Source organism: Palleronia sediminis (assembly GCF_004358695.1).
Classification (GTDB): Bacteria; Pseudomonadota; Alphaproteobacteria; order Rhodobacterales; family Rhodobacteraceae; genus Palleronia; species Palleronia sediminis.
The window spans coordinates 56,086-147,731 of sequence record NZ_SNAA01000007.1; the positions used below are offsets into that span (position 1 = coordinate 56,086).

Annotated in this window: 88 protein-coding genes, 1 tRNA gene, 1 pseudogene and 1 riboswitch (1 of these 91 running past the window's edge); of the genes and pseudogenes, 34 read left to right on the forward strand and 56 right to left on the reverse strand. The window is 69.6% G+C overall.

Features of this window, described 5'->3' with window-relative positions:
* A protein-coding gene (locus E2L08_RS07890; RefSeq protein ID WP_133396526.1) for a glycine--tRNA ligase subunit alpha crosses the window boundary here: on the reverse strand, nt 1-19 show its 5' end (the start). Its footprint begins 920 nt before the window's first position; only the first 19 of its 939 coding nucleotides appear in the window; it begins with the start codon at nt 17-19; its stop codon lies beyond the left edge, outside the window.
* Between the two features lie 174 nt (nt 20-193).
* Between E2L08_RS07890 and E2L08_RS07895 the strand changes: the two genes are divergently transcribed.
* Nucleotides 194-2,035 carry a serine protease gene (locus E2L08_RS07895; protein WP_240758164.1) on the forward strand — a complete coding sequence of 614 codons (1,842 nt, stop codon included), beginning with the start codon at nt 194-196 and terminating at the stop codon, nt 2,033-2,035.
* A 13-nt stretch (nt 2,036-2,048) separates the two neighbouring features.
* Here E2L08_RS07895 and E2L08_RS07900 read toward each other — a convergent pair whose 3' ends face one another.
* Nucleotides 2,049-2,867, reverse strand: coding sequence for a hormone-sensitive lipase (locus E2L08_RS07900; RefSeq protein WP_133396527.1), 819 nt, complete (start codon nt 2,865-2,867; stop codon nt 2,049-2,051).
* A 71-nt stretch (nt 2,868-2,938) separates the two neighbouring features.
* Here E2L08_RS07900 and E2L08_RS07905 point away from each other — a divergent pair, with 71 nt between their 5' ends.
* Nucleotides 2,939-4,426 carry an NAD-dependent succinate-semialdehyde dehydrogenase gene (locus E2L08_RS07905; protein ID WP_133396528.1) on the forward strand — a complete coding sequence of 496 codons (1,488 nt, stop codon included), beginning with the start codon at nt 2,939-2,941 and terminating at the stop codon, nt 4,424-4,426.
* Between the two features lie 63 nt (nt 4,427-4,489).
* Here E2L08_RS07905 and E2L08_RS07910 read toward each other — a convergent pair whose 3' ends face one another.
* From E2L08_RS07910 to E2L08_RS07930, 5 genes are all read right to left on the reverse strand, one after another.
* On the reverse strand, nt 4,490-4,954 hold the full coding sequence (locus E2L08_RS07910; RefSeq protein ID WP_133396529.1) for an Hsp20 family protein: 465 nt from the start codon (nt 4,952-4,954) through the stop codon (nt 4,490-4,492).
* Nucleotides 4,955-5,096: 142 nt separating this feature from the next.
* Entirely contained in the window at nt 5,097-5,918 is an 822-nt protein-coding gene (locus E2L08_RS07915) for a trypsin-like serine peptidase (protein WP_168771085.1), read from the reverse strand.
* Nucleotides 5,919-5,987: 69 nt separating this feature from the next.
* On the reverse strand, nt 5,988-7,376 hold the full coding sequence (gene glcF, locus E2L08_RS07920) for a glycolate oxidase subunit GlcF (protein ID WP_133396531.1): 1,389 nt from the start codon (nt 7,374-7,376) through the stop codon (nt 5,988-5,990).
* Nucleotides 7,377-7,397: 21 nt separating this feature from the next.
* Nucleotides 7,398-8,486 carry an FAD-binding protein gene (locus tag E2L08_RS07925; RefSeq protein WP_206076991.1) on the reverse strand — a complete coding sequence of 363 codons (1,089 nt, stop codon included), beginning with the start codon at nt 8,484-8,486 and terminating at the stop codon, nt 7,398-7,400.
* Nucleotides 8,487-8,531: 45 nt separating this feature from the next.
* Nucleotides 8,532-9,974 (reverse strand): FAD-linked oxidase C-terminal domain-containing protein, encoded by a 1,443-nt coding sequence (locus tag E2L08_RS07930; protein WP_133396532.1) that lies wholly within the window; start codon nt 9,972-9,974, stop codon nt 8,532-8,534.
* 117 nt (nt 9,975-10,091) lie between these two features.
* Here E2L08_RS07930 and E2L08_RS07935 point away from each other — a divergent pair, with 117 nt between their 5' ends.
* Complete coding sequence (locus E2L08_RS07935) at nt 10,092-10,799, forward strand: DUF599 domain-containing protein (RefSeq protein WP_133396533.1); 708 nt, start codon at nt 10,092-10,094, stop codon at nt 10,797-10,799.
* On the opposite strand, the gene E2L08_RS07940 is transcribed toward E2L08_RS07935, so the two are convergent.
* The 4 genes from E2L08_RS07940 to E2L08_RS07955 form a co-directional block, all read right to left on the reverse strand.
* Nucleotides 10,796-12,859, reverse strand: coding sequence for a hypothetical protein (locus E2L08_RS07940; protein WP_133396534.1), 2,064 nt, complete (start codon nt 12,857-12,859; stop codon nt 10,796-10,798). The genes E2L08_RS07935 and E2L08_RS07940 overlap by 4 nt on opposite strands.
* A gap of 63 nt (nt 12,860-12,922) precedes the next feature.
* Nucleotides 12,923-15,715: a DUF4159 domain-containing protein gene (locus E2L08_RS07945; RefSeq protein WP_133396535.1), complete on the reverse strand. Its 2,793-nt coding sequence runs from the start codon at nt 15,713-15,715 to the stop codon at nt 12,923-12,925.
* Nucleotides 15,715-16,593 (reverse strand): DUF58 domain-containing protein, encoded by an 879-nt coding sequence (locus E2L08_RS07950; protein ID WP_133396536.1) that lies wholly within the window; start codon nt 16,591-16,593, stop codon nt 15,715-15,717. Before E2L08_RS07950 ends, E2L08_RS07945 begins: the two co-directional genes overlap by 1 nt.
* Nucleotides 16,590-17,591: an AAA family ATPase gene (locus E2L08_RS07955; protein ID WP_133396537.1), complete on the reverse strand. Its 1,002-nt coding sequence runs from the start codon at nt 17,589-17,591 to the stop codon at nt 16,590-16,592. Before E2L08_RS07955 ends, E2L08_RS07950 begins: the two co-directional genes overlap by 4 nt.
* A gap of 63 nt (nt 17,592-17,654) precedes the next feature.
* Between E2L08_RS07955 and E2L08_RS07960 the strand changes: the two genes are divergently transcribed.
* Nucleotides 17,655-18,245, forward strand: coding sequence for a DUF1285 domain-containing protein (locus E2L08_RS07960; protein WP_370450674.1), 591 nt, complete (start codon nt 17,655-17,657; stop codon nt 18,243-18,245).
* A 16-nt stretch (nt 18,246-18,261) separates the two neighbouring features.
* Here E2L08_RS07960 and E2L08_RS07965 read toward each other — a convergent pair whose 3' ends face one another.
* The 5 genes from E2L08_RS07965 to E2L08_RS07985 all read right to left on the reverse strand — a co-directional run bounded on the left by E2L08_RS07965 (nt 18,262) and on the right by E2L08_RS07985 (nt 23,763).
* Entirely contained in the window at nt 18,262-19,161 is a 900-nt protein-coding gene (locus E2L08_RS07965; protein ID WP_133396538.1) for a cation diffusion facilitator family transporter, read from the reverse strand.
* A 102-nt stretch (nt 19,162-19,263) separates the two neighbouring features.
* Nucleotides 19,264-19,788, reverse strand: coding sequence for a peroxiredoxin-like family protein (locus E2L08_RS07970; protein ID WP_133396539.1), 525 nt, complete (start codon nt 19,786-19,788; stop codon nt 19,264-19,266).
* 94 nt (nt 19,789-19,882) lie between these two features.
* Nucleotides 19,883-20,512 carry a hypothetical protein gene (locus tag E2L08_RS07975; RefSeq protein ID WP_133396540.1) on the reverse strand — a complete coding sequence of 210 codons (630 nt, stop codon included), beginning with the start codon at nt 20,510-20,512 and terminating at the stop codon, nt 19,883-19,885.
* A 158-nt stretch (nt 20,513-20,670) separates the two neighbouring features.
* Nucleotides 20,671-23,472, reverse strand: coding sequence for a DNA polymerase I (gene polA / locus E2L08_RS07980; RefSeq protein ID WP_133396541.1), 2,802 nt, complete (start codon nt 23,470-23,472; stop codon nt 20,671-20,673).
* Between the two features lie 75 nt (nt 23,473-23,547).
* Nucleotides 23,548-23,763: a zinc-finger domain-containing protein gene (locus E2L08_RS07985; protein ID WP_133396542.1), complete on the reverse strand. Its 216-nt coding sequence runs from the start codon at nt 23,761-23,763 to the stop codon at nt 23,548-23,550.
* A 121-nt stretch (nt 23,764-23,884) separates the two neighbouring features.
* Here E2L08_RS07985 and E2L08_RS07990 point away from each other — a divergent pair, with 121 nt between their 5' ends.
* Together E2L08_RS07990 and E2L08_RS07995 are read left to right on the forward strand one after the other, a co-directional pair.
* Entirely contained in the window at nt 23,885-24,829 is a 945-nt protein-coding gene (locus E2L08_RS07990; protein WP_133396543.1) for an ABC transporter ATP-binding protein, read from the forward strand.
* Nucleotides 24,830-24,892: 63 nt separating this feature from the next.
* A complete protein-coding gene (locus tag E2L08_RS07995; RefSeq protein WP_168771086.1) occupies nt 24,893-25,282 on the forward strand; it encodes a SpoIIAA family protein in 390 nt (129 codons plus the stop codon).
* A 3-nt stretch (nt 25,283-25,285) separates the two neighbouring features.
* Here the strand turns inward: E2L08_RS07995 and E2L08_RS08000 are convergent, their stop codons facing one another.
* Nucleotides 25,286-25,669, reverse strand: coding sequence for an HIT domain-containing protein (locus tag E2L08_RS08000; RefSeq protein ID WP_133396545.1), 384 nt, complete (start codon nt 25,667-25,669; stop codon nt 25,286-25,288).
* Between the two features lie 11 nt (nt 25,670-25,680).
* Nucleotides 25,681-27,258, reverse strand: coding sequence for a DUF5928 domain-containing protein (locus E2L08_RS08005; protein WP_133396546.1), 1,578 nt, complete (start codon nt 27,256-27,258; stop codon nt 25,681-25,683).
* A gap of 112 nt (nt 27,259-27,370) precedes the next feature.
* Here E2L08_RS08005 and E2L08_RS08010 point away from each other — a divergent pair, with 112 nt between their 5' ends.
* A complete protein-coding gene (locus E2L08_RS08010) occupies nt 27,371-28,186 on the forward strand; it encodes a sulfotransferase family protein (RefSeq protein ID WP_133396547.1) in 816 nt (271 codons plus the stop codon).
* A 25-nt stretch (nt 28,187-28,211) separates the two neighbouring features.
* Here the strand turns inward: E2L08_RS08010 and E2L08_RS08015 are convergent, their stop codons facing one another.
* The gene (locus tag E2L08_RS08015; protein ID WP_133396548.1) at nt 28,212-28,778 is read right to left on the reverse strand and encodes a DUF1523 family protein; all 567 of its coding nucleotides are present in this window, start codon (nt 28,776-28,778) and stop codon (nt 28,212-28,214) included.
* 110 nt (nt 28,779-28,888) lie between these two features.
* Between E2L08_RS08015 and E2L08_RS08020 the strand changes: the two genes are divergently transcribed.
* Nucleotides 28,889-29,908, forward strand: coding sequence for a P1 family peptidase (locus E2L08_RS08020; RefSeq protein ID WP_133396549.1), 1,020 nt, complete (start codon nt 28,889-28,891; stop codon nt 29,906-29,908).
* On the opposite strand, the gene E2L08_RS08025 is transcribed toward E2L08_RS08020, so the two are convergent.
* The 6 genes from E2L08_RS08025 to E2L08_RS08050 all read right to left on the reverse strand — a co-directional run bounded on the left by E2L08_RS08025 (nt 29,872) and on the right by E2L08_RS08050 (nt 36,046).
* The gene (locus E2L08_RS08025; RefSeq protein WP_133396550.1) at nt 29,872-31,320 is read right to left on the reverse strand and encodes a TrkH family potassium uptake protein; all 1,449 of its coding nucleotides are present in this window, start codon (nt 31,318-31,320) and stop codon (nt 29,872-29,874) included. The genes E2L08_RS08020 and E2L08_RS08025 overlap by 37 nt on opposite strands.
* Before the next feature lie 31 nt (nt 31,321-31,351).
* Nucleotides 31,352-31,909: a GNAT family N-acetyltransferase gene (locus E2L08_RS08030; protein WP_133396551.1), complete on the reverse strand. Its 558-nt coding sequence runs from the start codon at nt 31,907-31,909 to the stop codon at nt 31,352-31,354.
* 1 nt (nt 31,910) lies between these two features.
* Nucleotides 31,911-32,999: a GTP cyclohydrolase FolE2 gene (gene folE2 / locus E2L08_RS08035; protein WP_133396552.1), complete on the reverse strand. Its 1,089-nt coding sequence runs from the start codon at nt 32,997-32,999 to the stop codon at nt 31,911-31,913.
* 206 nt (nt 33,000-33,205) lie between these two features.
* The gene (gene metZ, locus E2L08_RS08040) at nt 33,206-34,384 is read right to left on the reverse strand and encodes an O-succinylhomoserine sulfhydrylase (protein WP_133396553.1); all 1,179 of its coding nucleotides are present in this window, start codon (nt 34,382-34,384) and stop codon (nt 33,206-33,208) included.
* Nucleotides 34,385-34,431: 47 nt separating this feature from the next.
* Nucleotides 34,432-34,509: riboswitch (SAM riboswitch) on the reverse strand.
* 34 nt (nt 34,510-34,543) lie between these two features.
* The gene (locus E2L08_RS08045) at nt 34,544-35,134 is read right to left on the reverse strand and encodes an inner membrane-spanning protein YciB (protein WP_133396554.1); all 591 of its coding nucleotides are present in this window, start codon (nt 35,132-35,134) and stop codon (nt 34,544-34,546) included.
* 6 nt (nt 35,135-35,140) lie between these two features.
* Entirely contained in the window at nt 35,141-36,046 is a 906-nt protein-coding gene (locus E2L08_RS08050) for an EamA family transporter (protein ID WP_133396555.1), read from the reverse strand.
* 63 nt (nt 36,047-36,109) lie between these two features.
* Between E2L08_RS08050 and E2L08_RS08055 the strand changes: the two genes are divergently transcribed.
* The gene (locus E2L08_RS08055) at nt 36,110-36,607 is read left to right on the forward strand and encodes an MgtC/SapB family protein (RefSeq protein ID WP_133396556.1); all 498 of its coding nucleotides are present in this window, start codon (nt 36,110-36,112) and stop codon (nt 36,605-36,607) included.
* A gap of 3 nt (nt 36,608-36,610) precedes the next feature.
* Here the strand turns inward: E2L08_RS08055 and ftsY are convergent, their stop codons facing one another.
* Nucleotides 36,611-37,762: a signal recognition particle-docking protein FtsY gene (ftsY, locus tag E2L08_RS08060; RefSeq protein ID WP_133396557.1), complete on the reverse strand. Its 1,152-nt coding sequence runs from the start codon at nt 37,760-37,762 to the stop codon at nt 36,611-36,613.
* A gap of 145 nt (nt 37,763-37,907) precedes the next feature.
* On the opposite strand from ftsY, the gene E2L08_RS08065 reads away from it, so the two are divergent.
* Nucleotides 37,908-39,026, forward strand: a complete 1,119-nt coding sequence (locus tag E2L08_RS08065) for an alkane 1-monooxygenase (RefSeq protein ID WP_133396558.1) — start codon at nt 37,908-37,910, stop codon at nt 39,024-39,026.
* A gap of 4 nt (nt 39,027-39,030) precedes the next feature.
* Nucleotides 39,031-39,456: a hypothetical protein gene (locus tag E2L08_RS08070; protein ID WP_133396559.1), complete on the forward strand. Its 426-nt coding sequence runs from the start codon at nt 39,031-39,033 to the stop codon at nt 39,454-39,456.
* 22 nt (nt 39,457-39,478) lie between these two features.
* Here E2L08_RS08070 and xseA read toward each other — a convergent pair whose 3' ends face one another.
* Nucleotides 39,479-41,011, reverse strand: coding sequence for an exodeoxyribonuclease VII large subunit (gene xseA, locus E2L08_RS08075; protein ID WP_133396560.1), 1,533 nt, complete (start codon nt 41,009-41,011; stop codon nt 39,479-39,481).
* A gap of 111 nt (nt 41,012-41,122) precedes the next feature.
* Between xseA and purD the strand changes: the two genes are divergently transcribed.
* A complete protein-coding gene (gene purD / locus E2L08_RS08080) occupies nt 41,123-42,388 on the forward strand; it encodes a phosphoribosylamine--glycine ligase (RefSeq protein WP_133396561.1) in 1,266 nt (421 codons plus the stop codon).
* Nucleotides 42,389-42,476: 88 nt separating this feature from the next.
* On the opposite strand, the gene E2L08_RS08085 is transcribed toward purD, so the two are convergent.
* Nucleotides 42,477-42,800 (reverse strand): 2Fe-2S iron-sulfur cluster-binding protein, encoded by a 324-nt coding sequence (locus tag E2L08_RS08085; protein WP_133396562.1) that lies wholly within the window; start codon nt 42,798-42,800, stop codon nt 42,477-42,479.
* A 105-nt stretch (nt 42,801-42,905) separates the two neighbouring features.
* Between E2L08_RS08085 and E2L08_RS08090 the strand changes: the two genes are divergently transcribed.
* Together E2L08_RS08090 and E2L08_RS08095 are read left to right on the forward strand one after the other, a co-directional pair.
* Entirely contained in the window at nt 42,906-43,295 is a 390-nt protein-coding gene (locus tag E2L08_RS08090) for an OB-fold nucleic acid binding domain-containing protein (RefSeq protein WP_133396563.1), read from the forward strand.
* Between the two features lie 62 nt (nt 43,296-43,357).
* Complete coding sequence (locus E2L08_RS08095) at nt 43,358-43,876, forward strand: peptidoglycan-binding domain-containing protein (RefSeq protein ID WP_240758165.1); 519 nt, start codon at nt 43,358-43,360, stop codon at nt 43,874-43,876.
* A gap of 72 nt (nt 43,877-43,948) precedes the next feature.
* Here the strand turns inward: E2L08_RS08095 and E2L08_RS08100 are convergent, their stop codons facing one another.
* The 8 genes from E2L08_RS08100 to secG all read right to left on the reverse strand — a co-directional run bounded on the left by E2L08_RS08100 (nt 43,949) and on the right by secG (nt 52,227).
* Nucleotides 43,949-45,337: a DegQ family serine endoprotease gene (locus tag E2L08_RS08100; protein ID WP_133396617.1), complete on the reverse strand. Its 1,389-nt coding sequence runs from the start codon at nt 45,335-45,337 to the stop codon at nt 43,949-43,951.
* Nucleotides 45,338-45,572: 235 nt separating this feature from the next.
* Complete coding sequence (locus E2L08_RS08105; RefSeq protein WP_133396564.1) at nt 45,573-45,761, reverse strand: DUF2065 family protein; 189 nt, start codon at nt 45,759-45,761, stop codon at nt 45,573-45,575.
* Nucleotides 45,761-46,816, reverse strand: a complete 1,056-nt coding sequence (gene hflC, locus E2L08_RS08110; protein ID WP_133396565.1) for a protease modulator HflC — start codon at nt 46,814-46,816, stop codon at nt 45,761-45,763. The genes E2L08_RS08105 and hflC overlap by 1 nt, the downstream gene beginning before the upstream one ends.
* Nucleotides 46,816-48,060 carry an FtsH protease activity modulator HflK gene (gene hflK / locus E2L08_RS08115; RefSeq protein WP_133396566.1) on the reverse strand — a complete coding sequence of 415 codons (1,245 nt, stop codon included), beginning with the start codon at nt 48,058-48,060 and terminating at the stop codon, nt 46,816-46,818. Before hflK ends, hflC begins: the two co-directional genes overlap by 1 nt.
* Nucleotides 48,061-48,133: 73 nt before the next feature.
* Nucleotides 48,134-49,618 carry an FAD-dependent oxidoreductase gene (locus E2L08_RS08120; protein ID WP_133396567.1) on the reverse strand — a complete coding sequence of 495 codons (1,485 nt, stop codon included), beginning with the start codon at nt 49,616-49,618 and terminating at the stop codon, nt 48,134-48,136.
* Nucleotides 49,619-49,746: 128 nt separating this feature from the next.
* Nucleotides 49,747-49,962 carry a CsbD family protein gene (locus E2L08_RS08125; RefSeq protein WP_133396568.1) on the reverse strand — a complete coding sequence of 72 codons (216 nt, stop codon included), beginning with the start codon at nt 49,960-49,962 and terminating at the stop codon, nt 49,747-49,749.
* A gap of 96 nt (nt 49,963-50,058) precedes the next feature.
* Complete coding sequence (gene pyrG, locus E2L08_RS08130) at nt 50,059-51,702, reverse strand: CTP synthase (RefSeq protein WP_133396569.1); 1,644 nt, start codon at nt 51,700-51,702, stop codon at nt 50,059-50,061.
* 144 nt (nt 51,703-51,846) lie between these two features.
* Entirely contained in the window at nt 51,847-52,227 is a 381-nt protein-coding gene (gene secG / locus E2L08_RS08135; RefSeq protein ID WP_133396570.1) for a preprotein translocase subunit SecG, read from the reverse strand.
* A gap of 138 nt (nt 52,228-52,365) precedes the next feature.
* Between secG and E2L08_RS08140 the strand changes: the two genes are divergently transcribed.
* Together E2L08_RS08140 and E2L08_RS08145 are read left to right on the forward strand one after the other, a co-directional pair.
* A complete protein-coding gene (locus E2L08_RS08140; protein ID WP_133396571.1) occupies nt 52,366-53,658 on the forward strand; it encodes an adenylosuccinate synthase in 1,293 nt (430 codons plus the stop codon).
* A 9-nt stretch (nt 53,659-53,667) separates the two neighbouring features.
* Nucleotides 53,668-53,877 carry a DUF2842 domain-containing protein gene (locus E2L08_RS08145; protein ID WP_133396572.1) on the forward strand — a complete coding sequence of 70 codons (210 nt, stop codon included), beginning with the start codon at nt 53,668-53,670 and terminating at the stop codon, nt 53,875-53,877.
* 7 nt (nt 53,878-53,884) lie between these two features.
* Here E2L08_RS08145 and E2L08_RS08150 read toward each other — a convergent pair whose 3' ends face one another.
* The 6 genes from E2L08_RS08150 to E2L08_RS08175 form a co-directional block, all read right to left on the reverse strand.
* Nucleotides 53,885-54,715, reverse strand: a complete 831-nt coding sequence (locus tag E2L08_RS08150) for a lysophospholipid acyltransferase family protein (RefSeq protein ID WP_133396618.1) — start codon at nt 54,713-54,715, stop codon at nt 53,885-53,887.
* 93 nt (nt 54,716-54,808) lie between these two features.
* The gene (locus tag E2L08_RS08155) at nt 54,809-55,078 is read right to left on the reverse strand and encodes an HPr family phosphocarrier protein (RefSeq protein ID WP_133396573.1); all 270 of its coding nucleotides are present in this window, start codon (nt 55,076-55,078) and stop codon (nt 54,809-54,811) included.
* A gap of 6 nt (nt 55,079-55,084) precedes the next feature.
* Entirely contained in the window at nt 55,085-55,504 is a 420-nt protein-coding gene (locus tag E2L08_RS08160) for a PTS sugar transporter subunit IIA (protein ID WP_133396574.1), read from the reverse strand.
* A 381-nt stretch (nt 55,505-55,885) separates the two neighbouring features.
* Nucleotides 55,886-56,260 (reverse strand): HPr kinase/phosphorylase, encoded by a 375-nt coding sequence (locus tag E2L08_RS08165; RefSeq protein ID WP_133396575.1) that lies wholly within the window; start codon nt 56,258-56,260, stop codon nt 55,886-55,888.
* A gap of 92 nt (nt 56,261-56,352) precedes the next feature.
* A complete protein-coding gene (locus E2L08_RS08170) occupies nt 56,353-58,068 on the reverse strand; it encodes a sensor histidine kinase (protein ID WP_133396576.1) in 1,716 nt (571 codons plus the stop codon).
* A 12-nt stretch (nt 58,069-58,080) separates the two neighbouring features.
* Nucleotides 58,081-58,782, reverse strand: a complete 702-nt coding sequence (locus E2L08_RS08175; protein ID WP_133396577.1) for a response regulator transcription factor — start codon at nt 58,780-58,782, stop codon at nt 58,081-58,083.
* Nucleotides 58,783-59,088: 306 nt separating this feature from the next.
* On the opposite strand from E2L08_RS08175, the gene E2L08_RS08180 reads away from it, so the two are divergent.
* Nucleotides 59,089-60,687: a phosphoenolpyruvate carboxykinase gene (locus E2L08_RS08180; RefSeq protein WP_133396578.1), complete on the forward strand. Its 1,599-nt coding sequence runs from the start codon at nt 59,089-59,091 to the stop codon at nt 60,685-60,687.
* A gap of 114 nt (nt 60,688-60,801) precedes the next feature.
* A complete protein-coding gene (locus E2L08_RS08185) occupies nt 60,802-62,439 on the forward strand; it encodes a PRC-barrel domain-containing protein (RefSeq protein WP_133396579.1) in 1,638 nt (545 codons plus the stop codon).
* Between the two features lie 50 nt (nt 62,440-62,489).
* Here E2L08_RS08185 and E2L08_RS08190 read toward each other — a convergent pair whose 3' ends face one another.
* The 3 genes from E2L08_RS08190 to def form a co-directional block, all read right to left on the reverse strand.
* Nucleotides 62,490-63,257, reverse strand: coding sequence for a sulfite exporter TauE/SafE family protein (locus E2L08_RS08190; protein ID WP_133396580.1), 768 nt, complete (start codon nt 63,255-63,257; stop codon nt 62,490-62,492).
* A 56-nt stretch (nt 63,258-63,313) separates the two neighbouring features.
* Nucleotides 63,314-64,060: a DNA repair protein RecO gene (gene recO / locus E2L08_RS08195; RefSeq protein ID WP_133396581.1), complete on the reverse strand. Its 747-nt coding sequence runs from the start codon at nt 64,058-64,060 to the stop codon at nt 63,314-63,316.
* Nucleotides 64,061-64,142: 82 nt separating this feature from the next.
* Nucleotides 64,143-64,664, reverse strand: a complete 522-nt coding sequence (def, locus tag E2L08_RS08200; RefSeq protein ID WP_133396582.1) for a peptide deformylase — start codon at nt 64,662-64,664, stop codon at nt 64,143-64,145.
* Nucleotides 64,665-64,770: 106 nt separating this feature from the next.
* Here def and E2L08_RS08205 point away from each other — a divergent pair, with 106 nt between their 5' ends.
* The 3 genes from E2L08_RS08205 (at nt 64,771) to E2L08_RS17250 (ending at nt 67,810) form a co-directional block, all read left to right on the forward strand.
* The gene (locus E2L08_RS08205; protein ID WP_133396583.1) at nt 64,771-65,940 is read left to right on the forward strand and encodes a MalY/PatB family protein; all 1,170 of its coding nucleotides are present in this window, start codon (nt 64,771-64,773) and stop codon (nt 65,938-65,940) included.
* Nucleotides 65,941-66,066: 126 nt separating this feature from the next.
* A complete protein-coding gene (locus tag E2L08_RS08210; RefSeq protein WP_133396584.1) occupies nt 66,067-66,732 on the forward strand; it encodes a sugar transferase in 666 nt (221 codons plus the stop codon).
* The gene (locus tag E2L08_RS17250; RefSeq protein WP_133396585.1) at nt 66,725-67,810 is read left to right on the forward strand and encodes an acyltransferase family protein; all 1,086 of its coding nucleotides are present in this window, start codon (nt 66,725-66,727) and stop codon (nt 67,808-67,810) included. The genes E2L08_RS08210 and E2L08_RS17250 overlap by 8 nt, the downstream gene beginning before the upstream one ends.
* A 43-nt stretch (nt 67,811-67,853) precedes the next feature.
* On the opposite strand, the pseudogene E2L08_RS08220 reads toward E2L08_RS17250, so the two are convergent.
* Both E2L08_RS08220 and E2L08_RS08225 read right to left on the reverse strand, forming a co-directional pair.
* Nucleotides 67,854-68,831 (reverse strand): annotated as a pseudogene (locus tag E2L08_RS08220) (glycosyltransferase family 4 protein); the annotation flags it as partial.
* Nucleotides 68,828-69,976: a glycosyltransferase gene (locus tag E2L08_RS08225; RefSeq protein ID WP_133396587.1), complete on the reverse strand. Its 1,149-nt coding sequence runs from the start codon at nt 69,974-69,976 to the stop codon at nt 68,828-68,830. The pseudogene E2L08_RS08220 and the gene E2L08_RS08225, both read right to left, overlap by 4 nt.
* Nucleotides 69,977-70,063: 87 nt before the next feature.
* Between E2L08_RS08225 and E2L08_RS08230 the strand changes: the two genes are divergently transcribed.
* From E2L08_RS08230 to E2L08_RS17475, 5 genes are read left to right on the forward strand one after another with little or no spacing between them, the layout of a single operon-like run.
* Complete coding sequence (locus E2L08_RS08230; RefSeq protein ID WP_168771087.1) at nt 70,064-70,783, forward strand: sulfotransferase family 2 domain-containing protein; 720 nt, start codon at nt 70,064-70,066, stop codon at nt 70,781-70,783.
* Nucleotides 70,780-72,003 carry an O-antigen polymerase gene (locus E2L08_RS08235; protein WP_133396589.1) on the forward strand — a complete coding sequence of 408 codons (1,224 nt, stop codon included), beginning with the start codon at nt 70,780-70,782 and terminating at the stop codon, nt 72,001-72,003. The genes E2L08_RS08230 and E2L08_RS08235 overlap by 4 nt, the downstream gene beginning before the upstream one ends.
* Nucleotides 71,996-73,033: an acyltransferase family protein gene (locus E2L08_RS08240; RefSeq protein ID WP_133396590.1), complete on the forward strand. Its 1,038-nt coding sequence runs from the start codon at nt 71,996-71,998 to the stop codon at nt 73,031-73,033. The genes E2L08_RS08235 and E2L08_RS08240 overlap by 8 nt, the downstream gene beginning before the upstream one ends.
* Entirely contained in the window at nt 73,030-74,358 is a 1,329-nt protein-coding gene (locus E2L08_RS08245; protein WP_133396591.1) for an oligosaccharide flippase family protein, read from the forward strand. The genes E2L08_RS08240 and E2L08_RS08245 overlap by 4 nt, the downstream gene beginning before the upstream one ends.
* Complete coding sequence (locus E2L08_RS17475) at nt 74,355-75,590, forward strand: GumK N-terminal domain-containing glycosyltransferase (RefSeq protein ID WP_440589846.1); 1,236 nt, start codon at nt 74,355-74,357, stop codon at nt 75,588-75,590. The genes E2L08_RS08245 and E2L08_RS17475 overlap by 4 nt, the downstream gene beginning before the upstream one ends.
* Before the next feature lie 1,168 nt (nt 75,591-76,758).
* On the opposite strand, the gene E2L08_RS08255 is transcribed toward E2L08_RS17475, so the two are convergent.
* The 4 genes from E2L08_RS08255 to mtnK form a co-directional block, all read right to left on the reverse strand.
* Nucleotides 76,759-77,028: a spike base protein, RCAP_Rcc01079 family gene (locus E2L08_RS08255; protein ID WP_133396593.1), complete on the reverse strand. Its 270-nt coding sequence runs from the start codon at nt 77,026-77,028 to the stop codon at nt 76,759-76,761.
* Nucleotides 77,029-77,181: 153 nt separating this feature from the next.
* Nucleotides 77,182-78,171: a sugar-binding transcriptional regulator gene (locus E2L08_RS08260; protein ID WP_133396594.1), complete on the reverse strand. Its 990-nt coding sequence runs from the start codon at nt 78,169-78,171 to the stop codon at nt 77,182-77,184.
* A gap of 4 nt (nt 78,172-78,175) precedes the next feature.
* Nucleotides 78,176-79,279, reverse strand: a complete 1,104-nt coding sequence (mtnA, locus tag E2L08_RS08265) for an S-methyl-5-thioribose-1-phosphate isomerase (RefSeq protein WP_133396595.1) — start codon at nt 79,277-79,279, stop codon at nt 78,176-78,178.
* Nucleotides 79,276-80,535, reverse strand: a complete 1,260-nt coding sequence (gene mtnK / locus E2L08_RS08270) for an S-methyl-5-thioribose kinase (protein WP_133396596.1) — start codon at nt 80,533-80,535, stop codon at nt 79,276-79,278. Before mtnK ends, mtnA begins: the two co-directional genes overlap by 4 nt.
* Nucleotides 80,536-80,669: 134 nt before the next feature.
* Between mtnK and E2L08_RS08275 the strand changes: the two genes are divergently transcribed.
* The 8 genes from E2L08_RS08275 to E2L08_RS08310 all read left to right on the forward strand — a co-directional run bounded on the left by E2L08_RS08275 (nt 80,670) and on the right by E2L08_RS08310 (nt 88,829).
* On the forward strand, nt 80,670-82,199 hold the full coding sequence (locus E2L08_RS08275; protein WP_133396597.1) for a sugar ABC transporter ATP-binding protein: 1,530 nt from the start codon (nt 80,670-80,672) through the stop codon (nt 82,197-82,199).
* Nucleotides 82,189-83,202 carry an ABC transporter permease gene (locus E2L08_RS08280; RefSeq protein WP_133396598.1) on the forward strand — a complete coding sequence of 338 codons (1,014 nt, stop codon included), beginning with the start codon at nt 82,189-82,191 and terminating at the stop codon, nt 83,200-83,202. The genes E2L08_RS08275 and E2L08_RS08280 overlap by 11 nt, the downstream gene beginning before the upstream one ends.
* Nucleotides 83,203-83,232: 30 nt before the next feature.
* Nucleotides 83,233-84,276, forward strand: a complete 1,044-nt coding sequence (locus E2L08_RS08285; RefSeq protein WP_133396599.1) for a substrate-binding domain-containing protein — start codon at nt 83,233-83,235, stop codon at nt 84,274-84,276.
* A gap of 102 nt (nt 84,277-84,378) precedes the next feature.
* On the forward strand, nt 84,379-85,305 hold the full coding sequence (locus tag E2L08_RS08290; RefSeq protein WP_133396600.1) for a transketolase: 927 nt from the start codon (nt 84,379-84,381) through the stop codon (nt 85,303-85,305).
* Nucleotides 85,306-85,314: 9 nt separating this feature from the next.
* Nucleotides 85,315-86,319, forward strand: a complete 1,005-nt coding sequence (locus E2L08_RS08295) for a transketolase family protein (RefSeq protein WP_133396601.1) — start codon at nt 85,315-85,317, stop codon at nt 86,317-86,319.
* Nucleotides 86,316-87,464, forward strand: coding sequence for a RuBisCO large subunit C-terminal-like domain-containing protein (locus E2L08_RS08300; RefSeq protein ID WP_133396602.1), 1,149 nt, complete (start codon nt 86,316-86,318; stop codon nt 87,462-87,464). The genes E2L08_RS08295 and E2L08_RS08300 overlap by 4 nt, the downstream gene beginning before the upstream one ends.
* Nucleotides 87,465-87,518: 54 nt before the next feature.
* A tRNA-Ser gene (locus E2L08_RS08305) sits at nt 87,519-87,608 on the forward strand.
* A gap of 390 nt (nt 87,609-87,998) precedes the next feature.
* Nucleotides 87,999-88,829 (forward strand): protein NO VEIN domain-containing protein, encoded by an 831-nt coding sequence (locus E2L08_RS08310; protein WP_068248896.1) that lies wholly within the window; start codon nt 87,999-88,001, stop codon nt 88,827-88,829.
* A gap of 3 nt (nt 88,830-88,832) precedes the next feature.
* Here the strand turns inward: E2L08_RS08310 and E2L08_RS08315 are convergent, their stop codons facing one another.
* The 5 genes from E2L08_RS08315 to E2L08_RS08335 form a co-directional block, all read right to left on the reverse strand.
* On the reverse strand, nt 88,833-89,213 hold the full coding sequence (locus tag E2L08_RS08315; RefSeq protein ID WP_133396603.1) for a hypothetical protein: 381 nt from the start codon (nt 89,211-89,213) through the stop codon (nt 88,833-88,835).
* Complete coding sequence (locus E2L08_RS08320; RefSeq protein ID WP_133396604.1) at nt 89,213-90,538, reverse strand: recombinase family protein; 1,326 nt, start codon at nt 90,536-90,538, stop codon at nt 89,213-89,215. The genes E2L08_RS08315 and E2L08_RS08320 overlap by 1 nt, the downstream gene beginning before the upstream one ends.
* Nucleotides 90,535-91,035: a DUF2924 domain-containing protein gene (locus tag E2L08_RS08325; RefSeq protein WP_133396605.1), complete on the reverse strand. Its 501-nt coding sequence runs from the start codon at nt 91,033-91,035 to the stop codon at nt 90,535-90,537. The genes E2L08_RS08320 and E2L08_RS08325 overlap by 4 nt, the downstream gene beginning before the upstream one ends.
* The gene (locus E2L08_RS08330; RefSeq protein WP_133396606.1) at nt 91,032-91,253 is read right to left on the reverse strand and encodes a hypothetical protein; all 222 of its coding nucleotides are present in this window, start codon (nt 91,251-91,253) and stop codon (nt 91,032-91,034) included. Before E2L08_RS08330 ends, E2L08_RS08325 begins: the two co-directional genes overlap by 4 nt.
* A gap of 259 nt (nt 91,254-91,512) precedes the next feature.
* Nucleotides 91,513-91,646: transposase (locus E2L08_RS08335; RefSeq protein ID WP_168771088.1), on the reverse strand; the 134-nt coding region annotated here is incomplete at its 5' end.

Below are 91,646 nucleotides of genomic sequence, written 5' to 3' on the forward strand. Positions count from 1 at the left end.
AGCAGGTCGGTCTGGCCATGTCGGGCTCCGGGGTGCAGGAAAGCGGCCTTCTCTTAGGCAGCGGTGCAACAAGCGTCAATCGCACCCCGTGTCACGCCCTGTTTTCTTGACCTGCCGGGAAAATGCGGACCATCTGTCCGCCACCGCCGCACGGGGGCGCGGCTCAGACGAATCGACAGGGACCGACAACCACATGCCGTTCACCACCATGACGCGGGCCGCGGCCGCCGCGCTCTTTGCCGTGACCCTTGTGCCCGGTGCCGGGGGCGCCCGCGCGCAGGAGGCGCCGCGCGTGGCGGCGGCCGCGCCGGGCGAGGTCTGGCTCCAGATCGCCGCCCGGTCGGGGCAGGAGGCGGCGCTCGAGGATGCGGCGGCGTTCGACGAGACGCTCGACGACGTTCAGAGCTTTCGCATCGGATCGACGGATTTCTATGCCATCGTGCTTGGCCCGTTCAGCCCCGATGAGGCGGCCGCGCGGCGTCGCGAATTGCGGGCGCAGGGCGCGATCCCGGCCGACAGCTTTACCAACGAGGGCGATAGCTATAGCGTCGCGATCTACCCGCCCGCCCCGTCCGAGGCGGCCGAGGTCGCCGCCGCGACGATCCCCGCGGCCGAGCCGGAGCCCGTGGTTGAGGCAGAGCCGGAGCCCGCGCCCGTGGCAGAGCCGGAGCCCGAGCCCGAGCCGCTGCCCGAGCCGGAACCGGACGAGACCCCGGCCGAGGCCCGCCAGTCGGAATCCGAGCTGACGCGCGAGGAACGCGATGCGCTCCAGATCGCGCTGCAATGGGCGGGGTTCTACCAGTCGCGCATCGACGGCGCGTTCGGGCGCGGCACCCGTGCCGCGATGCGCGCATGGCAGGACGCCAACGGGTACGAGCCGACCGGCATCCTGACCACCCGCCAGCGCGCGGCGCTCATCGACAGCTACAACGCCGTTCTCGACGGGATCGGGGTCGCGCCGGTGACGGACCGCGCCGCCGGGATCACGGTCGACATGCCGACCGACCTCGTGGCCTTTGCCCGCCACGCCCCGCCCTTTGCCCATTACGACGCCCGCCGCGAGGGCGATCCGTTCCGCGTCCTGCTCATCAGCCAGGCCGGGGGGCGCGAGGATCTCAACGCGCTCTACAACGTCATGCAGACGCTCGAGATCGTCCCCCCCGAGGGCGAGCGCGAGCTGCGCGCCGAGGGATTCACCCTGGTCGGCCGCGACGGGGATATCGTCTCGCACACGCAGGCGCAGCTCAGGAACGGGCATATCAAGGGGTTCACCCTGATCTGGCCCGAGGGCGACGAGGATCGGCGCACCCGCCTGCTCGACCGGATGCGCCAGAGTTTTGCCGTCGATACCGACGAGGTGCTGACCGCCGCCGCCGCCGAGCCGTCCGAAGAGCAAAGCGTCGACCTGCTGGCCGGGCTGCGCATCCGCAGCCCCGAGGTCACGCGCTCGGGGTTCTACGTCACGCGGCGCGGCGATATCGTGACCACGGCCGACGCGGTAGCCGATTGCCGCGAGATCACGCTCGACGATGCGATCGAGGCGACGGTTGCTGCCCGCGACGAGGCGTTGGGCCTCGCGCTCCTGACGCCGGGGCAGGCGCTCGCCCCCCGTGCCCATGCCCGCTTTGCCTTGGCCGCGCCGCTCCTGGGCAGCGAGGCGATCCTCGCCGGGTTCTCCTTTGGCGGAATGCTGGGCGCGCCCTCGCTCACCTATGGCGAGGTGTCGGACATGCGCGGGCTGGACGGCGATGCGCGGCTCGACCGCTATACGCTGGACGCGCAGCCCGGCGATGCGGGCGGGCCGGTGCTCGACCCCGCGGGCAATGTGCTGGGCGCCCTTCTCAGCGATCCGGTCGAGGGCCGCACCCTGCCGCAGGACGTGGCATTCGCCGCGGATGCCGAGGTCGTCGTCGCCTTTCTCGAGGCCAACGGCATCACGGCCGATACCGCGCGGTCGACGGGCGATCCCATCGCGCGCGGCCTGCTCGAAACCCGCGCTACCGACATGACGGTGCTGGTGGGCTGCTGGCGCTAGCGCGCCGCGCGTCTCAGGGACCGAGGGCCGCGCAAAGCGGCGTGTCCGCGTCGCGCAGGGCATCGACGATGTCGAAATGATGCCGCCCCGGCGCGACATGCACCGGCGCGTCCCAGGCATCGCCGAGGATTCGCGCCTGCCACAAGAAGGCCGGCAATTCGTCGCCGCCCACGTGGATCTCGACCGGGGCGGGATGGGCGCGCGTCAGCAGCACGGGGCTTTCGGTCCGCGCCTCGTTGGCGGTCAGGCGCAGATCGTCGTTCATCGCCAGCCCCAGCAGCGGCCGCAGATCGCTGACCGGCGAGATCGGGACGATCCGCGCGATCCGCTCGGAGACATGGCTGGACAGCATCACGTCGGCCGCCGCCTGCCGCGCCACGAGATGCCCGCCCGCCGAATGGCCGGCGAGCACGATGGGCAGGTCCGGCACATGATCGGCCGCCGCCGCGATGGCCAGCCGGATCTGTAGCGTCAGCCGCGAGATCCGCGCCTCGGGGGCGAGCGTGTAGGACGGCATCGCCACGGCCACGCCGCGCGCCAGCGGACCGGCGGCGAGATGCGAGAAATCGCTGCGGTCGCGGCTGCGCCAATAGCCGCCATGCACGAAAACGGCGAGCCCCCTCGGCGGCCCCTCGGGCAGGAACAGGTCGAACCGCTCGCGCTCGGTCGCGCCATAGCGCAGGCCGGTCCGCGCCCGCGCGCCGAGGCTTGTGCGAAACCGCGCGGCCTCCTCGGGCCATGACGCGGCCAGAGCCCCCGAGGACGGGACCGCCCCGCTATTGTCGTAGTCGGCATCCGTTGCCGACTGCTCGGCTGCCGGGGCATCGGTCATTGCACGCACTCCGCTTCTTTGGCCTACAGTGGCGGGCAGAACCGACAAGCGCAAGAAACTGGGGATATTCCATGCTCGACCGAACCGACCTCGCCGCGCTGCTGCGCGATCCCGACCTGCTCACGGGGCGCGCCTATCTCGCCGGAGACTGGGCCGACGCCGCATCGGGCCAAACCTTCGAGGTGCGCAACCCCGCCCGCGGCGATGTGCTGATGCAGGTCGCCGACCTGTCGCGCGCCGAGGTCGCGCGCGCCATCGACGCCGCCCACGATGCGCAAAAGGCCTGGGCGGCGCGCACCGCCAAGGACCGCGCGCAGGTGCTGCGGCGCTGGTTCGAGCTGTTGATGGAGCATCGCGAGGACCTGGGCCGCATCCTGACGGCCGAGCAGGGCAAGCCCCTCGCCGAGGCCGAGGGCGAAGTCGCCTATGGCGCGTCCTTCGTCGAGTGGTTCGCCGAAGAGGCCAAGCGCGTCTATGGCGACACGATCCCCGGCCATGCACCCGACAAGCGCATCCAGGTCATCCGCCAGCCCATCGGGGTCGCGGCGGCCATCACGCCTTGGAACTTTCCCAACGCGATGATCACCCGCAAGGCCGGCCCGGCGCTGGCCGCGGGCTGCGCCTTTGTCGTGCGCCCCGCCTCGCTCACGCCGCTGTCGGCACTGGCGCTGGGGGTGCTGGCCGACCGGGCGGGCATCCCCAAGGGCGTTTTCTCGGTCCTGCCGTCGAGCGACAGTTCGGGGGTCGGGCAGGAGTTCTGCGAGAACCCCAAGGTTGCCAAGATCACCTTTACCGGCTCGACCGAGGTGGGCCGCATCCTGCTGCGCCAGTCGGCCGACCAGATCAAGAAATGCTCGATGGAGCTGGGCGGCAACGCGCCCTTCATCGTGTTCGACGACGCCGATCTCGACGATGCCGTCGAGGGCGCCATCGCCTGCAAGTTCCGCAATGCCGGGCAGACCTGCGTCTGCGCCAATCGGATCTACGTGCAGGCCGGGGTCTATAACGCCTTTGCCGACAAGCTGCAGGCGCGGCTGGCGCGGATGTCGGTGGGCGACGGGCTCGAGGAGGGGACCGATTTCGGGCCGCTCATCGACATGGCCGCGGTCGAAAAGGTCGAGGCCCATATCGCCGACGCCCGCGACAAGGGGGCCGAGGTGGTCATGGGCGGCGCGCGTCACGACAAGGGCGGGTCGTTCTTTCAGCCCACCGTCGTCACCGGCGCGACGCAGGACATGGCCTTTGCGACCGAAGAGACCTTTGGCCCGCTGGCCCCGCTTTTCCGTTTCGACACCGAGGAAGAGGCGATCGCGCTGGCCAATGACACGATCTTTGGCCTCGCCTCGTATTTCTACGCCAACGACCTGAGCCGCGTGACCCGCGTCTCGGAGGCGCTGGAATACGGGATCGTCGGGGTGAATACGGGACTGATCTCGACCGAGGTGGCGCCGTTCGGCGGGGTCAAGCAGTCGGGGCTGGGGCGCGAGGGGTCGCGCTATGGCATCGACGAGTTTCTCGAGATGAAATACGTCTGCCTGTCGGTCAAGCCCGAGGCCTGAGCGGCCGCGCCGACATGAAAAGGCCGCCCCGAAGGGGGCGGCCCCGGCGTCACGGTCGGGTCGTCAGGCGGCCTGGTGCTCGACCGCCTTGGTGTCGGCGGTCGTGCCCGCGATGGCGATGCGGCGCGGTTTCAGCGCCTCGGGCACCTCGCGCACCAGTTCGATCACCAGCATCCCGTTCTCGTGGCGCGCGGCCTCGACGCGGACATGGGCGGCCAGGTGGAACCGCCGCTCGAACGCTCGGGTGGCGATGCCGCGATGCAGGAAGGTACGGTCCGCGGTCTCGTCCTCGGACTTGCGGGCGGTCACGATCAGCGCATTCTCGCGCTGTTCGACCGACAGCTCTTCGGGGGTGAAACCCGCGACCGCGATCTCGATGGCATAGGCATCGTCGCCGGTCTTGGCGATATTATAGGGCGGATAGGTCTGCCCGCCGCCCGGCTCGGACATCACGCGGTCGAGCATGTCGGCCATCTGGTCGAAACCGACGCTGGCACGGTAAAGCGGGGCAAGGTCGAAACGTCTCATGGGGTCATCCTTTTCTAAGCGACAACTATGATGGCCCTCCCGCGAGGGACGGGCCGGTTCCGGGCCCCGAAGGCACCCGGATACCCGCAGAGATGGGAACCCGGACCGGACCCGTCAAGAGGCCCGGGCGCCGGAAATAAAGTCAGGGTTTCAGGAACTTGCCCGGCCCCTCGGCGCGCGCATCGCTCGATGACAGGCGGCGGATGCCCGGAAGCGCGCGGTGGAACACCCCGTCCGAGGCCGCGAAACTGTCGAGCATTTCGGCCACGGGTGCGCGCAGGTCGGTGCCGATCGAGATCCGCTGCCCATCGGCATTGGCCATGGCCGAAACGACCGACACGACGCGCAGCGTCCCGTCGCCGCCCGGTTGCAGCACCGGCGCGCCGGAGGTGCCGAAATCGGCCTCGCACGACATGAGAAGCGCCGTGCCGCGCCGCTCGATGACATGGCAGGTTTCCTGAAGCGAGGGCCGCCCGGCGCGGTCGTGGGCATAGGACACCACGCCCACCTCGGCCCCCGCCCCGATGCCGCCGCCAAGGCCCACGGGCGGGATCAGCGCGGGGTCGACCGGCAGGTCGAGTTCGACCAGCGCCACGTCGCGCGCGAGGATCGACAGCCCCGAATCGCCGTAGGCATAGCCCTCGGCCACGACGATGCGGCGGCCCGTGCGATACGCCTCGGCCCGGCCGTCGCGCCAGCCCGCGCGAAAGACGGCATCCGTCGCGTCATGCAGGGTTCCGTCGCGGCGATGGACGCAATGGGCCGCGGTCAGCACGGCGCGCGGCGCGATCAGCGTCGCGGTGCAGAACTTGCCATCCCCGAAATCGAGCCGCCCGACCGCGCGGAACGGACGGCTGTCATCGCCAGAGACAAGCGCGCGCAGGCCGCTTTCCCCGGCGATGGACTGCCCGGCAAGCAGCCCCATGAACAGTGCAAGGGCCAACAGTTTCGCGATCACGCGCATGGGCGATTCCCCGGATATTCGTCGCGCATCAGCAATGGCCGCCATGCGCGGCAGGAATAGGGCGCGATCCTATCCTTCGCGCGGCATTTCGCCGACCGCCGCGCGGCCGAGCTTGGCCGGGCGCGGCCCGCCCGTCGCCCAATCCAGCAGCTCGACGGTATGCACGACCGGGATGGGGGTGCCGCTCGCGATCTGCATCATGCACCCGATATTGCCGGCGGCGATGATGTCGGGGGTTTTCGCCTCGAGCGTGCGGACCTTGCGCGCCTTGAGCTGCCCCGAGATGACGGGCTGCATCAGGTTGTAGGTGCCCGCCGATCCGCAGCACAGGTGGCTGTCGGCGGGCTCGACCACCTCGAACCCCGCCGCGGCGAGCAGACGCTTGGGTGACGCCTTGACCTTTTGCCCGTGCTGGAGCGAGCAGGCCGCGTGATAGGCGACCCTCAGCCCCGGGGGCCCCGCCGCGCCGGGCACGGGCCGGGCCGCATCGACCCCCGCGATGCCCGCGCGGGCGGGCTGTGGGGCGGGCGCCGGGGCCTCGGGCATCAGCTCGGCCAGCACCTCGGTCACGTCGCGCGCGATCGCGGCCACCCGCGCGGCGTCGCGGGCCAGCGGGGTCGTGCGGAACATATGACCGTAATCCTTGACCGTGGTGCCGCAGCCGCTGGTGTTGATGACGATGGCATCCAGCCCGCCCGCGTCCATCTCGCGCATATAGGCGCGGATGTTGCGCGCGGCGGTGCGATGCGCGTCGGCGGTCTTGCCCATGTGATGGGTCAGCGCGCCGCAGCAGCCCGCGCCCTCGGCGACGACCACCTCGACGCCGAGGCGGCGCAGCAGGCGCAGGGTCGCATCGTTGATATCGGTGTCGAGCGCGCGCTGCGCGCAGCCCGTCATCAGCGCCACGCGCATCCGGCGGGGGCCCTCGGCGGGAAAGACCTGAGGTCGGTCGTTGGGGCTTGCGGCGGGGATGCGGTCGGGCGCCATGTCGAGCATCGCGCGCAACCGCGGGTCGGGCATGAACCGCGCCAGCGAGCGGCCGGCCCGCGCGGCGCGCAGGGCCAGCCGGAACCGCCCCGGATGGGGCAGGATCCGCGCCAGCATCCAGCGCAGCGCCCGGTCGCGCCAGGGCCGTTCGTGATGTTCCTCGATATAGGCGCGCGCGTGGTCGACGAGGTGCATGTAATGCACCCCCGAGGGGCAGGTCGTCATGCAGGCGAGGCAGGACAGGCAGCGGTCGATATGCATGACGGTCGCGGCCTCGGGCACCCGCGCATTCTCGAGCATGTCCTTGATGAGGTAGATCCGCCCGCGCGGGCTGTCCAACTCGTCGCCGAGCACCTGGTAGGTCGGGCAGGTCGCGGTGCAGAACCCGCAATGCACGCAGGCGCGCAGGATCTCGTTGCTTCGCCGCGTATCGGGGTCGGCAAGCTGTTCGGGCGTGAAATCGGTCTGCACGGGGCGGCTCTCCGAAAGGGGTCAGGCGGCGGCGCGGAACAGGCCGCGCGGATCGAACCGGGATTTCAGCCCCGCGGTGAGCGCGCCGACCGGGGCCGGCTCGGGATGCAGCGTGCCGAGGCGGTCATGCGTGGCGGGCGAGGCGCGGACCAGCGTCGCGTGGCCTTCGAGCCCCGGCAGGTCGGCGCGCAGGTCGTGGCCTCGGGGCGTCTCGGCCCAGATCAGCCCGCCGCCCCAATCCATGCGCCACCGCCCCGGCAGGCGCGCAGCGACCCCGGCGGCGCGCGATGGCCGGACCGAGATGCGCCACAGATCGCCCGCGCCGCCCACGAAATCGGCCGCATCCCGCAATCGCGGCCAGAGTTCGGCATCGGCGTCGCGGTCCCACGCGCCCCAGCCCGACAGGGCGGCGGCCAGCCGGTCGGCGCGCGCCGCGACCGACGCCTCGAACCCCTCGAGCCGCAGCCACGTCGCGCCGAGCGCGGGATCGTGGGCCGCGCCCGTCACCTCGAACGGCGTGCCGAGCGCCGCGCTCATCGCGGCGACGGCGCGCTCGGGCGACAGGCCGCTCGCACGCAGGGTGAGCGCGGTCTCGGGGCATGGCAGCGTCTTGAAGCTCACCTCGGTCAGGACGCCCAGCATGCCCCGGCTTCCGGCCATGAGCTTGACGAGATCGTAGCCCGTGACGTTCTTCATCACGCGGCCCCCGTTCGACACGATCATGCCGGTGCCGTCGACCAGCCGCACCCCGATGAGAGAATCGCGGCAGGCTCCCGCCACCATGCGCCGCGGCCCCGAGGCGTTGGTCGCCACCACACCGCCGATGGTCGAGACGCCGTCCCGGCCCAGGACCGCCGCCATCGAGGGCGGCTCGAAGGCGAGGCGCTGCCCCTCGTCCGCGAGGGCGCGGTCGATCTCGGCCATGGGGGTGCCCGCCCGCGCCACCAGCGTCAGCGCGCCGGGCTCGTAGAGCGTGATCCCCGTCAGCCCCGCGGTCGACAGGCGGGCGCGGCCCGCCACGGCGGCGCGCGTGTCCCCGCCCCGCGGCACGAGCGGCCCGTCGCCCGCCCGCAGCATCGCGGCAAGCTCGTCCTCCGAGCGGGGCTCGATCATCTCCATCCCTGTCGTCATCCTTTCGGCCCGCTCGGTCCCGCCCTATTCCGCCGCCAGCGCGCGACGCGAGGCGCTGGCCGCGAGCGGAAAGACCTTGGCGGGGTTCAGCAGCCAATCGGGGTCGAACACGTCCTTGACCCGCATCTGCGCCTCGAGATCGTCGCCGGTGAACTGCGCCGTCATCAGGTCGCGCTTTTCGATGCCGACGCCGTGCTCGCCCGTCAGGCAGCCGCCCGCCTCGACGCAGAGCCGCAGGATATCGGCGCCCAGATCCTCGGCCTTGGCGAGATCGCCGGGGCGGTTGGCGTCATAGAGGATCAGCGGGTGCATGTTGCCGTCGCCCGCATGGAACACGTTGGCGACCTTGAGCCCGTAGCTTTCCGCAAGCTCGGCGGTGCCGCGCAGCACGCGGGGCAGTTCGCTGACCGGGATCGTGCCGTCGAGACAGATGTAATCGGCCATCTGCCCCATCGCGCCAAAGGCCGACTTCCGCCCCAGCCAGATCCGCGCGCTTTCCTCGGGCGACCCGCTCTGGCGCAGCTCGACGGGGTCGTGGCGGCGCGCGATGGCGCAGATCAGTTCGAGCTGTTGGTCGATCTCGGCCTCGGCACCCTCGACCTCGACGATAAGCAGCGCCTCGCAATCGGGGTAGCCCGCGCCCGAAAACGCATCGGTCGCGCGGATGCAGGGGCGGTCCATGAACTCGATCGCCACGGGCAGGACGCCGGCGCGGATGATATCGGCGACGCAGGCGCCCGCCACCTCGAGGCTGTCGAAACCGATCAGCACGGGGCGCGCGCCCTCGGGTTTGGGCAGGATGCGCAGCGTCGCCTCGGTGACGAGCCCGAGCTGCCCTTCGGAGCCGCAGACCAGCCCCAGCAGATCGAGACCGGCGGCATCCATGTGCCCCCCGCCCAGCTCGACCACGGTGCCGTCCATCTGCACCAGCGTCACACCCAGGAGGTTGTTCGTCGTGACCCCGTATTTCAGGCAGTGCGCCCCGCCCGAGTTCATGGCGATATTGCCCGCGATGGCGCAGGCAAGCTGCGACGACGGGTCGGGCGCGTAGAAGAACCCGTCCTCCTCGACCGCGCCCGTCACCGACAGGTTCGTGCGCCCCGTCTGCACCCGGATCAGGCGGTCGTCATGGCTGGTCTCCAGCACCTCGGTCATGCGCGCGACGCCGATCACCACGCTGTCGGCGGTGGGCAGCGATCCGCCCGCCAGAGAGGTGCCCGCCCCGCGCGGCACGACCGGCACGCGGGCGGCGTGGCAGATCGCCATGACGGCGCTCACCTCTTCGGTGGTCGAGGGCAGCACCACGGCAAGCGGCGGACAGCGATAGGCCGTCAGCGCGTCGCATTCATAGGCCCGCAGTTCCTCGGGGGCATGGATCAGCGCGTCCTTGCCCACCACCGCGGACAGGCGGCGCACGATATCGGCCTTGGCCGAGATCACGCGGGCATCGGGGTCGGGCATCTCCATGACGCATCCTCCGTCGGGTGCGCGATGGTGCGCGGGGTGCGGCGGGAAATCAAGCCGCGGCCCCGCGATCCGGCCCCGTCTGGCCGCGCCGGGGCCGCAGCCCTATCATGCGCGGCCATGACCTATACCCACGCCTTCGACGCCTTTGCCGCCGCCGACCTCGCCGCCGTCGCCTTTCTGCTCGTCTCGGTCTGGGGCATCGGCTGGCGGATCGACCGCGAGGGCGCGCGACGCCCCTCGGTCACGGTGCTGATGATGCGCTACAGGCGGGAATGGATGACCGAGATGCTGACCCGCGATCCGAGGGTGTTCGACGCCTCGATCATCGGGATCCTGCGGCAAAGCACGGCCTTCTTCGCCTCGACCAGCGTCATCGCCATCGGCGGCGTGCTGGCGCTGATCGGCAATGCCGAGCGGATCGACATGGTGGCGACCGAGCTGGGCGAGCGCAATTCCGGCACGCTGGTCTGGCAGATCAAGCTCGCCCTCGTCGCGGCGCTGCTGACCAGCGGGTTCCTGCGCTTCGTCTGGTCGAGCCGCCTCTACGGCTATTGCGCCGTGGTCATGGCGGCCGCGCCCAACGATCCCGCCGCGCCCAATGCGCCCATCCGCGCAAGCCAGGCGGCCGAGATCAACATCCGCGCGGCCTCGAACTTCAACCGCGGGCTGCGGTACATGTATTTCGCGCTGGCGGCGCTGGCATGGCTTGTCGGACCCGCGGCGCTGGGGGCGGCCACGGCGGTCACGCTCTGGGTGATCTGGTCGCGCGAATTCGCGTCCAAGCCGCACACGATCCTCGACCTGCCGCCCGACGCCACGCCCTAGCGGCGCCCCTCGCGCAGCCACGCCCCGACCGCCAGCAGCGCCGAGAGCAGCAGGAACACCCAGGCCGGCACCAGCGGATGCGCGGTGATGTCGGCAGTGACGAATGCCTGCCGCGGCGTGATGCCGATCCAGCCGCGCCCGGCGGCGGGGCGCCCCTCGCGCACCGCGCGCAGTTCGGGCAGCCCGTCCTCGATGCGGCGAATGCCGCCCCCGGTGGACTCGATCGCGGGGGCGAGCGTCTCGCCGCTGGCCACCGTGCGCTCGAACTCGCGCGGGGCCGAGGGGCCGAGTGCGATCACCGTCTCCTCATCGCCCTCGGTCAGGCGGTAAAGCCCGATCTCGGGACCCGTCACCGTCGCCTGGAACCGGCCCGGCGACACCTCTTCGAGCGGCACCAGCGACACCGTGCCGTCGGGCGCCTCGAGCGTGACGTCGCCCGCCGCCCCCGAAAGCGTGCGGCGCGTGATCGTCATCTCCTGGCCCTGCGCGGTCGCGGTCAGCGCCTCTTCCTCGAGCTCGGGCTCCTTCATGGTCCAATGCGCGAGACGGCGCAAAAGCTCGAGCTGAGGCCCCCCGCCCTCGAAGCCGCGCGACCAGAGCCAGGCCTGGTCCGACCCCAGAAGCGCGACGCGCCCCTCGCCCACCCGGTCGAGCACCAGAAGCGGCCCGCCCTCGGCGCCGGTCATCGCGACCTGCCCCCCGGTGGCCACCAGCTCGATCTGGCGCAGCCAGCGGCCCCAATCGGCCTCGCCCTCGGCCGGGCCCGCGCCCGACAGCCCCTCGGTGACGGGATGGCGGCGCCCGATCTCGGTCAGTTCGGGGCGGAACGCCTGCTCGATGATGCGCGAGGTCGGCGCGGCGGGCAGGATATCGCCCAAGGGCGAGCGGTAGAGCGACGCGGCCGAGGCGAAATCGGGCCCCGCCGCGATCAGCAGCGCGCCGCCCGCCTCGACATAGTTGCGCACGTTCTCGAGATAGAGCGACGGCAGGATGCCGCGCCGCTGGTAGCGGTCGAAGATGATGAGATCGAACTCGTCGACCTTGTCGAGAAACAGCTCGCGCGTGGGAAAGGCGATCAGCGACAGCTCGGACACCGGAACGCCGTCCTGCTTTTCGGGCGGACGCAGGATGGTGAAATGCACGAGATCGACGCTGGCATCCGATTTCAACAGGTTGCGCCAGGTCCGCTCGCCCGGATGCGGCTCGCCCGAGACGAGCAGCACCCGCAACCGGTCGCGCACGCCGTTGATCGTGACCACGGCGCTGTTGTTGCGGTCGGTCAGCTCGGTCTCGGGGGCGGGGACGTGGAACTGTACCACGTTGCGCCCGCCATGGGGCAGCGTGAGGGGCAGTTCGAGCTCCTCGTTCGCGGGCACGGTAAAGCTGCGCGCGGGGCCGCCATCGACCGAGATCTCGAGCGGCACCTCGCCGCCCTGCCCCTCGGGCACCGCGCCCTGAAGCTCGACCTTGAGCCGGATCTGCGTCTCTTCGCCGAGGATCGCAAAGGCCGGGGCCGAAGTGATCTCGAGCCGGCGGTCCCAATCCTCGGCCTGCCCGGTCAGCAGCAGGTGCAGCGGCGCGGGCAGGTCGGGCGCGCGGTCGATATCGTGCAGCCGCCCGTCCGAGATCAGCACCGCCCCGGCGATCCGGCCCGCGGGCTCTTCGGCCATGGCCTCGGCCAGCGCGGTCATCAGCAGGCTTCCCGCATCCTCGGCCCCGTCGCCCATGCGCACCACGCGCAGCTCGGTATTGCCCAACGCGGCGACCTCGGCCTCGAGCCGGTCGAGCGCCTCGGCCGATTGCTCCGCGCGGCCCGCGATCCGCTGCGAAGCGCTTTCGTCGATCACGGCGATGACGATATCGCTCAGCCCCTCTCGATCCTCGCGCTGCAACGACGGGCCGGACAGCGCCGCGATCAGCGCCACCGCCGCCAGCCCGCGCAGCCACCAGCCCGCGCCACCCCGCCAGGCCGACAACGCGACCACGACCAGCGACAGTGCCGCCAGAACGGCCACGATTGCCCAGGGCACCAGCGGGTCGAAGATCACCGTTTCGGTCACGACTGCCTCATCTTCTCTTTCCCAAATACCCCTGCCCGGCCGGACAGGGGCGCCGCGCGCCGCCTATTGGCCCAGCCGGTCCAGCAGCGCCGGCACATGCACCTGGTCGGATTTGTAGTTGCCGGTCAGCACGTGCATCACGAGGTTGACGCCAAAGCGATAGGCGATCTCGCGCTGGCGCTCGCCGCCGAAACCCCGCCCCACCGGGAACAGCGGGCGGCGGTTCTCGTCCACCGCCCAGGCCGCGGCCCAATCGTTGCCGCCGATGACCACGGGCGTCACGTTGTCGTTGAGATCACGAAAGGGCATCCCCTCAACCGCCTCGGCATCGGGGGGCGCGGCCTCGACCCAGACATCGTTGCCGGCGAAACGGCCGGGGAAATCCTGAAGCAGGTAGAAGGTCCGCGTCAGGACGTGATCCTCGGGCACCGGCTCGAGCGGCGGGATATCCAGCGGCCGGGCCAGCTCCTGCAGCTTGCGTCCCGCGGGAGAACCCTGCCCGAACCGCGCCACATCGGCGTCGCGCGTGTCGAACAGGATCATCCCGCCCGACCGCAGATAGGCGTTGAGCCGCGCATAGGCCGCATCCGAGGGCTGCGCCTGGTCGGGGCTGACGGGCCAGTAGAGGAACGGAAAGAACGCCAGCTCGTCGCGTTCGAGGTCGATGCCCATGGGGTCCGCGGGCTCGACCGCGGTGCGCGCGAAAAGCGCGTCGCCGAGCCCCCTGAGGCCGGCCTCGGCGATGCGGTCGATCTCGGCATTGCCGGTCAGCACATGGGCCAGCACCGTCTCCGAGGTCGCGGCCAGCGCGAATGCCTCGTCGGTCTCTGCCTGCGGATCGCCCTGCTGCGCCCGCGCCGTCCCGCCCGGCAGGGCGAGCGCCAGCCCCAGCGCCATCGCCAGCATCGGAGCGACGCGCATCGCGCCGCCACGCGACAGCCGCCCCCCGATCCAGAGCGAGGCGATCGCGTCCACCGCCAGCAGGGCCGCGGCCAGGGCCAGCAGCCACCCCTTGAGCGGGCGTTCGCGCGTCACCGCCAGCCCCTCGACCGGGACGCCCGCGGGCCAGACGGCGGGGGCCAGCGCGGTGTCGGGGCCGATCACGTTGAGCGCGACGCGGCGATCCTCGCCCGCGTAGAGGCCCGGCGGCGTCGCCGGCGCGGGGGCGGCCGCGGCCAGCGTCTCGCCCGGCACGCCGGGCAGGTTGCCGGCCTCCTCGATCCGTCCGAAGGCCGTCAGCCGGTCCGAGATGCGCCATGTCGTGCCCGCCAGCTCGGCTGCCTCGGGGCGGGCGGCGCGGGTCGAGACGGCCAGCCGTTCGAGCATCTGCACGAACAGCCCCGACAGCGGCAACGATGACCATTCGGCATTGGCGGTGACGTGGAACAGCACCACCTGCCCCTCGCCCAGCGGCTTGCGCGTGACCAGCGGCGTGCCGTCGGTGAGCGAGGCGATGGTGCGCTCGGACAGCTGCGGATCGGGCTGCGCCATGACCTGCGCCGTCACCTGCACGTCGTCGGGCACCTCGAGCCCGGCAAAGGGCGATCCGTCGCGAAAGGCGCGCAGCGCCTTGGGCTCGCCCCAGCTCATCGCGCCGCCGACCGACCGCCCGCCCGCGCGCAGCCGCACCGGCATCAGCGCGTCCTCGGTGTCGCGGCTGACCTCGCTCGCGGCAAGGCGCGGCCCGGCAAAGCGCACCAGCAGACCGCCGCCCGCGACCCACTCCGCCAGCGCGCGGGCCTGCGCATCGGGCAGCGTGGCGACATCGGCCAGGACGATGGCATCGGGATTGGCGAGGATGACCTCGTCGAGATCGCCGTCGAGGATATCGGCCACGGGCGCCAGCGCCTGTTCGAGATAATGGGTCGGGGCCAGCAGCTCGAGCCCCTCGCGGTCGTCGCGCCCCGCGATCAGCGCGACCTCGCGCCGTTTCAGGGTATCGTCGGTCAGGGTGACGGCCCCGGCCGAGCGGACCCCCTCGACCTCGAAACGGGTGACGCGGTTGCGCAGTTCGGGCGGCAGGTCGAGCGTGACCTCGACCTGCCCCGCGCCATCCTCGAACAGCGCGTCGGCATGGGCCAGTTCACGCTCGATCCCGTTGGGGTCCGGCCCGTGGGCGGCGACGACGATGCCGCGCGAGCCGTCGGTGCGGGCGCGCAGGGCGGTCAGCGCGATGGCGCCGTCCTCGAACCGCGCGGGCGCGAGACCCAGCACGTCGCGCGCCGATTCGAAAACGCGCACCTCGCCGCGTGCCTGCAAGGCCGCCAGCACCGGCGCGCGCCAGTCCTGCGCGGTGCCGTCCGACAGCCAGATCGTGTCGAAATCGCCTTCGAGCCCCTGGGCCCAGCCGGGCGCGTCCTGCGGCTGCCATGGCTGCGGCGCGATACCGGGAAGCTGCCCTTCCCAACTGCGCGGAGCGCGGAACGGCAGATCGCCCGCGGGCGGGTCGGTCAGCGCGACCACGGCGGCGGTGCGGCCGTCGCGCTCGGCCTCGGCCAGGGCCTGCGTGGCCCGGTCGAGCCGCGCGGGCCAGTCGCGCGCATCGGCCCATGTGCCGTCCAGCAGCACGAGAAGCGGCCCGCTGCCCGGCTCGCGCGGATCGGGGTTCAGCACCGGCCCGGCAAAGCCCGCGATCAGCGCGGCGACGGCAAGGCAGCGCAGCGCCAGCAGCCACCAGGGCGTGCGGTCGGCCTGCGCCTCGGCGTCGCGCAGCCCCAGCAGCAGCGCGACCCCCGGAAAGCGGCGGCGGATCGGGGCGGGCGGGATCGCGCGCAGGATCAGCCACAGCACCGGCAACGCGGCGAGCCCCAGCAGCAGCCAGGGCGCGGCAAAGCCCAGGGGCCCCAGCACAAGCATCACGCCACCCTTTCGAGCGCGGCATAAAGCCAGAGCAACGCGGGCGCGGCCGGCTGGCCGGTATGGTGCAGGGTATATTGCCAGCCCGCCGCCGCGCAGAGCGCGCGCAGCGCGTCCTTGCGCGCGGCCAGCCGGTCGAGATAGCGATCGCGCAGATCGCCCGCCTTGAGCGTCTCGTGCCGGATCGAGCCGCCCATCGATTCGAAGATCGTGCGCCCGTCGAAGGGGAACGCCTCTTCGGCGGGGTCGAGCACCTGCACCAGCGCCCCGCTGATGCCGCGATCGGCGGCGGCGGTCAGCGCGTCGCGCAGCCCGTCGATATCGCCCAGGAAATCCGACAGGAACAGCGCCCTTGCGCCCGGCGGGATCTCGCGCGCGTTGGGCACGCCGTATTCGGGCGCGCGGGACAGGTCACGCTCCAGCGCCTGCGCCATCCGCATGAGCTGCACCTCGCCGCCGCGCGGCGGCAACCCGTGATCGTTCAGCCCCACCCGTTCGCCGCCATGGATCAGCAGCACCGATGCGGCCAGCGCGATCTCGGCCGCGCGGTCGGCCTTGCGCGGCAGGCTCGCCCGCGAGGCGAACCGCATGGACTGGCCGGGATCGACCCAGACCGACACCGATTGCGCGGCCTGCCATTCCTTTTGCCGCACGAAATGCGTGTCCGACCGGCCCGACCTGCGCCAGTCGACCGCGCGCAGCTCGTCTCCGGGCTGGGCGGCGCGATATTGCCAGAACTCGTCCCCCTGCCCCGGCCGCCGCCGCCCGTGGCTGCCCGCGGCCATCGACGCGGCCAGGTGGCGCGCACCCGCCAGAAGCGCCGGGAACGGCGCGGCCAGCGCCTCGGCGCGGCTGCGAAGGGGGGCGATCGCGCTCACGCGGCGTCTTTCGCACCGGCCATCCCGGCCACGGTGGCGTCGATGACGCGGCCCAGATCCTCGCCGCGGGCGCGCGCGGCAAAGCTCAGCGCCATGCGGTGGACCAGCACCGGGCGCGCCATCTCGGCCACGTCCTCGGCATTGGGCGCGAGCCGCCCGTCGAGCAGCGCGCGGGCGCGCACCGTCAGCATGAGCGCCTGCGCCGCGCGGGGGCCGGGGCCCCAGCCGACCGTCTCGCGGACCTGCGGGGTCGCGCTGGGATCGTCGGGACGGCAGGCGCGCACCAGATCGAGGATCATGTCGACGACCCCATCGCCTACCGGCATCCGTCGCAACAGCGCCTGCGCGGCGATCAGGTCGGCGGCGGTAAAGACCTCGTGGGCCTGCGTTTCCTCGGCGCCGGTGGTGGCCAGCAGGATGTCGCGCTCGGTCTCGCGGTCGGGATAGGGCACGTCGATCTGCACGAGGAACCGGTCGAGCTGCGCCTCGGGCAGCGGATAGGTGCCCTCCTGCTCGATGGGGTTCTGCGTGGCGAGGACATGGAACGGCCGGGCAAGGGCATGGGTGCTACCCGCGACCGTCACCGATTTTTCCTGCATCGCCTGCAACAGCGCGGACTGGGTGCGGGGCGAGGCGCGGTTGATCTCGTCGGCCATGAGAAGCTGGCAGAAGATCGGCCCCTCGATGAACTTGAAGGCCCGGCTGCCATCCGCCCCGGTCTCGAGCACCTCGGAGCCGAGGATATCGGCCGGCATCAGGTCGGGCGTGAACTGAACCCTCTTGCCGTCGAGCCCCATCACCGTGCTCAGCGTCTCGACCAGCCGCGTCTTGCCCAGCCCCGGAAGCCCGATCAAGAGCCCGTGCCCCCCGCAAAGCAGCGTCGAGAGCACGAGATCGACCACCCGCGTCTGCCCGATGAAACGCTGCGTGATGCTGGCGCGCGCCTCGGCCAGCCGGTCCCCCAGCGCGTCGATCTGCTCGAGTATCGGGTCGGACATGACAAAGCCTCCGCGCCATCTATGCTGTGGTCCTCAACAGCAGACCTATCGCGGGCGGATGCAATGACAAAGCGCGACGCGCAACACATGGCCGTGAAACCCGACATGGGCGGGCTGGCCGCAAGCGCGCGGGCGGCGGCGAAACCCGGTGCCATTCCGCCGGTCGAGACATGGGATCCGCCCTTTTGCGGCGATATCGACATGCGGATCGCGCGAGACGGGACATGGTTCTACCAGGGCACGCCCATCGGCCGGGCGCCGCTCGTGCGGCTTTTCTCGACCATCCTGCGCCGCGACGGGGACGCCTATTTCCTTGTCACCCCGGCCGAAAAGGTCGGCATCACGGTCGAGGACGCGCCCTTTGTCGCCGTCGATTTCGATCGCGAGGGCGACGCGCTGGTTTTCGTGACCAATGTGGGCGACCGGGCGGCGGCGGGGCCGGACCATCCGATCCGCGTCACGCGCGACGCCGAGACGGGCGAGCCCGCGCCCTATGTGCTCATTCGCCGCAACCTCGAGGCGCTGATCGACCGCAAGAGCTTTTACCGGCTGATCGACGAGGGCGAGACCCGCGCGCATGACGGCGCGCAATGGTTCGGCGTGGCCTCGGGCGGTGCGTTCTTTCCCATCGCCCCGGCCGACGGGCTGGAGTGACCGGGCCGGACGCGGATCACGCGCAGCCGCTGCCGGGGCGTTCCACCTCGAGCGTCGAATGGGCGATGTCGAACCGCGCGCGCAGCGCCTGCTTGACCGCGGCGACGATCTCGGGGGCGCGGGCGGGGTCGGCCACCAGATGCGCCTCGACCGAGACGCGGGCCTCGTCGATCTGCCAGAGATGGACATGGTGCACGTCCTCGACACCCTCGGTCGCGGCGATGGCGCGGCGGACCTCGTCGGTATCGGGCGATTGCGGCGCGGCCAGCATCAGCAGCCGGATCACCGGCGGCAGTTCGCGCCACGCATGCCACAGGATATAGCCCGCGATACCGATGGTGACGATCGGATCGACCAGCCGCCAGTCGTAGAGCAGGATCAGCGTGCCCGCCACGATCACCGCGACCGAGCCCAGCGCATCGGCGAGGTTGTGCAGATAGGCCGCGCGGATGTTCATGCTGCCCTTGGCCAGCCGGATCGTCAGCAGCACCGTCACGAGATCGACGACCAGCGCGACGCCGGCGAGGATGACGACGATCCAGCCCTCGACCGGCGGCGGATCGAAAAGGCGACCGACCCCTTCCCAGACGAGGACGAGCCCGATCACCACCAGCGTTGTGAGATTGACCAGCGCCGCCACGACCTCGGCCCGGCCATAGCCAAAGGTCATCGTGTCATCCGCGGGCCGGCGCGCGATGCGCCGCGCGGCAAAGGCGATGCCCAGCGACAGCGCGTCCGAAAGGTTGTGAACCGCATCCGCGATCAGCGCGATCGAGCCCGACATGAGCCCGCCCGCCACCTGCGCCACGGTCAGGGCGAGGTTGACGCCGACGGCCGCCGCGACCCGCCGGTCGCCCGCATCGGGGTCGATGCCGTGGTGATGTTGGTGCCCGTGATGCGAATGGTCATGCGGCATGGGGATAGACCTTATCCCTCGGCCCGCCCGTGCCAACCCGGTTTAGGCGGCAATCGGAGGGGACTGAGGCCTCCGATTGCCTTCCGAGAGACGCCTCCGACGTCACGCAGCGAGATCGCCACGGGCCGGATAGTCGTTCTCGGTGACGTAATCGACCGCGTCCAGCAACTGCCCGAGATCGGGCCGCGCGAAAGGCACGTTCGATATGTTCGCGAGGTAGAGCTCGCCCCCGGGCCGGATCCAGAAGACCGCGGGCTCGGCGAAAACCTCGGGCTCGGCGTCGGAAATCCCCGACGACATGTAGAGCCCCCAGTCCTCGGCCTGCGCACGGTCGAGATCGTAACCCATCGGAATGTCGTCGAGGCCCCAGTCGTCATAGGCCTGCTGCACCCTCTCGCGCCCCTCCATCGAGACGCAGATCGTCTCGACGCCCTTGTCGACGAAGGCGCCGTAATGACGTTTGAGCGTCTTGAGATAGGACTGGCAGATCGGGCAGTGCAGGCCGCGATAGACGACGACCTGGGTAAAGCGCTCCGGCGACTGCTCGGACAGCCGCCAGCGGGTGCCGATGATGAGCGGCAGGTCGAGCGCGGGCGCCGGCTGGCGCGGAACGGGTGTCTGGGGCATGGGGCCTCCGGTTTTTCGGTGCTGGGTCCACAGCGCGCGAGGCCGCGCAATGTTCCGCATCGCGCCGGGCCGATCCGCACGGCCCGCCCGGCGGTCAGCCCCGGTGGCGCCGGATGCTTCGGTCGAGTCGCCGCCTGAGCCGGCGGCGCTGGAGCCAGCCGCTGACCTGCTCGGTCGAGAACGCCTCGGGGCGGAACATGGTGTCGTCGCCCGTCCCCTCGACCGTGAACCGGCGCCGACCTGCCGCAATCTTGGCCGCGTGACCGGTCGCGGCGGCGACGGTGACGGTCATGCGGCGGATGTCGCCCGCCTCGACCTTGGGGTCGGAATAGGCGGCGAATTGATCGAGCAACCCCCCGAAACTGCCTGCATCCATGAACTCGCCCGTGGGCAGCGGCCCTTCGGTGGTGGACTCGAGCGGGGACCGGGCGCTGTCGCCCGCGTCGAAATCGGCGCGGTTGACGATGATCGCGACCGACCGGGTGTCGGCGGTCTCGAGATCGGCGATGATCGAGGCGATATAGATCGGCTCCGCCCCCATGTTCGACACGAAAAGCCGCGCCGCCCGGCCGGCCTCGATGCTGCGGCTGATGAGGATCATGGGCCGGCGGTTGCGGCTGACCGACGAATGCAGAAGCTGGAGGTAGGCCAGCCAGACAATGGCCGTCAGCGTTGTCAGCGCGACGTTGAGCGGCCCGGAATTGGCGTCGATCCAGTCCAGCACGTGCCCCGGCCCCTCTTGCGGTTCGCGCGGGTCAACGAGGCAGGGGGGCCGTCGGGTCCGCAAAGGCCCGGCCGAACCGCCCGCCGCCTGCCGGGTATGGGTATTTCAGAAAGAGAAGAGGGAAAGGCGCGCCCGACCGGCAAGGCAGGGCGCGCGGCTCAATGCGCCTCGGCCCAGTTGGCGCCCTGCCCCGCATCGACATCGAGCGGCACCGAAAGCTGCACCGCGGGCAGGGCCGCGCCCTCCATCACCTCGCGGGCGGCGGCGATCAGGGCATCCTCGGCGCCCTCGTCGACCTCGAAGAGCAGTTCGTCATGGACCTGCAACAGCATCCGCGCGGGAAGGTCGCCGATCGCGTCCTCCATGCGGATCATCGCGCGGCGGATCACGTCGGCGGCGGTGCCCTGGATGGGGGCGTTGATGGCCGCGCGTTTCGCGAAACCCGCGCCGGGGCCGCGCGCGTCGATCTCGGGGGTGTGGATGCGGCGGCCGAACAGCGTCTCGACCCGGCCATGCGCCTTGGCGAAGGCGGTGGTCTCGGCCATGTAGTCCTTGATGCCGGGGAAGCGCTCGAAATAGCGGTCGATGAAGCCCTGCGCCTCGTCGCGCGGGATCCGCAGGTTGCGCGCCAGCCCGAAGCCCGAAATCCCGTAGATCACGCCGAAATTGATCGCCTTGGCCTGGCGGCGCACGTCGGACGTCATCTCGTCCAAGGGCACGCCGAACATCTCGGACGCGGTGGCGGCATGGATGTCCTGCCCCTCGCGGAAGGCCTGTTTCAGCGCGTCGATCCCGGCGATATGGGCGAGGATGCGCAGCTCGATCTGGGAATAGTCGAGGCTGACCAGTCGTTTGCCCGGCGGCGCGACGAAGGCCTCGCGGATGCGGCGCCCCTCTTCGGAGCGGACGGGGATGTTCTGGAGGTTGGGATCGGTCGAGGCGAGCCGGCCGGTATTGGCCCCGGCGATGGAATAGGAGGTGTGCACGCGCCCCGTCTCGGGGTCGATGTGATCCTGCAGCGCGTCGGTATAGGTCGATTTCAGCTTGCTGACCTGCCGCCAGTCGAGGATGCGCGCGGGCAGGTCGTGTTCGGTCGCGAGATCCTCGAGCACGTCGGCGGGGGTCGCGTATTTGCCCGCCTTGCCCTTCTTGCCGCCGGGCAGGCCCAGCCGGTCGAACAGGATCTCGCCGACCTGCGCGGGCGAGCCCACGTTGAACTTCTCGCCGGCGAGCTCGTGGATTTCCTCTTCGAGCCCGGCCATCTTCTGCGCGAAGCTGCCCGACATGCGGCTCAGCGTATCGCGGTCGACCTGCACGCCCGCCATCTCCATCCGGGCCAGCACCGGGATCAGCGGGCGTTCGAGCGTCTCGTAGACGGTGGTGACGCGCGACCGGTGAAGCTGCGGGCGGAACCGGTCCCAGAGCCGCAGCGTCACGTCGGCATCCTCGGCGGCATAGGACACGGCGCGGCCGATCTCGACCTTGTCGAAGGTCACCTGCGATTTTCCGGTGCCGATCAGATCCTTGATCGGGGTGCAGATATGGCCGAGATAGCGTTCGGCCAGCGCGTCCATCCCGTGCCCGTGCAGCCCGGCATGCAGCGCGTAGCTCAGCAGCATGGTATCGTCGATGGGCGCCATGGCGATGCCGAGCCGGGCGAGGATCTTGAAGTCGTACTTGACGTTCTGCCCGATCTTGAGGACCGACGCGTCCTCGAGCAGCGGCCTGAGCAGCTCGAGCGCGCGCTCCATCGGGATCTGCCCCTCGGCGAGCGCATCGCTGGCAAAGAGATCGGCCTCGGCGTTCTGCTTGTGGGCAAGCGGGACATAGCAGGCCCGGCCGGGTGCCAGCGCCAGCGACACGCCGACGAGAAGCGCCTGCATCTCGTTCAGCGCGGTGGTCTCGGTGTCGATGGCGACGAAGCCCTGCGCGCGGGCGGCGGCGATCCAGTCCGACAGCGCGGCCTCGTCGCGGACCCATTCGTAGCTTTCGGGGAAAGGCGCCTCGGGCGGGGCGGCATCGGCGTCGTCGGCGGCGGGCGCGGCCGTGGCAGCGGGCACGGCGGGGGTCTCGACGCCCAGCCCTTCGGAGACGCGCTTGAGGACGGTGCGGAACTCCATCTCCTTGAGAAAGCCCAGCAGCGTGTCGGGATCGGGCTCGCGCACGGCGAGGCTGTCGAGATCGTAATCCAGCACCATGTCGCAATCGAGCTGGACCAGCGATTTCGACAGGCGGATCTGGTCGGCGAAGTCGATCAGGGTCTGACGCCGCTTGGGCTGCTTGATCTCGTCCGCGCGCGCCAGCAGATCCTCGAGCGTCCCGAACTCGCCCAATAGCTGGGCGGCGGTCTTGACGCCGATGCCGGGGGCGCCCGGCACGTTGTCGACCGAATCCCCGGCCAGCGCCTGCACGTCGACCATCTGTTCGGGGCGGACGCCGAACCTGGCCTCGACCGCCTCGGCGTCGATCACGGTATTCTTCATCGCGTCGAACATCACGACGCCGCCGCCGATGAGCTGCATCAGGTCCTTGTCCGAGCTGATGATCGTGACCTCGCCGCCGGCCTCGCGGGCGCGGCAGGCCAGCGTGGCGATGATGTCGTCGGCCTCGAACCCCTCCTGCTCGAGACAGGCGAGGTTGAAGGCGCGGGTCGCCTCGCGGGTCAGCGGGATCTGGGGACGCAGATCCTCGGGCATGGCCTCGCGGTTGGCCTTGTACTGGTCGTAGAGATGGTTGCGAAAGGTGATCGAGCCCTTGTCGAACACCACCGCCGCATGGGTGGGCGCATCGGCGCCCTTGTTGTCCTGGATCATCTTCCACAGCATGTTGACGAAGCCCGACACGGCGCCCACCGGCATCCCGTCGGATTTCCGCGTGAGCGGCGGCAGCGCATGGAAGGCGCGGAAGATGAAGGCCGATCCGTCGACCAGATGCAGGCGGTGGCCCTTGCCGAATGTCATGGCGCGATCCTCAGGTTTCTGGCCCCGGCATGTGCCACGTTCCGGGCGGCGGGGCCAGCGGCCCGCCCCGGCGCGCTAATGCCCGTCCGCGCCGTCCTTGAGCACGAAGCGCTTGTCGCAATAGCCGCATTCGACCCAGCCGCGTTCCTCGGGGATCTGGAGCCAGACGCGGGGATGGGTCATGCCGCCGTCGCAACTGACGCGGGAGGTGGTCACTTCCTCGGTTTCGGGCGCGTCGAAGACGCCGGTCGGCGGCAGGTCGCCTTCGAGATCGACTGGTTTCTCGGACATCCGTATCCCCTGGGTGCTGGCCCGCGCGGCGCGGACCCGGTCTTGCCCGCCGATAGCGGCCGGCCTAGGTCGGACGCAATGATAAACACCGCCACGGCGGCGACAAGGGCGGGAACCGGGCATGACCGATGACAACGCGATCGAGATCGAGGGGCTCGCCAAGACCTATGCGGGCCGGGGCCGTGAACCGGACAAGCAGGCGCTGAAGGGCATCGACCTGAACATCCCGCGCGGGTCGATCTTTGGCCTGCTGGGGCCGAACGGGGCGGGGAAATCGACACTCATCAACATTCTCGCCGGGCTCGTCGTCAAGAGCGCGGGCAAGGTCAAGATCTGGGGGTTCGACCAGGACGTGAACCCGCGCCAGAGCCGCGCGGCCATCGGCGTGATGCCGCAAGAACTCAACCTCGACCCGTTCTTCAGCCCGCGCGGATCGCTCGACGTGCAGGCCGGGCTCTACGGCGTGCCGAAATCGGAACGGCGCACAGACGAGATCCTCGAGATGATCGGCCTGTCGGACAAGGCCGATGCCTATGCGCGGTCGCTCTCGGGCGGGATGCGGCGGCGGTTGCTGCTGGGCAAGGCGCTGGTCCACGATCCGCAGATCCTCGTGCTGGACGAGCCCACGGCGGGCGTCGACATCGAACTGCGCCAGATGCTGTGGCGCAACGTGCGCAAGCTGAACGAGGAACAGGGCAAGACGATCATCCTGACGACCCATTACCTAGAGGAAGCCGAGGAGATGTGCGACGAGATCGCCATCATCCACCATGGCGAACTGATCGTGCGCGACACCACGCAGAGCCTGCTCAGCCGGATCGACTTCAAGACGCTGGTGATCGTGCCGATGGCCCCGCCCCCCGCCGATCTCGTCCTGCCCAAGGGCGCGACGCTCGAGCGGCGCGACAGCGGACAGCTTGCCATCAGCTATGCGCGCAGCCGCATCAAACCGGGCGAGATCCTCGCCGCCTTGCGCGAGGCGGGCGTCGAGATTGCCGACGTCTCGATCGAGGAGGCCCATCTCGAGGACGTGTTCCTCGACCTCACCCGCAGCACCGCCGCCTGAGCGTCGGAACCGCGGCGCGGCGCAGGGCATTCCCACGGCATGGACCCGTCGAAAGGATGCCCCATGCTCGTGACCCCCTCGATCCGCGAAACCCCGACCGACCGCGCCGACGTCTATGCCTTTCACATCATGGGCGAGGTGTCCGAAGACGACATGGAGGACATGGCCGAACGCATGAACGACGTGTTCGACCGCCACGACAAGGTGTCGATGCTGCTGATCTTCGACCGCTACGAAGGCGCCGAGACCCAGGCGCATTTCGACTGGGACGTGATAAGGAGTCGGCTGCGTTCGGTCACGAAGGTCGAGAAATACGCCGTCGCCAAGGCCCCCGAACGCGCCGGCAAGCTGGTCGAGCGGTTCGGCAAGCTGCTCCCGCTCGAGGCGCGGGCCTTCGACGATGTCGACGCGGCATGGGTCTTTGTCGGCGCACGCCCCGTCCACACCGCCTGAGCGTTATTGCGGCGCGGCCAGCATCCGGCCCAGCGCCCGCCCGCCGACGACGTGCAGGTGGTAATGCGGCACCTCCTGCGTGCCGTGCGAACCCGCGTTCGAGATCACGCGATAGCCCTGGCCCCCCTCGCCCAGGCCGATCCCGGCCTCGGCGATGACACGGGCCGAGACGCGGGCGAAATCGACGATCTCGGCCTCGGAGGCCTCGGCGGCGAAATGGTCGTAAGAGACGTAGGGCCCCTTGGGAATCACCAGCACATGCACCGGCGCCTGCGGGCCGATATCGCGAAAGGCCAGCGTGTGCTCGGTCTCGATCACCGTGTCGTTGGGGATCTCGCCGCGCAGAATTTTGGCGAAAATGTTCTGGTCGTCATAGGCATGGGGCATCGCGGACTCCGTCAGTCGCTGAAAAGATGGGGGATGCGGGCAAGCCGCTGGGCGGTCTCGAGCGGCACGGGCAGGAACTCGCGCAGGGCCTGCGCCTGTTCGTCGCCGGGCCCGTCCTGCTGCAGGATGGCCAGCCTTCCGCCCGCCACCGCGCGCATGGCGTCGCGCTCGAACGCGATATCGCCGCGCAGCGCCGGCACCAGCGTCTGCAGCACCGACGCCGCGGTGGCGTCGCTGGCCAGCCCGATCCGCTTGGCGTGCCCTTCGAGATAGGCGTCGCTCAGCTCGCAATCGATCTCGAGCACATGCAGCGTCGTGCGGTCCTGCGCGAGATCGCGCAGGATATCGAGATCGGCGGGATCGAGGCAGATCGCCAGCCGGCGCGTTCCGTGATATTCAAAGATCATGCGCAAGAAGGATCGCCTGTGGCGATGGCGTTTCTGCATCGACGCGTCGATCCCGCCCAGATGGGGCAGGTTCGCGTCCATCTCGTCGAAAAGATACCCCACGACCGGCATCTCGAGCTCGGCGCCGATGGCATAGGCAAGCCGCTTGGCGACGTGCCATTTCTTGCAGACGATGGCGAACAGCTCGTGCTCCTGGCCAAGCGTGGCCTCCGTCTCCCAGATGCGGCCGGCAAAGCGGCGCCCGACCCGGCCGCGCCGCGTGAGATAGGTATAGAGCCGCTGCCCTTCGTTCGAGATGCGGAACCGGGCATCGGGGTCGACGTAAAGCTCGCCCAGCCGCGCCTTGAGCTCGGTGGCGCCGGGGCTGATCTTGCGCGCGAATAGGTGGTTCTGGCTCAGCAACAGATCGTAATGATCGTTGTAGAAGGACGCCGGCATCCCGTAATCGGAAAAGATGAGAAAGGTCAGCGTCCGCGACCGGATCTCGGCGCGGGGGATCAGGTGATAGACCAGCGTCTGGAAAAACGTCTCGTCGGGGATCCATGTGGTCGCAAAGAACCGCAGGATGTCGGGACGCGCCGCGCAGAACTCGAGGATCGTCGCGATGCTGGACCGGCGCAGGCACCACCATTGCGACCCGATGCGGATCTGCAGCCCCTTGGGCACGGCACGGGTGATCCCCAGCCGCTTTTGCAGCGCATAGGACGCATAGAACCGCCGTTTCTGGGTGCGTTCGTTGAACCAGTGGCGATAGATCAGCCTTTCGTGCTTGAACCCGGTCTTGATCCAGTCGCTTTCGAAGAAATCGGCGCATTCGCAATAATCGCAATCCTCGGCATCGAGGAAATCATGGGCAAAGCGCGCCGATTTGATGGGCATGCAATCGCCCGAGATCATGTAGAAATGCGTGGCGCGCGGGAACGCCTCGAAGGCCGCGCGCACGGTCAGCAGGGACGCCTCGACCAGGCTCCATTCGCCCCAGCCGCAGCGCAGCCGCCGCGCGGCAAAGGTCACGCGCGGGTTCTCGTCCAGCGCGCGGCGTATGGCGTCGTAATCGGCCTGCGCGGCGCGCCCGTCGAAATGGATGGCCACGAAATCCCCGGCCGCCGCGATCCGCCGCGCCTGGGCCACGATCGCGTCGGGATCCTTGTGACACAACAGGATATACGCGATTCTCGCCACGAAATGGCCTTGCTGCCGGTGTACCGATGACCCCAATACCAAGTCGACCGGGCCCGGTCACGGGGCTTTTGCCCGTGATCCGCCCCGCCCGAGCAGCAAGAGACGCAGAACCATGAACTTCCCCGGAACCTGGATGACGACAAGCGAAAGCGTGGTCTATCGCGTCGTGCCGAAATGCGCCTGCTCGACCATCGGGCAGATCCTCTATTATTCCGACAATGGCGAATTCTTCGACGGCGACATCCACGACGCGACCGAGGGGCTGCACAAATGGGCGCTCGACGACAGCCAGGGGCCGATCTCGCGCGTGGTGCGCAACCACGAGGCCTATGCCTTCACCTGCGTGCGCAACCCCTATACGCGCATCCTGTCGTCGTTCTTCGACAAGATCTGCGGCATCCAGCGCAACGGCAAACGCTATCGCGGCAAGATGGTGCCGATGCTGATGCAGAAATACGGGGTCGAGGTCGGCGGCGACGACGGCCGCGACGCGTTCGACCAGATCGCGAGCTTTCGGCGCTTCCTGCTCTTTGTGCGCGACACGATCCGCTGGCGCAAACCGATGGAGCCGGACATCCACTGGTCCTCGACCTCGGGCCATGTCTCGACCTTCATCGCCAATGGCGGGCGCTACGACCGGATCTTCTGGACCGAGGCGTTCAACGACGGGATGCAGGGCGTGCTCGACAATATCGAGACGAAACATGCGGTCGATCTCGCGCGGATCCCGCGCTTCAACGAATCCGAAGGGCATGGTCCCAAGCGCGCCCACCCGGTCGAGGCCTATTTCGACGATCTCGCGATGCACCTCATGTGGGAGATCTATCACCGCGACTTTCGCCTGTTCCGCTACGATTTCGACAATCCCGCCAACAAGATGCCCACAGGCGAAATCGACCTGGACGAGGTTCACGCCAAGCTGTCGTGACGCCCGGCCGCGCCCCGATGACGGCTCAGCGGCGGAACCGGCCGAAAAACGGCGCGATCCTGTGGCGCCAGAGCCCGCGCGACAGCCGCCAGATCATCGCGATCACGAGGGCAAGGACGATTAGGAACACCGTGTTGCGCCATGGAAAGCCCAACGCGTCGGGCCCGTCGACCCGCTCGACCGCCAGCGCGTTCGGAAATGTCGACAAGAGCCGCGACCGCCAGCCGTAATGGCGCACCGACACCCAGAGCGGCGCGTCGCGGGTCGAGACGTAATCGGCCGCCTGCGCCTGCAGATCGGCGCTATCGAACTTGAAGAAGAACGGCCAGCCCCAGCCGGTATCCTCGTTGCGATAGACCGCCGGATCGCCGTTGGGCCGCACCGCCTCGAGAAAACGGATGTCGCGGTTCGCGGCCGCCACCGTTCCCGAATCGGGCGAGCTCCAGAAAATCGCGCTCGGGCCGCTGATATCCATGCGCCGGATCTCAGTATTGACGATCCGCACCACGTCGCGCTGCGGCAGGGTATAGTGGATCAACGCGCCCACCACGGCCAGGACAAGCGCCAAGAGACCCCATTTCACGCTCCGCATCGGCCCGCCCCCGTCTCTGTTTCGAAAAATACTCAAGTCACGGCATACGCTGCCTGCGCGCCGGGCGCCAATGGGTTGCCGCCGGCGCCGTGTCGCCGCACCCTGTCGTGATGGAGCTTCGTGCAGGACCGGGAAACGGATTGACGGATGTGGCGGGCCTCGCGGTCGGCCATGCGGGATCGGACCGGCTCAGGTCGGGCGTGACCGTCTGCGTGGCCGACCGCCCCGTGACGGCCGGCGTGCATGTGATGGGCGGCGCCCCCGGCACGCGCGAAACCGACCTGCTGCGCCCCGACGCCACGGTGGGCGGGGTCGATGCGCTGGTGCTTTCGGGCGGCTCGGCCTTCGGGCTCGCCGCCGCCGATGGCGTCGCGGCGGGGTTGCGGCGCATGGGGCGGGGCTTTGCCGTGGGCGACATGCGCGTGCCCATCGTGCCGGCCGCGATCCTCTTCGACCTCGGTGCGGGGGGTGATCACGGGTGGGACGTCTCGCCCTATCCCGATCTCGGGGCGGCCGCACTCGCCGCCGCCGGCCCCGATATCGCCCAAGGGTCGGTCGGGGCGGGAACGGGGGCCATCGCGGGCGGGCTCAAAGGCGGGATCGGCACGGCCTCGGCGGTGCTGGACGACGGCACGGTGGTCGCGGCGCTCGTCGCGGCGAACCCCGTGGGCGGCGTCGCCTGCCCCCGCAGCGGCAGGTTCTGGGCCGCCGGGGCCGAGCTCGGGGACGAGTTCGGCGGCCATGGCCCGCCCGACAGGCTGGTGCCCGTGACCAAGCCGATGCGCCCCGGCGGCGCGACCACCATCGCCATCGTGGCGACCGATGCCGACCTGACCAAGGCACAGGCGACCCGCATGGCGACGGCCGCCCATGACGGCATCGCGCGGGCCGTGCTGCCCGCCCATACGCCGTTCGACGGGGATCTCGTCTTTGCCTGCGCGACCGCCCGGCGCCCCGCGCCGGACGCGGTTGGCCTCATGTGGATCGGCCATGCGGCGGCGACCTGTCTGGCGCGGGCCATCGCGCGGGCGGTGTTCCTCGCGCGCGCCGCGCCGGGCGACACGGTGCCGACATGGGCCGACCGCTTCGACGCTCAGTTGCGCCAGAACGCCACGGTAAAGAGGACGTAAACCGCCATCAGCTCGAGCCGGCCGACCAGCATCCCGGCGATGAGCAGCCATTTCGCCCCGTCGTTCAGCGGCCCGAAATAGCCCGCGGGCCCGATCACCGGACCCAGCCCCGGCCCGATATTGCCGATGCTCGTCGCCGCCCCCGAGACGGCGGTGACGAAGTCGAGCCCGGTCAGCCCCAGCCCGACCGACAGCACGCCCAGCGACACGACGAAGAGCACGAAGAAGGCCATGACCGAGCTCAGCACCTCTTGCGAGACCGGCCGCCCCTCGAACCGCGGCACGAAGATGCCGTGCGGCGCGTTGATCCGGCGCACCTGGACCCCGATGGCCGACAGCAGGATCTGGTAGCGGAAGATCTTGACCGAGCAGCAGGTCGAACCCGCGCATCCGCCGATCATCCCCAGGAGAAAAACGACGACCATCGCGAAGCTGCCCCATTCCTGATAATCGACCGAGGCAAAGCCCGTGCCCGAGATGATCGAGGTGACGTTGAACAGCGCCTCGCGAAAGCTCTCTTCGATGCCGCGCCCGTCCACGCCGATCTGGAACGCGGCCAGCATCCCCGCCGCCGTGCCGATGACGACGAGATAGCCGCGCACCTGCGCGTCGCGCAGGATCGGCTGGGCGGTGCCCGCGATCAGCTGGATGTAACGCACGAAAGGCAGGCTCGCGAGGATCATGAAGAGCGAGGCGGCGTATTCCATGCCGCCCTGATAGGCCCCGAACGACCGGTCCGTGGTCGAGAAGCCGCCCGTGGCGATGGTGGTCATGGCATGGTTGATCGCCTCGAAGCTGGTCATGCCCAGCGTCAGGTAGGTCAGAAAACAGCTCAGCGTGAGCACGACATAGATCCAGCTGATCTGGCTCGCGATCTCGGCGGCGCGCGGCAGGATCTTGCCCATGGTGTCGAACGCCTCCGAGCGGAAGATCTGCATCCCCCCGACCCTCAGCTCGGGCAGAAAGACCATCGCCACGACGATGATGCCGATGCCGCCGAACCACTGCATCATCGACCGCCACAGCAAGAGCCCGGCGGGCAGGTCGTCGAGCCCCGTGAACACGGTCGAGCCGGTGGTGGTCATGCCCGACATCGCCTCGAAAAACGCGTCGGTCACGCTCGCCTCGAGCGGGCCGAGGAGAAAGGGCAGCGCGCCGAAGACCGGCAGCATCACCCAGACCAGTGTCGTCACGAGAAAGGTCTGCTGGATCGTCAGGCCGCGCGCGATGCCGCTGGCGCAGCTCAGCGCGATCATCCCGCCCGAAAGCCCGGTCAGGACACCCGATTGCAGAAAGACCGGCCAATGCCCGTTGCCCTGGAACAGGTCCACGAGAAGCGGCACGGCCATCGCCGCCCCGAGACAGGCCACCAGAAGGCCGATGACATAGCCCACCGGGCGGAAATCGATCATGGCGGAGCCATGTGTCCGGGCGGGGATGCTGTCAAGCGGCGCGCTCGCGCACCCCCCCGGCGGCGTTCAGGACGATATCGTAGAGCATCAGACCCTCGTCGCGCCGCGCCACCGCGCCGAAACACCGCAAGAGCCCCGCCATCTGGCGGTTCTCGGGATGGACCAGCGCCTCGATCCGGCGGATGCCGCGTGCCGCCGCGATCTCGAACAGGCGCGCGAGAAGCAGCCGCCCGATGCCCCGCCGCTGCGCGCTGTCCACGATCGTCACGGCCAGCTCGGCGCGGTCGGGCGCGGTGGCATAGCGGAACCAGTGCGCGATGCCGACCGGGCGGGGCGGGGCGCCGGGCGCGTCGGGCAGGATCTCGGCGGCGAGCGCCTCGTGATCGTGATGGTCGGGCGTGACATAGCGGCGCACGTCGTCGTCGGGCAGCCGATCGATGGCGCGCAGGAACCGCATGATGCGCGACTGCGCCGACAGCTCGTCGAACCCCGCGATCAGCTTGGGCGCGTCCTCGGGCACGACCTGACGGATCAAGAGCCGCGCGCCGTCGGGCAGGGTCAGGGTCCGTGGCGGGACCGCATCCTCCATGTCATCCCCCGTGATGCAGACTGGCAAAGAGCCCCGGCTCGAGGCTGGTCTGCGCAAAGGTCTCGCCCTCGGTCAGAAGGCTGACGGCATCGTGGCTGTGCAGGCTTTCCTGATGGCTCGCCAGCACGCGGAAATCGCCGATGGCCGGGTCCGAGGCGAGGGCCTGCGCAAGCAGCCGCACCGCGTCCTCGACAAAGATCGGGTTGGCGGCGTTCAACTCGGCAAAGGCCTGTTCGTCCTCGCGCTTGACCATGACCTGCGTCTCGGTCGGGATAGCCGCGCGGCAATGGTCGATCAGATCCTCGACGAACAGCTCCCCGCCGGTCAGCTCGACCGAGATCCGCGCGACCGAGCGCTGCGAATGCGGCGTGGCCAGTTGCCCGCGGGTCCGGCGCGCATGTTCGGCCAGTTCGAGCGAGCACGGGCAGGTCGAGGAATAGACATAGTCGAGATGCATGATCCGCTTGCGCGTGCCATCGAGGTCGACCACCTCGAAGGCGAGGTCGTAATACTGCCACCCCGACAGGCCCGACCGCAGGCTGTCCACCCTGAGCGGCATCGACAGGCGCATCATGATGCGCGCGTCGAAGCTGCCGAGGTCGGTCTTGTAGGCGTCGAGCGTGCGCTCGATCACGTCGAGGTCAAAGCTGTCCTCGGCATTGCGGTAGAAGGTGCGCATGATGCGGGACATGTTGATGCCCTTCATCTCGGCGGCCAGCGACACCGACCCCGTCACCGACGCCTGAACGCTCGCCTCGCCGCCGTCGCGCAGCGCGACGCGCAGGGGCAGGCGGAAATTCGAGATGCCGACATGCTGGATATGGCGCCGCGCCCCGCGGACGAGCGTGCCATTTTGCAGATCCGGCAGGCCCGCGCGATAGGCGGCATCGACCGTGAACCCCTGCGGATAGGCGGTCGAGAACAGCGGATAGGACGGCACCGGGCCGGGCAGCAGCGCGCGCAGTTGCGGATCGAGCTGGGCCAGATCCTCCTCCGAGGCGCGCGCGGCCCAGCCGCGCAGCCGCTCGAGCATGTCGGCTGCGTCGTCGCGGTTCATTTCAGCAGAGATATCGCGGTCATGCAGATTCATCGGCGTCCCCCCGTTCGGCGCAAGGGCCAGAGATATGATCGACCCCCAGCGGGTTCCAGATTGCAACGTCAAAATACATCCGCCACCGCGTCACCCGCCCGGCGATGCGTGCCGCGTCCCGACCCCGGCGCTGGTCGGAACCGGGGCCGAATGCCTTGTCTGCCGCGCTGCGCGGAGGGCGCCCGGCATCCAGCGCGGGCGCCGGCTCATGCCCGGTCGAGCGCCTGCGACAGATCGTCCAGCAGGTCGTCCGCATCCTCGAGCCCGACCGACAGTCGGACCATGCCCGGTCCGATCCCCAGCGCGGCGCGCGTCTCGGGGGTCAGGCGCTGGTGGGTGGTGGTCGCGGGATGGGTGGCGATGGATTTCGCGTCGCCGAGATTGTTCGAGATCGTCACGATCCCGAGGGCGTCGAGAAACCGGAACGCGGCCTCCTGCCCGCCATGCAGGTCGAGCGCGAGCATCGTGCCCGGCCCCGACATCTGCGCCGCGGCGAGGGTATGCTGCGGGTGATCCTCGAGCCCCGGAAAGATCACCCGCGACAGCCGCGCGTGCCCGCGCAGCGCATGGGCCAGCCGCGCGGCGGTGGCGGACTGCGCCTTTACCCGCAGATCCAGCGTCTCGAGCCCCTTCAGCATGATCCAGGCGGTAAAGGGCGACATCGCCCCGCCGGTATGTTTCATGTAGGGCTCGACGGTCTTGCGAATGAACGCCTCGGAGCCGAGGATCACGCCGCCCAGCGCCCGCCCCTGCCCGTCGATATGCTTGGTGGCCGAATAGATCACCACGTCGGCACCCATCTCGAAGGCGCGCGAAAAGACCGGCGTGGCAAAGACGTTGTCGGCCACCACCAGCGCGCCGACCTCGTGGGCGAGCCCGGCCACGGCGCGCAGGTCGATCACCTCGAGCGTGGGGTTCGACACGGTCTCCATGAACACCGCGCGCGTGTCGGGGCGGATCGCCGCGCGCCACTGGTCCAGATCGGTGCCGTCGACAAAGGTGACCTCGACCCCGAAGCGGGTCAGGATATCCTCGAGAATATAGAGGCACGACCCGAACAGCGCCCGCGCGCTGACGACGTGATCGCCCGCCTTCAGCATCGACATCAGCGCGCCGTTGACCGCCGCCATGCCGCTGGCCGTGGCAAAGGCCGCCTCGGCCCCCTCGAGCGCGGCGATCCGGTCCTGGAACATCGCCACCGTGGGATTGCCGTAGCGGGCATAGATGAACTCGTCGTCGCCGGGCTGCTCGAACCGCTCGCGGGCGGCTTCGGCGGTGTCGTAGACAAAGCCCTGGGTGAGGAATATCGCCTCGCTCACCTCGCCATAGCCCGAACGGCGAATGCCGGAATGGACGGCTTTCGTGCGGGGTTTCCAGTCGGTCATGCAAACTGCCTCGTCGCTTGTGCCGCACCGGTCAGGGGCGCGGGGCACCGAAGCGCGGCCCGACCTCTTTAGCGGTATCTTTAACGTGGCCCGCAATCCGGTAACAAATCGCCACGCCGTCTGGCTAGCGCCGGCATGCGAACCGGTCAAGCCGCGCCGTCAGTCCTGCGAGGGACCGTGTTCGCGAAAGAGCCGCCCCTGAAGCATGAAGAACAGAAAGATCGCGGCGGTCAGTCCGAAGGTCTTGAAGTTGACCCAGGCATCGGTCGACATCGTGCGCCAGACGACCTCGTTCAGGGCGGCGAGGGCAAAGAAGAACAGGCAGAACCGTCGCGTGAGCTTCATCCAGCCTTCCTCGTCGAGGGGCACGACCTCGCCCATGACCATGCGCAGGAAACTGCGCCCGCGCAAAAGGCCGATGCCGAGGATCGCGCCGAAGATGAGGTAGATCAGCGTCGGCTTCATCTTGAAGAACCGCTCGTCGTTGAACCATACGGTCAGCCCGCCGAAGACCACGACCAGAACCAGCGTCACGACCTGCATCCGGCTGAGCGTGCCGGTGATCCGCCACAAAAGCAGCGTGCTGAGCGCCAGCACCGGCACGAAGGCCGCGGTGATGAGGATGAAGCCCGAATACTCGGTGCCGCCAAGGATGAAGCTGCGGTCGCGCAGCAGAAGGTAGCCCACGAAGAACGCGAGGATCGGGCCCAGTTCCAGCGCCGTCTTCCATCCCTTTCCGGTCTCGCTCATGCCGCGTCAGCCTCCGAATTCAACGATGACCGCACCTGATGCGATTGCCGCCATGAGCGCAAGCCTGCGCGGCCCCACCCGCTCGCCCAGCATCACCCAGCCGATCAGCGCCGCAAAGACGGTCGATGTCTCGCGCAGTACCGCCGCCTCGCCCACCTTGTCGAGCCGGGTCGCCAGCATGATCGCCCCGAAGGACGCGATGGCGACCGCGCCGCCCAGCACGCCGCGTGCGGCCAGCGCGCCCTTGCCGGCCATACCGGCGATCTCGGCCCGGCGCACCAGGGCCACGCCGGTCGCAAAGAAAATGCCGTCGAGAAAGAAGAACCACGCGAGAAAGGTGGCCGGATCGGGCGTCGCACGGATGCCGTAAGCGTCGATGGTCGTATAGAGCGCGACGAACAGCCCGGTGATGACGGCGAGAACCAGCGCCAGCGGCAAGGTGTCGCGCGCGGTGGTCAGGAACACGAGATTGTAGAGCGCGAGCCCGAAGATCCCCGCCAGAAGCACCCCGACGCCCAGCCATTGCAGCGCGGTAAAACGTTCGCCGAACAGCACATAGGCCCCGATCACGGTGAAAAGCGGCGCGACGCCGCGCAGCACCGGATAGACGACCGTGAACGCCCCCCGCGAATAGCAGGCAGCCTGCACGAGCTTGTAGCCGATATGCACCACCACCACGACGGCAAAGATCGGCCACATCCCGGCCGCGGGCCATGGCACGACGAAAAGCGCGAAGGGCGCCGCCATGAGCCCATAGCTCCAGTCCATCGCCATGCGGCTGATCCACGGATCGTGCCGCCCCTTTTGCAGCGCGCCGAAAATGGCGTGCAGAAAGGCCGCCGACAGCGCCAGCACCAGCGCGATGTCGTGGCCCCGCGCGGTGCCCTCGACCGCCTCGACCCAGGCCATCATCGCGGCCGGCCCCGGAACGCGGCGTCGCGCGGCACGTTGACGCGCCAAAAGGCCGGACCATCCATGCTCGACGCCCTCGTTCCCGAATTCGTCGCATCGTTCAGCGCGGTGCCCGTCCTCGCCGCGCTGTTGCGGATGACCGCCGCGCTGGTGCTGGGCGGCATCGTCGGCGTCGAGCGCGAGGTCCGCTCGAAGCCCGCCGGGCTCAGGACGCATATGCTGGTCTCGATCGCGGCCTGCCTGTTCACGCTGGTCGGGCTCGAGCTTGCGCAGCTCGATTTCGGGGGCGACGAGGTCAAGCGCGTCGACCCGCTGCGCCTGATCGAGGCAGTGACGGCGGGGGTCGCGTTCCTTGCCGCGGGGCTGATTTTCACCTCGGGGGGCAAGGTGCGCAACATCACCACGGGCGCGTCGCTGTGGATGTCGGGCGCCATCGGCCTGGCCTGCGGCGCCGGGCAGATCGGGCTTGCCGCGCTGGCCACGGTCCTCACGCTGGTCGTCATCGCCCTGTTCGGCCGGATCGAGCGGGCGCTGGCCCGCCGCGACGACAGCCCGCCATAGCGCTCAGCCCTCGAGCCCGGTCAGCGCGGCGGCGAATTCCTCGGGGTCGAACGGCGCGAGATCGTCGATCTGCTCGCCCACACCGATGGCGTGGATCGGCAACCCGAACCGGTCGGCCAGCGCCACCAGAACGCCGCCCCGCGCGGTTCCGTCCAGCTTGGTCATCACCAGCCCCGACACATCCGCGATCTTCTGGAACGTCTCGACCTGGCTCAGCGCGTTCTGGCCCGTGGTCGCGTCGAGCACGAGAACCGTGTTATGGGGCGCCTCGGGGTCGCGCTTGCGGATGACGCGGACGATCTTGGCCAGTTCCTCCATCAGGTCGGCCCGGTTCTGAAGCCGCCCGGCCGTGTCGATCAGCAGCAGATCGGCCCCCTCGGCCTCGGCCCGCCCCATCGCGTCGAAGGCAAGGCTCGCCGGGTCCGAGCCCTGCGGCGCGGTCATCACCGGAACCCCGGCCCGGTCGCCCCAGACCTGCAACTGCTCGACCGCCGCGGCGCGGAACGTGTCGCCGGCCGCAATCACTACCGACTTGCCCGCGGCGCGGAACTGGCTCGCGAGCTTGCCGATGGTCGTCGTCTTGCCCGAACCGTTGACGCCGACGACCAGCACGACCTGCGGTTTTTTCGCATAGATCGGGAGGGGGCGGGCCACGGGGTCGAGGATGCGGGCGATCTCGGCGGCGAGGAGGCGCTTGATCTCGGCGGTCGAGACACGCCGCCCGAACCGGCCCTCGGCCATGTTGGCGGCGACGCGCGCGGCGGTATCGACGCCCATATCGGCCGAAACGAGCAGGTCCTCGAGCTCTTCGAGCATCGCGTCGTCGAGCGGCCGGCGCGCGACCGGTCCCTCGGGTTCGGCCCGGCGCCACAACCGGTTGAGAAGCCCGCCGGGCTGCGGCGGATCGACAGCGGGCGGCGCCTCGGGCACGGGGATGGGCGCGGGGCCCGCGGTGGCCGCGGGCGGTTCGGGCTCGGGCTCGGGCGTGGGTGCCGGCTCGGGTTCGGGGGGTGGCGCGGGCGCAGGTTCGGGCCGTTCGGACGGAGCGTCGGGGGCCGCGACCTCGCCGCCCTCTTCGACCAGCGCGTCGAGCCCCTCGTCGAGGCGCGAACTGCTCTTGAAGAGCTTGGATTTCAGCTTGTTGAAAAACGACATGGCCCACCATCTAGGCCGAAACGCCCGCGGGGGGAAGAAGCGCGCATTGGACAGGTTTCGTGCACGCTTTGGTCACGTTCGGAATGTAGGAGGGAGGAGCGCGCCCGTGCTAGGCTGCACGCGCCCGACACCGAGGATGCCGTTCATGCGCTGGACATTCGCCATCGCCACGCTGTTGCCCGTCCTGCCCATGGCGCTTGGCCTCTGGGGCGGCGGAGCATGGGTGGTCGTGGCCATCCTGTCGATGACGGCCCTGGTGATGGGGCTCGATTCGCTGGTGCGCGTCACCATCCCGCCCGATGCCGACGGGGTTGAGTTTCCGGCCGGCCCGCTCTTGTCGATCGTCATCGGGCTGTCGCAGATCGGGCTGCTGGCCGGGTTCGCGGCCTCGGTCGGCGCGGGGCGGCTGCCCTTGGTCGAATCGCTGGGGCTGCTTTATGCGCTGGGGCTGTGGCTGGGGCAGGTCGGCAATGCCAACGCGCATGAGTTGATCCACCGCCCCGCCCGCGGGCTCAGGCGGTTCGGCGCGCTGCTTTTCACCGCGATCCTCTACGGTCATCACGCCTCGGCCCACCCCCGTGTCCACCATCGCCACGTCGCCACGCCGCGCGACCCCGCCACCGCACGGCTGGGCGAATCGTTCTGGGCCTACGCGCCGCGCTGCTGGATCGACGGGTTCCGCGCCGGTCACGCGGCCGAGGCCGGGCTGCTCCGGTCCCGCTACGGGGCGGGCTGGCGGCGGCACGACCCGTTCATCGCCTATGTCGGCGGGGCGCTCGCGATCCTCGCGGGGCTCGCGGCGCTCGGCGGGCCGTCGATGGCGGCGTGGTACCTGGGACTATGCCTATTCGCGCAGATGCAACTCATGCTGTCGGACTATGTGCAGCATTACGGTCTGACCCGCGCCATTGGTCCCGGCGGCCGCCCGGAACCGGTCGGCCCGCGCCACAGCTGGAACGCCCCGCACTGGTATTCCGGCGCGATGATGCTGAACGCGCCGCGCCATTCCGACCACCACGCGCATCCGGCGCGCCCCTTCAACACGCTCGCCCTGCCCGACCCGGCCGACGCGCCGCGCCTGCCCCGGTCGCTGCCGGTCATGGCGACGCTGGCACTGTTTCCGACGGCGTGGCGCCGCGTGATGGACCGGCGCGCAAGGCGGTGGGCGGCACCGGGCGACGGCACCGCGGCAAAGCGCCCCGCCCCTGCCCCGCGCGATGCGGGGGCGGCGTCTGGCCAGACGGGGGCGGTCGTGGCAGATTGACCCGATGACGCCACGCCCGATCCTCGCCCTCGCCGCCCTCGGCCTGTCGGTGCTCGCCACGCCGTCGGCGACCATGGCCGCGACCCCCATGACCGCGGCCGAGTTCGAGGCCTATGTCACCGGAAAAACGCTTACATTCTCGGTCGGCGGCAGCCCCTACGGTCAGGAGGAATACCGCGACGGCCGCCGGGTGCGATGGTCGTTTCTCGACGGCGACTGCAAGGAGGGCGACTGGTTCCCCCAGGGCGATCACATCTGTTTCGCCTATGACGACGACCCGCCGGGCGCCGCCCCGATCTGCTGGACCTTCTACAGCGGCCCCGCGGGGTTGCGGGCCGAGCTCGCCGACGACCCGGCCGGAAGCGTCTTCTACGAAACCCGCCAAAGCGACGAGCCGCTGGTCTGCCTCGGCCCCGAGGTCGGCGTCTGACGGCGCGCCGTCTGCCCGCCCGTCAAAGCAGCGTGCCCTGTTCGGGCGGCGACTCCTTGCCCCTGGGTTTGCGGGGCCGCGACAGTGCCAGCCGCCCATCCTGGAACTCGATCTCGAGCGCGGCGGCATCGGTGGCGGCCGCGCGCGTCGTCACGACCCTCTCGCCGTCGCGCACCACCGCATAGCCGCGCTTCAACGTCGCGGTATAGCTCAACCCCTCGAGCAAGCGCCCCGCCGCATCGAGCCGGGCCTGCGCCGCCTGCGCCCGCGCGGCCGTCGCGCGACCGAGCCGGTCATCGATGCCCGCAAGCTCGCCCCGCATCGTCTCGAGACGCCTCAGCAGGGGCCGCGGCCGGTGGCGCGCCGCGATATCGGCCAGACGCTCGCCGCGCCGCCCGAGCGCGCGCTGCATGGCCGGTCCCAGCCTTGCGCCACGGCCGTTCGCGGCCTCGCGCGCATCGGACAGGCGCCGCTGCAGGGCGCGCAGGTTCAGCACCGCGCCCACCTCGGCCAGGCGCGACCGCTCGCCGGTGACGCGGGCCTGCAATGCGCGCGGCAGGTCCCGCTCGACCGTGTCGAGCCGCTGCCGCGCCGGGCGGGTCAGCGTCTCGGGGCGGGGCAACGCGCGCGACAGGTCGGCCACGCGCTGGCGCCGACCGGCAATGGCCTGCGCCAGCCCCCGGCTCAGCCGCGCGGCCTGTCCGTCGATCGTCGCGGCCAGCTCGAGCCGCACGGGCACGGCCAGCTCGGCGGCGGCGGTCGGGGTTGGCGCGCGGCGGTCGGCGGCGTGGTCGATCAGCGTCCAGTCGGTCTCGTGCCCGACAGCCGAGATCAGTGGGATCGCACTGGCCGCGGCGGCGCGCACCACGGCCTCGTCGTTGAACCCCCAGAGATCCTCGATCGACCCGCCCCCCCGCGCGACGATCAGCAGGTCGGGGCGCGGCACGGCGCCGCCCGGCTCGAGCGCGTTGAAGCCCGCGATGGCACGCGCCACCTGCGCGGGGCAGTCGCGCCCCTGCACCGCCACGGGCCAGACCAGCACCTTGCGCGGAAAGCGGTCGCGCAGGCGGTGCAGGATATCGCGGATCACCGCCCCCGCGGGCGAGGTCACGACGCCGATCACCTCGGGCAGAAAGGGCAGCGGGCGCTTGCGCGCCTCGGCGAACAGCCCCTCGGCCTCGAGCGCCTTGCGCCGTTTCTCGAGCATGGCCATCAGCGCGCCCATGCCGGCGGGCTGCACCTCCTCGACGGTAAGCTGGTATTTCGACTGGCTGCCAAAGGTGGTCAGCCGCCCCGTCGCGACGATCTCCATCCCCTCTTCGGGCAGGTGCGACAGCGCCCCGATCTGACCCTTCCACGCGACCGATGCCAGGACCGACCGGTCGTCCTTGATGTCGAAATAGAGATGGCCGGACTTGGCGCGGAACACGCGCCCGACCTCGCCCCGCACCCGGATGCGCGAAAACTCGCCCTCGATCACGCGTTTGACCGCCCCCGAAATCTCGGAGACGGAATATTCGTGGGCATTGCTTGGGGATTCGTCGAAAAGCTCCATGCCAGCGAGACTAGCGCCCGACGCCCACGGGCGGAAGGCCGCGCGCGCTTCACACCGCCGGGGTGCGCCGCTATCAGCGGCCCCGAACGGGCGGCGGAACGGAGCGGCGGCATGAACATCCTGATCCTCGGCGGCGGCGGTCGCGAACATGCGCTGGCCTGGGCGGTGCTGCAGAACCCCAAATGCGATCGCCTGATCGTGGCGCCGGGCAATGCCGGGATCGCGGCCATCGCCGAGACGATGCGCGTCGATATCTGCGACGCGCCCGCGGTCGTGCAGGCCGCCGTCGATTGCGCCATCGACCTCGTCCTCATCGGCCCCGAGGCGCCGCTGGCCGCGGGCGTGGCCGATGCGCTGCGCGCGGCCGGGATCGCGGTGTTCGGACCCGACCGCGCGGCGGCGATGGTCGAGACCTCGAAGAGCTTTACCAAGGCGCTGTGCGACGCGGTGGGCGCGCCTACCGCGCGCTATGCGCGGTTCACCGAGGCCGCCCCCGCGCTGGCCCATATCCGCGAACAGGGCGCGCCCGTCGTGGTCAAGGCCGACGGGCTGGCCGCCGGCAAGGGCGTGACCGTCGCCTCGAGCCTGGCCGAGGCCGAGGCGGCGGTCGAGGACATATTCGCCGGCCAGTTCGGCGCCGCCGGCTCGGCCGTCGTGATCGAGGAGATGCTGACCGGCGAAGAGGCGTCGTTCTTCGTGCTGGTGGACGGCATCGACTTGCTGCCCATCGGCACCGCGCAGGACCACAAGCGCGCGGGCGAAGGCGATACCGGTCCCAATACCGGCGGCATGGGCGCCTATTCCCCCGCCCCGGTCATGGATGCCGCGGTCGAGGCCCGCGCGCTGGACGAGATCGTGCGCCCCTGCATGACCGCGCTCGCGCAAGGCGGAACGCCCTATTCGGGCGTGCTCTATGTCGGATTGATGATCGAGGACGGCGCGCCCCGGCTGATCGAATTCAACGCGCGCTTCGGCGACCCGGAAGCGCAGGTGCTGATGATGCGGCTCGGGGCGCAGGCGCTCGACCTGATGCAGGCCTGCGCCGAGGGGCGTCTGAACGAGGCGCGGGTGCATTGGGCCGAGGATCACGCGATGACGGTGGTGATGGCCGCGCCCGGCTATCCCGGCCCCGTCGAGACGGGCCAGCCCATCGGCGGGATCGAGGCCATCACGGGCAGCTCGACGGGCATGGTGTTCCATTCGGGCACGGCGATGCGCGAGGGGCGCGTCGTCTCGGCCGGGGGGCGGGTGCTGTCGGTGACCGCGCGCGGCGAGAGCCTCGGCGAGGCGCGCGACCGGGTCTATGGCATGGTCGACGCGGTCGACTGGCCCGAGGCGCAGTTCCGCCGCGATATCGGGTGGCGCGCCCTGCGCTGACGCGGCGGCGGGCGCGCCCGTCGCGGCCGGGCATGGGTATTTGAAAAGAGAAGAGTCGGCCGGGGGCGGCGCCATGCCCCCGGATGCGTCAGATCTGCTTTTCGGGCATCTGCACCACCAGCCCGTCGAGCGCGTCCGACACCTTGAGCTGACAGGTCAGTCGCGACCGGGCCGGGTCGGGCTCGTAGGCGAAATCGAGCATGTCCTGTTCCATGTCCTCGCGCGGGGGCAGGCGGTCGACCCAGTCCTCGGCGACATAGACGTGACAGGTCGAGCAGGCACAGGCGCCGCCGCAATCGGCCTCGATGCCGGGGATGCCGTTGTCGCGGGCGCCTTCCATGACCGTCAGGCCGTTGGGCACGTCGACGACATGCTCGGTCCCGCCATGCTCGATATAGGTGATCTTCGCCATTTGCGCGGCCTCTTTCGGATGATGTTCGCGGCCCTTGCTAGTCGGCGGCGCGTGCGGATGCCAGCCGGATTGGCGGCGGGGCGCGCATGTTCTATATACGTTCCCATGAGCGATTTCGCCGCCCCACCTCCGCCCTGGCCCCGGCCGCCGGCCTGCCTGCCCCATGGCGCGCTGGACCGGCCGCCCAACGGCGCGCGGGTCGCGGTGGCGGGGCTGGTGCTGCTGCGCCAGCGGCCGGGCACGGCAAAGGGCGTTGTGTTCCTGACGCTCGAGGACGAGACCGGCGTGTGCAACGTCATCGTCTGGCGCAAGCTCTACGAACGGTTCCGCCGCGCGGTGATCGCGGGGCGCTGCCTGCGGGTGACGGGGCGGTTGCAGCGCGAGGCGGGCGTGACCCACGTGATCGCCGAAGAGATCGAGGACATAAGCTGGATGCTGGACGACCTGCTGCGCGTCGAGGCCACAGGTCGGCACGAAAGCGACACGGCGGGCTAGGCCGGGTGCGGCGGGGGCGCTAGCCTCTGCGCCGAAGTCCCGCAGGAGGTCGCCGCAGCCCCATGCCTGTCGTTTTCGCGCGCATGGCCGTGCTCCTTGCCCTGCTCGGCGCCTGCGCGCCGGGCCTCGGGCCGGACGTGGACAGGTTCCGCGAACCCGAGCTGGCCGCCACGCGCAGCCAGCGGGTCGACCTGTCGCGCCCCGATATCTGCCACAGTCGCGACGACACCCCCGCCGTGATCGAGACCGTGACCGAGCAATTCGCCGAGACCGCGCCCGACGGTTCGATCAGCTATCGCACCGAGACCAGCCAGCGCATCGTCGAGAACCGCGAGGAAATCTGGTTCGAGACCCCCTGCCGCGATGTCTGGACCGAAGAGTTCATCGCCGCCGTGCAACGCGCGCTTATCGTGCGCGGCTACATGCCCGGCCCGCCCAGCGGCGAGGTCGACCGGGCGACCCGCAAGGCCATCCGCGCCTTTCAGGCAGGCCAGGGGATCGACAGCGACGTGCTGAGCATCGCGGGCGCCAAGCGGCTGGGGCTGATCGTCTATGACCGCGACGAGGCCCTCGGCCGCTGAGATCCGCATGCGAAAGGGGCCGCCGCGCTGTTGCGCGACGGCCCCCCGGTCAGAGGGCGCGGCGGGCCGCGATCACTCGATGGGCAGCGCGACGAAGCGCGGGTCGCCCTCGCGACGGATCAGCAGCAGCACCGAGCGGCGCCCGGCCTCGCGCGCCTCTTCAATCCGGTCCTCGAGCGCGGCCGACGAGGTCACGCCCTGCTGGCCGGCCTCGGTGATGACATCGCCCGCGCGGATCCCTTTCTCGAAGGCTTCGCTATCCTCGGCCACATCCGTCACGACGAGCCCCTCGGCGCCCTCGCCAAGGCCAAGCTGCTCGCGCATCTCGTCGTCGAGCTCGGTCACGGTGATCCCCAGAAGCTCGGTCTCGTTGCTTTCGGGCACGTCGCGGCTGGCCGTGGCCGGCACCGATTCGGCCTCTTCGCGGCGACCGAGCGTCACGGCGAGTTCCACCCGTTCCCCGTCGCGATAGACGGTCAGCGGCACCTCGGCCCCGACCGCGGCATCGCCCACGCGGCGCACCAGTTCGCGGGTATCGGCAACCTCCTGGTCGTTGAAGGACACGATCACGTCGCCGGCCTGCATCCCGGCCTCTTCGGCGGGGCCTTCGGGGACGTCGGTGACGAGCGCGCCGGTCGCCTCGGCCAGGCCGATGCTTTCGGCGATATCCTCGGTCACGTCCTGGATGCGCACGCCCAGCCAGCCGCGGCGGGTCTCGCCGAACTCCTTGAGCTGGTCGACGACCTTTTCGACCACGTTCGACGACATGGCGAAACCGATCCCGATCGAGCCGCCATTGGGCGACAGGATCGCGGTGTTCACGCCGACGACCTCGCCCTCCATGTTGAAGAGCGGGCCGCCCGAATTGCCGCGGTTGATGGCGGCATCGGTTTGGATGTAGTCGTCATAGGTGCCCGAAAGCGCCCGGTTGCGGGCCGAGACGATCCCGGCCGAGACCGAGAACCCCTGCCCCAGCGGGTTGCCCATCGCCATGACCCAGTCGCCCACCGCGGCATCGTCGCTGTCGCCGAAGGGCACCGGCTTGAGCGGCGCGTCGCTTTCGACCTTGAGCAGCGCGATATCGGTCTTGGGGTCGGTGCCCACGATCTCGGCGGGCAGTTCCTCGCCGTTGAAGAACTCGATCGCGATCTCGTCCGCGCCCTCGATGACGTGGTTGTTCGTCACGATATAGCCGTCATCCGAAATCACGAAGCCCGAACCCAGCGCCTGGCTGCGGCGGGGGCGGCGCTGGTTCTCGCCGCGATCCATGAAGTCGCGAAAGAAATCCTCGAAGGGGCTGCCCTCGGGGATCTGGGGCATCTGCTCGGCGCTGGCGGCGACGGTGGTCGAGGTGGTGATGTTCACGACCGAATCGCTGATCTTCTCGGCCAGCGGCGCGAAGGTTTCGGGCGCGGCATCGGCCTGCATGGCGGGCAGCGCGACGAACGCGGTGCCGAGCATGAGGGCGGTCAGTACACCGCGGGTGCGGCGCCCGAGGTCGAAGGTGGTTTGCACGGTCACGTCGTTCTCCTTGATGGATCATCTTGCGATGGGGTCGGGCCCTCGGGCCCGCGTCTTGGGGTTCGTGCCCCTTGCATTCGTTGCCCCGGCAATATGTGCGATATTTTCGTCCGCTCAACGGGTCCGGGGGTCGCGGGTTCTCAACACGGCGTGAAATTTCGACATGTTTCCGCCGCTAGAGTGCGCGCCCGAGCAGTACCAGCGCAAGCCCCGTGGCCAGCGCCAGAAGCCCGATCAGGCGTCGCGCCTCGACGGGCATCGCGCGCAGGCGATCCAGCACCTCCTCGATACGCGAAGGGGCCAGCGCAAGCGCCAGCCCCTCGATCAGCAGCACGAGGCCGAGGGCGGTCGCCGCCCAGCCCATCAGTTCGTGACGCTTGCCGCGTCGGGCGTGTCGTCGCCCGAACCCGGACGGGTCGTGGTCGCCGCGGCGGCCTCGGCATCGGCGGCCTCCTCGGCATCCCCGGCCCGGCTGGCTGCATCGGCCGCGGCGGCGTCGCGTTCCGCGGTGGCCGTCGCCTCGCGCTCGGCATTGCCGCGCGAGCCGTCCGGCTGGTCCGTCTTGAGGTAGTTGAAGAACGCGTTGTCAGGCGACAGCACGAGCGTGGAGTTCCCCCCCTGCAGCGACCGGTCATAGGCCGCGAGCGAACGGTAGAAGTCGAAGAACTCGGGATCGGCCGAAAACGCCTCGGCATAGATCGCGTTGCGCTCGGCATCGGCCTCGCCTCGGGTGATCTGCGAATCCCGCTCGGCTTCGGAGACGAGTTCCACCCGCGTCCGGTCGGCCTGTGCGCGGACGCGCTGCGCGGCCTCTTCGCCGCGGGCGCGTTCGTCCGTGGCCTCGCGCTCGCGCTCGGCCCGCATCCGGTCGAAGGTCGCGGCGAGGTTCTGGTCGGGCAGCGCGGTCTGCTTGAGCCGCACGTCGATGATGTCGACGCCCAGCGCCAGCGCGCGCGACCGGGCCTGGTCGCGGATCCGCGTCATCAGCACCGAACGGTCCTCGGACAGGATCGTGTTCGAGGTGACGCCGTCCGAACCCAGCACGGCACGGGTCTGCGCCACGAGGATCGCCGAAAGCCGCCCCTCGGCCGAGCGGATGCCGCCCACGCCCACGGCGCGGCGGAACTGCTCGACATCGGCGATGCGGTAACGCGCGAAGGCATCGACGATCAGGCGCCGGTCGTCCGAGGGCGTGACCTCGATAGGGTCGGTGTCGAGCGACAGGATCCGGTCGTCATAGCGCACGACGTCCTGGATGAAGGGAATCTTGAAGGCGAGGCCCGGATCCTCTTTCACCCGCTTGATCTGGCCGAACTGGAGCACGAGCGCACGTTCGCGTTCGTCCACGACAAAGATCGACCCCATCAGGGCGATGATCGCGACCGCGGCGACCGCGATCAGAGCATAGAACTTGGTCATCAGTTGGTTCCCTGGTTCATGGCCGCGCCGCTCGTGACGGTCGTCCCCGCGGCCCGCGTCGGGGTGGCGGCAGAGTTCGTCGCGCCGGGGCCCGAGGTGTTCCGGCGCAGCTCGTTCAGCGGCAGGTAGGGCACGACCCCCTGGCCGCCCGCGCCGCCCTGTTCGTCGAGGATCACCTTGTCGACCCGGCCGAGCACCTCTTCCATGGTTTCGAGATAGAGGCGCTTGCGCGTCACCTCGGGGGCCTTTTCGTATTCGGCAAGGACCGCCGAGAAGCGCGACGCCTCACCCTGCGCCTCGTTCACGGTCTGGGCGCGATAGGCCTCGGCCTCTTCGAGGATCTGCGCGGCCTGACCGCGCGCGCCCGCCAGAACGCGGTTGGCATAGGCATCGGCCTGGCGGACGAGCCGCTCGCGCTCCTGCTCGGCGGCCTGCACGTCACGGAAGGCGTCGATGACCTCGGCGGGCGGGTCGGACTTGTCGAGGTTGAGACGCACGACGTTCACGCCCGAGTTGTAGCTGTCGAGCGTGTCCTGGATGATCTGTTGCGCGGCCAGCGCGATGGCGTCGCGGTCACGGTTCAGGATCGGGGCCAGTTCGGACTGGGCGACGACCTCGCGCATGGCGCTTTCGCTGACGGCGCGGATCGTCTCGACCGGCTCGGCGAGGTTGAACAGGAACTCGGCCGGATCGCTGATGTTCCAGACCAGTTCGAAGTCGATATCGACGATGTTCTCGTCGGTGGTCAGCATCAGCCCGTCGCCGGCATTGGTGCCGCGCCCGACGCCCAGCGTCTCGGTCTGCTCTCGCGTGACCGGCAGCACCTCGTAGGACACGATGGGCCAGGGCGCGAAGTTCAGGCCGGGCTCGCCGGTGGCGTAGTAGTCACCGAGGAACAGCTCGACAGACTGCTCTTCGGGGCGGACGGTGTAGAAGCTGGCAAAAAGCCACAGCGCCAGCACCGCGACGCCGCCGATCACGAAGGTCGAGCGCCCGCCGAGGTTCGGCCCGCCGCCCGATCCGCCGCCCGGCCGATTGCCGCCGCCGCCCATCAGGACGCGCAGGCGTTCCTGGCTTTTCTGCACGATCTTGTCGATATCGGGCACCTGGGTGTCGCCGCCGGTGCCCGCGCCGGGCCGCCGCCGGCCGCCGAAATCGGGGCGGGTGGGGCCATCGTTGCCGCCGCCTGCGCCGTTATTGCCCCCGGAACCCCCGCCCCAGGGTCCGCCATTGTTGCTCGCCATCTTTGGTGAGTCCCCTCGATGCTTTCAATAATCGTGCGTGTTGCGTTCAAAATGTGCGCGCGGGACGCGCAGTTCAACCCGAGCGTGACGGCGCGCTCATCGTCACGAGCTCTTCGGAGCTGGTCGGATGCACGGCGCAGGTCGCGTCGAGCTGTTGTTTCGTGAGCCCTGCCTTGACCGCGATGCCGACGAGCTGGATCATTTCGGCCGCCTCGGGCGCGACGATATGCGCGCCAAGGATGACCTGCGTTTCCTTGTCGACGACGAGCTTCATCAGGGTCCGGCCCGACCGTCCCGCGAAACTCTGCTTCATCGGGCGGAACGAGGTGCAATAGACGTCGATGCCGCCACGTTCCTGCGCCTGCTCCTCGGTCAGGCCGACGGTGCCCAGTTCGGGGCGGGTGAACACCGCCGAGGGGATGGTGTCGTAATCGACCGGAGTCTTTTCGCCCATGAAGACGGTGCGGGTGAACGCCATCGCCTCGCGGATCGCGACGGGGGTCAGCTCGACCCGGCCGGTCACGTCGCCGATGGCATAGACCGAGGGCACGGTGCTCTGGCTGTATTCGTCCACTACGATCTCGCCGCGGCGGCCAAGCTCCACCCCGATCTCCTCGAGCCCCATGTCCTTGGTCGAGGGCGCGCGCCCGGTCGCAAAGAGAACGTGATCGAACGTGTCCTCGCGCCCGTTGGTCGACTTGACCCAGACCGGGCAGCCCGCCTGGCGGGCGGTGTCGCTCTTGGGGTTGCCGCCCAGGTGGTCGTCGGGATGGGGGTTGAACTCGGCCGGCGTGCCCATGGCCGCGTCGGATCCCGCGCCGCGCGGCATGTGATCCTCGGCATCGGCGCGGTCCATCTCGACGATGGTCGTGCCGGTATGGATGTCGATGCCCTGCGCGCGCATCATCTCGGCGACGAGGCCGCGGCATTCCTCGTCGAACCCGTTGAGGATCTGGCCGCCGCGCAGATACATCGTCACGTCGACGCCCATGCCCGCCATCATGCAGGCGAATTCGCAGCCGATATAGCCGCCGCCGACGATCAGCATCCGGCGCGGCAATTCCTCGAGCAGGAACATGTCGTTCGATACGAGCCCGAGCTCGGCATTGGCGAAAGGCGGCCGGACCGGGTGCCCGCCCACCGCGACGAGGATGTGTTTCGCGCTCTTGCGGGTGCCGTCGGCCAGCTCGATCTCGTGCGGGCCGGTCAGCCGGGCGCGCTGGTCGAACCGCTCGACCCCGAACTTGTCGAGCACGCTGCAATAGACCTGCTCCAGTCGGTCGAGCTCGACATGGAGCTGCTTGCGGAAGCTCGGCCAGTCGAAACTGCCGATGCCGGCATCCCAGCCATAGGCGCGGGCATCCTCGATCTGCTCGGGAAAGCCCGAGGCAAAGACCATCAGCTTTTTAGGGACGCAGCCGCGAATGACGCAGGTGCCGCCCATGCGCGACTCTTCGGCGAGTGCGACCCGGGCGCCCGCCTGGGACGCGGTGCGCGCCGCGCGCACCCCGCCCGAGCCGCCGCCGATCACGAACAGGTCATAGTCGAAATCCGTCATGTCACCCCCGTCGAGAACGTCGCGGCCGGTATTCCATAGCCGCCGCAGGTTGGAAAGCGCCGCACCCCTGCCCGCCACGAAAACGGGCGCCGAAGCGCCCGTTCATTGCATCCCGTTGCAGCTTGGGGTCAGCCGCGGTGCTTGTCGTCCGGCGTGACGGCATCGGTGGCGTTGTCGACGGCGTTCTTGGCGTCGCCCTTGGCCTGCTGGCCCTTGCCCTCGACCTGGTCGGCCTTGCCTTCGCGCTTGAGGTCATCGTTGCCGACGGCCTTGCCGGCGGCTTCCTTGACCTTGCCGCCCATTTCCTTGCCCTTGCCCTGCGCCTTGTCGTCGTTCCCGCTCATGATGCGCTCCTTCTTCGTGGTTTCGCCCGTTCAACGCGGGCAACGGGGCCACGTTCCGCCGGCCGCGATCACATTCGCGCGGCCCGCCACGAGGGCTCAGACCAGACGGCTCATCTCCTTGGCGGCGCGGACGAAATCGGCAAAGAGCGGATGGGGGGCGAAGGGTTTGGATTTCAGCTCGGGGTGGAACTGCACGCCGATGAACCAGGGGTGGTCGCGGACCTCGACGATCTCGGGCAGGCGCCCGTCGGGCGACATGCCCGAGAAACACAGCCCGTGCGCCTCGAGCGCCTCGCGATACTTGATGTCCACCTCGTAGCGGTGGCGGTGGCGTTCCTCGATGCGGTGGGTGCCATAGACCTCGGCCACGCGCGATCCTTCGGTCAGCAGCGCGGTATAGGCGCCGAGCCGCATCGTGCCGCCCTTGTCGTCCAGCACGTCGCGCGCGATCTTCTGATTGTCCTTGATCCATTCGCGCAGGTGAAAGATCACCGGCTCGAACCGTTCCTCGCCCGCCTCGTGATCGAACTCCTGGCTGCCGGCGCGGGGCATGCCGGCGAGGTTGCGCGCGGCCTCGATCACGGCCATCTGCATCCCGAGGCAGATCCCAAGATAGGGCACCTTGCGTTCGCGGGCGAACCGCGCGGCGCTGATCTTGCCCTCGGTGCCGCGCTCTCCGAAGCCACCGGGCACGAGGATGGCGTGGAACCCCTCGAGAACGCGCGCCGGATCCTCGGTCTCGAACCGCTCGGCATCGACCCATTCGATGCGCACGCGCACCCGGTTGGCCATGCCGCCATGGGTCAGCGCCTCGGCGATGGATTTATAGGCATCCTCGAGCTGGGTGTACTTGCCGACGATGGCCACCCGCACCTCGCCCTCGGGGTTGAAGATGCGGTCGGCCACGTCCTCCCAACGGGCGAGGTTGGGCTTGGGCGCGGGCGAGATCCCGAAGGCATCGAGAACCGCCTGGTCGAGCCCCTCGCGGTGATAGGCCAGCGGCGCCTCGTAGATCGACTTGAGGTCGTAGGCCGCGATCACGCTGTCGGGGCGCACGTTGCAGAACAGGGCGAGCTTTTCGCGTTCCTTCTCGGGGATCGGACGCTCCGAACGGCAGACCAGCACGTCGGGCGCGATCCCGATCGAGCGCAGCTCCTTGACCGAGTGCTGCGTGGGCTTGGTCTTGAGCTCGCCGCTGGCCGCGATCCAGGGCAAAAGCGTCAGATGCATGAAGATGCACTGCCCGCGCGGCCGTTCCTGCCCGAACTGGCGGATCGCCTCGAAAAACGGCAGCCCCTCGATATCGCCGACGGTGCCGCCGATCTCGCAGAGCATGAAATCGACCTCGTCGGCGCCGATGGTCAGGAAATCCTTGATCTCGTTGGTGACGTGCGGAATCACCTGGATCGTCTTGCCAAGGTAGTCGCCGCGCCGCTCCTTTTCGAGCACGCTGGAATAGATCCGCCCCGAACTGACCGAATCGGTGCTGCGCGCCGCGACCCCGGTGAACCGTTCGTAATGCCCGAGGTCGAGATCGGTCTCGGCCCCGTCATCGGTCACGAAAACCTCGCCATGCTCGAAGGGGCTCATCGTGCCGGGATCGACGTTGAGATAGGGGTCGAGCTTGCGCAGCCGGACCGAAAAGCCCCGCGCCTGCAACAGCGCGCCCAGCGCGGCCGAGGCGAGCCCCTTGCCCAGCGAAGAAACGACGCCACCGGTGATGAAGACATAGCGTGCCATGGCCGGAACAGCCCCCCGTGCATGATATTCGGTTGGAGCCTGGAACCGGCCCGGACGGGCGGCGATGCGCCTGCCCCACGGGACGCCACGGCTAGCCCATAAGCGGACCGCCCGCAACCGCGCGGGCGGCGCCCTGCCCTGTCGTCAGTCCGCCCGCGGCGGCGTCAGCGGCGCATCCGTCGCGGCCGGCGGCAGCAGGTCGCCGCCGAGATCGGGGATGGACGGCGATTGATCGCCTTCGGTTATGGGGGCGCCCTCGAACCCCATCCGGTCAAGAACCGAAGTCCCGGCGCTGTTCTGCGCGGCGATGATTGTCAGCCAGATCGAGGTGCCGATAAAGGCGATGGCCAGGATCCACGTCATCTTGCCCAGCGCGGTCGCGGCGCCGCGCGAGGACATGACACCGCCGCCGCCGCCCCCGCCGCTGCCCATTCCCAGGCCGCCGCCCTCGGACCGCTGGATCAGAACGACGCCGATCAGCGACAGCGCCAGCAGCAGGTGAATGACGAGAACGACGTTTTCCATGAGGGACAGGCCTTGGGTCGACTGCGGACGTTTGCCATGTAAAGACCGCCCGACCGCCCCGCAACCCCGCCCTTTTCCGGTTTCGCCCCGCGCGCCGAGTGGATAGAAGGCCTGTGGATTTTGAAAGGGGGGCCGATCATGGCCAATGTCGCAGTCGTGGGCGCCCAGTGGGGCGACGAGGGCAAGGGCAAGATCGTCGACTGGCTCAGCGAACGGGCCGATGTCATCGTCCGCTTCCAGGGCGGCCACAATGCCGGCCACACGCTCGTCGTCGACGGCGAGGTGTACAAGCTGCACGCCCTGCCCTCGGGCGTGGTGCGTCCGGGTAAGCTGTCGGTGATCGGCAACGGCGTCGTGCTCGACCCCTGGCACCTGCTGCGCGAGATCGAGCAGATCCGCGGCCAGGGCGTCGAGATCACGCCCGACACGCTGATGATCGCCGAGAACACGCCGCTGATCCTGCCCTTTCACGGCGAACTCGACCGCGCCCGCGAGGATCAGGCCACGACCGGCAAGATCGGCACCACCGGGCGCGGGATCGGTCCCGCCTACGAGGACAAGGTCGGCCGCCGCGTCATCCGCGTAGCCGATCTCAGCGACAGCGCGACGCTCGAGACCCGCGTCGACCGGGCGCTGGTGCATCACAACGCGCTGCGCGCGGGGCTGGGGCTCGACCCGATCGACCGCGACGCGCTGCTCTCCGCGCTGAACGAGATCGCGCCGCAGATCCTGCCCTATGCCGCGCCGGTCTGGAAGGTGCTGGCCGACAAGCGCCGCCAGGGCAAACGCATCCTGTTCGAGGGGGCGCAGGGCGCGCTTCTCGATATCGACTTCGGCACCTATCCCTTCGTCACCTCGTCGAACGTGATCGCGGGGCAGGCTGCGACCGGCTCGGGGCTGGGGCCCGATGCCGTCGGTTTCACCCTGGGCATCGTCAAGGCCTACACCACCCGCGTCGGCGAAGGCCCCTTTCCGACCGAGCTGCACGACGCGGACGGCGAACGCCTCGGCACGCGCGGCCACGAGTTCGGCACCACCACGGGACGCAAGCGGCGCTGCGGCTGGTTCGACGCCTGCCTCGTGCGCCAGACCTGCGCCATCTCGGGCATGACCGGCATCGCGCTGACCAAGCTCGACGTGCTCGACGGGTTCGAGACGCTGAAAATCTGCGTGGGCTACGATCTCGACGGCGCGCGGCTGGATCACCTGCCCACGGCCTCGGACCGGCAGGCCCGCTGCACCCCCGTCTACGAAGAGCTGCCCGGTTGGTCCGAATCGACCGAGGGCGCGCGAAGCTGGGCGGATCTGCCGGCGGGGGCGATCAAGTATGTCCGCCGCATCGAAGAGCTGATCGGCTGCCCGGTCGCGCTGCTCTCCACCTCGCCCGAGCGCGACGATACGATCCTCGTCACCGACCCGTTCGCGGATTAGAACGGGTCCATGACCTATCGTTCAAAACGCCGCTGGGCGCTGTTCATCCTGCTGATCGGGCTGCCCGTCTACATCGTCGTCGCCTCGAGCGTCGTGACATGGCTGGGCCGCCCGCCGATCCTGGTCGAGTTCGCGATCTACATGGCGCTCGGCGTGGTCTGGGCGCTGCCCTTCCGCACGATCTTTCGCGGCGTGGGCCAGGGCGACCCCGACGCCTGAGCCCCGCTCAGAGCGCCAGCGTCGTCTCGCGCAGCCAAGCCATGAAGGCGCGCGGGTCGGACTGGCGCGCGGCGATCTCGGCAGGGGCGATGGCGCGGCCGATCCGCGGGGCCTGCGACCGGCCCAATGCGCGCACGACCTCGTGCAACAACAGACCCTGGCGCAGCACCGGCGAGATCCGGTTGGCGATGTGATAGGCGCGCGAGTTCTGGCCCGGAAACAGGATCGGCACCACCGCCGCGCCGGATTGGCGGATCATCTTGGCGGTAAAGGGCGACCACGGCGCCTCGATCACCGGGCCGAACGCGGTTTCCGAGGTCGCGACCTGCCCCGAGGGGAACAGCACCACGCATCCGCCCGCCGCGAGATGGGCCATGGCCCGGCGCCGCATGTCGAGGCTCTTGGCCAGCGCGTCGGCCTCGTGCGGGAACGGCACCGGGATCATGAAACGGTCGATCTCGGCCACGCCGGTCAGCAGCGACCGCGTCAGGATCTTGTAGTCGCCGCGCACCCGGCCCATCAGCTCGCCCAGCACCATTCCGTCGATCAGCCCGTGCGGATGGTTGGCGACGATCACCAGCGGCCCGCGCGCGGGAATGCGCGCCAACATGGCCGGCGGCACGTCGAGCTCGATCCCCATCACCCCGAGCGCCTGCGTCCAGAACCGCTGCCCGTGCGGCACGCCCATCGCCTCGAACCGGCGGATCAGGCGCAACAGCCGCAGCTTGCCGGTGGCGGCCTCGATCGTCTTGATGACGGCGCGGTGCAGCGGATGCTCGAAGGTGTTGGCATAGCTCAGGCGCCGGCGGTCATAGGGCCGTTCGCCCACCGCGGTGATGCCGTCGCCCTGCGCGGCATGGCGGGCATGGCGGCGGACCGGAGAGGCGCGGCGGGGAACGATCGCGGCCGGGGTATCCTTGAGCGCCACGCGCTACATGTCCTCGCCGAAGCGGCTCGCGACGAGGGCCTCGATGGCGGCGGCCAGCGGCTCGGCCTCGGGTCCGGCGGTCTGCACCTCGATCACGGTGCCGAAATGGGCGGCGAGCATCAAAAGCCCCATGATGCTGTCGCCCGACGCACTCATCCCGTCGTGGAACACGTCGGCGGTGGCGTCATGGCTTTCGACCACCTCGACCAGACGGGCCGAGGCGCGGGCATGCAGCCCCTTTTCGTTGACGATCTTGAGGGAGCGGTTTGCCATGCCGCCTTACCCGCGGCCGCCGGCCAGCCTGAGCTCGGGTGCGGGCTTGGTCATGGTGTCGAGATACTTGCGCCCCGCCATCAGCCCCGCATGCACCGCGTCGGCGACGGGCAGGTGCCGCGACTTGGCCAGCTTGATGAGCATGGGCAGGTTCGCGCCATAGACGATGCGGCGGTTGTCGGGATTGCAGGCGCGCAGCGACAGGTTCGAGGGCGATCCGCCGAACATGTCGGTCGCGACGATCACCCCGTCGCCCTCGTCGACCGCATCGGCAGCGGCGCAGATTTCGGCCTGTTTGGCGGGGCGGTTGCATTCGGGTTCGATCGAGACGGCACGAATCCCGGCCTGACGCCCGACGACGTGTTCGACCGCCGCGAGAAATTCGCGGGCCAGCCCCCCGTGGGCGACGATGACGATGCCGATCAAGGCCGTTTCCTTCACTGAGGGCGCCGACCTGCCCCAGGCGCCCGTTATGCTTGTCAAGTTGACACTCGCCCACCCGGTTCCGCAAGCCCCATCACGCCGATTTGCCCGCGTGTGCAAGCAACGCCTCGCCGAAGATGCTGCAAGGCGGCGAACGCGCGGGGCCATGGAAACCGCGTTGGAGCTTGGCCCGGCCGCGATCCGGCCTGCTGCGGCGCGGCATTGTGCATTTCGCGCGCATTTTCGTGCCTCGGGGCGAAACGGGGCCGGGTTGAGGGGTCGCCGCGCCTGCGGCGTCTGGTCGCGGGGGGTGGCGAGACCGGGGTAGAGGGCGGGGGGAACGATCGCGGGGCCGTTCCCGCGATTGTTGCCCGCTTTGGGGCCTCATACGTCGCGCGGCAGGCCCGCCCTCAGGATCTGGACCACCGGCCCGACAAGGGCGCGCCAGTCGCGCCCCGCGATCATGGGCACCGCGCAATTCAGGATCGACCACGTCGCGGGTGGCGGCAGGCGCTCGGGCGCGTCGCGGGACAGGTCGACGGCCAGCAGCACTTCGGCCGATGATGCGGGCTCGGCCCCGAGCAGCCCGATCCCGCGCGCCTCGATCAGCCCAGCGATGGACGGGGGCGCCGTGGCGATCAGCCCGCCCCCCGCGAGGCGCAGGATCGTGCGGTCGTCCGAGACGAGGCGGATGTCGGATGCGACCATCGCCGCGAGCGAGAGGGACGATTTGCCGCAGCCCGACGGCCCCAGGATCACCGCGGCACCGCACGGCCCGGCAATCGTCGTGGCGTGAACGACCGTCTCGCCATATCCCGGCGCGGCGGGCGACGGCTCCGCGCCCTGCCCGCTCAGATCGGGAGTCCGACGACGAAACGCGCGCCCAGCGGATCGGAATCGGGGTCGGCATCGGTGGGCATGATGTTCTCGGCCCAGATGACGCCGCCATGCGCCTCGACGATTTGCTTGGAAATGGCGAGGCCGAGGCCCGAATTGTTCCCGAACTGCCCGTCGGGCCGGTGCGAATAGAACCGGTTGAAGATCTTGGTGATGGCCTGCGGCGGGATGCCGGGGCCGGTATCCTCGACCACGACGAGAACGCGGTTCTCGCGCCGCCGGACCCAGAGCCGGATCGCATCGCCCTCGTTGCAGAACGAGATCGCGTTGGTGATGAGATTGACGAAGACCTGCGCCAGGCGGCTTTCGAGCCCGTCGATCACGATGGGATCGGGCGGCAGGTCCGAGATGAACTCGATCCCCTTGGCCTCGGCGTCGCGGCCGAGATACTCGGCCAGGTTGCCGATCATGGTCAGCAGGTTGAACCGCTCCTCGTCCTCCTTGACGAGTTCGCTGTCCAGTCGCGAGGCGTTCGAGATATCGCTCACCAGCCGGTCGAGCCGCCGCACGTCATGGTCGATCACGTCGAGCAGTTGCGCGCGCTGCTCGTCCTTCTTGACGAAACGCAGGCTGCCCACCGCCGACCTGAGCGAGGCGAGCGGGTTCTTGATCTCGTGCGCGACGTCGGCGGCGAATTGTTCGTTCGCGTCGATCCGGTCGTAAAGCGCGGCGACCATGCCGCGCAGCGCGCTCGACAGGCGCCCGATCTCGTCGGGGCGGGCCGAGAGGTCGGGGATGCGCACGCGGCTCGGCTTGACCGTGCGGGCGTTCCTGTCGCGCCCGATCTCGGCTGCGGCGGCGAGGTCGGACAGCGGGTTGGCGATGGTCGAGGCCAGCACGAGGCTCAGCCCGATCGAGACCACGATGGCGATGACGAACATCTGCAACACCTGTTCGCGCTCGGCCCGCACGAGCTGGTCGATCTCGCCCGCGCCCGAGGTCAGCGCGACTACGCCCATGACCTCGCCATCGACGACGACAGGGGTCGCGACGGCGAAAAGCGTGCTGCCGTCCTTGACGAGGTTCGTCTCGACATGGGTCGCACCGCCGAAGCTGCGCTCGACGAGCTGTTCGGCCAAAAGGTCGTTCTGGCTGCCCGCGCCGTCCTCGGGCGCCTTGGTCAGCATCCCCGCGACGGCCATCCAGGCATTGTCGAGCATGTCCGTGATGACGGTCGAGCGGTCGTCGCGCTCCAGCCCGCCGACAAGCTCGATCTCGGGGCGGGGCATCCCGCGCGACGTGGCCAGAACCTCGCGCCCGAGTCCGAAGACAAAGACCTGGCTTTGCCCCGACAGGTCGAGCCCGGCCACCGTGGCCACCGGATCGACGCCCTGGCCCAGCGCGGCGCCCGGCGTGGCCGAAAGCTGCACCTCGAGCACGTCGGCCACCAGCTCGGCCTCGGCGACCAGCGCCGCCTCGCGCTGGAACACGAGGCTGTCGCGGAACGGGTTGATGAACAGCACGCCCGCGACCAGCAACAGGATGGCCAGCAGGTTGAAGGTGATGATCTTGCGCGCCAGCGGCGAGCGATTGACCGCGATCAGGCCCTTGCCGCGCGACCGCATCCGGGCCTCGCGGTCGGCCGAGGCGTCGGCGCGCACCCAGTCCTCGCCCAGAAGGACGCCGCCGCGCCCGGCGCGTGCCGGCTCCGATCCGCTGTCAGTCGCCATCGCCACGCCCGGTCACTCTTCGTTATAGCGATAGCCGATCCCGTACAGCGTCTCGATGGCCGAGAACTCGGGGTCGACCGTGCGCATCTTCTTGCGCAGCCGCTTGATATGGCTGTCGATGGTGCGGTCGTCGACATAGACCTGGTCGTCATAGGCCACGTCCATCAACTGGTCGCGGCTTTTCACGAAACCGGGCCGTTGCGCCAGCGCCTGCAGCAACAGGAACTCGGTCACGGTCAGCGAGACGTCGTCGCCCTTCCACTTCACGGCGTGGCGGGCCGGGTCCATCGTCAACTGACCCCGCGTGAGCACCTGGCTCTGCTCGGCCGCGGTCGTCTCGCCGCTGGTCAGCACCTCCTGGCGGCGCAGAAGGGCGCGGATCCGCTCAACCAGCAGGCGTTGCGAGAACGGCTTGCGCACGTAATCGTCGGCCCCCATCCTGAGGCCCAGCACCTCGTCGATCTCGTCATCCTTTGAAGTCAGGAAGATCACCGGCATCTGGGTTTTCTGGCGCACGCGCTGCAACAGGTCCATGCCGTCCATGCGGGGCATCTTGATGTCGAACACCGCCATGTCGGGCAGTTTCTTGGCGAATGCGTCCCAGGCCTGCTGGCCGTCGTTATAGGTCTCGACCTCGAAGCCCTCGGCCTCGAGCGTCATTGCAACGGATGTAAGAATATTGCGGTCGTCATCGACCAAAGCGATCTTCGACATGCGGATCGTCCTTTTCCTGCGCGAAATGCTGCCTGAACGTCTTTTCTTTTTTCGGCCATATTCCCGACCGGGCCCCGTCAAGGCAACCGATTTCGCGAATCGCGCCCCGTGCTGCTCTGCATTTAGGGGACAAAACCGTTGATGATGACTTAATTGCCTCACCCGGCCCGCCGCGTGCCCCGGCGGCGGACCGGTGGCGATAACGCCGGAATGGTGGCGTTAAACCGCTCGCGCGGCGGGGGCGGCGTGCTAACACCGACCGGTATGCGGGCCATGACGGGCCGCGGCCAGGGAGGCAGCACAGACATGACCATCGGGCGCGTCAATCCGAACCACACGCTTGAAACCCAGGGGATCGAGGGTCTGGGCCAGGTGCATTACAACCTGACCGAACCCAAGCTGGTCGAGGCCGCCCTGGCCCGCGGCGAGGGTCGGCTTGGCCGCGGCGGCGTGTTTCTCTGCGCCACCGGCAAGCACACCGGCCGGTCGCCCAAGGACAAATTCGTCGTCAAGACCCCCCTGACCGAGCCCGATATCTGGTGGGAGAACAACCCGCCCATGACGCCCGAGGCCTTCGCGACGCTCAAGGCCGACATGCTCGAGCACATGAAGGGGCGCGACTATTTCGTGCAGGATCTCTTTGCCGGGGCCGATCCCGCGCAGCGGCTCGACGTGCGGCTGGTCAACGAACTCGCCTGGCACGCGCTGTTCATCCGCCACATGCTGCGCCGGCCCGAACGCGACCGGCTGGAAAGTTTCGTGCCCGATTTCACGATCATCAACTGCCCCAGCTTCAAGGCCGATCCCAAGCGCCATGGCTGCCGGTCCGAGACCGTGATCGCGCTGAACTTCGACGAAAAGACGATCCTGATCGCCGATACGGAATATGCCGGCGAGAACAAGAAATCGGTGTTCAGCGTGCTGAACTACCTGCTGCCCCCGCGCGGCATCATGCCCATGCACTGCTCGGCCAACCATGCGCCGGGCAACCCGGTCGACACGGCGATCTTTTTCGGGCTGTCGGGCACCGGCAAGACGACGCTCTCGGCCGATCCGTCGAGGGTGCTGCTGGGCGACGACGAACACGGCTGGTCCGACCGCGGCACCTTCAACTTCGAGGGCGGCTGCTATGCCAAGACGATCAACCTGTCGCGCGAGGCCGAGCCCGAGATCTTTGCCACCACCGAGCGGTTCGCGACCGTGATCGAGAACATGGTCTATGACGAGGATACGCTCGAGCTGGATTTCCAGGACGACAGCCTCGCCGCCAACATGCGCTGCGCCTATCCGCTGCACTATATATCGAACGCCTCGACCACCGGGCTCGGCGGGCATCCCAAGAACATCGTGATGCTGACCTGCGATGCCTTCGGCGTGCTGCCCCCGATCGCGCGGCTGACGCCGGCGCAGGCGATGTATCACTTCCTCTCGGGCTTCACCGCCAAGGTGGCGGGCACCGAAAAGGGCGTGACCGAGCCGCAACCGACCTTTTCGACCTGTTTCGGCGCGCCCTTCATGTCGCGCCGCCCCGAGGTCTACGGCGAATTGCTCAAGGCCAAGATCGCCAAGCACGGCTCGACCTGCTGGCTGGTCAATACCGGCTGGACGGGCGGCGCCTTCGGCACGGGCTCTCGCATGCCGATCAAGGCCACGCGCGCCCTTTTGACCGCCGCGCTGAGCGGCAGCCTCGATCGCGCGACGTTCCGAAAGGATCCCAATTTCGGCTTCGAGGTGCCGACCGGCGTCGAGGGCGTGGCCGATCTTCTGCTCAACCCGCGCCGCACCTGGGACGACCCCGAAGCCTATGACCGGCAAGCGAAAAAGCTGGTCGGCATGTTCTCGGAGAACTTCCGCCAATACGAGAGCCATATCGACGACGACGTGCGTGCCGTGGCCCTCGGCTGAGCGGTTGGGAGCGTAAACTTCGCAAGACTGCGACGAATTGTCGGAACCGGCCCGCGGGGCCGGCTCTTTCCCTATCCGCAGGGGCAACCTGCAGTTTGAATTAGGGAGTACGACATGTTCCGACGCACGCATACCCGCGCGCTCCTGCTGTCCACCGCGCTGAGCATTCCGCTGGCCGGAATGGGTCACGCCCAGGACGCGCAGCGCATTCGCATCAACCCCGATCTGCTGACCTCGAAATCCGAGGCCTGCCAGAATCTCGGCCAGACGATCGCCGACATGGACGGCATGGTGACGGGCACCGATCCGCAAGAGATCGTGACCGCGATCAATGCCGACAACAGCGATGCCTGCTTTACCCTGCAGGAAATGCTGGTGAGCGCGGCCGGCGGCGACACGCCCCCCGCCGAAGGCACCGAGACCTCGGACGATCCGCAGAGCCAGATCACCACGCCGGACGACGCCAACGCACCCGAGGACACGCAGGCTCTCGACGAGAACGACACCCCGATCGACGAGGACACCGAGGTGATCGGTGCGGTGGATGACGAACCCGCCCCCGAGACCGACGGCCAGAGCGACATGGAGCCGATCGAGGACGACACCGACACTGCCAGCGACACCGAGACCGACAGCGCCACCGCCGAGGCGGATGTCGAGGCCGAGGCCGAGGCCGCCGTCTCCGAAGAGGCGACCGCCTCCGAGGACATCACGGTTCAGGCCGAGGCCATCGCCACCGTGCCCGCGCCCGATGTCGATGTCGAGGTGCCCGGCCCCAACGTGCGCGTTTCGCCCGCCCAGCCGCAGGTCGACGTGACCACCAAGGCCCCCGAGGTCGAACTCGAGATGGCCAAGCCGCAGATCTCGGTCGAGATCCCCGAGATCGTCGTCCGCGTCGAGATCCCGGCGCCGACCGTCTACATCCTCACCGACGATCCCGACGTCTCGGTAAGCGCGGGCGACCCGCAGGTCGATGTGGAACAGGGCCAGCCCACCGTCACCGTGACGCAGCCCGACCCCAGCGTCGCGCTCGACATCGCCGAGAACCAGAACGCCGATACCGCGTCGGGCGATGCCGCCACGGCCTCGGGTTCGGGTGACGGCTCGGACGGCAGCCAGTCCGTCGACGGCAACACGCAGACCACGATGGGCGAGGCCCGCATCGAGATCGTGCGGAACGAGGGCGATGCGCAGGTGAACATCGAATCGGGCGGCGAGCCGTCGGTTTCGGTCTCGGATGCCGAGCCGCAGGTCCAGGTGTCGATGCCGCAGGAGCCGCGCGTCGAGATCACGCAGTCGGGCGAACCCACCGTCCGTCTCGAATCCAGCGACGAGCGTGACCAGCGCCGTTCGGGCAACGATGCCTCGAACAGCGGCGGCTCCAACAGCGACGCCGCGTCGATGGACGGCCAGCAGACCGATCAGGCCAATGCCACGACCGGCGGCCAGGGATCGCGCGTGCTTGTCGACGACGTGCTGGGCTATGACGTCATCACGGCCAATGGCGACAATCTCGGTGCGCCCGAGGCGGTGATCGACATGAACGGCACGCCCGCGCTCATCGTTTCGAGCGGCGGTTTCCTCGGCATCGGCGATACCGAGGTGCCGGTGGCCCTGTCGGACGTGACCTTCGACGGCGAGCAGATCCGCCTTCGCGAGATGACCGAAGAGGACATCGAGCAGATGCAGGATTTCGACTACGATTCCTCGCAGGCGATGCCCGGTGACGCCGAGGTCATGATCGGCCGCTAAGGCTCTTGCAGACAAGGCCGGGGCGCGCGACCCGTGCGGGGTCGCGCGCCCTACCCCGTCAGGCCGCGGCGGATCAGGTTCAGCCCGGCCAGCACCAGAACGACCAGCGTCATGCGCCGCAGCCGCTCGGGGTTCAGCCGATCCCCCAGCCGCAGGCCCAGCGCGATCCCCAGGCCCGCCGGCAGCACCAGCGCGATCGACAGCGGCAGCGTCTCGCGGTTCAACACCCCCGAGTTCAGGTGCCCCAGCAGCAACAGCACACCGCCCGAGACATAGACCACGCCCTGCACCGCCATGTGCCGCGCGCGCGGCACCTTCAATGCCAGAAGGTACAGCACCAGCGGCGGTCCCCAGACCCCCGAGACCCCGCCGATGGCCCCCGAGATCAGCCCCAGCCCGACATCCCAGACCGCCCGCGGCCCCCGGACGACAAAGGCGACCCCGAATAGCTGGATCGCCGACATCGCAAGCACCGGCACGCCGACGGCCAGAAAGAACACCCGGTCGGGCATCGCGGTGACAAGCTGCGCGGTGACGAAGACCATGACCGCCACCGCCGCGATCAGCCGCCAGAACTCGGCGATGGCGGCCCGCGTCTCGGCCCAGCCGCCGCGCAGCGCCTGCGCGAGGTTGGCCAGCACCGCGGGCAGGATCAGCCCCGCCAGCGCGAGCTTGGGCTCGAGAAAGACGGTCAGCCCCGAGATCATGACCAGCGGCAGGGCAAAGCCCACGGCGCCCTTCACGAACCCGGCCAGCATCGCCACCGCAAAGGCAAAGGGCCACAGCTCGGGCGCGAGGGGCAGGATCGACGCGGTCATGGGCCTGCCCCTACCCCCGCGCGCCCGTCTGGGCGAGGGCGAAACCGCCCCGCCCGCTACCGCCCGCCGCCAGCGCCCTGCCCCCCGCGGGTCAGCCGCGCGACCAGCCGGTCGCGCGCGGCCGGCAGCGGCCGGTCGCCCTGCGCCGCGGCGAGCCGGCGGTCGAGAAAATGCCCGGTCACGCGCAACCCCTGCACGATCTCGTCATGGCCCCGCGGCGGCTGGCCCAGCAGGATCGCGGGCAGCGGCAAGAGCCGGTCGGCCCATGCGCCCGCCGCCCCGCGCGCGACCGCCCGGCCCGTGCGTGGCGAGACGAAAGCCAGATCCTCGCGTGCCCCGCTCACCGCGCAGGCCGACAGGTCGAGGCCAAAGCCCATCCGGTCCAATAACGCCATCTCCCAGCGCAGGTAGCCCGCCGCCCAGCCTGGCCCCTCCTCCATCAGGTCGAGCAGCGCGATGCTCGCCTCGAACAGCCCCGGCTGCGCATCGCGCTCGGGCAGCGCGAATCCCAGCAGGGCGCAGACCGCCGCCATCCCCGCCAGCGCATCGGCGTCCGTCATCAGCGCGGCGCGGCTGCGCAGCGGCTCGACCGTGAAATGCCCAAGGTGATCCTCGAGCCGTGCGCGCCAGGCCAGGTCCAGCTCGGCGCCGGGCTGCAAGAGCGGCGCCATCCGCCGGCCGCCGCCGCCCCGCACGACCCCCGCGTGGCGCCCGTGGTCGCGCGTCAGCGCCTCGAGCACGGCGTCGGATTCGCCCAGCCGCCGGACCGACAGCACCAGCCCGCGCTCGCGCCACTCGATCACCGGCGCGCTCCCGCCGGGCCTTCTCTGTTTCCGGAAATACTCATGGCGCCCGGCCCGGCGTGCGCGGGACGGGCCCGCGGCGTCACGCCCGCGCCTTCTCGCGCTTGAGCTTCTGCATCCGCCGGGTGATCATCTGCCGGCGCAAGGGCTTGAGATAGTCGATAAACAGCTTGCCATCGAGATGGTCGATCTCGTGCTGCACGCAGGTCGCCCAGAGCCCCGAGAACCGCTCGCGCTGCGCGCTGCCGTCCAGCGCGGTCCAGCTCACCTCGACCTCGGCGGGGCGGTCGACATCGGCGAATTGCTCGGGGATCGACAGGCACCCCTCCTCGTAGGTGTTCAGCTCGTCCGAGGCCCATTCGATCGCGGGATTGACCAGAACCATCGGGCGCGGCGCGGCGCCCTCTTCCTTGACGCAATCCATCACCAGCACCCGGCTCAGCACGCCCACCTGCGGCGCGGCGAGCCCGATACCCGGCGCGGCATACATCGTCTCGAGCATGTCCTCGCCCAGGCGCCGCACATCGTCGTCGATGGTCTCGACGAAGGCGGCGCGGGTCTTGAGCCGCGGATCGGGGTGCAGAAGGATCGGTCGCAATGTCATGTTCCGTGATCTAGTCTCGCCGGGCGGGCGGTGCAACGCCGCCGCGCGCACCCTTGCCCCTGCCGCCCGGTATGACAGTCTCCCGCGACACATCACGGAGCCTGGCATGAATTTCGACGAGATCATCGACCGGCGCGGCACGCGCTCGGTGAAATGGGACGCGATGGAGGCCGTCTACGGGGTATCGCCCGAAGATGGCATCCCGATGTGGGTCGCCGACATGGATTTCCGCCCCCCCACCTGCGTGCAACAGGCGCTGGGCGCGATGCTCGATCACGGGATCTACGGATATCGCGGCGACGATGCCGGCTATCGCGCGGCCGTCTGCCGCTGGATGGAGACGCGGCACGGCTGGACGCCCGATCCGGCCCATGTCTTCACGACCCACGGCCTCGTCAACGGCACGGCGCTTTGCGTCGACGCCTTTACCGCACAGGGCGACGCGGTGGCGCTGATGACGCCGGTCTACCACGCCTTCGCGCGGGTCTTGCGCGCCGCGGGCCGCGAGATCACCGAGCTCGAGATGCCGATCGAGAACGGCCGCTACGTCCTCGACATCGACCGGTTCGACGCGGCCATGACCGGGCGCGAACGGATGCTGATCCTGTGCTCGCCGCATAATCCCGGCGGGCGCGTCTGGACCCGCGACGAGCTTGCCGCCATCGCCGCGTTCGCGCGGCGCCACGACCTCGTTCTCGTGTCGGACGAGATCCACCACGACCTCGTCTATCCCGGCCACAGCCATGTGCCGATGGCGCTGATCGACGGGGTCGCCGACCGGCTGGTGACGATGACCGCGGCCTCCAAGACCTTCAACATCGCGGGCGCGCATAGCGGCTGCGTGACCATCGCCGACGACGCGCTGCGGGCGCGGTTCGCCGGCCGCATGGGCGCGCTCGGCATCTCGGCCAACGCCTTCGGCCTGACCATGACCGAGGCCGCCTATTCCCCCGAGGGGGCCGCGTGGGTCGATGCGCTGGTCGAGTATCTCGACGGGAATCGCCGCCTCTTCGACGCGGCGGTGGCCGATATTCCGGGGCTGAGCTCCATGCCGCTCGAGGCCACCTACCTCGCCTGGGTCGATTTCTCGGGCACCGGGATGACCCGGTCCGAGTTCACCGCCCACGTCGAGCGCGACGCCCGCATCGCGGTCAATCACGGCCCGAGTTTCGGCAAGGGCGGCGGGGATTTCCTGCGCTTCAACTTCGCCACGCCGCGGGCCCGCGTGGCCGAGGCCACCGAGCGGCTGAGGGCGGCGTTTTCCGACCTGCAATGATGGCCCGACCCGCGCGGCGAGGGAAATAGCGCGGATTCGCCGGCAATATTTTACCCCGCCTTAAGCAGCGGCGGGTCAGACAGGCAGCACTGAAACGGGGGTGGGATCTCGTTTTGGAGATGCCTTTTGACCGATCACGCCGCCGTCGCCGCCCCGCTCGCCGGGCCGTCCGTTCCGTTCTATGCCCGCGCCGGGAAACGCGGGCTCGATATCGCCCTCGCGCTGCTGCTCGCGCCCCTCGTGGCGCCGCTGGTTGGGTTTTTATGGCTGCTCGTCCGTCTCGACGGGGGGCCGGGCTTTTTCGGCCACGGGCGCGTGGGACAGGACGGCCGCGCCTTTCGCTGCTGGAAACTGCGCTCCATGCGGCCCGATGCGGATGCGGCGCTGGCGCGGCTGCTGCGAACCGACCCGGCCGCACGCGCCGAATGGGCGCGGAGCTATCGCCTGGCCCGCGATCCGCGCGTCACGCCGCTGGGCCGCGTCCTGCGCCGCCTGCATCTCGACGAGCTGCCGCAGCTTTGGTGCGTGCTGCGCGGGGATATGTCCTTTGTCGGCCCCCGCCCCGTCACGAGCGAGGAGCTTGCGCTATATGGCGAGGCGGCGCGCGCCTATCTCGCCTTACGGCCCGGCATCACCGGCCCCTGGCAGTTGCAGGGACGCGACCGGCCGGGATTCGCCCATCGCATCGCCGCCGATCGTGACTATGGCGCGGCGATGGGGCCGCTGGCCGATCTGCGCATGATCGTGGCCACCGGCACGCGGTTGCTGCCCCGGATCCGCCGCGATGCGTGAGATCGGCGGCTGGACCGCGCTGCGCGGGCTGCTGGCGCTGTGGATCGTGCTGCACCATTTCTGGCCGCAGACCTCGGCGCCCGTGCCCGGATGGGTGGCGCGCGGCACGCTGGCGGTCGATCTGTTCTTCGTGCTGTCGGGCGCGGTGATGTGGCACGTCTACGGGCCCGCGCTGGCCGCCGGGCGGTTCTCGGTCCGCGATTTCGCGGCCAAGCGCTTTGCCCGGCTCTATCCGCTGCACGCGGTCACGGCGGTGGCGGCGTTCGCCATGCTGACGCTTGGGCCGTGGCTGGGCATCGCGGGCCGGACGCCCCAGACCGACCCGGCGGCGATGCTGGCGCTGCATCTCGGCCTGCTCCACGCCTGGGGGATCACGCCCACGGGCGGGCTGAACTATCCCTCGTGGTCGGTCGCGGCCGAAGCCTTTGCCTATGCGCTGTTCCCGCTGATCGCGCTGGGCCTGTGCCGCGCGAGCCCGCGCGCGGGGGCCGCGGCCGCGGCGCTTGGGCTGGTGCTGGCCGCGCTGGTCCTGCAGGCGGCCTGGCCCGAGGAATGGCGCCGCGCCGGCGAGCCATGGGTGCTGACCCGGCTGGAGAACGATTTCGGGGCGCTGCGCATCCTGCCGGCCTTCGCCCTTGGGGTAGCCCTGCAACGGCTGACCCTGTCGAGCCTTGCCGCGCACCGGATCCTGCCGCCGGCGCTGGCCGCGATGGCGGTCGCGATGTCCACCGGCCACGACCCGGCTTTCATCCTGGCCGGGGCGGTGGCGATCCGCGCGCTGGCCGCCTGCGCGTGGCGCGTGCCCGCGCCGCTGGGCCGCCTCGGGCGGATCTCTTACGGGCTCTACATGACCCATGCTCTGGTCCAGATCGCGGGGTTCAAGCTGATCGAGCGCATCGGCGGCTATCGCGACGATGCCGTGCCGGTCGCATGGCTGGCCGTCATGCTGCCCCTCGCGATCGCGGTGGGCTGGCTGGCCGAGGCACGGATCGAGACGCCTCTGCGGCGCTGGATCTTGCGTCCGCGACCAGCGGCACCAGCAGCCCGGCCAGATGCGCAGCCGATCGGTCCCAGCTGAACCGCGCGGCGCGTGCCTGGCCCCGCGCCACGACGGCCGCCCGCGCCGGGCCGTCGAGCGTCGCGAGGTCGCGCAGGCCGCGGGCCATGTCGTCCGTATCGCGCGGATCGAACCACAGCGCCGCGTCCCCCAGCACTTCGGGCAGGGCACCGGCGCGCGCCGCCGCGACGGGACAGCCCAGCGCCATCGCCTCGAGCGGGGGGATGCCGAAGCCCTCGTTCAGCGAGGGAAAGACAAGGCCGCGCGCGCCCATGTAAAGCGCGGCAAGCGTTTCGTCGGGCACCCGGCCCAGCATCCGCAGCCCCGCGGCCCCCGCGCGGGCCACGCCCGGCGCCGCCCCGCCGGCGACCACCACCGGGGGCACCGCCGCACCCGCCCGTGCCGCCGCCTGCGCCAGCCGTGCGAGGTTCTTGTTGGGCGAGAGGTTGCCCACCGCCAGCAGGTAACCGCCCGGCGCCAGCCCCAACGCGCCCAGCGCCGCACCCGGATCGGCCGGGGCCGAGAGGTGCCCGGCCGCGTTGGGCACGATCTCGAACCGCGCGGCGGGCATGTCGAGCCGCGGCGACAGCTCGGCGGCTGAATGGCGACTGACCGTCATCGCCAGCGCCGCCCGCCGCGCCAGCCGCGGCCGCAGCAGCGCGTGCCAAGCCCGGTAGCGGCGCGAGAACGCCGCGGGCATCGTCCACAGGTGAGCATCGTGGAACGCGACCGCATGGCGGCGATGCAGCAGCGGCCCGGCATTGCACAGGCTGAGCAGCACGCCCCCGCGGCTCGCCCGGCCGAGCGCGCCCTGTTCCCACAGGTGCCCCCGCCCACCGCGCAACCGGCGCAACGCGATCGCCTGCCAGCCCGGATCGGCGCCGGCGTCATCGGGGGCAAGCGCGATGACCGGGCCCAGCCGTTCGGCCAGCGCCGTGTCGCGCAGCAGCAGCGCGTCCAGCGCCCCGACGATTTCGCGCGCATAGCGTTGCACCCCCGAGACCGGCTGCCCGAGGAACCGCGCGTTGACGAACAGCGTCATGCCGCGCGCCGCAGCGCCGGGGCGAAACGCGCATAGGCCTCGGTCGTGCGGCGGCCCAGCAGGTCGAGCGCCCAGTCCGACACATCCGTCGCCGCGGCCCCCGCGGCGAGACGGCGCCAAAGCGCCCTGTCCCGCGCGATCCGGCCCAGCGCGGTCACGACGCCGTCCATGTCGTCGGGGCCGCACAGCACCCCGTTCCGCCCGTCATGCACCAGTTCGGCCAGCCCCGGCAGGGCGGTCGAGACAACCGGACGCCCCGCGGCCAGCGACTGCACCGCGGCGCGCGGCAACCCCTCGCGCGCCGAGACGAGCACGCTCAGATCGGCAATGGCCAGCAGACGCTCGGGGTCGTCGCGGTGCCCGGCCAGCACGACATGCTCGGCCAACCCGTGGGTCGCGATCAGCCGCGCGACCGCCGCGCGTTCGGGGCCGTCGCCCGCCAGCACCAGCCGCAACCCGCCCAACGCGCCTGCGCCCCGGCGCGCGATGGCCGCGATCAGCGCCGCCTGCCGTTTGCGCGGCTCGAAGGACGCGAGCATCACCGCCAGCGGACGCCGCGCCCCCCCCGGCACGCGGCCCGACAACGCGGCCGCATCCTGGGGCGGGGCGGCCCCCCTGAACCGTGCGAGATCCATCCCCGAGCGGACCACCGCGACTTTTTCGCGAGGCGCGATCCCGGCATCGACATAGGCACAGGCCGCCGCATCGGTCACGGCGATGAAGCCGTGCGTGCGGCGCGCGGCCAGCCGTTCTGCCCCGCGAAACAGCGCCGCCGGCCCGGTGCCGACACTTTCGAAGGGCACGATATGGATGCCGTGGATCACGATCGCGCCCGGCGCCGCATCGGCGGCAAGTCGCCCGAGGATGCCCGCCTTGCTTTGATGGGTGTGGATCACGTCAGGCCCGAGGTCGCGATACAGCCGCCGCAACGCGCGCAACGCGGCGAGGTCGGCGCGCGGCGCGACCGGATGGACCAGTGGCGCGCAGGCGGCGGCGGCCACCCCCCGCGGCACGGGGCATTCGGCCCGTCCGCCATGGATCACGGTCACGCAATGGCCCGCGGCGGCCTGCCATTCGGCGGTGGCGAGGGTGTTTTCCTCGGCCCCTCCGCGGGCGAGGCGGGTGAGGACATGGACGATATGCAAGAGGCGGCTCCCGAAAGCGGCGGCGTTTAAGTGCGCCTTAAGGTTTCGCCCCTAGACCCTAAGGAAATGCTAAGATGCGGGGGCCGAATGACCGGCATTCTCTATATCCACGTCCCGAAATGCGGCGGGTCGAGCTTTGGCGCCGCGCTGCGGCTGGCCCATCCCCTGTCGCAGGCGACGATCGACCTGCGCGCCGCCCGGTCCGAGGCGCTCGGTCGCGACGCGGCGCTGACGGGCCGCGCCCTCATCCGCGCCGATTACGAGGCGCGCGACCGCCAGTTGCACCGACTGCTTAGGGCGGGGCGGCGTTGCATCGCGGGGCATGTGCGGGCCTCGGCGGAACTGCTCGACGGGCCGGCGCGGGGCCATCGCGCCGTGACGCTGCTGCGCGACCCGGTTGCGCGATTCGTCAGCCATTACGCCTATCTCATGCGGCGCCATCCCGACCCCGACCGCCCCGCCACGCTCGAGGCGTTTCTCGAAACCGACGACGCCATGCGGCTGGGCTCGACCTACCTTTTCTATTTCGGCGGGACCTGGCAGGGCGCGGGGCACGATATCGCCCCGGCCATGGCCGCCGCCCGCAAGACGCTTTCGCGATTCGCCCTGATCGGCGACCTGTCGCGGCCCCGCGCTTTTGCCGCCGACCTCCGCCGTCTGTGCCGGCGCCCCGTCCCGATCCTGACCCGCAACGCGGCGCCCCCATCCGCCCCGCCCCCGCCATCCCTGCGCCCCCGGATCGAGGAAATCTGCGCGCCCGACATCGCGCTTTACCGCTACGCGACCGGGCTGGAGCACGCGGCATGAGCGCGGCCCTGTCGCCCCTTGCCCTGCTGGCGATCTGCTGGGGAGCCACCTTTGGCGGAGCCGCGTTGTGGCTGGCCTTTCCCGACCGGTTCGACCTCGTGCCGCTGCTGCTGGAACGGCAGGGCATCGACCCCGACAGCTATGCGGGGTTGGGGCTTTTGTGGCTGGCGGTGGCGGGGCTGGCCTGGATCGCGGGGGATCTGGCGCATCGCGGCTTCGGCCGCGTCCCCGGCCCGCCGACCGCCGCGGCGCCGCCGGGCGATTCGCTGGCGGGGGCGACGCTTTGCGCGGCGATCCTGTGCCTCGCCGTCACGCTGTGCTGGATCGCCACCGCCGCGATGGCCGTCGGTCCGGGACAGTTCGCCCGGCTTGCGCTGGCCGACCCGCTGGCCGCGCGGGCGCATCTGTTGTCGTACAAGCTGTTTCCGGGGATGCGGCTGTTCTATGCGGCGCTGCCCGGTCCCGGCTGCCTTGCCGTCATGCTGCTGGCGCGCGGGGGCCTGTCGCCCCGCGCCCGCACGCGATGCCGGGCGACCGTCGTTCTCGTCACGCTGGCGCTGCTGATCCTGCCCGTGGTGATGAGCCAGCGGTTGCTCTTGCTGCAATTCGTGCTGTCTGCCTGGCTCGCAGCCAGCCTGGTTCGCGGGCGCGTCGTCGGGCGGTCGGGGCTGCTGGCGGGCGCAATGCTGTTTCTCGGCGTCTGGATCGCGCGCGAGGCGATCACCAACCCGTCCTTCGACCGCGGCGCGTTCGATATCGGGATACAAAAGCTCGTCTTCTACTGCGCGAACGACCTTTGGAACGCGCTTGCCCCCCTGGGGCGCGAGGTCGCGCCGACCCTCGGCATGGTCAGCTTTCGCGGGGTCGCGGTCTTTGCCTTTCTCGATGCGCCGCTCGCCGACGTGCTCGGCCCCCGGCTCGACGCTCTCGAGACGATGCGCGGCGGCGGGGATTTCGCCCTGCCCACCGCGGCCTTTCTCGATTTCGGCCTTGCGGGCGGCGCGGCGCTGATCGCGGGTTGGGGCTGGATCTTTCGCGCGGCCTTCGTACGGGCCGGGGACGGGCCGGGCTGGACGGTGCTCTATGCCCAGCTGGGGGCGGCGCTGCTGTTCAGTTCGCACGGGGTCTATGCCACGCATCAGAACCTGATCGCCACGTTGTTGCTGGTGGCGGCCGTGCTGTGGGTGGCGACCCCTCGGGGGCGCGCGGCGTATGTCTGACGTCGCCTGCCACGCGCCCCGTGCCGCGCCGTCCGAACGTCTTGCGGGGCTCCAGACCCTGCGCGCGGTGGCCGCGCTGATGGTGCTTGCGGGGCATACCCTTTCCGAGGTGCAGCACCTCGCCGGTCGCCCCCTGCCCCTCGCCGACCTGCCGTGGAGCCGGGGCGTCGATATCTTTTTCGTCATCTCAGGCTTTGTCGTCGCCCTCTCGGCCGAGCGTTTCCAGGGGCGCCCGCTTGCCTTCCTGCAACGCCGCGCGATCCGCGTCGTGCCGCTATACTGGCTGTTCACCACCTGCATGGTCGCGGTGCTGCTGATCGCGCCATCGGGGACCAAGGACACCACCTTCGACCCTGCCCAGATCGCCGCCTCATACGTCTTTCTCCCGTTCGAGCGTTACGACGGCCGCATCGCCCCGGTCCTGTCGCTGGGCTGGACCCTGAATTACGAGATGGCGTTCTACGTCGCCGCCGCGGCCTGCCTGCCGCTGGCCCGGCCGCTCTACTGGCTGGGGATCGGGTTGCTGGGCGCCGTGGCCTTCGGGGCGGCCTTCGATCCTGCGTCGGCGCCGCTTCTGACATGGACGACGCCGCTCCTGCTCGAGTTCCTGGCGGGGATCGCGCTCGCCCGCATCTGGCGCCGTCGCGGCACGCGTCCCGATCCGGTACTGGCCGCGGGGCTCTGCGTCGCCGCGCTGGGGCTGTTGCTGGCGCTCGACGGGTCCGCCCTGCCCCGCGCGGTTTCCGCCGGGGGGCCGGCCCTGCTGGCCGTCGCCGCGGCCACCCTGTTCTGGCCCGCGGGGGCGAAACCCTTGCAATCGCTCGGCGCGGCAAGCTACGCGCTGTACCTGTCGCACCGCTTTGCCCTGCGCGCCGTCACGCTGGCGCTCGGGTCCTGGGCCGGATCGGCGGCGGGGGCCGCAAGCCTCGTCGCATTGGCGATCGTCGCCGCGCTGGGGCTGGCGCTGCTCGTTCACCGCCATGTCGAAGGCCCGATGTTCGCCGCGCTGAACTACGATGGCCGCCGATGACCCGGCTCGGCTGGTCGCTTTGCCTGCAATGGAGCCGGGTCGGCATGGCCGCGGTGGTCTTTCTCGCCGCGGCCCGCCTGCTGCCGCTGGCCGAGCTCGGCGCCTTTGCCGCGGCCATCGCGGCCCCGCGGTTCCTGCAGAACACCACGCGGGCCGCCCTGTCGGACATGGCCGTCATCCTGCCCGACCGCCCCGGTGTGCGCGGTGCGCTCTGGGTGTTGGCGTTGTCGGGCGGCGCGCTTGGCTCGGGGGGCGCCGCCCTGCTTGCCACGCTTCTGCCCGATCCGTCGGTCGCGCCGGCCCGTGCGCTGGCGATCCTGCCCCTCGTCACGGCAATCGCCGCGATCCCCGAGGGCGCGCTGCGGCGCGACCTGTGCCTGCCCGCCCTCGCCCTGCGCAGCGTCGCGGTGCAGATCGTCGCGGGCGGCATCGCGCTTGCCGCGCTCGGCGCCGGGTGGGGGCAATGGGCGCTGGTGGGCTATGCGCTTGTCGCCGCCATCCTGTCCGCCCTCATCGCGATGCAGCTTGCCCCGCCCCGCGCCCTCGCCCTGCCCGACCGGGGCGATCTGGCTGCCGTCGCGCCCCATCTCGCCCGGCTGACCCTGCGCGAGGCCATGGCAAGCGCGCCCCTGCCGCTGGCGCAACTGGCGGTCGCGGCCGCGCTCGGCCTGCCCGCGGCGGGCGCGTTCCAGGTGGCCACGCGGATCGTCGGACTGGCCGATACGCTGTGCCTCGCGCCGCTGCGCTATGTCGCCCTGCCGCGCCTGCGCGCGGGCGCGCCCGTACCGCCCGAAATCGCGCGGGCCGCGGCCATCGGCCTCTGGTCGAGCTGCGGGATGATTGCCACCGCGCCCGTCATCGCGGCTCTCGTCGTGCCCGAGGCGGCGGATCGCGTGGCCCCGGTTCTGGCGTTGCTCGCCCCCACGCTCGCGGCATCGGCGCTTTCCATGCCGCTGCGCCAGGCGCTCGTCGCGCGGGGGCGCACGGGGGCGGCGCTCTCGCTCGCCGCACTCACCCTGGCGCTGGCAATGCTCACCCTCCTGCCCGCGCTCGCGATCTCGGCCGGCGCGGTCGCGCTGGCCGCGTCGGCGGCCTCGACCGGCGCGCTGGCGCTTTGGGCACCGGCCGCGATGCGCCGCGCGGGGCTGGCGCCCGCCGCGCTCCTCGCGCCGCTCGCGCGCGGCCTGCCCGCCGGGGCGCTGATGATCGGCGCGCTCGCGACGCTTCCCGCGATGCCCGGCCCGGCGCTGACCCTTGTGCTGTCCATCGCCGCGGGAACCGCTCTTTTCGCCGCCATCCACCTCGTCAGCCGGAGCGTCGCATGACCCGCATCGCCATCCTGACCGGGCATCTCGCCCGACAAAGACGCCGCGCCAGTTTAAACTGGGTGGCCGATGCCCTGGCCCGGCAGGGCCACCGCGTCACGCTCGTCACCGTCGGGCATAGCTGGATCTCGTGGCTCAGGCGCGATCCCCGCCTTGCCGGGGCCGACGCGCCGCCCCGCTCGGGGCCCGTCGCGCCCAATTTCGACACCGTCTTCGCCCGGTCTCCGATCCACCCCTTCTCGACCCGCTCCGAGCGTCTCGACGCCCTGCTGCGCCCCGCTCACAGTCTTTTCGCGCGGTTCTGGGCGCCCCGCCTGCGTCATATCCTGGCGCATACCGACCGCGTGATCGTCGAGTCGGGCGCCCCGCTGGTGCTTGTGCCGACGATCCGGCGCGTCGCGCCCCATGCCCACATCACCTATCGCGTCAATGACGACCTGCGATGCCTGCGCGCGCCGGGCTGGCTGGTCCGGGCCGAGCCCGCGCTTGCCGCGATCTGCGACCGCGTCAGCACGGCCAGCCCGCACCTCGCCGCACGCCTGCCCCACCGGGCGGTCACGCTCGACCCGATGGACCGTCCCGATCCGCTGCCCGCGCCCGGCCCCGATCCCTTTGCCCCCCGCGCCCGGATCGAGGCGATATCGGCCGGCACCACCCAGATCGACATGGCCGCACTGGCCGAGCTTGCCACCGACCGCCCCGATTGGCGGCTTCATGTCGTCGGGCGCCTGCGCCATGGGCCCCCATCCCTGCCGCCCAATATCCGCCTGCACGGCGAATGCGGGTTCGACGACACCGTGCGGATGATCGCCCATGCCGATGTCGGGCTGGCCCCCTATCTCGACCGGCCGGGGGTCGCCTACCAGGCCACGAATTCCAATCGCGTGGCGCTCTACCGCCATTTCGGTCTGCCGATCCTGGCGCCCCCCGCGGTCTGCCACCCCGCGATCCCGGCGCTGATGGGCTGGACCGACCGCGCGGCGCGCGACCGCTGCGAAACACGGCCCCGGCGCCCCGAGATCCTGCCGCGTTGGGCCGACCTCGCCGCGCGCCTCGTTCAGAACGGGCCGACCGATCCGCCCGAATATGCCGCGACCCCGCCCGAGATCGCCCTGAACCGGCGCAGCCCCACCGTGCCGCCATTCGCCTCGACCGCCAGCGGTGCGTCACCGCCCGCCGCATCGGCCACCGCATCCTCGAGCCACAGCCGCCCCGCGTTCGAGCATTTATAGGCGACCGAGCTTCCGTCCACGTCGCGCGCCTGCGCACGGGCCCCCGCGATCCAGGTCCGCGTGTCCTGGATGAAATGCATCTCGGTTCCGTTGCGCGACAGCCCGAACCGCCCGCCCGCGATCACGGCGCGCACCCCGTCATGGGTCGTCACCGCGTTGCACGATTGCGCCCCCGGCGCGCCGTTGTCATGCCCCGTGCAGCCCGACAGCAGCACATGCAGCCCCGGCGTCCCGTCCTCGTGGAACGACCAGCCGTCCTTGGCCCCGAACGAGGCATCGCAGCCGAAGAACGCCGCCAGCCCCGCCAACCGGCGCACCCGCACCGCGTCGGCGGGCGCGGCCGGGCTCGACGGCGCGGCATAGCGAAAGCTGCACCCGACCGCGACGAGGTTGCGCGCACCTTCGGCATCGCAATGCAGCGCGCCCGTGATCCCGCCCTCGCAGTGGATATCCTCGAGATAAAGGTCCGCCGCATGGCTCAGAAACCGCGCGCCGTGAAACCCCCGCAAAAGCGCCAGGTCCTCGGGCCCCGGTTGCGCGCCATCGCCCCGATTGACCGCAACGCCGCCGGGGGTTTCGCACCAGCTTTCGGGGGTCGCGCGGCAGGCGGCCTCGTCCACGACGCGGGCCAGCTCGGTGAAATGCCCCCGGTCGGTGCAAAGATCGGTTCGAAAGACCCGCTTGACCCCGGACACCGCCGCATGGGCCAGCCCGCCCGAAAGGGTCCAGTCGACCGCGAACGGCCCGGTGCGGTAGATCACCGGCCCGCCCCAGCCCAGGATCGCCACGGGGAACGCGGGCTCCACCCGGCCGTTGCGCGTGAACGCGCTTTCCGCGAACCGCCCGGCCCGCACGATCACCCGATAAGCGCCGCCCGTCAGGTTGCCCGCCGAGAAGGCCGCATGGATCGTTCGCACCGCATCGCCGAAATCGCCGTCGGCCGCGCCCAGGCCGCTTCGAGAATCGTCGCCCGACACCCCGTCGACATGGATCGCGGGGCCGGTCCAGATCGCCGGATCGACCAGCGATCGCGGGTCGCGGCCTGCCCGGTACGTGGCGCCCACCGCCCGGATCAGCGGATCGGGCGCGGCCCAGCCCATGCCGGCGGGCATGGCGACCGCGCGCTCGGGCGCGGATGGCGCTCCCAGCGTCGCTCCGACCGCGATCATCAGACCAGCCCCACGATGCGGCCGGCGCTGGTGCCCGAGAACTCCACCCGTCGCAGCCGCAAGGGATAGACCACCCCCGCGATCAGTCCGGGCAGGACCGCCCGACTGCCATCCCTGAACGTCACGGCCACGTCGCCGGGATCGCCCACCATGATCGCGCGCGGCACCCTCGACAGGTCCGCGCCGTCATCGGGCACGATGGGAAACCCGCCCGTCAGCGGGGCGGAGAGGGTCTGGGCGTGATCGGCGAAGTCGTCGCGAAGCGTCATGATCGGGGTTCCTGCTGCCAAGGTTCCGCCACTCTGCCGCAAGGCCCTCAATACCGCGCGAACACCCCGTGCGGCGCGTTTACCCCGGCACGGCCTGCACATCGCACCGGCGGTAAACGGCGTCCGACCACGGCGCGCGGCCGAATCGCCCCGTCAGGCGGGGTCGTCGAGCAGCCGTTCCGCGATATCCGAACTGGTGACGACATGGGTGGCAAAGCCCCCGATCAGCGCCGCGCGCGTGGCCTCGGTCCGCGCGGCGCCGGCGGCGACGAGGATGCCCACCGGCTTTGCCGCCATCTGGGCCAGCGTGACCCCGATGATCCGATCCTCGTTTTCCAACGGCATGGGGCGACCCTGCGCGTCGATCAGCCGGCCGCAGATGACCCCCACGGCACCCGCATCGCGCATCCCCGCCAGGGTGTCGGCATCCATCAGTCCGGTATGGGCGATATGGCTGTCATCGCTGCATGTGCCCGCGGCGAACACCACCTTGTTGCACGATTCGACGGCCCTGAGCTGTTCCGCCACCACCGGCTCGGCCTTCAGCCGCGCGCAGAGTTCGCGGTCGCTCAGCAGCAGCGGCACATGCAGGTTGACGCAAAGCGCATCGAACCTGCGCGCGAGGTTGGCCGAACACGCCTCGGCCGCGAAACCCGGCGCCGCGGGCCGCGAGCCCAAAAGCTGCACCACCGTCAAATCGCGGATCGGGACGGGCGGGGCGGCATCGGCCAGCCGATAGATCGTCTCGCCCCAGGCCACGCCCAGCCGGTCGCCGGGCTCGAGCAGTTCGGGCAGCCAGTCGGCCGCGGCGCGGATCACCCGCGCGGCCGCGCGCTCCGGGTCGCCCTGCGGCACGACCAGCGCTTCGCGCAGGTCGTAGGCCGCGCAAAGCCGGCGCGCCAGGGACGACCCGCGAAAGACCTCGGTATCGAGCGAGACGCGCACGTAGTCGCGCCGCCGCGCCTCGGCGAGATAGTTGACCACCGAGGCGCGGCTGACACCCAGCCGCTGCGCGATCTCGTTCTGCGTCAGCCCCTCGTGGTAATAGCACCACGCGGCCTCGACGATGGCCTCGTCCTGCCGCGGGCCGCGCCCCTCGGCATCGGTCGGGCGACCGCCCCGCACGCCACCGGCGGGGCTCATCGCGTCATTCCGCGGCCTGCGCCATGTCGGGGAACAGCGCGGCCATGCCTTCGGGCGTGGCCTTGCAAATCCCGCGCTCGGTGATGAGCCCGGTGACGAGCCGGCTGGGCGTCACGTCGAAGGCCGGGTTGCCCCCGGCCGAGCCCTCGGGCGCCACCCGCACCGTGGCAAAGCCGCCATCCTCGCCGATGCCCTGCACATGCGTCGTCTCGACGGCGGCGCGCTCCTCGATGGGGATCTCGGCCACGCCGTCATCGACGGTCCAGTCGATCGTGGGCGACGGCAGCGCCACGTAGAACGGCACGCCGTTATCCTTGGCCGCCAACGCCTTGAGATAGGTGCCGATCTTGTTGCAGACATCCCCGCGCCGGGTGGTGCGGTCGGTGCCGGTGATGACCAGGTCGACCATCCCGTGCTGCATCAGGTGCCCGCCCGCATTGTCGACGATATAGGTATGCGGGATGCCGTGGCTGCCCAGCTCCCACGCCGTCAGCGCGCCCTGGTTGCGGGGGCGGGTCTCGTCCACCCAGACATGGATCGGGATGCCGGCGTCATGGGCCTGGTACATCGGGCTCGTCGCGGTGCCGAAATCGACGGTCGCCAGCCAACCGGCATTGCAGTGGGTCAGGATGCGCACGGGCTCGCCCTCGGGCTTGCCGGCGGCGATCTCGCGGATCAGCTCCAGCCCGTGGGTTCCGATGGCGCGGTTGATCTCGACATCCTCGTCGGCGATCTCGTGGGCGAGGCGCAGCGCCGCCTCGACACGGTCCCCCTCGGGACGCGATGCCAGCGCGCGGCGGCACCGGTCGAGCGCCCAGCGCAGGTTGATCGCCGTGGGCCTCGTGTCGTGCAGGTAATCCCAGGCCCTTTCGAGGCTGGCATCCGACGGATCGCGCGCCATCGCCAGCGCCATGCCATAGGCCGCCGTCGCCCCGATCAGGGGCGCGCCGCGCACCCGCATCTCGACGATGGCCGCGGCGTAATCCTCGATCGTATCCAGTTGCTGCGTGCGGAAATCATGCGGCAGCCAACGCTGGTCGATGATCTGCAACGCCCCGGCGGACTCGTCCCACCAAAGCGACCTGTAGGGGGTTCCGTTGACCTTCATAGCACATCCCTTTCGTTGAACTCCCGCGCCATCGCGGTCAGCGCGCGGGCGTCGGGGACGGTTTCGGTCCGCAGGATCAGCTCGCGCCCCATCATGAGGTTGCGCGCCTCGAGCCGGGCGCGCAGCGCGGTGTCCTCGATCTCCTGGAAATCGGCGTTATGGGCCAGCGACAGGCAGCGGCGGTGCATCTCGATCCCGCAGATCGCCACCGCGTCCGACCAGATATCGCGCAGCAGGGCCTTCATCGCGGGCTCCGAGGAATGCCCCTGATCCTCGAACAGGCAGGCGGGAAACAGCATTCCCGTCCGCTCGGTCGTCCAGAGCCGCGCGAACTCGGCCTCAAAGCTCGCGACGGTGCCCTCGATCGTCTCGAGGATCCAGCCCTGGTACGCGGCCGGATCGTCGCCGCGATGCGCGGGCTGGCTGAAGAACGCCATGAGATAATTCGCGATCAGCATCCCGATATCAAAGCCCATCGGCCCGTATTGCACGAATTCGGGGTCGATCACGCGGGCCTCGGTCGCGGTGGCCATGATCGACCCGCTGTGCAGATCGCCATGCAGCAGCGTCTCGGTGTTCGAGGCAAAGCTCATCAGCATCCGCTGCACCCGCGCCTTGAGCGCGGCATCCTCCCTCAGCCGGGCGATGACCGGCTCCAGCCCCGGCGTATGGCTGTTCAGCTCGGCGTCGAAATAGGGGTCGGTGAACACGAGGCTCTCGGTGATCGCCGGGATCTCGACATTGCCCGAGAACAGCCCGACATCGGCTTTCTTGGCGCCGCTTTCCATCGACAGCTCGGAGCCGCGGAAAGCGGTGCGCGCGCAGAACGTGCCGATCCGCTCGGCCAGCCCCTCAACGCGCTCTCCGGCGATCATCTTGCGGCGCAGGATGACATGCGGGCTGAGAAACTCCATCACGATGAGCGCCTGCGCCTCGTCGAAATGATAGACCTCGGGCACGCTTCCGGGGTCGCGCGCGGCCTGCCGCGTCAGCGCGTGATACTCGTAGAAGGCGCGGTAAAGCGGCAGCGGCCAGCTATCGCCCACCAGCCGCACATAGGGCAGCGCCTGTTTCACCACCGCCGTGCCAACGGGCCCCTCGACGATGAAGACGAGGTTGAGGTTGCCGTCCCCCACCTCGCGCACCCGCCATGCCGACGCGTCCGGCCCGACCTTGCGCGACAGGATCTCGACGCCCGCCAACCGTGCGCCGAGGCTGTCCACGTCCAGGGGTTCGTATTCCTGCGATGGCGTCATCGGCGCGTCCTCCTCGGCTAATGGTTAGGATTTTTCCACCGGTTTCGTCATTAGTCAACGCAATTGACATTCGTCCAAGCGCGCCGAATAGTGAGATCGGAACGGCCGGCTCGCGGCCGGCCGGCGGAGGGGCGATGACGAAAACGGCGTGCCGTATCAGGGGTTTGGAGAAATCCTTCGGGCCGAACCACGTTCTGCGCGGGATCGACCTGGACCTGCGCGCGGGCGAGGTCACCGTGCTGATGGGCGCCAATGGCGCGGGCAAATCCACGCTGGTCAAGGTGCTCTGCGGCTATCACCGCCGCGACGCGGGCACCATCGAGTTGGGCGGCGCGCCCTTCGATCCCGCAGATGCGGCCGATGCCATCGCGAAAGGCGTCGTGACGGTTCACCAGAACATCGACGACGGCGTCATCCCCGATCTCGACGTCGCCACGAACCTGACGCTCGACCGGCTGACCGAACCGGGCGCCCCGCTTTTCGTGCGTGACAGCAAGCTCCGGGCCGAGGCGCGCCGCGTGGCCGAAGGCATGGGCCTGCGGATGGACGTGCGCAGCCGGGTGGGCGATCTCGACGTGGCCGACCGCCAGATGATCGCCATCGCGCGCGCGATGGCCCGCGCCCCCGAGGTGCTGATCCTCGACGAACCGACCTCGTCGCTTTCCGCGGCCGAGGCCGAGCGGCTTTTCGCGCTGATCGACCGGCTGCGCGCGCAGGGCGTCGCGATTCTTTATATCTCGCACCGCATGTCCGATATCCGCCGCGTCGCCGACCGGATCGTGTGCATGCGCGACGGCGCGATCTCGGGCATCTTCGCCGAGGCGCCGCTCGATTACGAGGGCGCGGTCTCGGCCATGCTGGGCCACCGGATGACCGATGTGGACATAACCCCGCGCAGCGGCGGCGCCCCGGTGGTCGAGCTTGGCGGCCTGCGCCTCTTGCCGTCCAGCGCGCCCATCGACCTCGCCGCCCATGACGGAGAGATCGTGGCCGTCACCGGGCTTCTGGGCAGCGGCAAGACCCGCATGGCCGAGATCCTGTTCGGGCTGGCGCGACCCGCGGCAGGCGAGATCCGGCTCGACGGCCGCCCCTACGCGCCGCGCACCCCGCGCGAGGCCGTGGCGCGCGGCGTCTTCCTGTCGCCCAAGGATCGCGGGTCGAACGCGGTGATCCCCGGATTCGACATCGCCGACAACATGACCCTGCCCTTCCTATCGGCCTTCAGCCGGGCGTCGTTCCTGCGCGCGGGCCAGCAGCGCCGCGCGACGCAGGCGATGATCGAGCGTATCGGCATCGTCTGCCAGGGCGGGGGCGACTCGATCCTGACGCTGTCGGGCGGCAACCAGCAAAAGGTGATGATCGGGCGCTGGCTGATCGAGCCGGCGCGCCTGCTGCTGCTCGACGAGCCGTTCCAGGGCGTCGATATCGGCGCGCGCCGCGATATCGGGCGCCACATCCGCGCGACGGCCGAGGGGCGCGCGACCATCGTTTTCGTGTCCGAGATCGACGAGGCGCTCGAGATCGCGGACCGCATCGTGGTGCTGCATGAGAACGCCGTGGCGGGCGAGCATGTGAACCGGAACATCGACCTCGCCGCGATGGTGTCCCAGGTCTCGGGACCGGCCCGGCCCGCCGCGCAGACAGGAGCACAAGATGGGCAATGACCGCCTGCTGAACTTCGCGATCAAATACGGATTCCTGATCCTGCTTGCGGGCATGGTCGTCTATTTCGGCCTCGCGGCCCCCGGCTTTGCCTCGCCCCGCTCGGCGGTGTTCGTGCTGCAATCGGTGGCGATCACCGGCATCCTCGCGCTGGGCGTGACCTGCACGCTGGTTGTGGGCGGGTTCGACCTGTCCATCGGGGCGGTCGCGACCTCGGCGCTGATGCTGTCGGCCTATGCGATGGTCGTGCTCGAGATGTCGGCGGGGGTCGCCATCGGGCTGTGCCTGCTGATGGGGGCGGCGGTGGGGCTGGTAAACGGGCTGCTCATCGTCAAGTTCCGCGTGCCCGACCTGCTGGCGACACTCGGGATGATGTTCCTGCTGATCGGGCTTCAGCGCATCCCCACGCAGGGCAATTCCATCGCGACCGGCATGGCGCTGCCCGACGGCAGCACCGCCGAGGGCGTGTTTAGCTCCACCTTTCTGTGGCTGGGCCGGCACCGGCTCGATCTCGTGATCGACAACCTGGTGCCCCTGCCGGTGGTCATCTTCCTGCTGATCGCGCTGGGCATCTGGCTGTTTCTCGGCTTCACCCGGCAGGGGCGGCTCATGTATGCCATCGGGTCGAACGAACGGGCCGCCGGGCTCGTCGGCACGCCGGTGAACCGCTACAAGATCGCCGCCTACATGATCTCGGGCGTCATGGCCTCGATCGGGGGGATGCTGCTGGCCGCGCGGCTGGGGCGTGGCGATATCGCGTCGGGCACGAACCTGCTGCTCGACAGCGTCGCCGCGGCGTTGATCGGCTTTGCGGTGCTTGGCGCCGCACGGCCCAACGCCTTTGGCACGGCGACGGGGGCGCTGTTCGTGGGCATCCTGTTGCAGGGTCTCACGATGATGAACGCGCCCTATTACACGCAGGATTTCGTCAAGGGCGTCGTGCTCGTCGCCGCGCTTGTCTTTACCTTCTACCTGTCGTCGCGTCGCGGCACGGGCCGAAGCTGACCCCGTGAAACCCAAAGGGAGGAACCTACCATGCTGAGACGTCATCTACTCAAGGCGACCGCCGCCACGGCGCTCGTCCTTGGCGCGGGGCTGCCCGCGGCGGCGCAGGACATGCCCGCGCCCTTCGACAATCCCGGCGACGTGACCATCGCGCTCGTGCGCTATCTCTCGACCGGCGATTTTTTCCAGTCCTATCTTTCGGGCGTCGAACAGCAGGCAGAGGCGCTGGGCGTCGACCTGCGCGTGCTCGACAGCCGGCAGGACGCGGCGCTCCAGGCCGACATGGTCGACCAGGCCATCGCGCTCGGCGTCGACGGGATCATCATCCAGCACGGCCTGACCGAGTCGATGCAGGCCGCCGCGCAGCGTGCCGTCGATGCCGGCATCAAGGTCGTGGCCTTCGACGTCGATGTCGAGAACGACGCGATCCCGCAGGTCGAGCAGTCGGATTACCTGCTCGCCAAGCTCGCGCTCGACCAGGCCATCGAGGATCACGGGACCGAGTTCACCGCCGGTTACGTCTATGTCCCCGGCATCGCGCCGCTCGACCGCCGCGACGCCGCCTGGCAAGAGGTGAAAGAGGCCAATCCCGGCATCACCGAGGCCGCGCAGTTCGGCACGCTCGACAACCCGATCGCCAACTCGGTCGCCAACCAGGCGCGGTCGGTCCTCCAGGCCAATCCGAACATCACCGTCATGTTCGCCCCCTATGACGAGTTCGCCAAGGGCGTGAAGATCGCCGTGGACGAGGCCGGGCTGAGCCAGGATATCGACATCTATTCCGCCGATGTCTCGACCGCCGATATCGCCGCCATGCGCGAGCCCGACTCGGCATGGGTCGCGACCGTGGCGACCAACCCCTCGGTGGTGGGCGAGGTGTCGGTGCGCACGCTGGCGATGATGCTGGCGGGCGAGGATCCGGGCGACAGCGTGATCGTGCCGCCGACGCTCATCACGCAGGATTTCCTCAACGAGAACGACGTCAGCAACATGGAAGAGCTCGGCGCCAAGATGCCGCAATTCCAGCATGCCGACGTGTCGACCCCCGACTGGATTCCACTGCCCCAGCGGTGACACGAGACCGCCGGTCCGCCCCTGGCGGCGGGCCGGTGCATTGGCCACGGGCCGCGCGGGGCACAGGCGCGCCCACCCGGCAGACAGGAATGGACCGACGCGATGCGCAACGAAAAGACGACCGAAGAGGTCGCACTGGGGATCCGGCGGCGCGTGTTCGAACACGCGATGCGCAACAATGGCGGCTATCTTAGCCAGGCCTGTTCCGCCGCCGAGCAGCTTGCCTGGCTTTACAACGAAGAGCTGCGCCTGGGCGAGCCGACGCTGCCCGCGATCCCCGCGCCCTTTGGCGGCGTGCCCTCTGCGGACAACCCCGACTATCACACTGGCGCGGGCTATAACGGCCCCGCCGCGCCCGAATACGACCGGCTGTTCATCGCGCCCGCGCATTATGCGCTGGTGGCCTACGCCACCCTGATCGAGACGGGGCGCATGGCCCCCGAGGGGCTCGAGATGTTCAACAAGGACGGCTCTTCGGTCGAGATGATCGGCGCCGAGCATTCGCCGGGCATGGAGGTGCATAACGGCACCCTCGGCATCGGGCTGTCGACCGGCGCGGGCCTCGCCTGGGGCCGCAAGCGCCGCGGCGAGCCCGGCCGCACCTGGGTCTTCATGTCCGACGGTGAGGTGCAGGAGGGCCAGACATGGGAGGCCGTGCAGGCCTGCGCCCATCACGGCATCGACAACCTGTTCGCGATCATGGACGTGAACGACCAGCAATGCGACGGCGCCATGTCAAGCGTCATGGACGTGGGCGATATCGCCGCCAAGTTCCGCGTCTTCGGCGCGCATTGCGTCGAGGTGGACGGGCACGACCTGAACGCGATCCGCGAGGCCGCGGCCGAGCCGCACGAGGGCCGACCGCTCATCATTCTCGCGCGCACCTCGCCCTTTCACACCATGTCGATCCTCGAAGAACGCTTTCCCCGCCTGCATTACGTCCGGTTCAAGTCCGAGGACGAACGCGCGCGGTTCAACGTCTCGATCGCGGCCGATCTCGGCGTCGCGCCCGTCGATCTCTCAGAATGAGGCCCCAACATGGTTGAGATGGTATCCCGCCCCTACGCCTCGGCGTTCGAGAAATTCGCCGCCGGCAATCCCGACATCCTGTGCCTGTCGGCCGACCTGACCTCGTCCTGCGAGATCGACGGCTTTCGCGACCGCCACCCCGACCAGTTCGTGTCGATGGGCATGGCCGAGCAGAACATGATGAGCTTTGCCGGCGGGCTGGGGCTGGCCGGGTTCCGGCCCTTTATCCACACTTTCGGCGTCTTCATGTATCGCCGCCCCTATGACCAACTCATGGCCTCGGTCGCCTATCCGCGCCGCAAGGTCCGGCTGATGGGTTTCCTGCCCGGCATCACCACGCCGGGCGGCATGACGCACCAGTCGATCGAGGATATCGCGGTGATGCGCTCGATCCCCAACATGTCGATCCTCGAGACCGGCGACGCGACCGAGGTCGAAAGCATCTGCGAGGCCGCCGACAGCATCGACGGCCCCGTGTGGTGCCGCGTTCTGCGCGGATCGGTGCCGCGGCTGTTCGACACGCCGATCCGCGTGGGCGAGATGCGCGTGCTCTCCGAAGGCAGCGACGTGCTGGTCGTGACAGCCGGCATCACCACCGAAGAGGCGATGCGCGCCCGCTCGGCCCTGTCGCGGGCGGGCCTGTCGATCCGCCACATCCACCTGCACACGATCAAGCCCTTCGACCACGCACAGCTTCTCGACCACATTGGGTCGGTCCGGCACGGGGTCATCACGCTGGAAAACCACGTCACCGAGGGCGGCATCGGGTCGCTCGTGGCCGAGACGATGGCCGATGCGGGCGTGGGCAAGCGCCTGATCCGGCTGGGGCTCAAGGACACCTATGCCCATGGCGGATCGCGTGCCTACCTGATGCGGTATTACGGGCTCGACGCGCTGGCGCTGGTGCGCGGCATCGAGACCCTGACCGGGCAGGAATTCGGCATCACCGAGGACGATCTCGACCATGCCCGCGTCGACGACGTCCACTCCCTCGTCAAGGCCGAAGCGCTGTGAGCGACAGGTTCAGCGTCACCTACCGCATCCGGGCCGAGGATCTCGCCGATGCGGAAAGCCGCGCGGCGGCCATCGCGCTCGAGGATACGGTCGAGATTCCGCGCGACGTCGTGCCAAAAGGGTATGTCGAGGACGTGATCCTCGGCCGGGTCGATGCGGTCCTGCCGCGAGAGGCGGGCGTGTTCGAGGCGCGGGTGAGCTATCACATCGACGCCGTGGGGCGCGAATTGCCGCAGTTTCTCAACGTCATGCTGGGCAATGCCTCGATCCTGCAGGGGGTCAGGGCCATCGGGTTGACGCAGAACGCCGACCTGCGCGACCGCTTTCCCGGCCCGCGTTTCGGCGCCGCGGGGCTGCGACGCCTGACCGGGCGGTCGCAAGGCGGCTTTGTCTGCCCGGTCATCAAGCCGCAGGGCAGTTCGGCCGAGGATCTTGCACGGCTCTGCTATCTCACCGCGCGGGCCGGCGCCGATATCGTGAAAGAGGATCACGGCCTCGCCAACCAGGACGCCGCGCCCTTTCGCGACCGCGTGGCGCTTTGTGCCGGGGCGGTGCGGCGCGCCAATGAGGAACGCGCGGCCGAGGGCGATGCCACCCGCGCGCTCTACTTCGCCAATATCGGCGGGCACGGCGACCAGGTGCGCGACCTGGCGCTTTACGCGCGCGACGCGGGCGCGGCCGGCATCCTGCTGATCCCCGGCCTCTTCGGCTTCGACGCCATGAACCGACTCGCGCAGGAGCCGGGGTTCGACCTGCCGATCATGGCCCATCCCAGCCATCTCGGGCCCTATGTGCTGTCGCCCGATCACGGCTATGCCCATGGGCTGCTGTTCGGCACGCTGATGCGGCTGGCCGGGGCCGATATCTCGGTCTTTCCCAACCATGGCGGCCGGTTCGGGTTCTCGCAGGCGCAATGCGAAGAGATCGTCGCCGCCTGCCGCGCCGAGGACGGCCCCGGCCCCGCCATCCTGCCCAGCCCCGGCGGCGGCATGAGCCTCGACCGCCTGCCCGACATGATGCGCCTCTACGGCGAGGATTGCGTCTACCTGCTCGGCGGAAGCCTCCTGCGCTACGGCGACCGCATCGGCGACGCGATCCGCGACATGCGCAACGCGCTGGACGGCCGGCCGCGGGACGGCGCCTGAGGGGAGCGCTTTTTCAGCTTGTTTCCCGCCCGGCACCTCCCTAAACGGGTCGGCGGAGACGTGGCCGAGTGGTCGAAGGCGCTCCCCTGCTAAGGGAGTAGGCGGGAAACCGTCTCGAGGGTTCGAATCCCTTCGTCTCCGCCATTATCCCCATTGCGAACCAGTGACACCGCCCTGACGGGCACGGATTTTTCCGTGTTATCAAAGGGGTTTGCGGAAACCGACCGAACCTCATAGACGCGCCGCCTAGCCGAAGGTGGGCTCAAAATGACCCTCAGTCTCAGTTTGGGCGAACCTCACCCGTTTCGGTTCGGTCTCGTTTTCTCGTTACCTTTCAATGCACTGCTGCCGAACTCCGCCAAAACCCAAACGTGCGTTCCGAACGACATCGATGGCAACATAGCCAGAACATGCGGTAGGCGCGTTGCTCGGGATGCTAGCGTAAATCGACGGATTTCTTGGGTAGGTTTGCATCCCATTCCCCCAACCGAAACCGTTGATGACAAATGATTTTCCCGCGTCTAGCCTGGCCGCATGTCGAACGGGCCTTGGACAGATGCAGAGAATGACCTGATCGTCGCGGATTACTTCGCGATGCTGGCTGCGGACTTCGCTGGTCAGTCCTATAACAAGGCCGCGCACAATCGCGATCTTCAGGCCCAGATCGACCGCAACCGCAGTTCGATTGAGTTCAAGCACCAGAACATTAGCGCAGTTCTCCGGGCACTCGGAGAGGACTGGATCCCCGGCTACAAGCCCGCGCAAAACTACCAGGGCACACTAGAAGAGGCGGTGGCGCGTTGGCTGGAACTCAACCCCGGCTGGCTGTCCCGCATTCCGGACCGGCCCGCGATGGGCCTCCGCGAGGCGGCTCAACTTTGGATTGGACCGCCCCCGACGCTCAGCAACCAACCGCCTCCGGCTGAACTTGAGCAAACCATCGCCACCGCCCGCAAATTCGATGTGGCGGAGCGTGACGAGCGCAACCGCGCGCTTGGCCGGGCGGGAGAGGAACGCGCGCTGGCGCATGAGAAAGCGGTGCTGGCTGGCTCCGGGCGCTCTGATCTTGCGTCAAAGGTGCGATGGGTCTCGGAGGAGGATGGCGATGGCGCGGGGTATGATATCGCCAGTTATGCGCCGGATGGTCGGCCCCGTCTGATCGAAGTGAAGACGACCAACGGCTGGGAACGCACACCATTCCATATTTCGCGGAACGAGCTGGCTGTTGCCGACGAACGGCGGGCGGACTGGTGCCTCATGCGGCTCTATCACTTTGCACGCGAGCCGAAGGCGTTCGAACTGCGCCCGCCGCTGGACGCCCACGTGTCGCTGACCGCCACGAGCTTTCAGGCCAGCTTTCACTGACCCTCAGTCAAACACGCGCCCCGGCTGCTCGACCCATGGCAGTTCGGCCACGCCGCAGAGGTCGAAGATCGATAGCACCGTGGGCTCGCGCCGCAGGACCAGGCGCTCGAGCACCGATGGCGCGAGCCATGCCAGCCGGATCACGCGGCTGACATAGCGGTCGGAGATACCTTCCTCTCTGGCGAGATCGGCGATGGTGTTGACGTCGCCGCGCTCGAGCCTGCGCCGCCAGTCCCACGCGCGGCCGATGGCGCGCAGCAGGCGGGCATCCTGGCCGCGATCCATGGCGACCTCGATCTCTTTTGGCGGCAGGATGCGGGGGCGGCCGCCTCGATTGCGCAGGGTGAGCGGGATGTGGACGCGGAGGGTTTCTGGCTCTGCCATCACGCCACCTCCGGCTTCGCTGGGGCCATAAGTGCGGCAATCGCGCCCAAGCCCTCATGGCGGAGATCAACCGCCAGCCCGGCCTCGCTGGCCGTGACCCGCGCCACCAGAAGCCTGACGACGCGCGCCTGCTCGGCCGGGATCAGCGCCTTCCACATGTCGTCGAACTGGGTGAGCGAGGCGCTGATGTCCGTCTCACCAAGGTCTGGCCGGTCCTTGCGCAGGGTCCGCGACACCCACGCGGCAACCTCGGGCGTGCGCAGCAGGCGGCGGATTTCGCCGACCACGGCATCCTCGACCATACCACCCGGCAGCCGCTGCGGGCCTCGGATCTCGGCCTTGGGCCGTTTCTTGATCGCGTCCATCGACACATAGTAGCGATAGCGCCGCGTGCCTTTCTTTGTGTGGTGCGGGGTCATCGCGACGCCGGTTTCGGTGAAGATCAGCCCGCGCAGCAGCGCCGGTGAAGGTTCCTTGGCAACGGCAACCCGCTTGACGCGGTTGTTCGCGATCACATCGTGCACCTCGTCCCAAAGTGCGGCGTCGATGATCGCGTCGTGCTCGCCGGGATAGGCCGTGCCTTTGTGGACTGCGAGACCACGATAGACCTTGTTGTGCAGGGTCTTGAGCAGCGAAGTCTTGTCATATGGCCTGCCGGTCTTGGTCAGGATCGCGCGCGCGTCCAATTCGCGGATCACCTCCGCCGTGGAGCTCGACCGGGCGTAGAGCGTGAAGATCGTCCGCACCGTCTCCGCCTCGGCCGGGCCCACGATCAGCTTGCGGTCCTTCACATTGTAGCCGAGCGGCACCGGCCCGCCCATCCAGATGCCTTTCTTGCGCGAAGCAGCGACCTTGTCGCGGATCCGCTCGCCAATGACCTCGCGTTCGAACTGGGCGAAGGACAGCAGGATGTTCAGCGTCAGCCGCCCCATGGACGTCGTGGTGTTGAAGGACTGCGTGACGGACACGAACGTGACGCCGTGCTTGTCGAAGATCTCGACCAGCTTGGAGAAATCCATCAACGCGCGGCTGAGGCGGTCGATCTTGTAGACGACGACGATGTCGATCAGCCCGTCCTCGATGTCGGCGATCAGGTCCTTCAGCGCGGGGCGTTCCAGTGTTCCGCCGGAGAAGCCGCCGTCATCGTATTTGTCGCGCAGGCAGACCCAACCCTCGGCCTTCTGGCTGGCGATGTAGGCCTCGCAGGCCTCCCGCTGCGCGTCGAGACTGTTGAACTCCATGTCGAGCCCTTCCTCGCTCGATTTGCGGGTGTAGATGGCGCAGCGCAGGCGGCGGGGCGGTTGTGGTTGTGTCTGGCGCGTCATTTGCTGATCCTCGGGCGTGGGGTGAAGCCGAAGAACTTCCACCCATTCCAGTTCGCCCCGGTGATGGCCCGCGCTGCGCCGGAGAGTGACTTGTACCGGCGGCCCTGCCACTCGAAGCCCTTCGTCAGCACCGTGACAGTGTGCTCAACGCCATTCCACTCCCGGACCAGCTTGGTGCCCGGCATTGGGCGGCGCGGATCGGACACCATCTGACCGGGTTCGCCGGAAGCCACCTCGGCCGCCAGCGCATCCAGCGTCCGCCGCGTGTCCCGGCCAATGCCACCAAGGGCCAGTTCCTGGATGCGGTACCCTAGTCGCAACTCAAGATTCTGGCGGCTGGTGTTCGGCGCGGGTGCGTCAAAGATCCCCGCCCATTTCTCGCGCAGCTCCGGCACGGTCATGGCCTTCAGCGCGACCAGGTCTGTCAGGACAGCGTGACCCTGCGCAGCGACAAGGCCTGTTCTCTTTCCTACTGATTTCGTTTTGATTTTCGTCATTCGTCCTCTCCAACTCGGGTTCGCAACTGGTGACGACGACGGCGAACAAGGGCGAGGATGTCCAGCGAACTGTCTGCCTCGTTAGCAGAATTCTCCTTTATTCTTGGTGGGTTGGCACGATCCACGGCCGCAGCAAGGATCTCGGCGAGTTCCGCCAGCCGCTCATTGGCGGTCAGCGTGTCGGGCGGAGGGGCGAAATTGACGTCGGTATTGGGCATGGTGGGCGAACCTCAGGAGCTGTTTTGTCCTGTGGTGGCCGCGATGCGGAAGGGGTTTCAAGTTAAAACAATGGGTTGTCGTAGTTCTGCGCAACTGTAGGAACTGGATGGTGCGCGTCACTCTTCAATATCATGTCCCAAGATATAAGGAACTGAACTACCATTGGGTGTGCCACCCGCCATTTCGTAAAGGGGCAGCGAGGACACCTCATCGTTGAAGTTGTGGACATGTCGTGGACTATTTTGCTAGGGTCAGGATTCATAACCAGAATATGACGGTTGCGGCGAGGGCGATGGCGGAGAGGAAGACCTTCGGGCATCTGTCGTAGCGGGTGGCGATGCGACGCCAGTCTTTCAACCTACCGAACATGATCTCGATGCGGTTGCGCCGCT

Coding starts and splice junctions, on each gene's coding strand:
- E2L08_RS07895 (WP_240758164.1), top strand. CDS start 194: ATGCCGTTCACCACCATGACGCGGGCCGCGGCCGCCGCGCTCTTTGCC.
- E2L08_RS07900 (WP_133396527.1), bottom strand. CDS start 2,867: ATGACCGATGCCCCGGCAGCCGAGCAGTCGGCAACGGATGCCGACTAC.
- E2L08_RS07905 (WP_133396528.1), top strand. CDS start 2,939: ATGCTCGACCGAACCGACCTCGCCGCGCTGCTGCGCGATCCCGACCTG.
- E2L08_RS07910 (WP_133396529.1), bottom strand. CDS start 4,954: ATGAGACGTTTCGACCTTGCCCCGCTTTACCGTGCCAGCGTCGGTTTC.
- E2L08_RS07915 (WP_168771085.1), bottom strand. CDS start 5,918: ATGCGCGTGATCGCGAAACTGTTGGCCCTTGCACTGTTCATGGGGCTG.
- E2L08_RS07930 (WP_133396532.1), bottom strand. CDS start 9,974: ATGGAGATGCCCGACCCCGATGCCCGCGTGATCTCGGCCAAGGCCGAT.
- E2L08_RS07935 (WP_133396533.1), top strand. CDS start 10,092: ATGACCTATACCCACGCCTTCGACGCCTTTGCCGCCGCCGACCTCGCC.
- E2L08_RS07945 (WP_133396535.1), bottom strand. CDS start 15,715: ATGCTTGTGCTGGGGCCCCTGGGCTTTGCCGCGCCCTGGCTGCTGCTG.
- E2L08_RS07955 (WP_133396537.1), bottom strand. CDS start 17,591: ATGTCCGACCCGATACTCGAGCAGATCGACGCGCTGGGGGACCGGCTG.
- E2L08_RS07960 (WP_370450674.1), top strand. CDS start 17,655: ATGACAAAGCGCGACGCGCAACACATGGCCGTGAAACCCGACATGGGC.
- E2L08_RS07965 (WP_133396538.1), bottom strand. CDS start 19,161: ATGCCGCATGACCATTCGCATCACGGGCACCAACATCACCACGGCATC.
- E2L08_RS07970 (WP_133396539.1), bottom strand. CDS start 19,788: ATGCCCCAGACACCCGTTCCGCGCCAGCCGGCGCCCGCGCTCGACCTG.
- polA (WP_133396541.1), bottom strand. CDS start 23,472: ATGACATTCGGCAAGGGCCACCGCCTGCATCTGGTCGACGGATCGGCC.
- E2L08_RS07985 (WP_133396542.1), bottom strand. CDS start 23,763: ATGTCCGAGAAACCAGTCGATCTCGAAGGCGACCTGCCGCCGACCGGC.
- E2L08_RS07990 (WP_133396543.1), top strand. CDS start 23,885: ATGACCGATGACAACGCGATCGAGATCGAGGGGCTCGCCAAGACCTAT.
- E2L08_RS07995 (WP_168771086.1), top strand. CDS start 24,893: ATGCTCGTGACCCCCTCGATCCGCGAAACCCCGACCGACCGCGCCGAC.
- E2L08_RS08000 (WP_133396545.1), bottom strand. CDS start 25,669: ATGCCCCATGCCTATGACGACCAGAACATTTTCGCCAAAATTCTGCGC.
- E2L08_RS08010 (WP_133396547.1), top strand. CDS start 27,371: ATGAACTTCCCCGGAACCTGGATGACGACAAGCGAAAGCGTGGTCTAT.
- E2L08_RS08015 (WP_133396548.1), bottom strand. CDS start 28,778: ATGCGGAGCGTGAAATGGGGTCTCTTGGCGCTTGTCCTGGCCGTGGTG.
- E2L08_RS08020 (WP_133396549.1), top strand. CDS start 28,889: ATGGAGCTTCGTGCAGGACCGGGAAACGGATTGACGGATGTGGCGGGC.
- E2L08_RS08025 (WP_133396550.1), bottom strand. CDS start 31,320: ATGATCGATTTCCGCCCGGTGGGCTATGTCATCGGCCTTCTGGTGGCC.
- E2L08_RS08030 (WP_133396551.1), bottom strand. CDS start 31,909: ATGGAGGATGCGGTCCCGCCACGGACCCTGACCCTGCCCGACGGCGCG.
- folE2 (WP_133396552.1), bottom strand. CDS start 32,999: ATGAATCTGCATGACCGCGATATCTCTGCTGAAATGAACCGCGACGAC.
- metZ (WP_133396553.1), bottom strand. CDS start 34,384: ATGACCGACTGGAAACCCCGCACGAAAGCCGTCCATTCCGGCATTCGC.
- E2L08_RS08045 (WP_133396554.1), bottom strand. CDS start 35,134: ATGAGCGAGACCGGAAAGGGATGGAAGACGGCGCTGGAACTGGGCCCG.
- E2L08_RS08050 (WP_133396555.1), bottom strand. CDS start 36,046: ATGATGGCCTGGGTCGAGGCGGTCGAGGGCACCGCGCGGGGCCACGAC.
- E2L08_RS08055 (WP_133396556.1), top strand. CDS start 36,110: ATGCTCGACGCCCTCGTTCCCGAATTCGTCGCATCGTTCAGCGCGGTG.
- ftsY (WP_133396557.1), bottom strand. CDS start 37,762: ATGTCGTTTTTCAACAAGCTGAAATCCAAGCTCTTCAAGAGCAGTTCG.
- E2L08_RS08065 (WP_133396558.1), top strand. CDS start 37,908: ATGCGCTGGACATTCGCCATCGCCACGCTGTTGCCCGTCCTGCCCATG.
- E2L08_RS08070 (WP_133396559.1), top strand. CDS start 39,031: ATGACGCCACGCCCGATCCTCGCCCTCGCCGCCCTCGGCCTGTCGGTG.
- xseA (WP_133396560.1), bottom strand. CDS start 41,011: ATGGAGCTTTTCGACGAATCCCCAAGCAATGCCCACGAATATTCCGTC.
- purD (WP_133396561.1), top strand. CDS start 41,123: ATGAACATCCTGATCCTCGGCGGCGGCGGTCGCGAACATGCGCTGGCC.
- E2L08_RS08085 (WP_133396562.1), bottom strand. CDS start 42,800: ATGGCGAAGATCACCTATATCGAGCATGGCGGGACCGAGCATGTCGTC.
- E2L08_RS08090 (WP_133396563.1), top strand. CDS start 42,906: ATGAGCGATTTCGCCGCCCCACCTCCGCCCTGGCCCCGGCCGCCGGCC.
- E2L08_RS08095 (WP_240758165.1), top strand. CDS start 43,358: ATGCCTGTCGTTTTCGCGCGCATGGCCGTGCTCCTTGCCCTGCTCGGC.
- E2L08_RS08100 (WP_133396617.1), bottom strand. CDS start 45,337: ATGCTCGGCACCGCGTTCGTCGCGCTGCCCGCCATGCAGGCCGATGCC.
- E2L08_RS08105 (WP_133396564.1), bottom strand. CDS start 45,761: ATGGGCTGGGCGGCGACCGCCCTCGGCCTCGTGCTGCTGATCGAGGGG.
- hflC (WP_133396565.1), bottom strand. CDS start 46,816: ATGACCAAGTTCTATGCTCTGATCGCGGTCGCCGCGGTCGCGATCATC.
- hflK (WP_133396566.1), bottom strand. CDS start 48,060: ATGGCGAGCAACAATGGCGGACCCTGGGGCGGGGGTTCCGGGGGCAAT.
- E2L08_RS08120 (WP_133396567.1), bottom strand. CDS start 49,618: ATGACGGATTTCGACTATGACCTGTTCGTGATCGGCGGCGGCTCGGGC.
- E2L08_RS08125 (WP_133396568.1), bottom strand. CDS start 49,962: ATGAGCGGGAACGACGACAAGGCGCAGGGCAAGGGCAAGGAAATGGGC.
- pyrG (WP_133396569.1), bottom strand. CDS start 51,702: ATGGCACGCTATGTCTTCATCACCGGTGGCGTCGTTTCTTCGCTGGGC.
- secG (WP_133396570.1), bottom strand. CDS start 52,227: ATGGAAAACGTCGTTCTCGTCATTCACCTGCTGCTGGCGCTGTCGCTG.
- E2L08_RS08140 (WP_133396571.1), top strand. CDS start 52,366: ATGGCCAATGTCGCAGTCGTGGGCGCCCAGTGGGGCGACGAGGGCAAG.
- E2L08_RS08145 (WP_133396572.1), top strand. CDS start 53,668: ATGACCTATCGTTCAAAACGCCGCTGGGCGCTGTTCATCCTGCTGATC.
- E2L08_RS08155 (WP_133396573.1), bottom strand. CDS start 55,078: ATGGCAAACCGCTCCCTCAAGATCGTCAACGAAAAGGGGCTGCATGCC.
- E2L08_RS08170 (WP_133396576.1), bottom strand. CDS start 58,068: ATGGCGACTGACAGCGGATCGGAGCCGGCACGCGCCGGGCGCGGCGGC.
- E2L08_RS08175 (WP_133396577.1), bottom strand. CDS start 58,782: ATGTCGAAGATCGCTTTGGTCGATGACGACCGCAATATTCTTACATCC.
- E2L08_RS08180 (WP_133396578.1), top strand. CDS start 59,089: ATGACCATCGGGCGCGTCAATCCGAACCACACGCTTGAAACCCAGGGG.
- E2L08_RS08185 (WP_133396579.1), top strand. CDS start 60,802: ATGTTCCGACGCACGCATACCCGCGCGCTCCTGCTGTCCACCGCGCTG.
- E2L08_RS08190 (WP_133396580.1), bottom strand. CDS start 63,257: ATGACCGCGTCGATCCTGCCCCTCGCGCCCGAGCTGTGGCCCTTTGCC.
- def (WP_133396582.1), bottom strand. CDS start 64,664: ATGACATTGCGACCGATCCTTCTGCACCCCGATCCGCGGCTCAAGACC.
- E2L08_RS08205 (WP_133396583.1), top strand. CDS start 64,771: ATGAATTTCGACGAGATCATCGACCGGCGCGGCACGCGCTCGGTGAAA.
- E2L08_RS17250 (WP_133396585.1), top strand. CDS start 66,725: ATGCGTGAGATCGGCGGCTGGACCGCGCTGCGCGGGCTGCTGGCGCTG.
- E2L08_RS08230 (WP_168771087.1), top strand. CDS start 70,064: ATGACCGGCATTCTCTATATCCACGTCCCGAAATGCGGCGGGTCGAGC.
- E2L08_RS08235 (WP_133396589.1), top strand. CDS start 70,780: ATGAGCGCGGCCCTGTCGCCCCTTGCCCTGCTGGCGATCTGCTGGGGA.
- E2L08_RS08240 (WP_133396590.1), top strand. CDS start 71,996: ATGTCTGACGTCGCCTGCCACGCGCCCCGTGCCGCGCCGTCCGAACGT.
- E2L08_RS08245 (WP_133396591.1), top strand. CDS start 73,030: ATGACCCGGCTCGGCTGGTCGCTTTGCCTGCAATGGAGCCGGGTCGGC.
- E2L08_RS17475 (WP_440589846.1), top strand. CDS start 74,355: ATGACCCGCATCGCCATCCTGACCGGGCATCTCGCCCGACAAAGACGC.
- E2L08_RS08255 (WP_133396593.1), bottom strand. CDS start 77,028: ATGACGCTTCGCGACGACTTCGCCGATCACGCCCAGACCCTCTCCGCC.
- E2L08_RS08260 (WP_133396594.1), bottom strand. CDS start 78,171: ATGAGCCCCGCCGGTGGCGTGCGGGGCGGTCGCCCGACCGATGCCGAG.
- mtnA (WP_133396595.1), bottom strand. CDS start 79,279: ATGAAGGTCAACGGAACCCCCTACAGGTCGCTTTGGTGGGACGAGTCC.
- mtnK (WP_133396596.1), bottom strand. CDS start 80,535: ATGACGCCATCGCAGGAATACGAACCCCTGGACGTGGACAGCCTCGGC.
- E2L08_RS08275 (WP_133396597.1), top strand. CDS start 80,670: ATGACGAAAACGGCGTGCCGTATCAGGGGTTTGGAGAAATCCTTCGGG.
- E2L08_RS08280 (WP_133396598.1), top strand. CDS start 82,189: ATGGGCAATGACCGCCTGCTGAACTTCGCGATCAAATACGGATTCCTG.
- E2L08_RS08285 (WP_133396599.1), top strand. CDS start 83,233: ATGCTGAGACGTCATCTACTCAAGGCGACCGCCGCCACGGCGCTCGTC.
- E2L08_RS08290 (WP_133396600.1), top strand. CDS start 84,379: ATGCGCAACGAAAAGACGACCGAAGAGGTCGCACTGGGGATCCGGCGG.
- E2L08_RS08295 (WP_133396601.1), top strand. CDS start 85,315: ATGGTTGAGATGGTATCCCGCCCCTACGCCTCGGCGTTCGAGAAATTC.
- E2L08_RS08310 (WP_068248896.1), top strand. CDS start 87,999: ATGTCGAACGGGCCTTGGACAGATGCAGAGAATGACCTGATCGTCGCG.
- E2L08_RS08315 (WP_133396603.1), bottom strand. CDS start 89,213: ATGGCAGAGCCAGAAACCCTCCGCGTCCACATCCCGCTCACCCTGCGC.
- E2L08_RS08320 (WP_133396604.1), bottom strand. CDS start 90,538: ATGACGCGCCAGACACAACCACAACCGCCCCGCCGCCTGCGCTGCGCC.
- E2L08_RS08325 (WP_133396605.1), bottom strand. CDS start 91,035: ATGACGAAAATCAAAACGAAATCAGTAGGAAAGAGAACAGGCCTTGTC.
- E2L08_RS08330 (WP_133396606.1), bottom strand. CDS start 91,253: ATGCCCAATACCGACGTCAATTTCGCCCCTCCGCCCGACACGCTGACC.